This window comes from Aquimarina latercula DSM 2041, assembly GCF_000430645.1.
In the GTDB taxonomy this organism is placed as follows: domain Bacteria; phylum Bacteroidota; class Bacteroidia; order Flavobacteriales; family Flavobacteriaceae; genus Aquimarina; species Aquimarina latercula.
Genome location: NZ_AUMK01000014.1, coordinates 1 through 115,343, shown reverse-complemented (window position 1 = coordinate 115,343; position 115,343 = coordinate 1). Strand labels below are relative to the sequence as shown.

The following is a 115,343-nucleotide window of genomic DNA, read 5'->3' as shown; positions in this document are numbered from 1 at the left end:
ATTATGTCTTCTAAAAACTACTCCTTATTTTTAGTTATTACTTTTCTAACAATTGTTTTTCAATCCTATGGACAAGAAGAAATATTCCATCAAAAGATTAATCAAGATATGTATGGTAATTTTTCTGAAGCCTTTAAAAATTTAGATTATTCTTTATTTGCTTCTATTCATAGTAAAGAAATGATCAGAATATCTGGAAGTGGAGGAGAAATTAAAAAAGTGCAAGATTACCTAAATGGTTATCAAAAAAGATGGAAGAATCCAAAAACAACTATTTCACTTATAAGTTTTAGACTGTTAGAAAGGATAACTTCAGATACTTTAGTTTCTGATCGTGGAATATATAGAGCATCATATACCAATGACAAAAACGAAACGAAATTTTTCTATGGAAAGTTTCATGTATTACTACGACTAGAAAATAATACCTGGAAGATACTAATCGATTATGACTCTGATGAAAAAGGTACTATAAACCAGCAATCTTACGATGCAGCTTTTTCTCTTTCAAACTATAAAAAATATTGGAAAAACAAGAATTAATGGTTTCTTTCTGATACATTTAATAAATTATCTCGTTACTTATTATATGAAAAAAATAAATCGAAAAATAAGAATTCTACTTATACTATCTCTAGTAATGCTTAACATAGGTTGCGATCAAATTTCTAAAACCATGGTAAGACAGACCATCGCTCCTGACCAAAAAATTGAAGTATTTAAAGATAATTTTATTTTAACTAAAGTAGAAAACAGTGGTGCAGCTTATAGTCTGGGGTCTGATTTAGCACCTTTATTAAAGATCCTTTTATTACAAATACTTCCAGTAATTGTAATAATATTTTTATTACGACTAATATTAATCAAAACTAACTACTCTAAAGAAACTATATTAGGTTTTACATTTATTATTGGTGGTGGTATAGGTAATCTATACGATCGCATTATACATGGATCTGTTACAGATTTTATGATTATGGATTTGGGTATTATAAAAACTGAAATATTTAATATGGCAGATGTTTCTATAATGATAGGATCATTTATCATTATTATCGTATCCATTTTTAGTAAACAAAGTTCTTTTTTTAAAGAAGTAAACAATTAATATGAGTTGGATTAAAGAAATCTCATTCGAAAATGCTACTGGTCAGTTAAAACGAATATATGATCGGGTCAAAGGACCTAATAATAATATTGATAATGTACTATCAATACATAGTCTAAGACCTCATACACTAGTTGGACATATGGGATTATACAAAAATGTATTGCACAATGCCAATAATACCTTGCCAAAGTGGTATTTAGAAACACTAGGCGTATATGTAAGTAATTTAAATCAATGCGAGTACTGCGTAGAGCATCATGCTGCAGGTTTAAAACGTTTGTTAAAGGATAACGCTAAATACGATATGGTGATTGATTCTATTAAAAAGAACCAAATGGATCTTGTATTTAGTGATCAGTATTTAGAAGGAATACGATATGCTTACAAATTGACATTATCGCACAGCACTATAACCCAATCTGATATCGAAAATCTTAGGAATCATAAACTAACAGATGGAGAAATATTAGAAATTAATCAAGTAGTAAGTTATTTCAATTATGTAAATAGAACCGTAGTTGGGCTTGGAGTAAATACAACAGGAGATATCATTGGTTTATCTCCTAATGATAATGATGATCCAGAAAACTGGGGACATTCGTAAAAATATATAGCGTTTTGCAAGGTTCGGTTTAACTAGAAAAAATATTTTCCATCTATCAACTAGATTTACCTTAATTATATATCTATTCGGCCTTTTTTTCTAGTTTACTTGAGTTAGGTTCTTTACACCCGCATGGCAATTCGTCGCGATAATCGCAGTATAAGGTGATATACATTTTTTTATCCTTTTTGTGTTTGTTATAAAATTCTTTTAAATTAATAGAATACCTTTTTTCTCCATCAACCTTAAAATATATTTCGTGATGAAAAAGAATATCATTCAAAATTGTCACTTCAAAATCTAAAAAATGTTTCTCTTGATTAGTAATAAAATTATCTTCATAATAAGGCAAAAACAAATTTGTTAATTCAGATATTTGCCTGTTCAAAGAGCCAATCCCAGAAGCATTCCTAGCATCTTCATAAAGTTTTTTATCTAGCCAAGGAAAATCCTTACACGTTACCGTAAAAGGTACAACATCAACATTCCACAAATCAAAAGAAGCATCAAAAACAACAGGAATATATACTATTTTCACAAGTTTTAGAATATTATAATCTAGATATACCTGCTGTACCGGTTTCTCTCCTTCAAAAACAAATTGATCTGGTGTCACAATACCAATGTCGTATTCTGTGTTTTTTGTAGGTTTTCCATTTTCATCTCTATGAAAAACTGGTGGTGAAGCGATGTAATATTTAGAAACATAATAGGGTGCATTTGTTTTTTCATCTATTTGATACCCATAAGGTAAGTTCTTAAATACCTGATCCTTCTTGTTCCAGTCTAAACCGCTTGGAGCACCACTCCAGTATTCAATATCTTCATTTGAAATAATAGTATTACATCCTAATAAGGTTACTCCTTGTTGTTTATATTTTTCTTGTGGTATAATTTCCGAAGCACCAACATTAAAATTTACATATGCTGTGGTTTTAGATGGAAGAGTATTCTGAGCAATGATCCTCGAAGAAAATAGTAATATCATATATAGATTTTGATAATTCATAAAGTCAGTTTTATATTTCACAAATTATGGTAATCAGTAGTTATATTTTTTTTAGTGATATCCAAGGTAATAAACAGGTATATGAGAAGCTATGAGTGTTTATACGTGTTTTTCTAACAGGAAATTACAACATAGAGTTAAATGAAGTTATTTAGGCTATTAACATCTATTTCAGTTTACTATTTCATTATAATTTCATTGTTTAGGTAGTCTTCTTAACCCATATTTATAAACATACGCCATAAATCCAATTATTATCAACATTCCCAGAGCAGATGGAATATACTGACTATGTGGTTGATATTTTTCGAATACTGTTCCGATAAACGCTGATAAAATCCCTGCAAAAGCGCTCGTCATTTTATAAATATGTTCATATACCCAAATTCGATGTTTCTTATATTTTTTCTTAGGAATTAGATACCGTAAGAAATCATAAGTAACGATAAATAATAATGCTCCTACTGTACTATAAATTATGATTGGAGACCAAATCATTCCAATTGACTTAAAATAATATAGAAAATAAGCCAAAACCAAAACACTAACTATGGCAACTATAACATCAATTATTTTAGGAGTATTTGACTTTAATAGCAATATTCTATATCCAGAAAAAGAAACATAGCCGCTTAATATCGTTACAACAAGTAAGAATGTGTTTCTCCCAAAAACGAAGACTCCAATCAAACCAGTAAAAATAACTATAGAAATAAATCCTAAAAAATACTTCCCACTTGTATTGTGCCTCTTACCTCCTTTGATCGTTACTAAAGCGATAATCCCCAGTAACAACGCTATTGAGCCTGCTACGATATGAAGCAGAATGTTTGACCTGTGTAATATATCCATATCTTAAACTTATTTAATTAGACTAATTCGTCTTCAATGTTAAACTGAGTCTAAACAACTAAAATATAAACAGTTGTGAAAGTTAAATATGGTGAATGGTCGAAATTATTGGTGAGTGATATATAAAGTTGGGTGGACGATTTTAATAAAATTAATAATATCTCACCAAAGAGATTTTTTTTCTTTTAATCTTGTTATTCAATTTTAATTAACTTTCGAATTGTTGTCGAATATCCTTTGCTACTTATAATGGAAGCTAACTTACTCTCAAATATGATCATATACCGACCATTTAAATGAGGTTTTATTTTTCTAATATGACTTTCATTAACAATATATTTTCTATGCACTCTAGAAAAATTTTTACTTAATCTGTTTTCAAGAAAAAGTAACGAATAATCACAAAGCCTTTTTTCTCCTGTTGAGATATACACAAAAGAGTAATTATCAGAGGCTTCAAAATAAACCACATCCTCAATTGGAAATAAAAGAATATTATCTCCTTGTTTTACAGGAATACTAGTAATACAGTTTTCAGAATCTAAAAGTTCAGTTTCCTTGCTTTTCAAAGTATCTAAAGGCACTTGATTTTCAACAAAATTGGAACTTTTATTTTTTACTAAATTATTTTTAAAAAAACTAACACCTAAAACCAAAGAGATAATTCCATTATACAAATACATTTTACCTGAAGAAAAGAGTAGAAATTGTTGACTTTGGAAAACTAATGATCTGATAATATGTTCTATCTCTGTAGCTAAAACACCAATTAGAAAAAAAGTGATAAGTATAAATATATATAATTTACTTTTTGATTTAAAATAATGTTTAAGCCACGATTTATTCAATATGATAACTACTAATGTATATCCTACTATAAAACTTGTCGCTAAAGCCTGAATACTCCATTGAATCCAATTTAAATTACCATTCATGATATAATTAGCTGTCCCAATACCCAAACCGACAAATACAATGTGTAGTAAATATCTGTTCGCTTCTTTAAACTGAAATGGTACAATAATCATTATTAGATAATCTAGTTAGTGTTTATAATTAATTTATGTTAAATATTTATATAACTATCGTGTTTGGTTAAGCTTATCTTATATTTTTAAGTTCGTTAGGTTAGAACCAATCAAATAAGTTTAAATAGACAAAGTAAAAAAAATAAAACTTAGAGAAATTCTAAAAACTACATTAAGTTTAATTATCGTTAAGTAACTTTTATAAATGATCAACAGAAATTTTACTGTTGTTAATATTATTTGAATGCAATACTCTACAATCAATTATATAATTTATAAGCTCAAATATTCCTTTAAGATTAATTATCAATTCATCACCTTTTTTTTCAATTAAATATATACAGTTTTCATTTTTAATTAATTCTGTTAATTTATTCTCTCCACTAGGTTTATTCTTTTCTACAACACATATAATACCTAAGGGTTTTCCACAGTGGCTTGGTTTTATTTTATTGAGCTTGGTAAGTTTTTTTTTAAGATCGTCTAATCCTTTATCATAATCCGTTTTTTTTATTTCAATAATACTAAAAACACTATTTTTAGGTACTAGGGCAAAATCGTATATTTTAAATATTGGAGGTAATGGATTTGAAGAATATATAATAATGTCTAATTGAGGTAATTTATCCTTTTGAAAAGATTCAGGAGAAATAATTCCACCTGTACATAATTTTAAGGGTAATATTGATTTTTCAATGAATTCCATAACAACTTTTTCAGTGTACTGTCCAATTAAGGCAGTGTTTTTGGTAAATTTCATTATAGAATCAACTGAACGAAGGGATTGACCTAAATTTTCAGCATATTCTTCAAAATATTCCTTAGTCATCATAATTTTAACAATAGTATTACAAATGTAATATTACGGATATTTAACCTATATATCTAACCTTATCCATTGGTCATTGTATAATTAGTTTCTTATTAATGGGTAATTCTTCTATCAAAAACCCCCTAAATTGAAAAAATAAAGGGGGATATTCTTATTTAAAAATTTAATTACATCAACAAAATGGAAATAAGTCCAAGTTTTTGAAATGTAAGCAACTATTACTTAATTCTTAATTAATCCTTGGCCTTCTATCCAAGGTGCACCAGCAATTTTTAACTCATTCTCAAGCGCTGGTAACGTAGAATCTATAATGGGTTGTAATTTAGCTTTCACTTTCTTTAACTGACTCTGCACTGTTTTCAAGAAAGTCTTATGTTCTTCTGTTGGACCATATGTATTACCTAAAAATCTTCCTAACGAACCTCCATTACTAGCCGTAGGATTAGATCGTTCTCCAATTTGATCCTTTATTTTATCACCGTTAAGTTCTTTATCAATGTCTAGTAAAGCTATTTTAGTTTCATTTAATCTCTTATACAAATCATCAGATGAAGTAGTTGCTTTGTTGAAAGCTCTTAACATAGCAGCAACTGTTTGTTGGCTCCTTGATAATGAGATATTGGTTGCGGTTAAATCCTGTTGGAATGCAAAGGTAGCTTCTCTAAACTTATCCATTTCTTCATATGGTTGTCTAGGTAATGCCCCTTCAAACAAAGGAGTTACATTAAATGATTCCGGACCTTGTAATACGGTAGTGACACCATCAATTCGCTTTAATAATGTCACCGTATAATTTCCTGGTGTAACCATAATTCCTCCTCTACGAAATCCACCACGAGTATTTCGTGGTGCTCTCAAACGTTCTCCATTTTTACGAGGATAGGTTAAATTCCAGTTAACACGATTAAAACCTTTTTTGTTCGTGCCTTTTACAGTATTTACTATCTTTCCATTTTCATCTTTGATAACCAATTGCAATAAAGGACCATCCTGTCTTTCTTCATCTTCAAGAGCTTTCCATCCAGGAAATTTAGCATTTCCTTTTTTTTCTTTTTGTTTTCTTATCTCTTTTTTAGACTTGATTTTAGCTGGCATATAATACGTAAAATTAGCCCCAAAGGGTGGATTTTTAGCAATCCATTCTGCATCACCTTGACTGCCAACTCTACTTGCTTGTCGATACCAATCTACTTTCTTAACAGGGAATAAAGTAGCTTCTGTAGTATTCATACTTTTATTAAAATTACGTAATGGCGTAATGTCATCCAAAATAAATATTCCTCTACCAAATGAACCTGCTACCAAATCGTTTTCGCGTCTTTGGATTGTGATATCTCTAATTGGAATTGTTGGCATCCCTCCTTCTAATTTAGTCCAATTAACACCGCCATTAGAAGTAAAGTAAACTCCGAACTCAGTCGCAGCAAACAATAAATCTCTCTTAACATGATCCTGAACTAATCGCCAAATCAGTAATTTATTTGGCAAGTTCCCATTAATTAATGTCCAAGTTTTTCCTTTATCACTACTTTTTATAATATAAGGTTTATAGTCACCATATTTATGATTATCCAACGCAGCATAAACTACATTAGCATCAAAAAGGTCTGCCCTTACATCATTAACAAAAGGAGTCGTAGGTAATCCTTTAATTGTATTTAGTGTAATTTTTCTCCAAGAAGCACCTCCATCTTCTGTTACCTGAATTAAACCATCATCTGTACCTGCATACAACAATCCTTCTTGTTTTGGAGATTCTGCTAATGAGGTAATTGTATTATAATTAGACATTGCATAAACATCCCAGGCATTATCCCAACTCTGTGGTTTATCATAATACGGAAAAGTAACACGTTCTTGATTCAGCGTTAAATCTTTGGATATAAGTTCCCAACCATCTCCTCTATTTTCTGATTTCCAGACACGTTGAGAAGCAAAATAAAGTCTTTTGGGATTATGTGTACTTACTACGATAGGAGCATCCCAATTAAAACGTTCAAATGGATCACCTTCTCTCGCTTGAGGTTGAATAAAGACAGTCTCTCTTGTTTTACTATCTATTCGCCACAGAGCACCCTGTTGAAATTCTCCATACGTTATATCTGGATTTCCAGGTTCCGTAGCAGTCTGCGCCCCATCTGCCCCTAATGTTTTCCACCAATCTGCACTTGCGATACCATTAGAAATAATAGTTCTAGATGGTCCTCCATGAGATCCATTGTCCTGAGTACCTCCATAAACATTATAGAAAGGTAGAGCATCATCTACCGCTATTTTAAAATATTGCGTAATTGGTAAATTTCTAACATATTTCCAACTTTTGGTATGATCAAAACTTTCATATAAACCACCATCAGTTCCGATTAATAAATAATTAGGGTCAGATTTTTTAAAAACCAAAGCATGACTATCACTATGCTGATTAGATCTAGGCATATTCGTGAATGTTTTCCCGTGATCTGTTGAAATCAAAGCACTATTATTCATCATAAAAAGTGTTCCTTCCTGATGAGGAGATGCAATTAATTCTTGATAATAATGAGGTCCAGTACCTCCAGAAACAGCATCTGATTGTTTACGCCAAGTTGTACCTCCATTAGCAGACATATATACACCTCCTTTTCTTCTATCTAATTCGATAGCTGCATAAATAACTTCGGCATTAAATGGAGACATTGCTAATCCTATTTTACCAAGATTTGATTTAGGAATTCCATTCTTGAGTGGTTGCCAAGTTTCTCCTCCATCGGTACTTTTATGAAGCCCCGATCCAGGACCACCTCCTAAATAACCAGCGACTGTTCTATGTCTTTGCCAAGTTGCTGCATACAAAACATCTGGATTATTTGGATCTATAAGCATATCGGTAGCACCAACCCATTCTTGATCTCCAAGTGTACGTTTCCAAGTTTTTCCACCATCACTTGTTTTAAAAACACCTCGATCACCACCCTTACTCCAAAGTGGACCTTGGGAAGCAACCCATATAATATCAGAATTTTCAGGATGAATAATGATCTTCGAAATATGTTCAGAGTTTTCTAAACCCATATTTTTCCATGTTTTACCGTCATTATGACTTACATAAATACCATCACCAAAACCAACATGACGTCCACCAACGTTTTCTCCGGTACCAACCCAGATCGTATTAGGATTATTAGCATCAATAGTGACACATCCTATAGAGTATACCTTTTGTTTATCAAATAAAGGAGTCCAAGTTGTTCCAGAGTTTGAAGTTTTCCATACACCACCTGATCCTACAGCTACGTACCATATGTTTTCATTTTCTGGATGAATAGCTATATCTGCTATTCTTCCTGAGGTCATTGCTGGACCAATATTTCTAAATGCTAATCCACTAAAAGGATTTCTGGATTTCTCCTTAAGTTTTTCTTGAGAATGTACATTAAAAGTTATGCTAAATGTTACTACAAAAAGCATAATGAATTTGAAAAAAAGATTCATTTGTGTGAGTTATTTTGGTTTTATTAGTTGAATAAAATATGCTGCTGAAAAGAAGCGGATTTGAAATTACAAAATAAGTATTAAGGATCTCTTGGACACCTTAAAATTTAAGAATACTTTCACTTCCTATAGTATATGTCTGTTCCCGCGGGAAGAAGAAACTTAAAATCACTCTTACAAAAAAATGCGTGACATCTAGCCACGCATTTTAAAAATACATCTTTTTAAGAATTATATTATACCACAAATAATGGTTTATCAGCCATCATTGCATTTACATCATTTGCTATATTGTGCAATTCTTCTTCGTTCTCTACATTATTTATAACTCTATCAATCAATTCTACGATTGCCAGCATATCCTCTTCCTTTAATCCACGTGTAGTAACAGCAGCAACACCAATACGGATACCAGAAGTTACAAATGGTGATTTATCATCAAAAGGAACCATATTTTTATTCACAGTAATTTCTGCAACTCCCAATGCTTCTTCTGCTTGCTTTCCTGTTACATTTTTATTTCTAAGATCAATCAACATCATATGGTTGTCAGTACCTGAAGAAATCACTTCATATCCCTTCTTTACAAATGCATCTGCCATAGTAGCCGCATTTTTCTTTACCTGAATAATATAATGTAAAAACTCATCCGTCAATGCTTCTCCAAAAGCAATTGCTTTTGCTGCAATAATATGTTCTAAAGGACCACCTTGATTTCCTGGGAATACGGCACTATCAAGTAGAGAAGACATCATTCTTTTCTTCCCACTCTTAAGAGTAATTCCAAAAGGATTTTCAAAATCTTTCCCCATTAATATTAGTCCACCTCTTGGTCCTCTTAATGTCTTATGCGTTGTAGTAGTTACAACATGACAGTGAGGAATAGGATCTGCTATTACTCCTTTAGCAATCATACCCGCTGGATGTGCTATATCTGCTAATAAAATAGCTCCTACACTATCTGCAATCTCTCTAAATCTTTTATAATCAATCTCTCTAGAGTATGCAGAAGCTCCCGCGATAATTAACTGAGGTTGCTCTGCAGTAGCAACTTCCTGAATTTTATCATAGTTTAATCTTCCTGTTTCCTTCTCTACTCCGTAAAAAACAGGATTGTATAATTTACCAGAGAAATTTACTGGAGACCCATGAGTAAGGTGCCCTCCATGAGAAAGATCAAACCCTAATATTTTATCTCCTGGTTTTAAACAAGCGTGATACACTGCTGTATTTGCCTGTGATCCAGAATGTGGTTGTACATTTGCATATTCGGCTCCGAACAATTCCTTCGCACGATCGATTGCAATTTGTTCTACTACATCTACTACGGAACATCCTCCATAATATCGTTTTCCAGGGTACCCTTCTGCGTATTTGTTTGTTAATACCGAACCGGCAGCCTCCATAACTTGTTCACTTACAAAATTCTCTGAAGCAATCAATTCTAATCCATTAATCTGACGCTCTTTTTCGTCCTGTATTAAATCAAAAATTTGTTCGTCGCGTTGCATGTTTATTCTTTTATAAAATAGATGCCCAAAAATAGGAACATTCCTTAAAATAAGTTAATGGAATATTAATAAATATGAACATTTTCTTCACAATTAGAAATATCACATTTTTTAATTAACTTTCACATAAATAACATATCTAAAACATTCTAAAATTATATATTTGATCATAAGAAGTACCAACAACTTATTAAAAAAACGACAATGCCCATAACTGCAAATAACCCAAATAGAAAAACCTGGATAAAAACTCCAACGAATACGGATTTTCCTATTCAAAACATACCTTTTGGAGTCTTTCTTACCAGAGATGATGTAATAACTATAGGAACCAGAATCGGAGACACTGCTATTGATCTTGGCGCTCTTCATCAACTTGGTTATTTTGATGAAATTCCATTGACCGATGACATATTTTTACAGGATTCTCTAAACGATTTCATCTCTGATGGAAAAAAAACTTGGAGATTAGTTCGTAATAGAATAGCTGAAATTTTTGATGCTGAAAATGATGCATTAAAAACAAATAAAGAACATTGTAAAATTGTACTTTTTACTTTGGATGAAATAGAAATGCAATTACCAGTTACTGTAGGTGATTATACAGACTTCTATAGTAGTATTGAACACGCTACTAATGTAGGCACAATGTTTAGAGACCCTGATAATGCTTTACTTCCTAATTGGTTACATATACCTGTTGGATATCACGGTCGTAGTAGTTCTATTATTCCTTCAGGAATTCCCGTACACCGACCACAAGGTCAAAAATTAATCAACGGAACAGAAAAACCAATTTTTGGGCCATCCAGATTAGTTGATTTCGAATTAGAAATGGCGTTTATTACTACAGATGCTAATCATCTTGGAGAACCCATTCCGATTGAAGAAGCTGAAGATTATATTTTTGGTTTAGTTTTATTTAATGACTGGAGTGCTAGAGATATTCAAAAATGGGAATATGTTCCTTTAGGTCCTTTCTTAGCTAAAAACTTTGCTTCGTCTATATCACCTTGGATCGTAACCTTAGATGCTTTAGAACCATATCGTGTTGCAGGACCAAAACCTCTTAAAGAACAACTTCCTTATTTACAATATAAAGGAGATAAAAGTTTTGACATTAATCTAGAAGTTGCGATACAGCCAGAAAAAGCTAAAGAAACAATTGTTTCTAAAAGTAATTTTAAACATATGTATTGGAATATGTCTCAGCAATTAGCACATCACACGATAAACGGATGTCCTGTTAACTCCGGAGATATGATGGGTAGTGGTACAATATCAGGTCCTACTTCAGATTCTTATGGTTCTATGCTCGAGTTAAGCTGGAGAGGAGAAAAACCTGTACAACTAAAAGAAGGTGGTAGCCGTAAGTTTATCGAAGATAATGACACCGTTATTATGAGAGGACATTGCGAAAAAGATGGTGTCCGAATTGGGTTTGGCGAGGTATCTACAAAACTGCTTCCTGTATTCAAGAAATAGAAAAAACTATCATTAGAAAAAAGACCTCAAAATTTACTTTGAGGTTTTTTTATTACCTTTTGGCATCAAAATTGAATAGGTGTCCCCCAAACGTATTACATTATGAAAAGAATTCTACTTTTATTTTTAGTTACAGTTTTTACATTTTCTTGCGGAGTTAAGAAAGGTGCTTTTGAAAACCTTGACTCTGGTAATTATGATCAGGCAATTAATACTTCTATAAAAAAACTGAGAGGAAATAAAAATAAAAAAGGAAGACAAGACTACGTTATTATACTAGAAGAAGCATTCGTAAGAGCTGTTGATCGTGATATAAATGCTATTACTTTTCTTGAAAAAGAAGGAAATCCAGCTAATCTAGAAAAAATTTATAATTGTTATAATACATTAAAAAATAGACAAGAAAGAATTCGTCCATTATTACCTCTTTATCACGTAGAACAAGGACGTAACGCTAATTTTACTTTTGATAATTATGATCAAAGAATTTTAGATACTAAAGAAAAATTATCTACCTATTTATATGATAGTGCGAAATCATTGTTATCTAATGCTAAAAGAAAATCAGACTATCGTAATGTTTATAATGATTTAATATATCTAAATAAGATAAGCCCAAATTATAAAAACACAAATGATTTAATAGAAGAAGCGCACTATAAAGGAACTGATTTTGTTAAAGTAGCTATGAAAAACAACACCAATGTTATTATACCTAGAAGACTAGAAGATGACTTATTAAATTTTAGTACCTACGGATTAAATGACCTTTGGACAGTGTATCATAATGAACCGCAAAATTCTATTCAATATGATTATTTAATGGAAGTTTCTTTTAGAGAAATAAACATTTCACCTGAGCAAATTAGAGAAAGACAATTAGAAAAAGAAAAACTGATTAAGGATGGGTGGGAATATCTTTTAGACGAAAATGATGAATTTGTGCGTGATGAAGAAGGTAATAAAATTAAAATTGACAAAATGGTAACTGTACGATGTGAATATTATGAGTTCATACAGTTTAAAGAAGCACAAGTAGTTGGCAACGTTCAATATAAAAACCTTAATACCAAACAATTACTAGACGCATTCCCTCTTTCGAGCACCTATGTTTTTGAACATGTGTACGCCAATTATAATGGAGATAAGAGAGCTCTAGATGATGATTTAATTCGTTATTTAGGATTACAGGCAGTTCAATTTCCTACGAATGAACAGATGGTTTATGACTCTGGACAGGACCTAAAGAATAAGTTAAAAGGTATTATCACAAGGTATCGTTTTAATTGATCTAAAATAATTATAGCGAATGATATCAAAGGACATCTTACTAGAAGCTGGAGCCACCTTAAAAGAATATATCCGTGGTGAACAGCTTTTTAAAGAAGGTGATAATGCGCGTTATTATTTTCAAGTATTCTCCGGAGAAATCAAAATGAATAATTATAATGATGATGGTAAAGAATACATACAAGGTATTTTTGATACAGGGAAAAGTTTTGGAGAACCTCCATTATTTGCAGATTTCAGCTACCCAGCGAATGCAGAAGCTATTTCGGATGCAAAAGTATGGCTATTGCCGAAAGATACATTTCTTAAAGTTTTAGAAAACAATCCATCTATTCATCATAAATTTACCAGCACACTTGCTTTACGTCTTTATTATAAGGCTATGATGGTGTCCGAAATTTCAACCCAAGAACCGGAACACAGAATTCTAAGAATTTTAGACCATTTCAAAAAAAATAATCAGGATGGTTCTACAAACTCTTCTCTTTACAAAATAGAGCTCACTAGACAACAATTGGCAGATTTAACTGGCCTAAGAGTTGAAACTGTGATTAGAGCTGTTAAAAAATTAGAACAAAAAGAAGAATTGGTAATCATAGAACGAAAAATATATCGATAATCTTCTTCCCTTTATGATTGAGATCATAAATTGGAGCTCCTTTCCTGAAATAACTTTGCACATAACTTTAAAACAATACGTTATGTATTCCAAATTATTAAAAGATTTCAGAGAAATGTATATGGCCTATATACCATTAATGATCATTTTATCTAGCTGTTTAGGATCTGTAGCTGCGATGTATATCTTAATGCAAGAACGATCCTCGATGCAAGTAATTGAATTAACCATCTGTGTTATTATTTGCATGACATTTAATGCATCTATTCTTGCTCAAATGAAACCAAAACTCGTTTTTAATTTACTAATCGCTAGTCTAACAATCAATACACTTTTAGTACTACTAAACTTTGGGTATTATTCTTAATAAGATAATATTATGAAACAAATAGAAAAAAGAGATATTGAAACCAGAGAAGATATTTTTAACCTAGTATCACAGTTCTATGATAAAATAAGAAAGGAAAATATATTAGGCCCAATCTTTAATCAAGTAATAAGTAATTGGGATGAACACCTTAATATATTAACTGATTTCTGGGAAACTAATCTATTATTTGTAGCCAAATATAAAGGAAATCCTATCCGAGTGCATCAAAAAGTTGATGCAACTTTTCATGGGAATATAACAGAAAAACATTTTGGTATCTGGTTAAATTTATGGTTTGCAACAATTGATGAATTGTATTACGGAGAAAAGGCCCAAACTGCTAAAAGAAGAGCAAGGAAAATGTCGACACACCTGTATATAAAAATGTATGAATCCAGAATATTACAAAAAACTACATGTCCTTTTCTTAACGAAAAGAACAACGGCATTTCTTAAACAAATTGATGTAAAACTTGTGGTGTAATAGCACTATGCGAAGCATGGTGTACTGTTATTCCATTACGAATTATTATGAATTGAGGAGATTCATGAAATACCTGAAACTTAGCCGAAATCTCTGAAGATATATCTCTGTGATTTAATAAATCTAAATAATATAAATCAACCTCATTTTCGGAAAGATCAAAACTACTTTCAAAATTTTTAATAACCATTCTACTAATTCCACATCTAGTAGAATGCTTAAAAATCGCTTGTGTTTTAGTCACAGAGGCTTTAGCAATCGTATCTAACTGCTCTAATGATTTCAACTCTTGCCAAGGTAGTGCTTGCTTTTCTTCTTTAGGTTCTTTGTCCTCTGATCCAAATATTTTACCAAATAATCCCATACATTTCTTTTCTTAATACAGCTACAAACTTAATTAAATGATTTCTATTTAATTGATAATTATGCTTTTTTGTCGAAACAGAATCAGTAACTTTACAATAAGTCAAAAAGTCAGCAAAAACAATAGTTTTAAAGACATTTTGACATCTTTTTTTCATCGGAATACTATTTGATCCTACTGAATCAAAATAAAAAGATTACTCATGAATTTTAATAATTTCACTATAAAATCACAAGAGGCTATCCAGCAAGCTCAGCAGCTTGCTCAAGGTTATGGCCATCAACAAATCGAGAACGAACACATTTTTAAAGGCATATTTAATGTAGATGAAAATGTACTCCCTTTTCTTTTGAAAAAATTGAATGTAAATATCAATATATTACAACAAGTATTAGATAGTACATTAGAAAGCTTTCCTAAAGTAAGTGGCGGAGATATCCAATTATCACGTGAGGCTGGAAAATCTTTAAATGAAGCCAACATTATTGCTAAATCCATGGAAGATGAATATGTATCCATTGAACATTTAGTAATTGCCATTTTTAAATCTAAAAGCAAAATTGGTCAAATTTTAAAGGATCAAGGTGTTACCGAAAAACATTTAAAAGAAGCCATAAATGAAATCAGAAAAGGAGAACGTGTAACTTCGCAAAGTGCTGAGGAAACATATCAGTCTTTAAGTAAATATGCTAAAAACCTTAATGAATTAGCAGAGAATGGCAAATTAGATCCGGTAATTGGAAGAGATGAAGAAATTCGTAGGATTTTGCAAATTTTATCCAGAAGAACAAAAAACAATCCCATGCTGGTTGGAGAGCCTGGTACTGGTAAAACAGCTATTGCTGAAGGGCTAGCACATCGCATTATTGCAGGTGATATTCCAGAAAACCTAAAGGAAAAACAGATTTATTCATTAGATATGGGTGCCTTAATTGCTGGCGCGAAATTTAAAGGAGAGTTTGAAGAACGATTAAAAGCAGTCGTAAAAGAAGTAACTTCTAGTGATGGAAATATCGTATTATTTATTGATGAAATACATACTTTAGTTGGCGCCGGAGGTGGACAAGGAGCAATGGATGCTGCTAATATTTTAAAACCAGCTTTAGCACGTGGAGAATTAAGAGCTATCGGAGCAACCACATTGGATGAATACCAAAAGTACTTCGAAAAAGACAAAGCTTTAGAAAGAAGATTCCAAAAAGTTGTTGTTGATGAACCTGATACAGAAAGTGCTATTTCTATCCTTAGAGGAATTAAAGAAAAATACGAAACACATCATAAAGTAAGAATCAAAGACGAAGCAATAATTGCAGCAGTAGAATTATCTCAAAGATATATCACCAACAGATTTTTGCCCGACAAAGCAATTGATCTTATGGATGAAGCTGCCTCTAAACTAAGAATGGAAATTAATTCCAAACCAGAAGAGTTAGATGTATTAGATCGTAAGATTATGCAATTAGAGATTGAGATAGAAGCTATCAAACGTGAAAATGATGAATCAAAATTAAAATCTCTCAACGCTGATCTTGCAAATTTTAAAGAAGAAAGGAATGAAATTTTTTCTAAATGGCAAAGCGAAAAAGAAGTAGTAGATGCTATTCAGAACACTAAAACGAATATAGAAGAATATAAGTTAGAAGCAGAAAGAGCTGAACGAAACGGAGACTATGGACAAGTCGCTGAACTACGTTACGGAAAAATTAAAGATGCTCAGGAAAATTTAGAAATATTACAAGAACAACTAAGTCAACAGCAGAGTAAATCTTCTTTAATCAAAGAAGAGGTTACCAATGATGATATTGCAGAAGTAGTTGCTAAATGGACTGGAATTCCAGTAACTAGAATGTTACAAAGTGATCGTGAAAAGCTTTTAGTTTTAGAAAAAGAATTACAAAAACGAGTTGTTGGGCAAATAGAAGCTATACAAGCAGTAAGCGATTCTGTAAGAAGAAGCCGTGCAGGACTGCAAGATCAAAAAAGACCTATTGGATCTTTCTTATTTCTAGGAACAACAGGAGTTGGTAAAACCGAATTAGCAAAAGCATTAGCTGATTATCTTTTTAATGATGAAAGCGCAATGACTAGAATTGATATGAGTGAATATCAAGAACGTCATTCCGTAAGCAGATTAGTGGGTGCTCCTCCTGGATATGTTGGATATGATGAAGGTGGGCAACTAACCGAAGCAGTAAGAAGAAAACCTTATTCTGTAATATTATTAGATGAAATCGAGAAAGCACATCCGGATACTTTTAATATATTATTACAAGTTTTAGACGAAGGCCGATTAACCGATAATAAAGGTAGAACAGCTGATTTTAGAAATACTATCATAATTATGACTAGTAATATGGGGAGCCATATCATTCAACAAAAATTTGAAGCTGTAAAAGATGTCGATATCGCTATGGAAAGTGCTAAAGTAGAGGTCTTAGGATTATTAAAGCAATCAGTACGTCCAGAATTCTTAAATAGAATTGATGATATTATCATGTTTACGCCATTAAATGAGACACACATAAAAGAAATTGTAAAATTACAATTAAGAAATGTATCTCAGATGTTAAAGGAACAAAACATAACTCTTGATGCAACTGATGAAGCTATTAATTTTCTATCTGTAAAAGGTTTTCAACCAGAGTTTGGTGCTCGACCAGTAAAACGTACTATACAAAAAGAAGTGTTGAATTCATTATCCAAAGAAATTCTAGCCGGTAAAATATCCACAGAAAGTATTATACTTCTTGATGAGTTTGACAACAACTTAGTATTTAGAAATCAAACAGATCTTGTACTATAATTGATTGAAATGTTAATTAAATCATAAAGAAAAGAGCTTGTTTTCTGTTGAAAACTGGCTCTTTTCTCTTTTTTTTAAGAAAAAGAACAATAGCATAACCTATCACAGGGTCAATTTATTATGGTTTTACCGTAGTTATTAACAGATGTATTCTTACACGGTTGATAAGTATTTCTTACAAAAAACAAACTTTTAAGTAAATTGCTCCCTAATGAAACCAACTTTTGTATTATACTTTTGTGTACTTTCTTTTACCCTATCTTTTGGTCAAGACCAAAAGCAAATTCTCGCTGATATAAAGAGTAAATATTCTCTTATTAGAGAACTTGTGGATAATAATACGCTTAGACAATATCATACAGATTATACCTGCGAAGAATCCTTAGAAAAAGGTGCCATTACTTTCTATTATAATAGTCGTGAATTAAAGCATATTATTCATCAATATACCCAGGGACACGTTTCTTATAAAGATGAATACTATATTTGGGATGATCAGTTATTCTTTGAATTCTCTATTCATAAAGTAAAATATAAAGATTATGAAAAGAATAGAAAAAAGAGAATAGAAAAAGTGGATGTTGTACTTACATTAGAAGAACGATTTTATTTCGATAATTTCGTTCCTATAAAATGCCAATTCAAGGATTTTGAAACTAGAAGTAATCGAATAAAAAATCCTAAAACCAACTACGTAAGAAATCAAACTACGGATTGTGATCAATCGAGTAGAATAATCGAAAAATATTACATCCTACTAGAATATCAAGATCTCGATATTGTGGACGCTTGTGCATTACCAAGAAGTATTTCGAAAATTGTGTCTGATGATATTATTTATAGCAGTTTAGGTAAGAATTAAGACTATATCACTTCACGATAATTCTTTTGATCACAGAAGTATTATTATAATGAAACTTCATTAAGTAAAACCCCGAAGATATATTTAAATTAACCTTCGTTGTTTCATTAAAAGATTGAGTAACTAACATATTACCTAAAGTATCATATATTTCTAAATCTCCTTGTTTCCCTTTGGCAGACACCATAATATAATCATTAGCTGGATTAGGATATAATAAGAACTCTGACACTTCATTTTCATCTATAGATAAGGTATTAGACCAAACTTCTCCTATATTGTTACCCCATATATATTCTACAAGATCTGGTTGATCGATAAATGGATTACGATTGAACTGCCAATTATAAATAACATTATTACGATTCATTTCAAAATCATCTGGAGGATCGTTTCTATGCCAATCTAACAAGGTAGTCAAATCCCCAAGTTCAGATATCGTACTATCCGTATCGTCCGGAAAACCATTAACAACTTGTAGCGCTTTATACCTAGTTACAAGGAAAAAAATACCTCGAGCTACATCACCTTTCCAACTACCTAGATTACCTGTTGGGCCATTGTATTCTCCATAATGCTGATTTCCTCTAGAACTATTCTCATTAGAATCTGTAGCTCTTAAACCATGTGCATCAGAATTAGCGTGACGTAATGAATCTGCATTTGTTGTAACAAAACCAGAAATACCATCCGCTATATCATCAAACTCTCTAAAATCTTGAAACTCACCTCTAGATCTAGGATACGTATGTTCTCGGTTCCAAGTTTCATTTATATCGGTTAATCCTGCAAAATCTAATTTAGGGCGTTGTTGTTCTGTATATAAAAGCCAAACTTGATTACTGTTTTCTGGACTTTGATCTGCGCTACCTAGAATTTCTACAATATCTGCGTACGAATGTGTTCTTACTGTAGTCGGATCAGCTATAATATCCTGAATAGCCTGAACCAAAGCCGCATCTGCTAAACCTTCTAAAGAATTATAATAATCTAATGGTGCCGTACTGGCTACAATACCAAATGTAGGATTTAAAGGTGTTCCCCAAGAAGCAACAGTGAAATCGTTATCTATAACTCGTAGTTCTTTATTATCATTCAGACGAATAAAACCTGATGGAATGGTACCAAAAGTAATTTTCATAACTTCATCTCCTTCATCATCCACATCATCAATCAGTTGAATTGTATTAGTCACTGTATTCGTTCCTGCAGCAATAGTTACGGAAGTATTACCTGAATAATCTGCCATGGTAAAGCTTTCATTAGTAATAGTAACATCAAAGGTAAGGTCACTCGTTACATTTGTTTCTGTCGTAAATACCATATCAACATTATCTCCTTCATTATATTGATCAAAAGAAGTAGTTATTGAAATACCATTAAATTGAGTACCACTTCCATCATTAAGTGCTCCTGGAGTAGGAGTTTTTACTTCGTATGTGCCATCATCCTTACGTTGGATGGATTCTGTAGTTTTATTATTATTCTCATCCTCATTGATTTGTTCCATAACCCCCAATAAAGTCATAAGGCCTGTATCATCAGCATCATCCGTGTCATGAATTAGTGCATCTAACAAATTAGTAGTCGTTGCAATAGTTCCTTCGGGAAAATCTGTATCATTTCCTATATAAATAGCTACTGCATCTGCCCCATTCTGTATAATATTCTCTGATAACAAAACATCAGGTACCGGAGAAACTTCAGGGCCACCAATTAAAAAAATCCCGTTAGCATCTGTGGTATATCCATCAAGATCCAATGTAAAATAACTTGCATCTCCTCCACTTGTTGAACCATTAAATAAAACAACAACAAACCCATTTAAAGAAAAATTTGGAGCATCGGATTTCAATTCTATAAATTCTTGAGTATCTGTACTAGGTGTATCAGCATCTAGCTCGTTAATTACAACCTGAGCAAAAGAAAGTTGTACGAAAAGCAGTATAACAAAGAAAGCATAAAGATTTTTCATAATCGTAAAAATTAGCATAGCAATATAGGCATAATACTTAGTGTACTAAGTTATCTTTATATTAAAAATTTGATTCTCTAGAAACAATAAAACTAAAATGTAATGTTAAAAGAAAGTTTTAAAATATACCAAATGGTATATTTTAAGTATATTTGACATATTAAACTTCTTTACATGCTTACCAAAGCCGAAAAAACTTCAGAATTTATAGTTCAAACGGTTGCCCCTATTTTTAACAAAAATGGATATGCGGCCACTAGTTTGAGTGATATTACTAAAGCAACTGGTTTAACCAAAGGTGCCATTTACGGAAATTTTAAAAATAAAGAAGAATTAGCTATTGCAGCATTTACGATGACCGTCAAAAACATGCTAAGACGTATAACTGATCATCAGACACTTAGTAATTCCCCTATTGAAAAGCTATTTCTTATTACAGATTTCTACAGAAACTATTATAATTATAGTCAAGAATTAGGAGGATGCCCTGTACTTAATATGGGAGTGGACGCAAAACATCAAAATAGTCCTCTCTTTAAATATGTGCAGTACACAATAGATAAAATTCAAAATAATCTTGCACTACTCATTGACCAAGGAAAACAATCAAAAGAAATTAAATTTGATATAAATTCTATAATCTATTCAAAAAGATTATATACCATGATAATTGGAGCGATATTTATGACACATACCATGGAAGATAATAGTTATTTATTACAAACTATGGACCAAATAGACACTATGATTCTTAATGAATTGAAACTATAAACATTTTTTTTAAATCAAAATATACCAATTGGTATAAAATTAAAAACATTATGACAACATTACCAAAAACCTTAGAAAGTAAAGCAAAAATCAGATTTCAACATTGCGATCCATTCAACCATCTTAATAATGCAGAATATATTAACTATATGATTAATGCTAGAGAAGACCAAATAATTAACTATTACGATTTAGATCTTTTTAAAATGGCACAAACCCAAGGTGTAAGTTGGGTTGTAGGCAGTAATCAAATCGCATATTTACGCCCCGCATTGTTGATGGAAGATGTTATCATTAACTCTCAACTTATATCATTCTCAGAAAATGAATTACATGTTGAAATACGCATGTGGAATCATAACAAAACTGAACTAAAAGCCGTTATGTGGAGTTCTTTTGTGCATTTTAATTTATTAAAACAAAAGCGTTGGAATCACACTCCAGAGCTGATGGAATTGTTTAATTCTGTATTAAATCCATTAGAGGCTAATACCTTTAATCAAAGAATTTTAGAACTAAAACCACAAAAAGTGTAACATATAGTTAATTAAGGAGTCTTATATATACATCAATCAACAAAATCTAACCATTATGAAGACTTCCGATGATCTTGGCTCCTCTCACAAGAAGAGAAGTTCATATTTTTTTATTGCATTTTTTGTAATTGCAATATTTTCTATGGCAATAGTAGCGTGGAAATTAGGAGTATTTGAATAACTTTCTAATAATTTAGAAAGTTATTCAAATACTCCTATTATATAATATTAATCAAAAAAAGTAAAGAAATTAAAAATGGCTCTGTTATGATAACAGAGCCATTTTTAATTCTCTTTTATTACATCCCTAAAATAGAAGAAAATTCTCTCCTGTAGGTCTTACATTTAATTTTTAATCCTAATAACTTATTATTTCATCGAAAAGCTAATATTCGCTATACTAAATAATAGTTTCTATCGTTTCGCTAAAATCTGGTTAACCAGCAACAATTAAATATATTCAACTCCTCAAAAACAAATTATGAAACTTAACTTTACACGTCAAAAACAATTATCTACCCTAATTCTCTTTTTAATTTTTAATTCTTTTAGCTATGCTCAAACAGTAGTCGAAAGATATGGTAGGCTGCAAGTTAATGGAAGCCACGTTACTGCAGAAAATGGAGAAAAAATCAGTCTAGCCGGTATGAGTCTATTCTGGAGTAATGCTGGTGATGGTGGCGATTTTTATAATAGTCAAACAATAAACCATTTAGCCGATGATTGGAAAAACCCCATCATTAGAGCAGCTCTTGGTGTTAAAGAAGATTGGGATGGAAGTACTGGTTATATAGATAATACTGCAGCCCAAAAAGCTAAAATTAGAACTGTTATAGATGCTGCTATTGCTAAAGGGGTTTATGTAATCATTGATTGGCATACACATGCTGCGGAAGTGTATAAAGATGAAGCTGTAGCATTTTTTACAGAAATGGCAGAATTATACGGGAATAATGATCACGTTATCTATGAGATTTATAACGAACCTATAAATCAATCTTGGAATGATGTTAAAAATTATGCTAATGATGTAATTGCCGGAATACGCTCTAAAGATCCAGATAACTTAATTATCGTTGGAAGCCCAACTTGGTCACAGGATGTAGATCAGGCTGCTGCCAACCCTATAACTGGGGATCCTAACCTAGCTTATACTTTACATTTTTACGCTAATACTCATAAACAGTTTTTAAGAGATCGAGCATTAGCTGCAATGAACAGTGGGATTGCACTATTTGTAACAGAATGGGGTACTACCGATGCTAGTGGAAATGGTGGATACAATCCACAAGAGTCCCAGGTCTGGTTAGACTTTATGATTGAAAACCACATAAGTTATGTCAATTGGACAGTTTCTCATAAACCAGAAGATTCTTGCGTTGTAAGTCCTAATATGGGAGTACAAGGATTGATAAATGGAAACCTAACAACATCGGGTATTTTTATTCGAAATCATTTACTAGCACGAGCAGCAACCTTAAGTGTTGATGATTTTACTATTAACAATGAAAAACTATCACTGGATCAAAATCCAGTAAACGAAATTCTCTCTATTAATTCCAATACCGTAATAGACGATCTAACCATTTATGATATGAACGGAAGATCTGTTTTTCATAAGGATACAAATGAGAACAATCCTCAAGTTAATATTAATACTCTAAATTCAGGTAATTACATTTTAAAAGTAAGTTCTAATAGCAATACGACTACCACAAAATTTGTTAAACACTAGTTTTATTAAATAACTTATAAAAATTTTACTTGTAAAGCCTCTAAGAACTATCTTAGGGGCTTTACTAATTTTATAATGAATACTTTTATTTTGCGCTTTATTTTCATAGTTCTAATTACAAAAATTCTAGTTTCTTGTGCTAGTATACCCAACAACACAGTTAGTAACTCTCTAAAAATAAAATATCTGGATGAACACGTAATCTATAATGATTCTATTTTTGAAGGAAGTAAAATTGGAGGGCTTTCTGCTATAGAATATCATAAAGAAGAAGACACCTACTACCTTGTCTGTGATGATGCAAAAAATCCAAGATTTTACAAAGCCAAAATTTCTCTTGATAATAATATTATTAATAGGATTGATATAAATCAACTAATCAAAATAAAAGATCAAGAAAATCAATTTCTGGAGAACAATGTAGCTGACTTAGAAGCTATCAGGATATATGATAAAAATAAATTTATATTAAGTAGCGAGGGATCTATAAAAAACAAATATGATCCTACCATTTTTATAACAGATATTGATGGGAATTACAAAAGTAAATTGCAACTTCCCTCCTATTTTTTAACAGGTGATAATTCTAGAAATCAACCAAGACATAATGGAGTTTTTGAAGGACTTGTCAATGATATAAATAACAAAGGGTATTGGGCCGCAATGGAGCTTCCGTTAGAACTTGATGGCGATGAACCAACTTTTGATAAATCTGGAGCTCCCGTAAGAATTACTCATTTTAATGTAAAAACAAAAACAGCTGACTTTCAATTCACTTATCCACTAGATAAACTAGCGAAAGATCCTAAAGGAAAATTTGGTGTAAATGGAGTTACAGGCTTATTACAACTTAATAAATCTCAATTTATAATTATAGAACGAGGGTATGCCGCAGGTTATGGTACACAAGGTAACACGGTAAGAATATATTTAGCAAATATAAAAGACGCTACTAATACCGTGGCGTTTGAATTTTTAAAGAATAAAAAATATCAATTAGCAACTAAACAACTACTTTTTGATTTCGAAACTATTAGAAATCAACTAACAAATCAGATTGTTGATAATATAGAAGGTATTACTTTTGGCCCTATATTAGCAAATGGAAATCAATCGTTATTGTTAATTTCAGACAATAATTTTAATCCAACTTCGGAACAGATCAATCAATTGATATTACTTGAAGTACTGAAAAACAAATAATCATGAAAACTAAATACATCTCTACAGCTATTTTATTAATAGGTATTGTTTTTTCGAGCTGTGCTCAAAAGAAATCTGAAAATGTTAGTACCACTACTTATATTTTGGTGAGACATTCCGAAAAAGATCTTAGTGATCCAACCAATAGAAACCCAAACTTAACTGAAGAAGGAAAAAAAAGATCTGAGAACCTTGTTAGTATACTAGCCGATTTTAAAATTGATAACATATACAGTACGGACTATGCCAGAACCTTGCAAACTGCCAGTCCTATATCAAAAGACCGAAATATTGAAGTGTCCATCTACGACCCTAGAAAACTGTATGATGATAAATTTCAAAAAGAAACACTAGGAAAGACATCCATAATCGTTGGCCATAGCAATTCAACTCCAACCTTTGTTAATAAAATTATGGGAGTTGAGAAATACAGCGCTATTGATGAAAAGAACTATAGTAAGCTTTTTATTATTAAAGTAACAGGGGATGTAATAACAGATACTGTTCTTAATATTAATTAACAACAATCATTGTCATCATAAACATAAATATCATCTAGTTCTATTTTAGATAACAGTTTTAATTGATCCTTATCAAACATGGAATCTAATTCTGATAAAGGTGTCGATAAATTGCCAGCCTTATAATTATTATAATCAACGAATCTAATTCCATTAACTACCCTAGCATTGTATGCTTCTCTAAAACGAATTCCTCCTCCATCTACTGCATATTTATATGCTAAATAATCAATTGTGAAATTTTCTTTATGAATCCAATACATGAATTCATCTTCATAATCAGTACCTCCACCTTCTTGATCAAAAGTAACTTTAATTTTATAGTAAGCCGAGCCTTTTAACTTAGATTCGCCTACAAGTTTCTTATGAACAGCTGGGGCATTTAATCCATATGGTAAGTTTGCAAAATAATGCACCGAATTTACACCATCACTAATTTTAGTTACCATCGAATCCACAACTTTAACTTTACAACTTTCAATAGTCCTAGACAAACCTTTATTGCTAAGAATATCATGAGTCATACCATCATTGCTAAACACTACTCTTTCTAGTTGATACTGTCCATTACTACGTGCGCTCCTGTATTCTTTTCCTCTAAAAGAAAACCTAATCATGACATTATCAAATTTTGCACCTCCTGCATTCTCTATAGCTTTATCCACAATTTGCTGGGCATTATATTGAATCGTAGGTGTTGTAAAAGAAAGTAAAAACAATATCCCGCATAAAAATGAAAATTTCTTCATAATTTTTTTATTAACTTAAAGACTAAAATAGTTGTTACACTATCAATAATTCCAATAATTTTGTTAAACTAAAGACATAATCGTACCATCTATATGTTCATAAATAGTAATGTCGTATTAGGCGAATTCTAAGCACAAAACTTTCATCGAATGCTTCAATTTTAAGTTTATTTTTTTTTTAAATATTCAAAAAGATAATTATTTTGCAATCCCTAAATCTTATAAATACTATGAAATATATATTATTGCTTTTGGTTTGTATCGCTTCGCAGCCCTTATTAGCTCAAGATACTGCCACTTATGAGAAGACAACTAAAGCCTTCCAGGAAAATTTTAACGCGCAGAACATAGACGCAGTTTTCGACTTGTATTCTGCTGAAATGCAGGAAGAAATGACCAAAGAAGGTGTCACTCGTTTTATAAAAGGATGTCACTCACAATTTGGTAATTTAAATACGCTAACGTTTATTGAGTCTGCTGAAGGAATCAATAGTTATACAGCAGCTTTTGACAATATTAGTTTAGTGATGGAATTAAAATTAAATTCTGACGGTAAAATTGCTACCATACAATTTCAAGAACCTTAAAACTTTTTACTACAATATAAATAACAAAGCTTTCTTTAGGGAAAGCTTTTTGTATTTTTGTAGTCTTTGCAAACTTTTTGCACATATAGATTATGAATAAGAATAAAATCAATATACTTAATAGGAAAGCTAAATTCGAATACGAATTTTTAGACAAATATACAGCTGGAATTAAATTAGTAGGGACAGAAATAAAAGCTATTAGAGAAGGAAAAGCAGGTATTGCAGAAAGCTTCTGTGAGTTTCATAATAATGGGGAACTCTTTGTTATCAATATGAATATTGAAGAATATTCTCACGCCACCTACTTTAACCATAATCCTAAAAGTGAACGAAAATTATTACTAAACAGGCAAGAATTAAAAAAGCTAGAGAAAGAAGTTAAAAATTCTGGTCTTACCATTATACCTACTAGATTATTTGTAAATGATAAAGGTTTAGCCAAATTAGACATCGCCCTTGCTAGAGGTAAAAAACTTTATGACAAGCGTGAAACTATTAAAGATCGAGACAATAAACGTGCTCTAGATCGCATTAAAAAGGATTATAAGTAATCTTTTTAGGTAACAACCTTATTCACTCATCATATCACCATATGCTCTCTGTTCCTCTAACTGCAATTTAAGGTTTTCAGGATCTTGATCTAAACGTTTTACTGCTTCAATATAACCTGGATGATCGCTATACTTTAAACTTAAGAGAGCATAAGAAGGTAACGATAAAAACAAATACCCTAGAAGAAGAAAAACGATAACTCTAGGTAATAACCTTTGATAAAAAGGTCTTTTTTCCTTTATAATTTTAATAAACCCTATTATAAAAATAACGTTCAGTAAGTTAACTCCAATAATCAGCATTTCTTTACCAAATGGCCAACGAAACATTTTAAATAACAATCCTATTAATAAAATAGAAATTGAAACTCCAGTTAATATCGCTCCAATTATCCTCCAGATCGAAATACCTTGGTAAGATTCCTTTTTAAAAACTTTTCGAAAAGGTACTTCATTAAAAATAGCAAAACCGAAATAAAAATATAGACAAGAAAATCCTAATAAAGAAATAATTGTGATGGTACTCCCAAAAGGATAATCAAGCAAATAAATTAAAAAACCAATACTAATAGTAATAGGTAAAATATAGAGTTCTAATTTTCTCATTATCCTGTACTAATTCTTATCCTCTAACAAAGGTACAAAGCGAAACTCTCCAAATTCATGTTTTTCAAACTTGGTTTCACTTTTACGTATAAATAAAGTCATTACCTGTGGATCGTTACCAACAGGAATTACTAACCTACCTCCTATTTCTAATTGAGCCAATAATGGTTTAGGGACATAAGGAGCACCAGCTGTTACTATAATACCTTTATAAGGAGCAAACTGTTCCAAACCTTTATATCCATCTCCAAAAGATAAATGTTTAGGGCGATATCCTAGTTTTGGTAAAAACAGTTTCGTTTTTTTAAAAAGCTCTTGTTGTCTTTCTATACTATAAACTTTACAGCCCAATTCACACAAAACAGCAGTCTGATAACCAGACCCTGTACCTATTTCCAATACTTTATCACCTCGCTCGACTTCCAACAATTCTGACTGAAAAGCAACAGTATATGGTTGAGAAATAGTTTGGTCAGCCCCAATAGGAAATGCTTTATCCTGATAAGCGTGATCACCAAAACCTGAATCCATAAATAAATGCCTAGGTATCTTACGTATAGCAGTAAGAACAGATTCATCTTTAATTCCTTTGTCGATTAACACATCGACTAGCTGTTTTCTTTTTCCAGCGTGTTTTAATGTATCTTTAGATTTCATTAGGGTAGATTAACTCCTCAAAGTTACATAAACAAATGGTATCACAATAGATAAATTCTTTGATTATTTACGTATATAATGTTTCTTATTATTTTACCAAAGAAGCAATTTTATTTTCTAACTCAGGAACTGTATTTGGTCCGAAACCTGATTTCCTTAAAACAGTTTTTCCATTTTTGTCAATGACCATATTCGTAGGAAACGAACTTACATCATAACTGGAAATAATTTTCTTACTCTGTGGAATAATCTGATACAAGAAACTGTGTTTTTCTAAGAAAGATTCAATATCAGATTTTCGATCAAATGAAAAAGCTAAGAAAACTACATCTTGATTATTTTTATACTTTTCGACGATTTTATTCAAACCTGGCATTTCGTAGACACAGGGTTTACATCGTATAAACCAAAAATTCATAACTACCACTTTACCTTTAAGATCGGATAAAACATATGATTCATTATCCATATCTACTGCAGAAAAATCAATAAACTTTTTACTCAGATTCTTCTTTTTCTTAGCTTTTAGAATCCTAAGACTCTTAAACTTAGCGCCAGCTGAAGGAGTTTTGTCTGACATTTTTTTAATCATGATCGCAACAACCTCATTATTTTTATCTGTATAAAACTGTGGAAAATAATTATTAGATGCTAAAAATGAATTGGCTTGCTTCATATTTATGAGATTTCCCTGCAAATCATAAAAAGATACATCTTCTATATCTTTCTTAAAATCAATTCCATTTTGAAGATCTTTTTCCCCTACCTCTATTAAATTACTCAATGCATCCTGACCTATTACATGTAAGCAAAAAATCATTGAGAATAAAAAGAAGCATAATACATTTCTATTTTTCATCTCTTTTTTTTAAATAATAACATAATTTTTAATCTTTTCAAAATTTAAATTCATTGATCCTTTTATAGTTTACGATATTTCAAAAAAAGAATACTCTAAATTCATTATCAAAATCTTAACAATTTAAAATTGCGATTTTCAAAATGGATCATCGCTTAATTTATAAATAATACTATTTTTGTGTAAAATCTTGAATTATGCTCAAAGCCGGAGTACTTGGCGCAGGACATCTTGGAAAAATTCATCTACGTCTCCTGAAACAATCTAAAAATTATGAACTGGTTGGTTTTTATGACGCCAGTGAAAAACAAGCAAAAGCTATTGCAGAAGAATTTGGTTATCAATTATTCAATTCTGTAGAAGAGTTGATAGCAGCTGTGGATGTTGTAGATATTGTAACACCAACTTTTGCTCATTTTGAAGTAGCCAAACAAGCCATACAAGCTGGAAAACATGTTTTTATAGAAAAACCAATTACCAATACGGTTGAAGAAGCTGAAAGACTAATTGAGCTTGCTAATATTCATAATGTAAAAGGTCAGGTTGGCCACGTAGAACGTTTTAACCCAGCATACACTTCCGTTTCTAAAAAGATTGATAATCCAATGTTTATCGAAGCACACAGATTGGCTGAGTTTAATCCAAGAGGAACTGATGTTCCGGTTGTTTTGGACTTAATGATTCATGATATCGATGCAATACTAAGTGTTGTGCATTCTGATGTAAAACATATCAGTGCCAGTGGAGTATCTGTAATAAGCGAAACTCCTGATATCGCAAATGCTCGTATCGAATTCGAAAATGGCTGTGTCGCTAACCTTACTGCAAGTCGCATATCTTTAAAAAACATGCGAAAAGCAAGATTTTTTCAGAAAGATGCCTACATCTCTGTTGATTTCTTCGAGAAAAAATGTGAAGTAGTAAAAATGAAAGATGCGCCAGAAAAACCTGGTGATTTTGATATGATCTTGCAAAATGCAGAAGGGATAAAAAAACAAATCTATTTTGATAATCCAGAAGTTCCTTCGAATAATGCAATATTAGATGAACTAGATACTTTTGCCGAAGCTATTAATAACGATACGACTCCTATTGTATCCTTGACTCAAGGTAAAAAAGCACTAGAAGTAGCATTACAGATTATTGGATGTTTTAAAGACGACCAACAATAAAAAGCATAAACAAACAAAAATACACCATAAAGGTGAATCACAACAACTATAATTCATGAAAAACGTAGCAGTAATTGGTGCTGGAACGATGGGTAATGGAATTGCCCATACTTTTGCACAAAAAGGTTTTAAAGTTCAATTAATTGATATTTCTCAGCAGTCATTAGATAAAGGATTGGCAACAATTACGAAAAATCTCGATAGAATGATTGCTAAAGAAAAAATTTCTGAAGCTGATAAAGAAGCTACTCTTGGTAATATTTCGACATATACTAGTATCAAAGAAGGTGTAGAATATGCTGGTCTTGTGGTAGAAGCAGCTACAGAAAATGTTGATTTAAAACTAAAAATTTTTAAGGATCTAAGTGAAGCGTGTCCAGAAGACACAATCTTAGCTACGAATACTTCTTCTATTTCTATTACTCAGATCGCAGCAGTTACAAAAAGACCTGATATGGTCATTGGAATGCATTTTATGAATCCTGTGCCAATCATGAAATTGGTAGAGATTATAAGAGGTTACAACACATCAGATGAAGTAACTAGTACGATTATGGAAATGTCTAAAACGTTGGGCAAAGTTCCTGTAGAGGTTAATGATTATCCTGGTTTTGTTGCGAATAGAATTTTGATGCCTATGATCAATGAATCTATTGAGACTTTATATAATGGCGTTGCTGGAGTATCTGAGATCGATACAGTTATGAAACTAGGAATGGCTCACCCAATGGGGCCTTTACAATTAGCTGATTTTATAGGATTAGACGTCTGCCTTTCTATCCTTAATGTAATGTATGATGGTTTTAAAAACCCAAAATATGCTCCTTGTCCATTGTTAGTTAATATGGTAATGGCAGGAAAACTTGGAGTAAAAAGTGGTGAAGGTTTCTATGATTACTCAGAAAGCAGAAAAGCAGAAAATGTAGCAAAGCAGTTTGTATAAATTGGAAGTAAAAGATATGATTATTTTATGAAAAAATATCTTTCAATTACTTTAATCGTATTGCTATCACTATCGTGTAAAAAAAAACATATAGTAGTTTCTAAAGATACTTCATCTGTAAATAATCTAAAAACTAAGATTCAGGTTCAAAATAAATATGTAGTATACGATTCATTATTCAAACAACAAGAAGAATTTATTTCCAAAGACTTTGATTTTCCTGTAGGTAAACCGAATGCTAGAGGATATTACAACGCTCAGAAGTTCACAGAAAATAATCATTTAGGTGACGATTGGAATGGTGTTGGGGGTGGTAATTCTGATCTTGGAGATGCCATCTTTTCTATAGGAAATGGATATATCTCTTTTGCTGATAATATTGGTGGAGGCTGGGGAAATGTAATACGTATTATTCATCAGTACAAAGGCAACTATTACGAATCTGTATATGCCCATTGTCAAACCCTCAAAGTAAAAAAAGGAGACCTTGTTAAAAAAGGAGGATTAATTGCAACTATTGGAAATGCTGATGGTATGTATTACGCGCATTTGCATCTGGAGATAAGAGATGATATCTTTATGGACATTGGTGGTGGATATTCTGAAGATACGAAAGGATATTTGGACCCTACTAAATTTATAAACAATAATTAATGGCAAAAATAAACCCGTTCAAGGCAGTTCGTCCTACAAGAGATAAGGTAAGTTTGATTGCATCGCGATCTTACCAAAGCTATACTCCAGAGGAAAGGGATTCTAGAATGGATTATAACCCTTACTCTTTTTTACACATTGTTAATCCCGGATATAAATATCATAAAGAAATCTCAGGAGAAGAACGATATAAGCTTGTTCGTAACAGGTATTTAGAATTTAAAGAAGATGAGATCTTTATGCAAGATGAAACTCCATGTTTCTATGTATATAAAATTGTGAATCGCGAGCAAGAATCCTTTTGCGGGATTATAGCCGCTGCTGGTACCGAGGATTATGAAAATGACATCATCAAAAAGCATGAAGATACATTAACAGAAAGAGAAACTACGTTTAAGCAATATCTAAAAACCGTAGGATTTAATGCCGAGCCAGTACTCCTAACCTATCCAGACAACGATACCATTACAGAAATAATCGAAAAAGTAATTCTAGAAAGAGCAGAATACGAATTTACAACCACCTATCGTGACACACATTATTTATGGAAAGTAGAAGATAAAAAAAGTATTGAGCAAATTCAGTCGACTTTTGACACAATGGAAACCATATATATTGCTGATGGACATCATAGGTCTGCTTCTTCATATTTACTTTCAAAAGATTTAGCATCAACTAACGATAAACATAATGGTGCTGAGCCTTATAACTTCTTTATGAGTTATTTAATCCCTGAATCAGATCTAAGAATTTATGAGTTCAATAGATTAATTAAAGATCTTAATGGATTATCCAAAGAAGAGTTTTTAATTCGTTTAGACGAATGGTTTAGGATAGAAAATCGTGGTATTGAAGTATATAAACCATCGAAACCAAATCATTTTAGTATGTATTTAGATGGCGAATTCTATTCATTATACCTTAGAAAAACTATCTATGAATTCACAAATGCACTAGAGGAACTAGATGCGCAGATTTTGTTTAAAACAGTATTAGCTCCTATACTTGGTATTCATGATCTTAGAACAGACACCAGAATAGAATACTCTCACGGAAAAAATGATATTGTATATGTAAAAAGTAAAATAGATCAAGGAGAATTCAAGGTAGGTTTTGGGTTATTTCCAGCCACTGTAAATCAAATGAAGAAAATAGCAGATCAAGGTTTAAAGATGCCTCCAAAAAGTACATATATTGAGCCAAAGCTAAGGAGTGGTATTACTATTTATGAATTCTAACCTGCTGTATAAAGTTATAACTAGATAGAAACTAATCGTTATTTAATTTTGTAATTTTAGGTATCTTTGTACCTTATGAATTCTATTGAGGAGAACCTAAAACACATCCAAAAAACACTTCCAGAAGGAGTTACTCTTGTTGCTGTATCTAAAACCAAACCAATATCTGACTTAATGGAGGCTTATGAAGCCGGCCAAAGAGTTTTTGGAGAAAATAAGATCCAGGAAATGACTCAGAAATGGGAAGAGTTACCAAAAGATATTTCTTGGCATATGATCGGTCATGTACAAACCAACAAAGTGAAATACATGGCACCTTATGTTGATACTATCCATGCTGTAGACAGCCTAAAACTTCTAAAAGAAATTAATAAGCAAGCTCTTAAAAACAATAGGAATATTAATTGTTTTTTACAGGTCAAAATAGCGAAAGAAGAAAGTAAATTTGGACTTAGCGAAGCAGATGTAATAGCACTATTAAAATCAGATGATATTAAACCATTAACCAATGTTAACATAAAAGGATTAATGGGAATGGCAACTTTTACCGATAACAAAGAACAAATCATAAACGAATTCAAAAAAATTCAATCTCTCTTTAATGACCTTACGACCGACAATCCTACTTTTAAAACATTATCGATTGGTATGAGCGGAGATTATAGACTTGCCATCGACTGCGGTAGTACTATGGTTCGCATCGGAAGTTCTATTTTTGGAGCTAGAAATTATAGTCATTAAAAAATAGTACTTTAGATCAAAAATAAATGAATTTATAAAGACTACCCCACAGAAACCTATGATGTATGCGATTTTAGATATTGAAACTACCGGAGGAAAGTATAATGAAGAAGGAATTACGGAAATTGCAATCTACAAATTTGATGGTCATAAAGTTGTTGATCAATTCATTAGTCTAATCAATCCCGAAAGACCTATTCAACCATTTGTTGTAAATCTTACAGGGATTAATAACAAAATGCTTAGAAATGCTCCTAAATTTTATGAAGTAGCTAAACGAATAGTAGAAATAACAACTGACTGTATTATCGTAGCTCATAATGCATCTTTTGATTATCGTATTCTAAAAACAGAATTCAACAGACTTGGTTTTGATTTTGAGCGTCAATCCCTGTGTACTGTAGAATTATCCCAAAAACTTATTCCGGATCAAAAATCTTATAGCCTAGGTAAACTAGTTCGTAGCTTGGGTATTGCCATTTCTGATAGGCATAGAGCTACTGGAGATGCACAAGCTACCGTAAAGCTTTTTAAATTACTATTATCAAAAGATCTAGAAAAAAACATTCTTAAAGAAACAGTAAAGTTAGAAACCAAAAGAAAGGTAGATGATAAACTACTTAAGCTTATAGAAATTGTCCCAGCTTCAACCGGAGTTTACTACATGCATCGAGAGGATGGTACTATTATTTATATAGGAAAAAGTAAAAATATCAAAAAACGAGTTACACAACATTTTACTAACGACAACAGAAAATCCAAAAACATTCAGGATGAAGTAAGTAATGTAACGTATGAAATTACAGGAAGTGAATTACTTGCTCTTTTAAAAGAAAATGAAGAAATAAAACTTAACCGCCCAAAATACAATCGAGCTTTAAAAAGAAATAAATTTGATCAGGCACTATATCAATTTACAGATGAAAAAGGATATAAAAATCTCGTGGTAAAAAAAGTAGATCGGAATAAAAAAAGCATTACCACTTTTACAAACAGACAACAAGCCAAATCATTTATGCATCGTTGGACCGAAGAATTTAAGTTGTGTCTTAAATTAATGGATCTGGACAGCAGTAAAGGGAATTGTTTTAACTATAGTATAGAGAAATGTAATGGTGCTTGTTTATTAGAAGAACCAGCTGATGATTATAATATTAGGGTTCAAGAACTTATATCTCTCAATTCTTTTGAAGAGAAAAGCATGATGATTATTGATCGTGGTCGAGAGATTGATGAGCAAAGCGTAATTTTAATTGAAGAGGGTAAATTTATAGGAATCGGGTATTTTAATCTAAACCATCAGATTAATAATATCGATATATTAAGATCTATAATCACTCCTATGAACCATAATCGAGATGCTCAACACATTATACAGAGCTATGTAAGACAGCACAAAAGATTAAAAGTTGTATTATTAAATAAAAACAAAATAAATTCTGAGGAGTAACATTTCTTTCCTAAAGCCTAATAACATTCAAAAATCACACGACAACAACAATAAAAAACTAGTTATTTTTTTAGTACTTTAGTTAAAATTATCAATCTTGAATCAGAAAACACACACCAGAAATTGGAAAGAAAAGTTACACGAAGTCATCTATGAAGCTGATACTCCACTGGGTAAAATATTTGATGTAGTGCTGTTAATCCTAATACTTTTGAGCATTATTTTTGTGATGATGGAAAGTGTTAAAGGGTTATCCGAAAAAACTTATGAATTCTTATATTATGCAGAATGGATCATTACGATTTTTTTTACATTCGAATATATTGCGAGAATAATTTCTATAAAAAAACCTTCCAAATATATATTTAGCTTTTATGGAATTATTGATTTTTTATCAACTATACCGTTGTATTTATCCTTTTTCATTGTCGGATCGAGTGCCTTACTTACCGTAAGAGCATTAAGATTACTTCGTATATTTAGAATCCTCAAAGTCTCTAGATATGTCGGAGAATCAAATAAATTGGCTAAAGCCATTAAAGATAGTAGAGCGAAAATATTGGTGTTTTTATTTGCTGTTGTTGTTGTCTGTATCATTACAGGAACTTTGATGTACATCATAGAAGGAGAAGAAAGTGGTTTTAAAAGCATACCGATTAGTGTTTACTGGTGTATTGTAACACTAACAACGGTTGGCTATGGAGATATAGCTCCTGTTACACCCGTTGGTCAACTTCTTGCTGCGCTTATTATGATTATGGGATACGGAATTATTGCGGTGCCTACCGGTATTGTTAGTGCAGAATATTCTGCAAGTCAAAAAGCAGCTATTGTTAATATAAACTCTCAAGTTTGTTCAAATTGTAACACTAGCAAACATCAAGATGGAGCTAAATTCTGTCATAACTGCGGACATACTTTATTCAATGACTAATACTCTGATTGTAGTTGTAGGTCCTACTGCCATAGGAAAAACTAGCTTAAGCATTAAACTAGCTCAAAATCTTGATTGCGAAATTGTTTCTGCAGATAGTAGACAGTTTTATAAAGAAATGTGTATTGGTACAGCAGTTCCTAGTTCCGAAGAACTGCAACAAGCAAAGCATCATTTTATACAACATAAAAGTATACACGAAAATTACTCTGTTGGAGATTTTGAGAAAGAAGCTTTAGAAAAATTAACGGAACTCTTCAAAGAAAATAAATATGCCATTTTAGTAGGAGGTTCTGGATTGTATGTAGATGCAGTTACTAAGGGGCTAGATAGTTTTCCTAAAGTATCGGGAGCTATTAGAGAAGCTTTAAAGGAACAATATCATAAAGAAGGAATCGAAAGTTTACAACAAAAACTAAAGCAGCTAGATCCTTTCTATTATGAAAAGGTTGATATCCATAATACACATCGTGTAATGAGAGCGTTAGAAATTTGTATTAGTAGTGGAAAACCTTATTCTTCTTTCATCACCAAAACACCAAAAAAACGATCTTTTAATATTATTAAAATTGGTATTACTGCAGAAAGGCAAATCATATACAACAGAATAAATGAAAGAGTTGATATAATGATTAATGAAGGTCTACTAGAAGAAGTGAAAAGTTTGTATCCCGATAAATCCTTAAATGCACTAAATACAGTGGGCTATAAAGAAATATTTGAATATATGAATGGTAAATCTGATTTAGATTTTGCTATTTCTGAAATCAAAAAAAATACCAGACGTTTTGCTAAGAGGCAACTTACCTGGTTTAAAAAAGATGAGAAAATAGTATGGTTTGATTATCTATATAATCTTGATAACATATTATCATATATCAAAAAAGTCGCTACTGAGCTTGGCTTGTAGCGACTTTTAATATATTATTACCGTTATCTACGACTCATCACTACGTACAACAAGTCTGAATCCTTCTCCATGGATATTCAAAATTTCCACATTTTCATCCTTCTTTAAATATTTTCTAAGTTTAGCGATATACACATCCATACTTCGAGACGTAAAGTAATTATCATCTCTCCATATCTTTGTAAGGGCTAGTTCTCTTGGCATCAAATCATTAAGATGTAATGCTAGCAAACGTAATAATTCATTCTCTTTAGGAGATAGTTTTATAGGATCTTCTTCTCTAAAAGTCAAAAATCTTAATTTTGAGTTTAGATGAAATCCACCAATTTTAAATTCAAATTGCTTACTATCAGCAACCGACTCAGTGCTTTTGCGCTGCATGATTGCCTGTATCTTCATTAACAAGACTTCGCTATCAAATGGCTTATTTAAATAATCATCTGCTCCAACTTTATATCCTTTTAAAACATCTTCTTTCATAGCTTTTGCTGTTAAGAAAATGATAGGAACTTCTTCATTTTTATCTCTTATCTCTTTTGCTAGTGTAAAACCGTCCTTATAAGGCATCATTACATCCAGGATACACATATCATAATCATCCTTTTTGAATTTTTCGAAGCCTTCCATACCATTTTTAGCATGTACGACATCATAATCATTCATAACAAGGTAATCCTTTAGTACTGTTCCAAAATTAGGATCATCTTCTACAAGCAAAATCTTTTTGTTTTCTGTTTCCATATTTTAAGATATTAACGGTAATTTAGTTATAAATGTGGAGCCTTTTCCCCGTTCGCTCTCCACCCATATTTGACCGTGATGGTCATCTATAATTCGTTTTACATAGGTTAATCCAAGTCCGTGACCCTTTACATTATGCAGATCACCAGTATGCTCTCGAAAGAACTTCTCAAAGATTTTTTTCTGAGCCACTTTACTCATACCAACTCCTTGATCACGTATCTTAAGCACTATACTATTCTTCACATTTTCTGTATAGATATCAATTTTAGGTGCTCCTTCGGAATACTTAATTGCATTATCTAAAACATTTACTACTACATTAGTCATATGACTATCATTGGCTAAAATAGAAGATTTCAATGCTCCTAAATGTGTTTTTATATACCCTTCTCTATTCTCGACAATTAAAGACACATGTGTTATTCCATCTTCAATAATATCGTGTAATTCGAGTGGTTCTTTCTTTATATTTAATTCATTTTTTTCCAACTGCGATATTCGTAAGACATTCTCAACCTGTGTTAACATTCTCTTATTCTCTTCGCGAATCATCGTCATATATCGCTTACGTTTATCTTCATCATTTGCAATTTTGGGGTTTTTAATTGCATCTAACGCCAGATTAATAGTCGCTATGGGCGTTTTAAGCTCATGAGTCATATTATTTATAAAATCTGTCTTTATCTGCGATATCTGTCTTTGTTGTAATAATTGAGATAAAGCACTCGAATACGCTACCACAATAACCAACGTAAAAATAATTGACAAAATCGCCATCCCTTTTATAGTCGATAATATATATCTATTCTTACCTGTAAAGTTCACATATAACTGATACAAGCTAGAACCATCTTCATTATTTACAAACAAAGGCACTGCAAAAGTGTTCCCATCACTTTCATTCGCACTAAAATCATCAGAACGTACTCTCGTAGCTAATGCATTACTATAAATTGCATATTCGAAATCTACTTTCATATCTCGTTCTGCTAATTCCTTTTTAAGTAATCTTCTTACTTCTTCTTTTTTCACTCTTCGATGAATAGGGATAAAGTTTGCTAACTGATCTATTACAATTTCATAATCTCTTCTCTGTAGATCTGTAAGCGTACTCAACCTATCTAACTTAGACTTGGATCTATATCTTTTCTGATAATTTTCTTTCTCATTATCTATCAATTCAGCATTCCTATTCAATATATCTTTAAGCCTTACCGTATCTATATTAAAGTCTATAAATGACGAAAACAATTTAGAATCTTCTTCTAAAACGCCATCACCAAAAGCAAACGATCCTTTATCAAAACCTATGTTTAAGAGCTGTTGAATTGTTTTGTTATCCGGTTGTTTGATACTATCTAATATCTCTTGTAAGGGATAATACATTTCTTCAAACTCACGATACTCAATTTTATTAGAAACAGAAATCAATATTTGCTTAGCATTAAAAGAAAATTGTTCTCTATTATTCTCTACTGTATTCTGTATCCAATATCCCTGAACAAAAATAATCCCAATTAAAGACAAACTCATCAATAGGATCAGCAATGCGAATAACCTTTTATTCATAGGTCAAAAGTAAGACTTTAACATTTAGCTACTTTAGGGTTTAACCAAATGTTAACAAAATGAAAGATTAAGAAAATAACACAATTAAAGGATAACTTTATTATGGATTTTTTTAACTTGAAGCCATGTTTCTTCTAATTTCGTATTAATTATAACGAAATCTGCCAATGGAATCTTTTTTGAATCCTCCCATTGATTTTTAAGTCGTGCAAGAACCTGCGATTTTGTAGTATTATCCCGCTTTAAAACTCTCTGTATTCTGGTTTCTTTAGGAGCAGTTATCAGAATTGTGTAATCACATTGCTTGTATCCACCATTTTCAAATAATATAGCTGCTTCTTTTATAACATACTCGGATTTCTGCTCATTTTTCCATTTAATAAAATGATCAGCAACAGCTGGATGCACTATACTGTTCAGTTGTTTTAGGAGTTCCTTATCATTAAAAACTTTATCAGCAATAAATGGTCTATTTAATTTCCCATCGATATAAGATTTCTCTCCCAATAATTTTACTATGTGATTCTTAACCCCCAAATCTTCATTCATCAATTTTTTAGCCTCATCATCAGCTATATAAACCGAAACCCCAAGCTCGGCAAACATTTTTGCCACCGTAGATTTCCCACTTCCTATTCCTCCCGTAAGACCAACTACTTTCATACATTAATTTAAAATAACAAATTGTACTTGTTTATCTTGTAAACGAACATCATGAATAGATGTTGGCATATCTACCAATTCTAGAATTAAAAATGGACTATCGGCAGATACCTTATTATAATCAGCTATAACCCTGAAATCTCTTAAACTAATCTCATTGTATTTATCCAAACCAACTCTATAAACTACTTTTACTTCTTTAGGAAAGATCTTCACCTCTTTATCTTCAGGTATATTCATTAATGTTATAGGTATCTCTTGGCTTCCTTCCGTAAACTTACTTACCAAAATATTAGCTTCTATTTCCTTTGGAACAACACCAATTCTAGAAGGTAAACTGTCTGTTTTAATGGACAATGTAGTATTATAATCAGTATTTAAACCTTCTAACTCTAAATTCTCCGTTACTACATAACTTATAGTATCTATTATTCTTTTTGGACCACTAATAGTTATTGAATCAGGAGAGAGAACAACTCCTTTATCACTTCCATATCCTGGTGCATATAAAAGTTTCTTGGATATTCGTATAGGAATTTTCTTTTCTAGGTTAATATCTAGCTTAACTTTTAAAGTATCTTTTTGCACAGAAAGTATTCTTCCTTTAAAATTTAATTTATTCTTTAAAGACTGATTTGCTTTATCTACATAAAAATAATAATCATTACTACTTTCCGTTTCTACGGCACTTGTAATATCTAATTCTAATCTAGGTTTACTCCATGTATGATTAATTAACCTAAAACCATTTCCATTTAAAGTAAGTTTTAATGTTTGGTCACTATCTTCATGTAGAATTCTATCATTTGGAATATTTGTGTATTCGATATCAACCTCTACTTCTTGTGTGTAATTTTTAGAAAATTGTATAAAAAGCCATAAAATAGAGGTAAATGCCAAAAAAAACAGGAATGTTTTGACATTATTTCTTTTTAAAGAAAATCTATTCAATTTGGTCTTAGGCATAGGTGATTACTTTAAAAAAAACAACTTCTTAAATTTTTGTTCAGGATTTTTTTTGAGCAGATGAATATAATAATAAGATTTCAAGAAACCTTTTCCATAACCATAAAATTGAACCCAAACAGCCATAACTGATTGAATTCCTATAGAAAGACTGCGGTAATTAATAGTGGCATTTATAAAAATAATTACAAAATATAGTATCCAGAATGCAATGAAATACCAGAATCCTAACAAAGCTGTAATCATAGCAAATATGGTATACAAAACAAATAACGTAGGAAACCAATAGGTAATTTTAGAAGTCTCAGGATGCCATAAATTTAAAATTGGACGTACTAATCCAAATTTATTGACCTGTATATAAAATTTGTTCCAAGAGATTCTTCTTTTATGAAATACCTTAGCGTCTGGTATCAATGCCGTATCGTACCCCAATTTCCAAAGTCTAATTGTAAGATCTGGGTCTTCTCCAGGATGGATATTACCAAAACCTTCTGAAGCTTCAAAAGCTTCTTTAGATATCCCCATATTAAAACTTCTGGGCTGAAACTTACCCAACGTATTTTTCCTACCTCTTATACCTCCTGTAGTCAGATAAGAAGTCATACTAAAACTTATTGCTTTCTGTAAATTCGAGAAGTTTTTATGGGCATCATCAGGACCACCAAAACAATGCACAAAATTTGTAGACAAAAAATCTTTTACTTTACGTAAATAATTCTTTGGTAAAATCACATCACTATCCAAAATAAGGAAGTAATTTCCTTTAGCTTTTCTCATCCCAAAATTGCGAGAATCACCAGGCCCCGTATTATTTTTTTGGTAATAACTAATTTGCAATTGACTGTCATAAGACTTAATTACCTCCTCTGATGTCTCCGACGAACCATCTTCTATAATTACTACCTCATAAGCTTGATCGTATTCTAATTCGATCATGCTACTTAACAACTCGTCTATTTCATTAGGCCTATTATATACAGGTATAACAAAAGAAAAAGAAATATTCATTAGGCAAAGGTAAGTAAACAAAACATCCTATGTAATATAGAAATTAGGATTTTGATCTATCAAGGATAATACTAAAATTAAAAAAGCTTAATCCATAATGAATCAAGCTTTTTGTTATATTTAAACGTAAATCAATACTATTCTTCGTCGACAAATTTTTCCATCACCATCTGACTCACTCCCATGTTAGAAAACCCTCCATCGTGATATAGATTTTGTAATGTTACCTTTTTTGTTAAATCAGAAAACAACGTAATTGTATAATCTGCACATTCATCCGCTGATGCGTTACCTAGGGGAGACATTTTATCGGCGTATTCAATAAAACCATCAAATCCTTTTACTCCTTTTCCTGCTGTAGTAGGCGTTGGTGATTGTGAAATTGTATTCACTCTAACCTTTTTATCTCTACCAAAGAAATAACCAAAACTACGAGCTATCGATTCTAGATACGCTTTATTATCAGCCATATCATTATAATCAGGAAAAACTCGCTGAGCAGCCATATACGTAAGAGCTACGATACTACCCCACTCATTCATTGCTTCTTTCTTGTACAATGTTTGCATTGTTTTATGAAACGATAATGCAGATACATCCCATCCTTTTTCACTCCAATCATAATTTAGATCCGTATAGTGACGTCCTTTTCTAACATTAACTGACATCCCGATAGAGTGTAAAACAAAATCCAATTTTCCTCCTAAAATCTCCACTGATTTCTCCACAAGATTTTCTAAATCTTCTAACGATGTTGCATCTGCAGGTATAATTTGAGAATTTGTTTTCTCTGCAAGGTCCTTGATAGCTCCCATACGCATCGCAACTGGAGCATTTGTTAGCACAAAAGTTCCTCCTTCTTCAAAAACACGTTCTGCTGTTTTCCAAGCGATTGAATTTTCATCAAGTGCGCCAAAAATTATCCCTCTTTTACCTTTTAATAAATTGTAAGACATTTAATACTCAATTATAAAATGATTTATGAATGGTAAAGATAACAAAACGCCCTAAACCTAAACCATACTCTATAAACTTTAGTTTAATTATTTAACAATGATTTGGCATGTGTTAAAGCAGAATCAGAAATGTCCTTACCACCTATCATTTCAGCAATTTCACGGATTCTATCTTCTTCATTTAATAATCTAAGTCTAGTGACTGTAGTATCATTTACATCTTCCTTGTAGACTTTATATTGACTCTGTCCATTTGCCGCAATTTGAGGTAAATGAGTAATACTAAACACTTGAAGATTTTTACTCATAGCCATCATCAAATCCGCCATTTTATGTGCAATTTCTCCTGAAACACCAGTATCTATCTCATCAAAAATTATTGTCGGTAATTGCGTATATCTAGAGAGTATTGCTTTAATAGCTATCATAATCCTAGATAATTCTCCTCCAGAAGCAACTTTCTTTAACTCTCCATATACACCTCCTTTATTGGCAGAAAATAGAAACTCTAAAACTTCTTTTCCATTAGAGAAGTATTTTTCTTGTAAGGTTAAAGCTGTTTTAAAAGTGGCATTGGGCATTCCCAACGCACTTAAAATACCTTCTAATTCAGATATTAGTTTTGGTAACGCTTTTATTCTTTTATTATGAATTCTAACTGCGAGCTCGTCTAACTGTTTTTGTGTAGTTGTTATATCTTTTCTAATATTTTCTATAGTCTCAGAAAGCGATTCTGTTTTAGCTACTTTTTCCTGTAAGTTTTCTTTTATTACAATCAATTCTTCAATGGAGGATACAGTGTGTTTCGTTTGAAGGTTATGAATAATTTGTAATCGTTGACTCAGTTCTTCTAATTGCACAGGATCTGCATCTAAACCTTCAAGTTCATTCTGCAAAGAATCATGTATATCTTCTAATTCGATAGAAACACTTTGAATCCTATCCGATAACTCTTTTAAAGTCCCAGAATACTGGGCCACTTTAGAAAGACTTGCTTTTATTGTATTTAGAAGGTCAGAAACCCCAACTTCTTCCGAAGAAACTAATGAAACAGAAGAAGACAGTCGCTCTTGTATCTCTTCGATATTATTTAACGTCTCATAGCGCTCTTCTAACTCAGCCAGCTCTCCTGGTTTAAGCTTTGCTTCTTCTAATTCGTTCAGTAAAAAAGAATTGTAATCGTGTTCTTTTGTTAGCTCCTGCTGACTCTCTATTAATGCTTTTTCTTCTTTTTCTTTAATTTTTAATAAAGATAAGCCACGTTTATAAGATTCTATTTCTCTACCACAATCTGATAAAGCATCCAGTACTTCAAACTGAAAATCATTGGTAGTAACTTCTAAGGTTTGATGCTGACTATGAATATCAATTAATCGGACCCCTAACTTATTTAAAGAATTTAAAGTAACTGGTGTATCATTAATAAAAGCTCTTGATTTACCAGACGGCAGAATCTCTCTTCTTATAATAGTTTCTGATTCATAATCTAAATCTTCTTCTTCGAAAAACGTTTTAAGTTTATACTTTTCTATATCGAAAACACCTTCGATACTGCATTTTACGGAATTATCTTTGACACTTGATAGATCGGCTCTTTTCCCTAACAAAAGCCCTAAGGCACCTAAAAGTAAAGACTTACCTGCTCCGGTTTCTCCAGTAATTGTAATTAAACCGGCATCAAAAGAAACCTGTAGTTGTTCAATTAAAGCGAAGTTTTTTATTGAAAGACTTCTTAACAAAGGATAGTAATATTTTTATTATTTATTAAAGAAAGTAAAGATACTATAGTTTTAAAAAGATTTCAATTTCAAGAAGAAAAACTTATAATTTTATCTCTGCCCAGTTAGTAGCATAGGTTGGTGCTATTCTACTTAGTATCGACATAGTCTCTGCAATATTCATTGAAGGTCCTCCAGAAAGGATTTTTGAAACCTCATCCGCTTTTGCATCAAAAAACACTCTCATTATATATGAATTAGGCCTGGTTCTATGTAGTCCTTCGAGAGTTTTCATTGATTCTAAAATAGACTCTTTACCTTTCTTAAGATCATTACTCATAATATCCAGTCCTTCTCTGTGATAAGAATATAACGCAGTTCTATATCCATCAAAAGTACCAGATAATAAATCATCATTTAATCTAAATCTAGTTTGGGGACCATCTTGACCGTTCCAACCAACTGTATTACCTCCTTGAGCGTTCCCTACTATATTTTTAGCTTCTTGATAATATGCAGTTCCAGAATTTAATTCGAAAGAATCCGCATCAACTCCCAATATGGTATACAAATAAAAAGCAACTACAGAAATAAGGTTTGATTCAAAATTGTTAGGATTATAATTTAAAGGCTGGAACTCTAAGTACTGAAAATTAAACTGTTTATCATTAATATTCAATATAGTAGTCTTATAATTAGAACCATATATAGGTCTAGAAGCTTGAACTTGCACCGTAGCATTAAAACTATCATTGCTATTTCCATTAATGGTAATAAAGAAACTGCAATCTATTCGTTCTTCAGTTCGATAATCTAACTCAGTCCATTTTGTATTATTAATAAACTCTGTAACCGATCTTTCTAATGTCTTATAAACTTGTAAATTTGGATTTCCTGTTTGTTCTGCATTTACCACCACTGTGGCATTAAACTCTTGAGCATTAACTATAATACCAAATAACAGTATAACAAATGGAAAAATTTTACGCATTACGTTGTTCATTAATTTCATTAAAAATATCCTGTGCAACCTCAGTCTTGGTCTTTAATTCAAACGCTTTAATTTCTAATTTATGATTAATCAGTGTTACTTTATTTGTTTGCCCTTTAAAACCTGCACCTTTATCATTAAGAGAATTAAGTACAATTAGATCCAAGTTCTTCTTCTCTAGTTTGCCTTTTGCATTTTGTTCTTCATTCTCTGTTTCTAATGCAAAACCAACTAAAAATTGATCTTTTTTCACAGAACCCATCCATTTAAGGATATCAGTAGTGCGCTCTAATTCAATGGAAAAGCTAGTATCGGATTTTTTTATTTTTTGATCAGAAACATTCTTTGGTCTGTAATCTGCAACCGCCGCAGAAGCTATAGCTATATTGCAATTTTCAAATTCTTTAGTTACCGCTTCATACATAGAAGCTGCACTTACAACAGGTATTACATTTATAAAGTCGTGAGAAACCTTAAGTGAAGAAGGCCCCAATATTAATGACACCTCTGCTCCTAGATTAGCCGCTGTTGTCGCTAACTCTATCCCCATACGTCCACTAGAATGATTTCCTATAAAACGAACTGGATCGATAGCCTCATATGTTGGGCCTGCTGTAATTAAAACTTTTTGCCCTTTTAAAGGTAATTTTCCTAAAATATCCTCTTCTATAAAACGAACTATGGTCGCAGGCTCTGCCATTCTACCTTGTCCTACTAATCCACTTGCTAGCTCTCCTGATTCTGCTGGAATCATGATATTACCGAAAGACTGAAGCTTTTTGAAGGTTTCGTGTGTTGATGGATGATTGTACATATCTAAATCCATTGCCGGAGCAAAATACACAGGGCATTTTGCAGATAGATAAGTTGCCAAAAGTAGATTATTACTACTACCAGTTGACATCTTAGATAAAGTATTAGCTGTGGCTGGTGCTATAAGCATGATATCCGCCCATAACCCCAACTCTACATGGTTATTCCATTCTGCGTTCTCATCTTCTTCATCATAAAAGGATGAATGCACTGGATTCTTAGATAATGTAGAAAGTGTAAGTGGCGTTACGAAATCTTTTGCTGCAGGAGTCATTACAACCTTTACTTGTGCGCCTGATTTAATAAAAAGACGCACCAATGAAGCTGTTTTATATGCAGCAATACCAGCGGTAACACCTATAAGAATTTTTTTACCGCCTAATATTGATGACATACTTATAACGATTCAGAATCTGTCTTTGTATTTCTGAAGTATATTTTACCATCTAACCATTCTTGCGCTGCAAGAGAATGTGGCTTAGGTAATCTTTCATAGAATTTAGAAACTTCTATCTGTTCTTTGTTTTCAAAGATTTCTTCTAAACTGTCATTGTAAGTAGCAAACTCATCTAACTTTTCTAAAAGCTCTTTTTTTATATCAGTATTAATTTGATTGGCTCTTTTAGATATTACAGAAATTGCCTCATAAATATTACCTGTAGGCTGATCTACTAAATTCTTATCAATTGTAGTAGTATTAACAGGCGCATTACTTTTTTTCAAATCCATCTTCTCCTAAATTTTCTATTTATATTGTTCTAATCTTGTCTTGATATCTTCTGATATTTCTTCTGCATCCGCAGTAAACTCTCCTTCTTTATAATACTTTTTATAATTATTATAAAAACCATTAGCAACTTCAAGTCGTTCTTTTACAAGTACATCATAACTCCCAATTGCAAGTAAATATTGAGATTCTAGCTTGTAATATAATGCTTTTTCTCTAAAAGTAGAACCAGGATAATCTATTAAATAGTTATCAAAGGCATTAATAGCTACTTTATAATTCTCTCTATGATGATAGCGTTTTGCTATTTCAAAAGCTTTTTTCTCCTTTTTATTTCTTAATTCTGCAACTAAGCTATTAGCTTCCTCAAGATTTTCACTATCCGGAAAAGCATTTATATATGTTTGTAATTTTTCTAAAGCTTCATCTGTTTCCGTCTGATCCAAACTATATCTTGGAGAAAGGTAATAATAGCTTTTTGCTCCTTTATAAGAAGCCTCTTCTCTTTTATCACTATTAGGATACGACTTAGCAAATCTTTCAAACTGATAACCTGCAAGATAGTAGTCTTCCAAATTATAATACGTATCAGAATAATAATACATCACTCTTTCTGCTTGTGGTTTTCCTCTAAACTGAGGTACAATCTGTTCAAAAAGTCGTAATGCTTTTTTATACTTCCCTTCTTTATATAACTCTTCTGCTAATTTATATTTAGGTCCAACTTCTTCTGCTTTGAGCACTCTTTGATACTCACTACAGGAACCAAAAGCTATCACTAAAATCAGCAAAAACAAAAATTTCTTCATATCTTAAAAAACATCTGGCAAAAATAGATATTTCTGCCGTATTACAAAAACTTTAATTCATCTATTAAAGAACTAAAAAAAGACGGGGTTGTTGCAAAAGAAAAAAGAAAAAAAGAACCTTACTTAATTTGTTCATTACAAGGTTTTTGTTTCTCCTATTTTATCATGATCTAAAACAGTAAAGCCCTCTTCATCATAATGAAAAGCTGGGATAAAAGCTTTGTCAATATTTAAATTGTGTAACATATAAGAATGCACTTGATGTACTTCTTGAGCAAAAGACTCATCATAATACGTAACTAATATTAAAATTTCTCCGTGTAATTGAGGTAATTCTTCTTTTTTAAATTCTGATAAAGGACTCGATTCATTAATTGGATGAACTACTGTCCAAGTTGTTGGTAAATATGTAATTTCATTTCTTTCTAATTTTAAATTGTAAAAGTTATTTACATATTTATCATTTTCGGTTTTTTGAGATAACGCCAATGTAACCTCAACTTTTGGACGAATCATAACATTTGTACTCCTGCTCATTAATCTAAACATAATACTATTGACATTATTATGTTCTCTTAAAACCATAATATCGCTAAACCTAATACTTGATTTAGGCTTAGAAAATCTTCCATACAACAACCCAGTAATAAAAGAAAAACTTAACAACCCTATCAAAGCCTCAATCGAAGAAATAACACCAAAAACTACTCCTTTTGGAGCCATTGCTCCGTACCCTACAGTAGTTACAGTCTGAGCAGAAAAAAAGAAGGCTTTCATAAAATCTCCTATAATACTTCCGGTTGGAACTGTTATCGCAGAGATTCCAACTAATACATATATAATAGCGAATACTGAATTTATAAACACATAGCCTAAAAACACCCAACAAAAGAATTTAAACCAAGATATACTTATCAAGTAATTATAACTCCTAGAAATGGATGTACGTCTATTGAGATGTTTTATATTAAAAGAACCATCTTTATTAATAAATCGTTTCGCTCTTTTATTAGACGAAAGACCAATACCAGGATCTTTTATTTTCTTGGCCATAAAAGCTTATTAATTATTCTTTATATAATCATCTATTCTATCTGCTAAATTTTTAGAGACCGGAATTAAAGGCAGACGCAAATGATCATCACAAACCCCTTTGTTCTTTAAAATATTCTTGATTCCAGCAGGGTTACCTTCTTCAAAAGCATAATCTAACACTGGTAATAATTTATATAAGATTTCAAAAGCTTGTTGTGTATCTCCAGAAAGTCCCAAACGGATCATTTCTGAAAACTCTTCTGGAAACCCTTGACCAATTACACTAATAACTCCATCTCCACCAGCAGTAACTGCTGGTAATGCTAAAGCATCATCCCCAGAAATAACAAGAAAATCCTTTGGACGATCCTTTAAAATCTTTAACACTTGTGTAAAATCACCCGTTGCTTCTTTAATTCCAACAATTTTATCTAATTGCGCTAATTTCAAAGTCGTTTCGGCAGCCATATTGGTTCCTGTTCGGGATGGAACATTATATAATAAAACTGGCAATGGTGATTGATCATTAATAATTTTAAAATGTTGATATATACCTTCTTGAGTAGGTCTATTATACATAGGAACCACAGATAATATCGCATCAAAAGCTGACAATTCCGTGTCTTTTATTTCTTGGATAATTGACGCAGTATTATTTCCTCCTATACCAATTACTAAAGGTAATCTCTTTTTATTTACAGTAACAATATGATCTACTAAAGCCTTTTTTTCGTCCTTAGAAAGCGTAACTGATTCTGCAGTCGTACCCAATACTACCAGATACTCTACTCCACCATTAACACAAAATTCTACTAAAGATTCAACTCCATCAAAATCAATTGAACCATCATTCTTAAAAGGTGTAGCTAATGCAACACCAGTTCCTTTCAGAAAAGCACTCATATTATATAATCTGTAAAATTTTTAAATATTTTTTTAATTCGGAAATAAAGAGATTTATGTTCTGATCTGCAGAACCAATAACTAAATCATTTATGCGGTTATCAATTTCTGCAAAACCAACTTTAAACTTGGCCTTAGAAGCTGCCGCTACATAATCTAATTCTTGTTTACTTTCTGAATAAAAGTTGATCAAAACATCATATTCCTCATTTATAAAATCTTTTAAAGAATTACTTTTAACAGCTCCACCAACACCAAAACTTTTATCATTATAATAGGCTGCATCTTTATCATCAGAAATTTCTTTCTGATCTTCTTTATATCCCATTACTTTTAACCTATCAGATTTAACGCCTAATTCATTAGCTAACTTAACTAATGACAATACATTAACAGATTGAGAGGCATCAATTAAAACTGCTAAACTTTTAATACTAGAAACCTCTTTTGCTCTAGATTTTCTAGACTTGATATGAGATTCAATGCTTTTTTTTAGTGCATTACGTTTAAGACCCTTTAAAATCATTTATAAAAAAGATTAAGTGACAAATGTAGCTATTTTACATCTTAAATTCATGTAGAAGAGCATAAGAAAATTGAAAAAAACTAAATAATTTAACTTTTAGTTATATAATTAACATTAGTGATAAATCTGTTTTATTCCTCGATTCATCTAAAGGTTTAGACATCCTTTAAATAGTTATCCTCTCTATCTAGCAGTCTTGCTTCTATTAAAAATTGCAAGAAAAAATACAACCCTGCAATCTCTGCAATATTTGCTAATATTGTAAACTCCCTAGCATAATAATAAAAATGATTAATTAATAACAAAGCATTCACAAACAAACAGCAACTCGCTGATATAAAAAGTTTAAAATTGCCTTGATACCTATCTGTAATATAAATAAAGAAACAGACCCCTACAAAAAGAAGGACTGCAAAAAGAATTGCGAAGAAAGTAACAATAGAATCCATAAGAACAGGAAGCACTAATTGAGACACCGAAAAAATCAAATATGATATTAAAATAGAACTTATAATAATAGGAAAAGAAGCTAACTTCTTTAATTTAATATCAGCTAGAGAGATATAACTTCTTAATAAAAATATATTTATCAAATAAAAAGAAATGATCAACATCCCAACTACATTAAAATACTTATCAAAATCAGCATAAACTAATGTATCATTAATAGCAATAGCAATCATACTAAGGATATAAAAAACATTTACAACCTTAGTCTTAATAATATAAATAACTATAAGAGAAACTGGAACTAATGGCTTGACATATATCAAATGTATTCTTTCACAAAAAAAAGCAACCAAAATAACCACAACATAAGAAAAATAAAACAATACATATGACGGGCTAATGGGTCTCAATATTTGCAAATGTTATTTTTAGTGAATATTAATATCATTTCAAAATACTAAATATCAACAATTAAATTAAAAAAATTCTACATCATCTGGTTTCAAGTCCTCTTGCTCCACAAAAAACTTAACCAAAAAATAGTGCCCAAATAATTGTAAAACATTTGTAATAACTACAAACACATCGAGGTATACATACATTTTATTTAATATCGTCAAAATATTTACAATAAGAAAGCAAGATGCCGCTATCATTAAAGATGAACTCACTACAGTTTTACTATTTAAGTAGATATAATAACAAAAACCAATAAATAATATAAACAAAATTATAAGGATATTGAGATAAAATTGATCATCTCCAACATTTAGAGAAATCATATCTGCTACTGAGTAAACTACATAAGTAATTAAACTCATGGTAATCCCTAATTGAATGGTAAAAATTCTTTTCAGTTGTATTTTCACTTTCTTTAAACTCTTCCATAATAACATCATATTAAAACAATAATAAAATGACATCAGAACATTAATTACTCTAAAATATTTTTTGAAATCTATAACAGACAATACCTCTGATATTAAAACTATCATTAGCGCTATTAAAACTAGATATCTTATTTTTTTTGCAGCAACTAAATAAAAAAAAGACAATGAAATAACGACAAGAGTTTTGGTATAGACTAACCAAGGCTCATGAAAAATAGAAGTCAGTAATAACATAACTCCTGAAATATACAATAATCTATATGCTAATTTTATTTTATCCAACTATACTTCTTTATGCTTTCTAAAAGCCTTCAAACTCTTCAGATTTCAAATATTCATATTTTGTAATCATATAATTCACTAAAAAAACAAGAGCTAAAGGCTGACATATTAAGCGAATAACTTTTAGCTCGCTAGATTGAAGATAAAACTCATCAATCAATAAAATAAAATCACTAAATGAAAAGTTTAAAATTGCCAAAAAGAACCATAAAGACTTTTCTGATCTTATATTTATATAATGCATTGCCCCTACGATAAGCAAAACATACAACAATAATAAATGTAGAAAACCGATTAAACTTAAATCCCCCATTGGCTCTCTAACTACCGAATATGTAATAAAAAAAATTACTGTATATAATAGACTTCCTAGAACTAGCGTAAAAACATCTCTGCGATTATACTTAAAAGATTTATGATTATAGTAAAGAAAATAAAACAACATAATGTATCCAATTATACGGACAAGCATCCTGTGTTTTATTGTTCCTATTTCAGTTATTAAGTGCATTAACTCCGAAATGAAAAATAAAAATAGCACAAGAATATGCACCGGTTTTATTTTCTTACTTTCTAGTATATATTTAAATGCTATTGATACAAACAATAAAGATGTACTGGCGCTACACAACAAAGAATTCTGAAATAAGAATCCTAAAACCTGTAGCACAACCAAAAAAGAAATTATAAATTTTAGTAGTTTTCCCTCATTCATTCGATTTAGGCGGTATAAAAAAAAGGGAGAAATCCCCATCATACACTATATTAAACAATTTTTCCTTTTGTTAATATACTAAATTTCAATTAAATAATTAAAAACAAACAAACTACTATGTTTTAATCTTTAACGAATCTGAACTAGAAATCTTAAACTTCACCAAAAAGAAAACCGCTAGTAACTGATAGATAGAATTAATTATTTTAAGCTCTAAAGAAGGAACATAAAACTTGTCTAATGCGAAGCAAGCATCACTGATAATGAAATTTAAAATAGCAATGGTAAACCAAAGAGATTTAGGAGATCTAATATTTACATATTGAAATACTGCTCCGATTAATAAAAAATATAGAATGATAATATACACAATTCCAAAAGACCTTATACCCCCCATCGACTGATTAGTGACAGCATAAATTTGATAGACAATAACCGTCCAGACTACTAAAAAAACGCCTAGATAGACCAAGTCTGTTTTATTATAATCTATTTGCTTATGATTTTTAAACAAGAAATAAAAAAGAATAAAATAACTTAAGGTATAACTCAATAGAACATACCTAAACCCATTCTCTATTCCTGTTAGTAAAAATATATCTCCCATAAAACAAAGAAATAACACTAGTACAAACAGGGCATCAACCTTTTTTACATGAAACCAATACAACATAAAAAACAAAGGCACTGTCATTGGTTTTGAATACAACTCTATAGTTTGATTTTGTAGTATCGTACTCAAAACACATAAACTACCAGTAATTAACAGTAATATTTTTATGAGGGTTCTTATTTTCATTATTCAATTAAGTTGAGAAAATCATCTTCACTTATAATCACAATTCCCAGTTTGTTTGCTTTTTCTAGTTTACTTGGCCCCATATTCGCTCCAGCAACGACATATGTTGTCTTTGAAGAAATTGAGCTAGAAACTTTTCCTCCATTATCTTCTATTAATTTTTTGAGTTCATTCCGAGATACTTTTTCAAAAACTCCAGATACTACAAAAGTTTGACCTTTTAAAGTCTCTGTTTGATTAGCCAATTTATCTGCAGAAATTTGCAATTGGACTCCGTGACTTAAAAGCTTCTCTACAAGCGTTTTATTAGATTCTGAATTAAAAAATTCTCGCACACTTTGGGCAATTTTAATACCAATTTCATCTACATTAACTAATTCTTCCTCAGTAGCAGCAATAATTGCATCTATAGTTTTATAATGTTTAGCCAACTTTTTTGCTACCGTTTCTCCAACATATCTAATCCCCAAACCAAACAAGACTCTCTCAAATGGAATTTCTTTAGATTTTAAAATTCCTTCTATTAAATTATCCGCACTTTTCTCAGCCATTCTCTCCAAAGGAATGACTTGTTCTTTTGTTAATTCATATAAATCCGCATAATTAGTAATCAGACCTTCTTTTACCAAAAGAGCAACTGTCTCACCTCCTAAACCTTCTATATCAAGAGCCTTACGAGAAATATAATGCTGTATTCTTCCAACAATCTGTGGAGGACAACCATAAATATTAGGACAATAATGCTGTGCTTCTCCTTCTTTCCTTATCAAATCCGTACCACATTCTGGACAAGATGATATATACTGAGTAGGAATAGAATTATGGTCTCTTTTAGTAAAATCAACACTTACAATCTTTGGTATAATCTCACCTCCCTTTTCTACAAAAACAGTATCATTTTCTCTGATATCTAATTTCTGAATTTGATCTGCATTATGCAATGAAGCTCTTTTTACAGTTGTTCCTGCTAATTGAACAGGTTCTAAGTTAGCCACAGGTGTAATTGCTCCTGTTCTACCTACTTGATATGTAATCTCATTAAGTTTAGTAACCGCCTGTTCTGCTTTAAACTTATACGCCATAGCCCATCTCGGAGCTTTAGACGTAAACCCTAACTCTTCTTGTTGTTGTAGATTATTTACTTTAATTACAACGCCATCAGTCTCATAAGGTAATTCTCTTCTTTTCTGATCCCAAAGATTAACAAACTCTAAAACCTCATCTATAGAATTAACTAAACGAGATTCTTGAGGCACCTTAAACCCCCATTGCCTAGCTTTTTCAAGACTTTCATATTGTGAAGAAATACCTAATCGATCCCCAGCAAGATTATACAATAAACAATCTAAAGGACGTTTAGCGGTCTCACTACTATCTTGTAATTTTAAACTTCCTGAAGCTGTATTTCTTGGGTTCGCATAAGGCTCTTCTCCCGCAGCGACACGTTCTTGATTCATCTTTGCAAAACCCTCATAAGGTAATACGATTTCTCCCCGTATATCAAATTTAACCGGATAATCACCTTTAAGTTTTAAAGGAACCGATTTAATCGTTTTTACATTTGTGGTAACATCATCTCCTTGGATCCCATCACCTCTAGTCACTGCCCGAATTAATTCTCCATTTTCATAAGTCAAACTAATCGAAGCACCATCATACTTTAGCTCACACGTATAACTTACATCTCCATCCACCAACTTCTTAATTCTAGTTTCCCAATCCAACAAATCTTCCTTAGAATAAGAATTATCTAACGAATACATCCGTTGTTCATGAACAACTGTATTAAAATTCTTAGTAACTTCTCCACCAACCCTTAATGTTGGTGAATTTGGATCATAAAACTCAGGATGTTTTTCTTCCATCTCCTGAAGCTCTTTCAGCTTCATATCAAATTCATAATCACTTATCGTTGCTGCATCAAGCACATAATAATTATAATTATGTTGCCTTAACTCTTCTCTTATTTTATTGATTTGCTGCTCTATACTCATTACGCTGCTATCCGTATTTTACTTTATTTTTTATGTCCCTTCAGGTTTTAACCATTTCGGTACCTGAATAGGTTTAAACGCTTTCATTTTTTGCAAAAGACGATCAATATCATCTTCTACTATCAATAAATCATAATTACTCTTTTTTAAGAAACCATTATGAACCATATTTTCTAACATTAACAACAGGTGATCATAAAAACCATTGGTATTCAAAAGACCAATCGGTTTTTGATGTAAACCCAATTGAGACCAAGTAATAATCTCAAATAATTCTTCTAATGTTCCAAAACCTCCAGGTAATGTGATAAAACCATCACTAAGCTTATGCATTTTCATTTTACGTTCATGCATATTATCAGTAGTTATCAATTCTGTTAATCCTAAATGGACTACTTCCTTTAGCTTAAGAAAATCAGGAATAACACCAATTACTTTACCATTATGAGCAAGTGCACCTTCGGCTACTTTACCCATAATACCAATCTTTGCAGCACCATATACCAATACTATATTTTCTTGAGCTAGCTGTTGCCCTAATTGCAAAGCTTGCTCCACAACGTCAACATCATTCCCTTCACTACTTCCACAAAAAACACAAATAGAAGTTAAATCATTCATAGATTTTTAATATTTTTTTTAATTAAACCTGCTTGTATCATTCGATCATTTCCGTATAAATCTTTACGAAGATTAACAGCTTGATATCCCTGTTCTTGGATCATTACTTTAGTTTCTTTTCCAAGATATTGATTAATTTCAAAATACAACAAACCACCCAAAGCCAATGAACTCTTGGCTAATTCGGTAATTTTTTTATAGAAAATTAATGGGTTTTCATCTGAAACAAAAAGTGCTAAATGAGGCTCATTATCCAGCACATTAGGCTGTATTTCTTTTTTTTCAAGTTCTCTAACATATGGAGGATTAGAGACTATAACATCATAATCACCATCTAAACTATCCAATTCAAGAGCATTTGCTTTAATAAAATTTACCTCCACATCATTATCAGCAGCATTTAACCTTGCAATCTCCAATGCTTTTTCTGAAACATCTATGGCATATACTTCTGAATTTGGTATGTTTTTAGCAAGAGAAATCGCAATACAACCACTACCGGTACCTATATCTATAATTTTTAGTTTTCGATTTCTTTTTTCACCTTCTTGATTCTTTATAATCCAATCTACCAACTCTTCAGTTTCTGGCCTAGGAATCAATACATTTTTATTAACTTTAAATAACAATCCATAAAATTCTGTATCCCCAATGATATACTGAATAGGATCCTGATTAAACAATCTTTCTTTTGCAGTAGCAAAACAAGATATTTTATCATCATTAACCTCATTACCTAAAGCCAAAGCGATATCAACACGCCTCATATCTAAATACTTTTCGGAAAGCATATAAAAAAAAGATTCTACTTCTTCTCTATTATAAAGCCCTGCCAAAGAATCTATAAAATCTTTTCTAAGATCTTTAATTTTCAAACCTACAAATCTTTAATCATCCAAGCTTGACAACTATAATGTCCTGTATCCCCCATCGGTGCATCTAAAGCTTTAAATCCTACTCTTCCGTACAACTTTCTAGCTTCTTTCATATAAGGCATAGTCTCCAAATAACATTTAACAAACCCTTGTTCTTTTGCAAAATCGAGACATTTACTCATCATTTGCGAACCTAAACCTTTTCCTCTTGCTTCTGGTAGAAAATACATTTTTTGAAGCTCACATATTTCTGAACTTCCTTTTTCTAATTGGGCAATTCCCGCACCGCCAATAATCTTACCATCATCTTCTACAACAAAATATTTTTTTCGAGGAGCATCATAAGTTTCATACATTACATCTAATGCTTCGTCCTCATAAGCTGTCCCGACCTTAGGAACTCCCATCTCAATCAAAACATCTCTAATTACTTGAGCTAAAGCTTGGTTATCTTCTGGTGCAACTGAACGAATTTTTATCGTACTCATTATAATATTTAAATACTACTTTTGTTAATCTAAAAATTAATGACTTTCATCTTTTTATATAGATGAAATATACGTTAAATCCATACAGTAATCAATGAAGAAGCTTTTATTATTATCAACAATATTTCTCATAATTTCTAGCTGTTCTATATCTAAAAAACCCGAGTTTAAATATATTACAAATATTGATGTTAAAAATGTCAGTATGCGTAATATAACAATACAAGCAGATGCAGTTTTTAATAACCCTAATAACTTAAATGGTAAACTTTCTATTGATGACATCAGAGTTTTTGTTGATAACATAGATGTAGGTTCTATTTCTTCTAAAGAATTTGATGTCCCATCTAAAAAAGAATTTACGATTCCATTAGAAGGAACATTTTCACTTTCTAAGATTTATGAAGAAAACAAAAATAGCCTTCTTAATAGTGTAATTAAAATGGTACAGACAGATTCTCTTCTTATTCGTTATGAAGGAAACATTAAATATCATTTCGGAAATTTTTCTTATCCGTATAAGATCAATAAAGAACAAGAAGTAAGTTTAAAATAGTTAGAGTGAATACACTACACGAAAAATACATAAGACGTTGCATTCAAATTGGAAAAAATGCATTAGGTAATGCCAGACCAAACCCGATGGTTGGTTGCGTTATTGTTCTTGACAATATGATTATAGGAGAAGGCTACACTAGTCCATATGGAGGTAGTCACGCTGAAGTAAATGCAATACAATCGGTAAAAGACACAGCTTTATTAAAAAAAGCCACTCTATATGTAACTCTGGAACCATGTTCTCATTTTGGAAAAACTCCTCCTTGTAGCGATCTTATTATAAGGCATCAAATACCAAACGTAGTTATAGGAACAATAGACACACATAGTAAAGTTTCTGGAAGAGGTATCGAAAAACTTAAAAATGCTGGATGCAATGTGACTCTAGGTGTTTTAGAAGTTGAATGTAGAAAACATCACAAGCGTTTTTTTACATTCCACAATAAAAAACGCCCCTATATTATTCTCAAATGGGCACAAACTATAGATGGATTTATTGCTCCAGAAAAAACAACAAAAAGAGCTCCCGTGTGGATCACAAATTCTTACTCAAGACAATTAGTTCATAAATGGAGAGCAGAAGAACAAGCTATCCTTGTTGGAAACAAAACAGTAATAGAAGATAACCCAAGACTTACTATTAGAGATTGGTCCGGCACCAACCCTGTAAGAATAATAATTGACCTTTATAACAAAATCCCAAAAGGTTCTTCTATTTTAGATAAAACCGTAAAAACAATTGTAATTACAACTAGTGATTACAAACAAGAAAATGAGGACACAGTTTTAACATATGAGATGATTGATTCTAAGAACAATGTTCCTCAACAAATTTGTAACATCCTTCATACTCATGAGATTCAATCCGTAATTATCGAAGGAGGCAGTTACACCATCCAATCATTTATCAATGAAAACTTATGGGATGAAGCAAGGGTATTTACAGGAATGAATAGTTTTCTAAAAGGATTAAAAGCTCCTTCACTTGAATCTAAACGAACCTCAGAGAAAAAAATAATTGACGACACCTTAAGAATATATTATAATGATTAAAACTATTATTTTTGATTTTGGTGATGTCTTTATAAACCTAGATAAGTCAGCTACATCAAGGGAACTTACAAAACTTGGATTACTTCCCTTCACAAAGGATCTAGAACACTTAAATGAATCCTATGAAACTGGAGAAATTACAACTAAAGAATTTATTAACCATTATCAAAAATTACTTCCCGATGCTTCTGAAATAAAAATAATAAATGCTTGGAATGCTATTCTAAAAGATTTTCCAAAACACCGCTTAGAGTTCCTTCAAAAATTATCTAAAAACAAAACATATCAGTTAATTTTATTAAGCAATACAAACGAATTACACATAAATTGGATAAAGGAGAATATCCCATTTTATTATGATTTTAAATCTTGCTTTCAAACATTCTATCTTTCACATGAAATCAATTTAAGAAAACCTAATTTAGATATTTTTCAATTCGTATTAGACAACCATCAATTAACTCCATCAGAAACTCTTTTTATTGATGACACTTTTGCTAATACAACTGCAGCTCAGGAGCTAGGAATTAATATATGGAATAATGACCCCAAAAAGGAAGATATTACAAATCTATTTACCATAAAATCTAATTTGTTTTGATATATCTATTACTAAGTATACTCGCCTCTAGTTGGATTTTAATAACTTTTAAATTATTCTCTAAATACAACGTAGACACATTACAGGCAATTATCATTAATTATATTGTTGCTTCATTATCTGGATTAGTCGCATACCCTAAACCGATCACCATAACAACTATCATAAAATTTGATTGGTTTTATGGAACGATTGCCTTAGGGCTTATCTTTATATTAATCTTCAACTTAATGGCAATTACCACTCAGAAGAGTGGTATATCAGTAGCAGCTGTAGCAACTAAAATGAGTGTTGCTATTCCTGTTGTATTCGGGATACTTATATATAAAGAAAGTACTGGAATATTAAAAATAGTAGGAATCACATTAGCTTTAGTTGCTGTTTATATGACCTCGATAAAAACTAACGATGGGATTTCTATAAAAAAAGAAAATCTAATTTACCCTTTTCTAGTTTTTATAGGAAGTGGTATCATAGATACAAGTCTAAAGTTTATGGAAAAGAATTACGTTTCTGAAATAGATACAGCAATTTTTTCATCATCTATTTTTGGTTTTGCAGCAATAATAGGAGTATTTGTATTAATTTATAAAGCAATTACTTCTAAATTAAAAGTATCTATTAAAAATATTATCGCAGGAATTTGCCTAGGTATCCCAAACTATTTTTCAATATATTTTTTGATTCAAGCATTACGTAATCCTAATATGGATAGTTCTACTATCTTTATAATTAACAATGTTGCCATTTTATTAGTGTCTACATTTGCTGGAATTTTCTTTTTTAAAGAAAAATTAATTCAAAGAAACTGGATAGGGATTATACTAGCAGTTATAAGTATTTTATTAGTTACTTTTTCTATTTAATATCAAAAGAATTGAACACTACAGACACTTACAAGACAATAACTGAGCCAGGAGAAGAGGTTTTATTTAAGGACAAGAACAGTAAATTCTTTGGATACTCATTTCCTATAATTTCGGAAGAAGAAGTAAAATCAATCATAGAATCATTAAAAAAACAACATCATGCTGCTAGACATTGGTGTTATGCTTGGCAACTTGGCACCGAAAACATAAAATACAGAAGTAATGATGATGGAGAACCTTCTAACTCAGCAGGCCAACCAATTTATGGACAAATTCAATCCTTTCAAGTCACAAATATCTTAATAGTAGTTGTTAGATATTTTGGTGGTGTTAAGCTTGGTGTTGGAGGGTTAATTAACGCTTATAGAACAGCAGCACAATTATCTCTTCAATCTTCTAATATTTTAGAAAAAACAATCGATATTAAATTCTGTATCACTTTCGAATATAAAAACATGAACAAAGTTATGCGAATTATAAAGGAGCGTCAACTTAAAATTACCAATCAAAAATTAGAATTAGACTGTAAAATGTTTATTTCTGTAAGAAAAACAATAGCTAATGAAATAAATGATCTTTTCTCTACGTTGTACGGAGTAGAAATTAAACGAGTAGACGATTAAACTCTTTTTCTATTATGTTTAGTAAGTAAGGTGGGCATAAAATTGGTTTTCTGGTTTCGGCATCTACAAATACCAATGTTGAAGAAGCAATTGTTAACAATTCTTCATCTTGATTGTAAATTTTGTAGTCAAAAATGATACGAACTGTAGGAATTTTCTTTAAAAAAGTTTTAACAGTTAATTCGTCGTCAAAGAATGCAGATTTCTTAAATTTAAAATCTAATGTAAAAACAGGAAGCATAATACCGCTTTCTTCCATTGATTTATAGGAAACACCCAGTCTTGATAGCCAATCAATACGGGCTAACTCTAAATATTGTGCGTAGTTACCGTGATGGACTACTCCCATTTGATCGGTTTCGGAATACCTAACTTTAAATGATGTTTCTGAACTGATTGACATTTATTTTATTAAAAAAGTATGATTAATATAAAATTGCAATTATCTAAGTATGCGAAAAAAATAATTAAAATTCAACCCCAAAATCGTTTTTTTTTTACATTTTTTGTTCACATATTTGTCTTGCAAAAAAAGAAGGAACTTTTTCAACAATTTTCCGTTAATAACCTAATAAAAGTAATCTAACCACTCTAATGAATATAACTGCGCAATCAGTTTGGGATAATTGTCTGTCTTTTATAGAGGATAACATTACCCCGCAAGCTTTTAAAACCTGGTTTGAACCTATTAAAGCTGTAAAGCTTACGGATAGCGCTTTGAGTATTCAAGTACCCAGTAAGTTTTTTTATGAGTGGCTAGAAGAACACTACGTAAACCTTCTTAAAGTATCTTTAACCAGAGAACTAGGAGAAACTGCAAAGTTGGTATACATTATTAAAATGGAAAATACGTATGGTAACAAAAAACCATTTACTGAAAAGATTCCTAGTGCTAATAGAAAAGCAGTGAGCTCTCAGGAAGTTGATGTGCCAATCAAAAGCAAAAATCCTGAATTAAAAAACCCATTTGTAATTCCTGGAATTAGAAATGTAAAAATTGAATCTCAGTTAAATCCAAGTTATAATTTTGAAAATTTCTTAGAAGGAGACTCTAACAGACTAGCAAGATCAGCAGGAATGGCTGTTGCTAACAAACCTGGAGGTACTTCTTTTAACCCTTTATTAATTTTTGGAGGAGTAGGATTAGGTAAAACCCACCTAGCTCATGCCATTGGAGTTAACATTAAAGATAATTATCCCGAAAAAACAGTCTTATATATTTCTGCTGAAAAATTCACTCAGCAGTACATCGAGTCTGTAAAAAAGAATAATAGAAATGATTTTATTCATTTTTATCAAATCATCGATGTATTAATAGTAGATGACATTCAACTATTATCGGGAAAAGCTGGAACACAAGATGTATTCTTTCATATATTTAATCACCTACATCAAAACGGTAAACAAGTAATTCTTACTAGTGACAAAGCTCCTGTAGACATGCAGGATATTGAACAACGATTACTTTCACGTTTTAAATGGGGATTATCTGCAGAGCTGCATCAACCAGATTTTGAAACAAGAATCTCAATTATAAAAAACAAACTTTATCGTGACGGTGTAGAGATGCCTGAAGATATTGTGGAGTTTTTAGCAAACAACATAAAAACCAATATCCGCGAATTAGAAGGCGCTATTATATCATTAATTGCTCACTCCTCTTTCAACAAAAAGGATATCACAATAGATCTTGCAAAAGCTATTGTAGACAATTATGTTAAAAACACAAAACGAGAAGTATCCATAGACTACATACAAAAAGTAGTTAGTGACTATTTTCAAATGGATGTAGAAACATTACAATCCAAAACACGTAAACGTCATATAGTACAAGCAAGACAGTTAGCCATGTTCTTTGCTAAGAAGCTAACAAAGGCTTCATTAGCAAGTATTGGAACACAAATAGGAAAAAGAGATCACGCTACTGTACTTCATGCTTGCAAAACTGTTGACAACTTATCCTCTACAGATAAGCAATTTAGAAAATACGTAGAAGATCTAGGTAAGAAGCTTACCCTCTAAAATCCTGATTTACATGAAAGTTAAGATCTTAATGGTATGTCTAGGAAACATATGCAGGTCTCCCTTAGCAGAAGGCATTCTAGCATCTAAACTAGATTCTGAAAAATTTCAAGTAGATTCAAGCGGCACAAGCAATTACCATATTAGAGAACAACCAGACAGAAGATCTATTGAAACTGCCAGAAAACATGGGATAGATATTACAAATCAAAGAGCTGCTCAGTTTAAAGTCAGTGACTTTGATCATTACGATTTCATCTATCCAATGGATAATTCTAACTACCAAAACATAATAAAACTTTCTCGTAATGAAGAAGATCGTAAAAAAGTAAAGTTAATTTTAAACGAATTACAACCGTATCAAAATCTAGATGTTCCAGATCCGTATTATGGAGGAGATCAGGGTTTTGAAAATGTTTATCAAATGCTAGATAAAGCATGTGACCATATTGTTACAAAGCTATAAAAAGAGACCTAGCCTAGAAAACAAAGTTTTTGTATATTTAGAAACAGTTAACCTAATTTAAATATACTATTCTTTGAAAACAAAATTAACTTTTCACCAATACCCACATTATTTCCAAAGCATATCCAAATTCATCATCTGGATCACAAACCCTAAGAATAGCACACAAAATTCAATTAATCAAAAATTAGCTACTAAATAAACATTATGGAATCAAAACCCCTAGATCCTAAAGGAAAATTATATTTAATCCCAACTAGATTAGGAGACGACGTACCATTAGAAGTACTACCTATCTCTATAAAAAAAGTACTAGAACAAGTAAATCATTACATCGTTGAAAACGAAAAACCCGCAAGACGCTTTATAAAAAAAGTAAGCCCTAGCAAATCACAACGATCCTTAATTATTCATTCAGTAAACAAATACACTGATGCTTCTGAAATACCAAATTACTTAGCTCCCTGCCTCAATGGAGAATCTATTGGATTATTATCAGATGCTGGATGTCCCGGTATTGCTGACCCAGGAGCAGAAGTAGTAAGGTTAGCACACGAAAAAGGAATTCAAGTAACACCTCTAGTTGGACCATCATCTATATTTCTGGCTATGATGAGTAGTGGTATGAATGGACAAAATTTCAGCTTTAACGGTTATCTGCCAATTGATAAAAACGAAAGAAAATCTACTATTAAGTTTCTTGAAAAAAATTCTCTTGAAAAAAATCAAGCTCAAATTTTTATAGAAACTCCTTACAGAAATGATAAAATGTTAGCCGACTTATTAGCCATTCTTAATCAAAATACTAGATTATGTATCGCAAGTGATATCACGTTAACTACAGAGTATATAAAAACTAAAACTGTAGAAGGATGGAAGAATGAGCAAATTGAATTACACAAAAAACCTACAATATTTATTATCCAAAGAGATTTCTAGTAAAAATTAAGCTTTTGCCTTTCTATTAGGAACAACGAACGATGTATCAAACCCAGAAAAACGCTTCATGTAATATCGGATTGTTGTACCAAAAGCATCAGCAAAACCATCTACTCCACCGCTGCGAAGATATTTTTTCACTGCACCTGGTCCTGCAAGGTGTGCTGCAGCAAGTACACCAGACTCCGTAATCATAATACCATTCATTCTTTTACCAGCAAACCATTTAAGATCTCTGCGTAAAATCCATTTATTCCTAGAAAGGTTTGCATAAAATGCTCTTTCCTGTAATTCTGGAGTAGAAAGAAAAATATTTTTATTTTTTATACCGATCAACTGAAGAGTTCCTATACCAAATTGATACTTTCCCATGTATCCAAATTGATTTACAACACCGTAGTCTCCTCTAGACTCTTTAAAAGCTACAGCTTCTTTAAAACCTACATACGACTTACCTAACTCTGGATAAACGAAATTACTTATTAGATCATCGTTAATTTCATTGTAATCAAGATCATCCTCTATTTCATTAAAATTAGGAGCGATATAATAAAGATCTAATCCAGCGGTACTATACGAGCTTAGATCTGTGCTATTTTTTGGTTTAAAACTTACTAAAACGATTCCCCCGATTGTAAGAATTAAAAAAAGTCCAATTATCCTTTTTATCATATAAAAAATTTCTAAGTAGACATCAAAAAGATGTTCCCCTCTACTTAAATTTTTGCGGTGCAAATATACAGCTTTTTTTCAAACCAAGCACTATAACATGTTAAACTTATTATAATACTGAAAAACAGGTGTTTACACATAAAAAAGAGTTAAAAAAAGTGCTAAAAAGTCAAAAAAACTCTTAAATATTGCACTTAAACGTCAAAGTAAGAGTTTTGATCGATTAAAATCACACAACAAGTTTGTTAGGTAATTAACAAGATTCGAAAAGAAAATGTTGATAAGTTAACACTAGAAAACGTTTTTATCTACAATCCGGAATGATTTTTTCCTACAAAAAGAACCTTAGAAATTCTATCTATTTACTCCTTGTTTATTAATCCAATTGATGTATTGTTTTTTATTTCTATTGTGTTGAGCCATTGTTTTAGCAAACTTATGATATCCAAAGTTTTCTACATTAGCCACAAAGAAGTAGTACTCATGATTTTCATAATTAAGCACTGCATCAATAGAAGAAATATCTGGCATAGTAATAGGTCCTGGAGGTAAGGTGCTGTACTTATAAGTATTATAAGGACTGTCTAACTCTAAATCTTTATAAAGTACTCTTTTAATAACCATATCCCAGTCATCTCTATGTTTTTTCAATGCGTATATAACTGTTGGATCTGCATCGAGTTTCCATCCATTTTTATATCTATTCATATAAACTCCTGCCACCCTTGGTCGTTCATCTACCTTAGCTGTCTCTTTTTGGACAACAGAAGCAATAGTAGTTATTTCATTAAATGTTAAACCAATACTTTTCGCCTTACTTGTCCTATTATCATTCCAAAACCGTTTATACTCTTTCAACATTCGGCTTCTAAACTGCTCAGCAGATGTATTCCAAAAAAACTCATATTTATTCGGAACATACATTGCTAGTGCATTATCAATTGTAAAACCTTGTTCAGCTATAAAATCCGCATCTTTAAAAGCTTTTAATAAAGACAAACTATCAGCCTCTATCTGTTGAGCAACTCTAGCCGCTAGGTTTTCCAATCTTTCTTGATTATTAAAACTTAGTTGAATTGGTGTGTTTTTACTTCGCAATAAACCTACAAGTTCATTATTGTTTAATCCTTTTTTAAGGATATACCTTCCTGCTTTCACTTTATTAGTATACCCTTTTTTAGCAGCTATTTTATCAAAACTGGAAGGGTCTTTTAATAAAGGATGTATAATTTTTCTTAATTCTGGATATATTGTTCCCGAAGGTATAAATACTGTTGTAGTTTCAGAATCAAAATTTGTATTAGGAGAAAAAACTGCCTGATACACATAATACGCAAACAACCCACCACCTATTAAACCAATTAAGGCTATTATTAATAATATTCTTTTAATGTACATATATATGTTGATATAATAATTCATCCTTGTACATACCAGATACAAGGTTCCATTCTTTCTTTACTCCTATATTTATAAACCCTTCTTTCTCAAACAACCTTATACTTGCAACATTATCTTCTGCAATGTTAGCGTATAATTGATGTAACCGTAAGTGTGTTTTACCGTAATTCTTAATAATGCGTAGAGCTTCTTTACCATATCCTTTTCCGCGGTGCTCTTTTTCTGCTATTAGAATACCTACTCCTGCCCTATTGTGAGTTGGGTTAAAATCGAACAAATCAATAAGTCCTAATGTAGCTCCATCATATGAACAAATAACGAGTCGTAATTGTTTGGCATCATAAATATCCTGATGTGCATTCTCTAAATATTGTTTAATCAAAAATCTAGAGTAAGGAGTTTGAGTTGTACTCATCTCCCATATTTGCTCATCGTTTTCAATTAAATAAACAAAATCTAAATCTTCAGGTTCTAATGCCCTCAGATAAATATGCTCACCTTTTAATGTCAACATGTGATCTCTCCTTTAAAAACTTGTTCTGCTGGACCAATAAGAAATATATCTTCATAACCATTAATAGTTTCCTTAAAAGTTACCCTTAATTCACCTCCAGGAGTTTTTACACTAACTTCTTCTTTATCCGTCATTTTTGTTCTATGCATAGATAATGCAACTGCAGTTACACCTGTCCCACATGATAAAGTCTCATCTTCTACCCCTCTTTCATAAGTACGTACAGAAAATAAATCATCAGATTCTTTTTGCACAAAATTGACATTACTTCCTTCCTCAAAATACGGAGATCCATTTCTAATTTCACGACCAATATTGGGAACATCATAAGAAACCAAATCATTTACCATAGTTACATGGTGTGGAGAACCGGTATCTAAAAACAAATGTGAATCATATTGTTCGATTTTGGAAACATCCTGCATTTGCAAATAAACTACCCCATTCTTTATTTCTGCCTTATGCTTTCCGTCAATTGCGGTAAAAGTAGCCCTGTCGTCAACTACATCTAAAAAAGCTGCAAAAGCTACCAAACACCTTCCTCCATTACCACACATGGTACTCTCATTACCGTCTGCATTAAAATACACCATAGTAAAATCATCTTCTTCATTTTGAGGAAGTTCTAGCAACATTAAACCGTCTGCTCCTATTCCAAATTTTCTGTCACAAAGTCTTGCGAATAATTTGGTATTATTTTTGGACAAAATTGATTCTCTATTATCAATGATTACAAAATCATTACCGGTACCTTGATATTTATAAAAAGTAAGGTTCATTATTTTATTCAATTATAAAGAGCAAAGGTACAAAGAAAGTAAACATATAATCGTTGTTAATGGTCCGTTAAATATCTAAAAAAAATATACTATAGTTGTAATTTTAATAGTTATTAAGAGTCTATATTATAGTACTAGTCAAATTAAACGAAAAAAGAAAAGAAGATGAAAAGATTTTTTAGCTTATTGGTTGTAGCTATTTTAGCAGGAGTAATGACATTGGGAGCATATAAAATGTTTCTCGAACCTGAAGCGGTTGTTATTACTAAAAATGAGACCACACAAAAAACAAATTTAATCCCAACCGCGTATACTGCAACTAACATAAATACTGCGGGCACCAATGTTGATTTTACTGTTGCTGCAGAAAAAACAGTAAATGCCGTTGTTCACGTTAAACAATATGGAATTTCCAAGACACCAAGGAATCTGATGGAATACTTTAGAAATGGAGGAACTACCGAAAGAAAGATTCAAGGTGCTGGATCTGGTGTTATTATTACAGAAGATGGATACATAGTTACAAACAATCATGTAATAGATGGTGCCACTGATTTAGAAGTTACATTAAACAATAATAAATCATATAAGGCAGAGGTAATAGGCACTGCTCCACAATCAGATATTGCATTAATTAAAATCGACTCCGATGAAAAATTATCCTATATCCCTTTCGGAAATTCAAATACAGCAAAAATTGGAGAATGGGTGTTGGCAGTTGGTAACCCTTTTAACCTTACATCTACGGTTACTGCTGGTATAATTAGTGCCAAATCAAGAGATTTAAATGAATATGATGGCAATTTCCAATCATTTATACAAACAGATGCAGCCATCAATCCAGGAAATAGCGGTGGGGCTTTAGTAAATATACGAGGAGAACTAATAGGTATAAACACAGCAATTACATCACAAACCGGAAGTTATGTAGGATATGCTTTTGCTGTACCCTCTAATAATGCTCGAAAAATTGTGGAAGATATATTAGAATTTGGAGATGTACAAAGAGGAATATTAGGTATAAACGGAGATAATCTTACTAAACAGGTAATGGAAAAATATAACATTAATGAAACTCAAGGTGTTATCATTACAAATGTAGGTGAAGATAGTGGCGCTAAGAAGGCTGGATTAAAAGAAGGTGATGTTATTAAGGAAATAGATGGATTAAGAATTAAGAAGTTTGCCGACCTAACAGGTTATGTAAATAGCAAAAGTCCTAATGACATTATTAATGTGAAAATAATTAGAGAAAATGAAGAACTTAATGTACCTGTAACTTTGTCCAAATATGTTATCCAAAGATATAGCATTGAAGATGTCGGTGTAGAAGTAGCGAATCCAAATCCAGACTATTTAAAGAAATTTGATTTGGACCATGGAGTAATCATCAGCAAAGCACTAAGTCCAAAAATGCAACGATATAATCTAGAAGGCTTAATTATAAGTGAGATAGACAGCAAAAAGGTAAAAGATGTTTTACAAGTAAAACAAATTATAGAAAGCAAATATCCAGAAGAAGACATTACTATCAGCTTAATTGATCGTAATGGAGAAAAGAGAGAGTTTGTTTTCCAAAATTAGAAGGAACGTGAAGTAAAATCAACAATCCCATTACTAACAAAAAGTAATGGGATTTTTTTATTTAAAAAACTTTACGAAAACGTTTGAAATTCATACTTTTGCGCGAAATTTCAAGATTCTAAAAACACAACACATTATGAGTTCTAACGAAGTTTATGAGAAAGAACTTGCCTTTCAGGCAGACAGACGCCGTGCTACGGTAGCATTTATTAAAACTGTGAGTGACCTTTGGTACGATAATTCTATTGAGTTAGTACTATTTCGTAATCAATTAATTGATAAAAATGTAAGCGAAATCCTTAATCTGCATGAATACGCTGGTGAGTTTGTTCAAAAACCAATTTCGATTTTTGATTCTGTAGAAATTGCACAAGCAATTAAGTTAATGGATTTGCCTCCTGCAAAATTAGATATCGGTAAACTTACTTATGAGTATCACCTTGCGGGTAATGAATATGATTCTGCGACTAGCTTCGTAATGAACAAACTAAAAGATGCTAAGAAATTTAAAAACATATCTCCAAAAGATGTAGTTCTTTATGGATTTGGAAGAATCGGGCGTTTAGTTGCTAGAGAACTTATGACTATTACTGGAAAAGGAAGTCAATTAAGATTAAGAGCTATCGTAACTAGAGGATCGATTACAGAAGATGTTTTAGAAAAAAGAGCTTCTTTATTAAGAAATGATTCAGTACACGGAGAATTTGCTGGATTAGTAGAAACAGATATTGCAAACAGTTCTTTAATAATAAATGGTACTACAGTAAAAATTATTAGTGCTAACAATCCAGAAGATATAGACTACACTTCTTATGGAATAGACAATGCCCTATTAATTGACAATACTGGAGCATTTAGAGATAAAGAAGCTTTAAGCAGACACTTAATAGCAAAAGGAATAGATAAAGTATTACTTACCGCACCAGGAAAAGGAATTCCTAATATTGTTCATGGAGTAAATCACCAAGAGCACAATCCAGATAAGGTAAATATTTTCTCAGCTGCTTCTTGTACTACAAATGCAATTACGCCAATTTTACAGGCGGTAGATGAAAGTTTTGGAGTAATCAATGGACATTTAGAAACAATACACGCATATACCAATGATCAAAATTTGGTAGATAATATGCATAAAAAATATAGAAGAGGACGTGCAGCTGCATTAAACATGGTAATTACTGAAACTGGAGCTGGCAAAGCAGTTTCTAAAGCATTACCAAGTTTTGAAGGTAAACTAACTTCTAATGCTATTCGAGTTCCAGTACCTAACGGATCATTGGCAATTCTTAATCTTAATTTAGAGAAAAACACCTCTAAAGAAAGTATGAATGCTATTATTAAAAAATACGCTTTAGAAGGAAACTTGGTTGAACAAATCAAGTATTCATTGGATAATGAATTAGTATCTAGTGATATCGTTGGATCATCTGCTCCATCAATATATGATAGCAATGCAACAATTGTAGATGCTAAAGGTAATAATGCTGTGCTTTATGTTTGGTATGATAACGAATATGGATATAGTCATCAGGTAATCAGACTATCTAAATATATAGCAAAAGTAAGACGTTTTACATATTACTAGTAGTTCCAACTATTATAATAATTCTTAAAAAGTCGTTATCCTCAAGATAATGACTTTTTTGTTTTATAAATCTAACAAACACACGGTTTGAAAAACAAAACTTTTCGTAAATTTCAAAACGCTAAGAAATATGAGTAACTATACTCCTTTTTAAATCTTTTAAATTACCTACAATATCGTATATTTATTACCGTTACAATTAATTAAAGACTAACGTAAAAAAGAATAGAATCTTGAAAAGTATATTGATAACTTCGTTAAGCAAGTAAAATAAAGTTTATGTAATATACTCAAGGTTTTAATCAACCATTAAAAACAACTAAAACTCACACATGAAATTACCAAAGTACCTATTAGTTTTCATAGCTCTATTCCCCATCTTTGAAACCATTCAGGCACAAGAAGATAATCTTACTGCAGAACAAGCATTACAAAATGAAAACATTAAAACTCAATTTGATGTAGTCATTAAAAAATCTGGAAGATATCAAGAATATAAGGTTGTTAAGCGTGTTTGGCTAGACAAACTAAAAGGAAATACAATAGATTCACTTAAAACATTAGAAGATAAATTAAACAGTTCTAATCAAAAAATAACAGAACAGCTAACCTCCATTTCTAATCTTGAAGCTTCTCTAGCCAAAACCAATGAAAACCTTACTACGGTTACAGAAGAAAAAGATAGTATGACATTTTTAGGAATACCGTTCACAAAAGGTAGTTATAAAACTATGATGTGGACTATTGTTGGTGCACTTGTAGCGCTTCTTGCTTTCTTTGTTTTTAAGTTTAAAAATAGTAATTCTGTTACTGTACAAGCTAAAAAAGCTTTAGCTGAAACAGAAGCTGAGTTTGAAGATCATAGACGCAGAGCTTTAGAAAGAGAACAAAAAGTGATGCGTAAACTTCAGGATGAAATCAACAAACAACGTAAAACCGGAGCTAAGTAATCCAAATATCTGGATTTTACCATATTTGTTTTGCATCTTTGCATTCTTAATAAGAAAAGATGCGCATAGACATAATAACCGTTGTACCCGATATTCTTAAAAGCCCTTTTGAAGCTTCAATTATGAAGCGATCAATAGAAAAAGGTTTAGTAGAAGTACAGCTCCATAATCTTAGAGACTATACCACTGATAATTACAAACAGGTTGATGATTACCAATTTGGTGGTGGTGCCGGCATGGTAATGATGGTAGAGCCAATAGATAAATGTATTTCTAAACTAAAAGCCGAAAGAACTTACGATGAAATCATTTATATGACTCCGGATGGAGACACGTTAAACCAAGGAATTGCAAATCAACTATCTCTAAAAGGGAATATAATAATTCTTTGTGGCCACTATAAAGGTGTTGACCAACGAGTTAGAGATCATTTTATCACTAAAGAAATATCAGTTGGAGATTACGTACTATCTGGCGGAGAATTAGGTGCTTTAATACTATGTGATGCAATCATTAGATTAATCCCCGGAGTATTAGGTAATGAAACCTCTGCGTTAACAGATTCTTTTCAAGATGACTTATTAGCTCCTCCAATATATACAAGACCTGCAGATTACAAAGGATGGAAAGTCCCTGAAGTACTGACATCCGGAAATTTTCCAAAAATTGAAGCTTGGAGAGAAGAACAAGCATACCAGAGAACAAAAGAACGAAGACCAGACTTATTAGACGATTAGTTTCTGATTTTTAATGCTGATAAATCTATAAAGCATTTCAACTAAAGACAAAAGATATATCACTGAGATTTAGACAAATAATCAAATGTCATCTTTACAAACAATATTACCAAAAATACTTGCAAATCATTAAATAATAGTTATTTTTGCAGCCTGATTGAAACAACCTCTGGCGAGAATCGTGAATGTTGCTTTAATAAAACATAAGTAAACTACTTCAAAAATGGAAGATTTAGTAAAATTCGTACAAGACGAGTTTGTAACAAGAAAAGAGTTACCTGAATTTGCAGCAGGTGATACTATTACAGTATATTACGAAATTAAAGAAGGAAACAAAACACGTACTCAGTTTTTTAGAGGTGTTGTAATCCAAAGAAGAGGTTCTGGTTCTAGTGAAACTTTTACTATCAGAAAAATGTCTGGTACAGTAGGTGTTGAACGTATTTTTCCGATTAATTTACCAGCTCTTCAGAAAATCGAAATTAATAAAAGAGGTAAAGTTCGTAGAGCACGTATCTTTTACTTTAGAGAACTTACAGGTAAGAAAGCTCGTATTAAAGAAAAAAGAAGCTAATTCTTTCATCTTATATAATATTAAAGGTTGTCATATGGCAACCTTTTTTTATGAACAAAAGTTAATAAACTAGGTTCATAACCAGTTGACAACTAAAAAGATACAAGATGTCAATCACTTGAATCTTTTTTCTTAACTTTAGTATATAGAAATAATATAGTATAAAGAGATGACACAAGGATTCTTAATATATTTTTCTAAACTCGTTCTTTGAACATTTTACATAAACCATCTTAAGATTAGGATAAATATAAAACGAAAGTTATTTTTTTGAGTACATCGTTGAAATCACTTTAAGGGTTCTCTTTAAAATCATTTCAGAATGAAATTCATAAGAAAAAATTAAGTTTTGACACCTTTTTAATTTTAAGTGGCATTAGACTATTCGGATGAGAAACTAAAAAATTACATAAGTAATTTAGATACAACAGCGTTCGCAATAGTCACCTGAGTAGCATTTTCTAGTATGATTGTATTTTCTTTCGTAAATTAAAGCTACTCAAAAACAGAGGTAACAGTTTTGGTATAAATTAACGCAAGTTATTATTTAATAGCGGGTAAAACAGCTAACTAAATTATTATTTCTGAACGAAAGCCATATCAAGATATTCGTATTATGATATGGCTTTTTATATTTAAAATTATTCTCAAATTAAACTACTTTTTTTACGACAACCATTTTTTACCCCCATTCTTTTTCAAAGATTTCTAATTCAATCTCTTTAACTCAAAACTAACAATGTACCGGTTGCATTTGCTACCCTATATTTGTATCTTCGCGCTCGGAAAATCTTACAGCGAATAATATTTTTATACACGTAGTGTTCCTCGAATATTTTTAGAAAGGTTAATATTATTTGTCCAAGAAAAATTAAACGACTAATTGTTTCCTTAATAGATAGTATAATACATAAGGTATTTTACCAAAAGTTCTGATAAATATCTTATTCAAAATCAAAAAATATGGGAATTGAATCCTCAAAAATTGTTTACACAAAAACTGATGAAGCACCTGCGTTAGCTACCTATTCTTTTTTACCTATCGTAAAAAAGTTCACCAAAGCCGCAAATATCGAAGTTGAGACTAAAGATATATCTCTTGCAGCAAGAATTCTAGCTATTTTTCCTGAGAACCTTTCGGATAAACAAAAACAAGCAAATGCATTAGCTGAACTTGGCGAATTAGCTTTAAAATCAGAAGCTAATATCATCAAGTTACCCAATATTAGTGCTTCAGTTCCTCAATTAAAGGCAGCTATAGCAGAGTTACAATTACAAGGTTTTGATATCCCTAGTTATCCTGAAGAACCAGAAAGTAATACTGAAAAGGAGACAAAAGCTAAATATGATAAAATTAAAGGAAGTGCTGTAAACCCAGTATTAAGAGAAGGAAATTCTGATCGTAGAGCCCCTAAACCAGTAAAACAATATGCTAGAAAAAACCCGCATTCGATGGGTGAATGGAATAGTGATTCTAAAACACACGTAGCCACTATGGCCAGTGGTGATTTTAGGTCTAATGAAAAATCAGTTACAATTTCTAATGCTGGAGATGTTAAAATTGAATTCGTTGATGATAATGGTAATACGACAGTATTAAAAGAACAGACAACATTACTTGCAGGAGAAATTATTGATGCTACAGTAATGAGTAAAAAAGCACTGATTTCTTTTCTAGAAGAACAGATTGCTGATGCCAAGCAAAAAAATGTCTTATTTTCATTACATATGAAAGCGACTATGATGAAGGTGTCAGATCCCATTATTTTTGGTCATGCGGTTGAAGTATTCTTTAAAGATGTATTCGAAAAGCATAGTGAAATTCTAGAAGAAATAGGTGTTGAAGTCAATAATGGTTTTGGCGACCTTGTTAATAAACTAAAGAAAATATCAGATGCTAGCAAGAGAGCAGAAATAGAGGCAGATATCAAAGCTTGTTATGAAAATGGTCCTCAACTAGCGATGGTTAACTCTGATCAAGGTATTACCAATCTCCATGTACCAAGTGATGTTATTATCGATGCCTCCATGCCTGCAATGATCCGTAACTCTGGACAAATGTGGGACGCAAAAGGTAATACTCAAGATACTAAAGCTGTTATACCTGATAGTAGTTACGCGGGAATATATCAAGAAACTATAGATTTCTGTAAAAAACATGGAGCTTTCGATCCTACAACTATGGGAACTGTCCCTAACGTTGGTTTAATGGCTAAAAAAGCCGAAGAATACGGATCTCATGATAAAACATTCGAAATAAAAGGAACGGGTACCGTTCGTGTTGTAGATGGTGCAGGTACTGTTTTAATAGAACACCCTGTAGAACAAGGAGATATCTGGAGAATGTGTCAGACCAAAGATGCTCCTGTAAAAGACTGGGTAAAATTAGCAGTAAGTAGAGCAAGAGCAACAAACACTCCTGCAATATTTTGGTTGGATAAAACAAGAGCTCACGATGCTAGTCTGATCGAAAAGGTAAATACTTACTTACCAGAACACAATACAGAAGGATTAGACATTAGAATTATGTCTCCAGTAGAAGCTACAAAGTTCTCTTTAGAAAGAATAAAAGATGGTAAAGATACTATTTCTGTTACCGGAAATGTATTACGTGACTATAATACGGACCTCTTCCCTATTTTAGAACTTGGAACTAGTGCAAAAATGCTTTCTATCGTTCCGTTGATGAATGGTGGAGGTTTATTTGAGACTGGTGCGGGTGGATCTGCTCCTAAACACGTCCAACAATTCAATAAAGAAGGACACTTACGTTGGGATTCTCTAGGTGAGTTTTTAGCATTAGCGGTTTCTTTAGAACACTTAGGAGAAGTTAATAACAATCCAAAATCGCTCATAATTGCTGAGGCATTAGATAAAGCAACAGAAGAGTTTTTAGAGAATAAAAAATCTCCATCAAGAAAAGTAAACGAACTTGACAATCGTGGTAGTCACTTTTATCTTGCTTTATATTGGGCGCAAGCACTTGCTGAACAAACAAAAGATAATGATCTAAAAGATGAATTTGCTTCTATCGCCAAGGAATTAGGAGAGAATGAATCAATAATTATTCAAGAATTAAATGATGCTCAAGGAAGCGCTGTTGATATGGGTGGTTATTATTGGCCAGATGTTACTAAGGTTTCTAATGCAATGAGACCTAGTAATACATTAAACAAAATCATAGGATAATATATAAATCAATCTTATAATCTAAAAAGCCTGTAAAACAAATGTTTTACAGGCTTTTTTAATTTTTTAAAATAAAAAAATAAAAAAGATGCAACCCTTTACTTTTTGTCTTGTCAATAGTAATAACTAGAAAAGAAAAGTAACTTTAAAGAAACTTACAATCAACTCTAATTAATTGAAAACTAATATTCTTTATACACATAAAGATTTGATAGAAAAAAGCAAATCTGGTGATCGAAATTCGCAGTATAAGCTATATGAGTTATATGTAGATGCCATGTACAATGTAAGTATGAGAATAGTAAGTATAAGAGAAGATGCAGAAGATATTATACAAGATAGTTTTGTTGATGCTTTTAAAAACTTGACATCTTTTAGATACGAAAGCACCTTTGGTTCTTGGTTAAAAAGAATAGTAATTAATAAAAGTATTAATCATTTAAAATTAAAAAAGATACCAATTACTCCAATAGATAAGCATGAATATCATATTACAGAAGAAGTTAAAGAATCTATTAACACTAGGGATATAGAAAAAATAAAAAAGGGTATTACAAAATTGCCAGATGGGTACAAACAGATTATTAATCTGTACTTAATAGAGGGATATGACCATATTGAGATTTCAGAGATATTAGAGATTTCTAGCTCTACTTCTAAATCACAATATCATAGAGCGAAGAAAAAATTAATTCAAATCATAAATACACAAGCATAAAATGGATGATTTTGAAAAACATATAAGAGAAAACAAACTTCAGTTTGATGAACATAAAGCAGATAAAGCTAAACTTTGGGAACGTATCGAATTAGAGCTGGATACTACTTCTAAAACTAAAAAGATAAAAACCTTAAAACATTGGAATTCTCCTTTTCTGAAAATAGCGGCAAGTATTCTTATCGTTCTTGGAGTGTTTTCTTTAATGAATCTATATACAAGTTCTACAAACAGCATAACAAAGCAAAATCAAGCAGTTAATCAAGAACTACAGGATATTGATACCTATTATAAAGGACTTGTTTCATTTCAGGTTGAGTTAGTAAAAAAGAATTCGAAACTAACAGAAAGCGATAAAGAAGATTTTCTTTCTTTCATGGATGAATTAGATAAAGAATATCTATTGCTAAAAGAAGAAATGAAAGAGAATCTAAATAACGAGTATATCCTTGAAGCCATAGTTCAGAACTACAAAAAAAGAATTGAATTAATAGAGAATCTTCTAGAACTAATTAAAGATTCGAAAAAATCCGATGAAAATGAAGGATATATTTTATAAGAAACTAACCATATTAGTCTTAATACTTTTTGCCGGGCATTATATAAATGGTCAGGAAAAGTTATCTAAATCAATAGAAAAAACCTACGATTTTTCAAATGCTGGAGAATTACAATTAGAAAACAAATATGGGAATATCATAATCAACGGATGGAACCAAAATAAAATCAAAATTACTATTGAAATTACGGTTACTAAAAAAGATAAAGAAGATGCAGAGGAGCTTTTAGAAAGAATACAACCTTTTATAAACACATCTGATGATTTCCTAACCATATTTTCAAATATTGAGGAAAAAAGCGACAGTTTTTTTTCTAAAATATTTAATCGTGTTAATCCCTTTGATTTTGACAAAGGAAATATACAAATTGATTATCAAATTAATCTTCCAATAAATGCAGAGATACAATTAACCAATAAATTCGGAGATATTATTATCAGTGATTGGAATGGAAAATTAAAGACTGATTTACAACATGGAGATATGTGGATTAATAATGATGTTGTGAATGCTAATATTAAAATGAAATTTGGCAAACTACATACAAAATCCATTACCTACGGTAAGATTGATCTAAAAAATAGTGAATTTGATCACGAAACTTCTAAAAACCTTAGAGTAATAAGCAGCGGATCAACAATCGCTATAAAAAAAGTTAATGATCTAGAAATATACTCTAGTAAAGACAAAGTTTCAGTAGATGCTATTGAAACGATTAAAGGTGAATTGGAATTTACTAATATTATAATTGAAAAGTTGTTTGATAATATTAATCTTACGATGGATGTAGCAGACTTTAGAGTAGAACAAATCGTAAAATCGAATGCAGATATAACTATAGATCAAAAATCTTCAGAAGTTAACATCAATATTTCAGAACTTAATTTTGATTTTAATGCTTCTTTAGAGCAAGGTTTATTACGAATTCCTAAAACATTCAAGAATATAAAAAACAAAGTAATTGACAGTAAAAAAAGACTACGAGAAATCCAAGCAACATATGGCATAGAAACAAACAAAGGAACTTTTCAAATAACTGGTAGAAAAGGAGTAATCATATTAAAAGAATAACCAAAATCATTTATCAATCTAATAAAAAACAAATCAATACTCATGAAAAAAACAATCAAAATACTTATTACCTTTTTATTAATTAATATAGCTAATACGTATTCACAAGAAAAAAACGATGGCAATTATTTAGAATTTAATGACCGTAAAAATATTGTACATGGAGTCTATCTTGGTTTTAGTGCTAGTTATGGAGAAATTGATGGAGAAGACACTGGGTTAATAGGACTTAAATTAGCTTATGTAGCTAACAGAAAATTCGAAATAGGTTTTGGTATGAAAGGTTTTTACTCTCAACAAAATCTACCAGGAATATCCATTTCTAACGATGAAGACCTAATTGGAGGATATGCAGGAATGCACTTAGAACCTATATTCTTCAGTAAATCAAGAGTAAATTTATCATTCCCTTTACTAATTGGAGTTGGAGGTGTTGGTTATATAGACGGTCAATTAGATGAAGATGATGAATTTAACGAGAATGAGTATGACTGGGATGCTGTTTTTGTAGCTGAACCTGGAATAAATCTACTATTTAATGTTTCTAGGTTTGTACAACTAGAGGCAGGTGTAAAATATAGATTCTCTAGTAAATTTAATATCCATCCTAATGGTATAGATCGAATCAATGGATTTTCTGCGGGAATAGGTGTAAAAGTTGGCGTATTTAATCTAGGTAAGAATAGATACAGAAAAAATGCTCCTAAAGAATAGAATAACCTAGTCTCAATGCATCTTAGGATCAAAACTCATCCAAATGAGTATCCCAAAATTTAAATATAATCTATGAAACCATTGTTTATGAAACATATAAGAAGATTTTTAGTAGCTTTAATTATACTAATAACAAATCAAACAAGGAGTCAAGAAACTGACAACAAAGATTATATAGAATTTAACGATCGAAAAAACATCGTACACGGTGTATATCTAGGAGTTGACGTGGGATATGGTCAAATTAAAAAAAATGAGACTACCTCAGCCGGAATTAAATTAGCTTATGTAGCTAACAAAAAAATGGAACTAGGAATAACGGCAAAAGCTTTATTCTCTGATTTAAGTTCTGTAGATCGTTCTTTTGGAGGAGATTTTGATTTATTAGTTATCTATGGAGGACTACATTCAGAAAATATCCTACTTAGTACTTCAAAATTCAATTTTTCGTTTCCTTTTTTAATAGGTATGGGATATGTAGAAGGTTCAGGGCCTTTATTCAAAAGTACAGATATAACATTGATTGTAGAACCAGGTGTAAATATATTATATAACCTCTCTAGATTTATACAATTCGAAGCAGGAATTAAGTATCGATTTTCAACACCAATCGACCCAATACCAAACATTTTAGATAATATTAATGGATTTTCTATAAATATTGGCTCTAAAATTGGAGTATTCAATCTAAATAAAAACAGATATAAAAAACAACCTCCTATAAATTAACTAAACAAAAAAACATTCAAAAAGAGACATTAAATCAATAGATAATCCCTATTGATTAGGCTCCGTATTGACTTTAAAGTATTAATATAAATTTTATTCCAATGAAAAAAAGCGCATTATTAGTAGTAATCCTAATTTCCTGTTGTCAATTATTTTCTCAAGACTCTAAAATTAGTTTTGAACTCAACTATCCAATTCCATTTGGCGACAACTTTCTTGGCGACAATTACGTTGGAATTATTGATGTTGGTGCGGATTATAGGTTTGTTAAATTAACACCTGTAAAGATAGGAGCTTCACTAAATGGTAACATATTAATAAATGATAAGTTCGAAACCTCTGAAACTACGGCATACATATTACAACCTAGAATATTTGGAGAGTTAACTATAGAATCAATTAAAAAACTTCGCCCTTCAGTTGGAATAGGATACACCGTAATGATATTAGATTCATCAATCACAACAAATACTGGAGAATTAAATGATACTGAAACTTTAAATGGATTTAATCTCAATGTCGGAATTGCGTATAATATCACTAAAAAGTTTTTTGCTCAAATTCAATATGATTTCATTAGGCTTTCTGAAGAAGATAATGTACCAGATATTGCATTTAATAGAAATGCAAATCTTTTAAAAATAGGATTAGGTTATAGACTCTAAAAACCAAAAACCATATTACTGGATAACAGCTATTTAAACCAAAACAATTACTATATCAAGAATATACAAATACCAAAAATAGATTCTATACATCCGGTTTTTTTAGGCACAAAAAAGATTACAAACATAATTAGGCACAAAAATTGATACAATGATTTTATATAAGAAAGAAATGTTACCAAAGCCCCAAATGAAAAATAAAGTTATTCTAAGAACCAAAAAAATAGATACTAACTATGTATTTTCAGAAAACAACCAAGTATATCTTAAACGCAAATCAAGTATTAAATCCGCAAATAGTAATACTTTATGCACCGAAGAATGGTTTCCCATTAGTTTTTGCTGGAAATCTTAACTAGAAGCGACATATTACAATATATTTATATTCTCTAAATACGTAACATATTTTAGATTAGAGCGTCTACTCTATAAATGCTACTGAAAAAACTTTCTTTTGAAAAAATATCTCACTCTTAATATATGGCTAGTACTACTATGTTTACTAGCCAATAGTACCTTGATAGCTCAAGAAAAATTTACGATTAACGGTACTATTTCGGAACAATCTAGTAATGAAACACTAATTGGTGTTAATGTACTTTTTCCAGAAATGGGAAAAGGCGTGGTAACCAATGAATATGGATTTTACTCTATCACTTTGCCAGAAGGAACCTATAAACTACAAGTCAGCTACCTAGGCTTTAAAGATATTGTACAAGAAATTATACTAAATGAAGATAAAAAACTGAACTTTCAGCTAGCGGAAGCTTCCGAAATGTTGGATGAAATAGTAATAACAGAAAATATTGAAAAAGTAAATATTAAGAATCCTCAGATGAGTCTTAATAAACTAACCGCAGGAACGATCAAACAAATCCCAGTTGTACTCGGTGAAGCAGATGTAATTAAATCGATTGTACTCCTTCCAGGAGTAACTAGTGGTGGTGAGGGTGCTTCTGGTTTTAATGTTCGTGGTGGTGCTGCGGATCAAAACTTAATTTTATTAGATGAGGCCACTATTTTTAATTCATCACACTTATTTGGATTTTTCTCCGTATTTAATCCAGATGCAATTAAAGATATTAAACTCTATAAAGGAGGAATTCCCGCAAAATATGGAGGACGAGTTTCTTCTGTTTTAGATATTTATCAAAAAGAAGGAAACAGTAAAGAATATCATATTAATGGTGGACTTGGACTTGTTTCCAGTAGGTTATTAGCAGAAGGTCCTATTGTAAAAAACAAAGGAGCTTTCTTAGTTGGAGGAAGAGCATCATATGCACATCTTTTCTTACCACTAGTAGATGACGGTAATGATAATGTTGCATACTTCTATGACCTCAACACTAAACTGAACTACAAAATAAATGAAAATAATAATCTATTTCTCTCAGGATACTTTGGTAGGGACGTCTTTGCTATAAGTGAAAGTTTTAGAAACACATATGGGAATACCGTTTTAAACCTAAGATGGAATCACTTATTCTCGGATAAATTATTTTCTAATTTATCACTTATCTATTCAGATTATTTTTATGGATTAGAACTTGACTTTGTTGGTTTTGAATGGGATTCTGGGATCAGAAATTTTAATTTAAAGTATGATTTAAAACATTATTTAAGCGATAATTTTCAACTTAATTATGGAATTAATAATATATACTATCGATTCAATCCTGGTGAAATAAAGCCTAATAGAGATGACTCCGGAATTATCAGAGATAAATTAATTGATAAATACGCTAATGAATTAGGCGTATATATTGATGCAGAACACAAGATCTCTAATAAGTTATCATTACAATACGGTATCCGTCTTAGTAACTTTACAAGGTTGGGTCAAGATGAATTAAATATTTATGAGAATGATAATCCTCTGTTATTTAATGAAGAATTACAAATTTACGAAGCCGCTAATCCGATAGGCACAGAAAGAATTAGTAGAAGTGATCAAATTAAAAACTTCACTAATCTAGAACCTCGTTTAGCCTTAGCGTATATATTTAACGATAATACTTCGATAAAAGCTAGTTATAACAGAATGGCTCAGTATCTACATTTATTATCGAATACTAGTTCCCCTACTCCGCTTGATGTATGGACTCCTAGTGGGAAATATGTAAAACCGCAATTGCTCAATCAATATGCTTTAGGTTTTTTTAAAAGTATTAAAAATGATGCATACTCTATAGAAACAGAAGTCTTCTATAAAGACATCAAAAACAGGATTGATTATATTGACGGCGCAGAACTAATCGCCAATGATGCCATTGAACAAGAAATACTTAATGGTGAGGCTAGAGCATATGGTTTAGAACTTTTATTAAGAAAAAATGAAGGCAAGTTCAAAGGATGGTTGGCCTACACATTGTCTAAATCAGAACAGCGGACAGTTGGAAGAACTCCTGTCGAAACAGGTATTAATAATGGCCAATGGTATAACACACCTTTTGATAAAACACACGATATTTCTTTTAATGGGAGTTATGAGTTAAACAAAAAATGGACGTTTAATGCTAATTTTTTATTCCAAACAGGGCAACCTACTAATTACCCATCTGGACAGTTTGAGTTTCAAGGGTTGGTAGTACCAATTTATGATGGATTAAGAAATGATCAACGACTTCCATCTTATCACCGAATGGATATTTCTGCTACCTTAACACCACGAAAAAATAAAACTCGTAAATGGCAAGGTGAATGGGTATTTAGTATTTATAACCTATACAATCGCAGAAATGCTGCATCTATAGCCTTTAGTCAAAATACAGAAACTCGGGTAAACGAGGCTGTAAGAACCTCCATATTTGGAATCGTACCAGCTATCACCTATAATTTTAAATTTTAACACAATGAAAAAGTTATTATATCTTATAATCGGACTTTCTATAATCACAAGTTGTGAAGATGTTATTGATGTTGATGTTCCAAATGGAGAACCAAAATTAGTTATAGACGCATCTTTTGAAATTTATTTAGATGAAACTCCTGTTGATGCCTTAGGTGGAGTGCGACTTACATTATCAGCTCCTTTCTTTAATGACGGTGTTCCTACCGTAAGTAACGCAACGGTATTTATTACCAATCTATCAGACAATTCTGTTGTTAATTTTATAGAATCATTAAATGAACCAGGATTCTTTATTCCAGAAGACCCAAATTTAATACCAGAATTTGATATAGATTACGAACTTACGGTGATCTATGAGGGAGAAACCTATAAAGCCACTACACAATTAATACCGACAGTTGCGATTGATAATGTGGAGCAAGGAGATGGAACTTTATTCGACGGTGATGAAACTGAAGTTATTGTTTTCTTTACTGATGAAGGGAATAGAGAAGATTTCTATCTATTTGATTTTGATTTTAATTTATATCTTCCGAGCGAAGATCGTTTCTATCAAGGTGAATCTTTTAATTTTTCCTATTTCTATGAGGATATGGTTGGCGGAGAACAAGTAACTATAAAAATTCTTGGAATAGACGAACGATACTACAACTATTCTAATATACTAATCGAACAAAGTGAACAAGATGGAGGAAATCCGTTCCAAACACCTCCTGCGCAAATACGAGGAAATATTATAAACACCACGAATCCGGATAATTTTGCTTTAGGATATTTTAATCTATCTGAGGCAAATCGTTTTCAATTTACAATTGAAGAGTGATCAGGAAAATCAGTATTTTTGAAGCATGAGTTTTACTAAAACAACCGAACAGGCTTCAAACTACAACCATCTGGAAAAGATGAGTATTTCTGATTTGTTATCAAATATCAATAAAGAAGATAAAACGGTACCAGATGCTGTAAAAAATGCGATCCCGCAAATTGAAAGTTTAGTTTCTAAAATTGTTGAAAAACTAAAAAACGGAGGAAGACTCTTCTATATGGGAGCTGGAACTAGTGGTCGATTAGGTGTTGTGGATGCAAGTGAGTGCCCTCCTACTTTCGGAGTCTCATATGATTTAGTTATTGGGTTAATTGCGGGTGGAGATCCGGCTATCAGAAAGGCTGTAGAATTTGCAGAAGATGATACAGAGCAAGGATGGAAGGATTTAGAAGCAAATAAAATCTCAGAAAAAGATGTTGTTATTGGTATTGCAGCATCAGGAACTACACCTTATGTAATAGGAGCTTTAGAACAATGTAATGCCGCAAATATTATTACTGGTTGTATTACTTGTAATGAAGGAAGTCCTTTAGACAAGACAGCCCAATATCCAATTGTAGTAACCGTTGGTCCAGAATTTGTAACTGGAAGTTCTAGGATGAAAGCAGGAACTGCACAAAAATTAGTATTAAACATGATATCTACAGCTACTATGATACAACTAGGAAAAGTAAAAGGTAATAAAATGGTAGATATGCAACTTAGTAATAATAAACTAGTAGATCGAGGTACACGAATGATTATGGATGAGCTAAAAATAGAAAGAACATTAGCTACAGAATTATTAAAGAAACATGGAACTGTTAGAAACGCAATTGATAATTATGGAGCCTAAAAGAACAGATAAAGAATTATTAGGTAAAGGTATACAACGTATGGCAATTGCGTTGATTTTTATGTTTATTAGTCCAGTGATTATTCACTCTGCTTTTAAAAACCAAGATCATTCCTATTATTATCCCATATTAATTTTGGGATTAGTTGGGGCTGCATTCGCTATATTCATGGCATTTAGAGGATTAAAAACTATTATGGATTCTATTTTTGGTAAAAAATAGAATCCATAATAGTTAAACTTTAATTATCAAAAAAAGGTTAGTAACCTCCTACAATTTTATTATTCTCGATCCTCTCTTTCAGGTCACTAATATATTTTAATGCATTTTTATTTTCGTAATCTGTATAGGCTCTTGTAGCCCATTCAATAGCCTTAGTATAATCTCCTTTTATTTCATTGTAGAAAGCCATGTTAAAGCAAGCCTGTCCGGCAATTTCTGGATCTGAATTACTAGTTTCTTTTTCCCACAATTCAGCTGCTCCATCCCATTGCCCTGTTTCTACTTTTCGTTTTGCAATTTCAAAATTCGGCGTCGCTTTCACATAATAATCTCTATATACATTATCCTTATAGGGTAATAATCTCAACGCATAATCACTACCAATTTTCTGACTAATTTGTAGGACTGATTGTTTTCTATTCGTAGCAGCCTCAATTGCTTTTATTGGATTAATTCCTTTTCCTACAGATTTCGTTTTCTCATTAACTGATAGTTGATCACTGATTTTTTTTCGAATAGGATCATATATACGCCATCCCGTTTTTATCTTAGTTTCTATATTTACTTGGTGTTCTACACCAGGAAGTTCTAGTCCTAATGGTCCTTCAATCTTCTTTTTTTCTACGGTGTATGAAGCTTTAGCATCAGTATCATATATGGCTAAAGTAAAAATCGCATCTACATTATTCGTTTTACAAAGTTTATCAATTTGGTCCCAACTTATGGGTGATGGAAAAATACCTCCTCCAGGATTTTCTTTTAATGACATCGGTAAGATCGTTACTTCTGTAAACCTAGGATTTTGAAGTAATGCTGTTTTTAAAGAAATAATGGCTTGCTTAGCTCCATCCTCATCGAGTTTTGCTCCTTCAATCGATAATATTTTATCTAATTGATCTAATCCTACATTATCATCAGAAGGTATGCTTCTATTAAAGATTCCTATTTTCTTAACAGATGGATCCAACGTAACAATTGGAGGTTTTATGACCTCTGTCTTTAATGACTTTTTACTTCCACAGCCAACACTAATAAGTAAAACTAAAGTTGAGATAATAATTTTAGATGTGAGTATATTTTTCATTTTTAAGTAAATTATGAGTTAGACATATATCATCAATAAGAAATACAAAAAATGGAAAGAGTGGTTTTCCCCAAAACCACCCTTTCCCTAGAGATATTAAAATAAACTATTAATTTGTAGAAAATGCCCAGGTATTCCCATTGTTGGTCGCTCCTACGGCTAAATCTCCATCTTCTACTGAAATACCAGTTGTAGATTGACCCGCAGAGGCAGACACAAAATTATTTCCAGAACCGGCTAAAAAAACAAGTCCACTAATTGAAGGTACCCCATCACTAAAACTAATTGTATATGTATTACCAGATACTGCAACAGTAGCAGTACCACTTGTATTAATAATTGGACCTGAACCATCACCAGGAGTATAAACTAAGTTACCTGTATAAGATGTTAGTACTTGTGCAGGAAGTGTAACAAATTCCTCCGCAGGTGTTCCATCATCATCACTACCACAAGATGAAATGAATAAAACAGATAATACTAATACTACTCTACTTAAGTTTTTCAAAAAATTGTTTTGAGTTTTCATTGCTTTTAATTTTAAATAATTATTAAACCTGAGGTAAACTTAATTTTATTCTTATCTAATAAAATTAAGCTGTGGACATTTGAAGAGATTTTGTTGACCAACAGTAAATCTTAAAGGAACATTGTTATCTCACTATATACTTTATCCTAAGTGTTCAGTATATTATTTAAAAACACATCATTATTTATTATCTATGAGATAATTACAAAGCATTTCTTTAAAACCACAAAATTTACTACAAACGTCCTGCTTTAGTAACCATTCATCCTCATTCCAAAATTATTTCCCTCTAATAATCTTAAATTAAACTAGTAAACTGGATAATTCCGATATCAATATAATTATGGCAACTGACACACAAGTACAAATATTTATAGATGGTGATCCCATTCCCGCATTTAAAAAACTCTCTCTTTCTCAAGAAATAGATGCACATCATAGTTTTGAATTAGTCTGTAGAAAAGATGTGCTAGAAGAAGTTACAGATCATATCTCTGGAGAGAGCATTAATTTTTTGGGCGCTATATTTCTATTAAAAATACAATCCGTTAATGGCTTTTCTGAAAATGATATATTAGAATTTAAAGGTATCGTTACATCCATTAATACCGTAAAAGGATTCTATCAGAAAACCGGTGATCTCATCCATATACTAGGCAAAAGTTGTAGTATAATTACGGATGATGGTCCTCATTATGCATCTCATCAAGATATAGGAATTTCAGAGATTTTAGAAAAAACGTTTACTGGATATGATAAAGGAATTCTACAGTATAACATTTCTCCAAAAAAAGTTACTCCAATACATTATAGTGTTCAAAAAGAAGAAAGTGCTTTCCAGTATGCGAGTAGACTAGCTGCACAGTATGGAGAATGGTTTTATTATGATGGATCTAAATTAGTTTTTGGAAAACCTGAAAACAAAGAACCTATAAAACTTCGATATGGTTATGATCTATTAGAGTTGTCCATGAAATTAGAAACTATACCTAACAACTTTAAATATTTCACCAATGATTACCTAACAGATAATTTTCACGAAGTAAAAACCGCAGAATTGAATTCTAGTTCTAAAGGTTTTATTTCTACAATTAATCAAAAAAGCAATAAACTATTTCAAAAAGAAACCCAGATTTTTGTGAGTGCTCATGATGATCCACAGATGAAATCACGTATAGATGATCAAATATTACATCAAAAACAGGCTAATGAAGTAAATCAAATAAAAGTATCCGGAAAAAGTAGTAATCCAAGTATTTCTCTTGGCAGCAAAATATTAATAGATGGAGAAACCTCTTCATATGGAGGCTATAGAATCACCAAAATAACACATAATTGTGGAGAAAATGGCAGATATGAGAATAGTTTTGAAGCTATCACTGCAGAAACGGATGTATATCCAAAAACTTCTATTAAAGCATATCCAAAAAGTAAATCACAGACAGCTGTTGTAGTGGACAACGTGGATCCAGAAGGAATGGGTCGTGTAAAAATACAATATGCTTGGCAAAAAGAAACAGGAGAAACTTCTCCTTGGATTAGACAAGCTAGTCTAGCTGGTGGACCAGGGCAAGGAATGTATTTTGTACCTGAAAAAGGAGATGAAGTAATCGTAGATCACGAAGGCGACAATGCAGAACTACCTATTGTAAAAGGTAGTGTGACCAATGCTTCTTCTGTTCCAGAAAGTTTTAAAAGTGGTAATAATCATTTAAAAGCCATCAAAACGCGAAGTGGTAATCAAGTAACACTTAATGATGCAGATGGTAGTGTTACCATCGCAGACCCTAGTGGTAATACAATAATAATGGGTGGAAATGGAGAAATTACCATTAATGCACCTAATAAAATTACCTTCTCCTCTACTGACATTGCCATAGAAGCTAGTAATAATTTAACGATGAATGCAGGTAGCAATGTTGCCGCTAGCGCCGGTAGTAATTTTAGTGCTAGTGCTACTTCCAGTATTCTTCTTAACGCAGGAAATAGTCTAAGAGCTAAAGCTAAGTCTACAGCCTCTCTAAGTGGTAAATCTGCAAGGGTAACCGGTAAACATGTTTCTATTACTGCCTCGGTCATGGCAAATATACAAGCAACCATTGGTTTAACACTAACTGCTCTAGGAATTGGTGTTATTGGTGGAAAAACTAAAGTAATTGGAAAATCAAAATGTTCCGTAGATGGCGGAGAAGTTTCTATAAATTAAAATATATGGCTAGACAATATGTTTATAATGGTCAAAAGATTAAATGTTCTTTCGGAAAAGGACCCGCTAATTTAATAGCTAACCCAAAAAACATAAAAATATCAGGCGCTATTGCTGCCACTGATAAAGATGTTATCTTCGAACGTTTTGGTACTTGTACCTGTCCGAAAAACACATTACGTCAATGTGTCCCTCTATTGAACAAATGGAAAACCAATACTGTTACAGAAAATGTAAAGAATGGCAGTTCAGGGTTTTTACTTAGTTCTAGTCAAACTACTTGTAAAACCTATCCGGAAGGTATTGTCCAAATCGATCTAGAAGATATCTCTGAATCAGAAAAACATGATAATTTCGCAAATAAAAATCCTGAAGATTCAGAACAAACAGATGTCCAAAAACCTTCAGAAACGGATAAGAAGAAAAAAAGTCTTGATGAATACTCAACAGAAGACTTTGTAAGACCAGCTCAAAAAGCTATAGATAATGGAGAAGAAGTAATCACTGATGAGAGTAAAAAAGAACAAGAAGCTTTTTGGGATAACGCTGGAAAGGAAATAAATCGTCAAAGAACGAGTGCTCAAGCTTTAGATAATAAAAGTAAAAATCCAGATCCATCATCAAGAGCACAATGGGCTAGAGATCTTGAAGCTGGAATGCCTCAAAAATCGGTGTATCTGGAAGCAGGAGAAAGCGTAGAAGGTTATTTTAAAAGATTAGGAGGGTATGGCTGGGGAGCTGCAAAAGAAGGATTTTATGAACCAGTTGTTGGTGGAGCTAAACTTGTTGTTGGAGTAGCTACATCTGTTGATGATATGGCAGCTTTTGCTTTTTATAGAGACCCCAGATATCTTGCATATTTGAATTGGAAAGATACTGATGCATTTTATGATCGATTAGCACAAAATGAATTACAAAATCAACTCATCAAAGAACAGATAAAAAATCTACCTAGTGACATAAAACAAAAATATGTTGATGATTATACAAAACTCAATGACGTAATGGTCACAGGAGATGACTTTGCTGCTGGAGAGGCTGCTGGTCAGATGGTTGTAAAAACTATTGTTCCTATCTCTGGAGTTTTAAAAAAAGGAGCTAAATTATTCGACCCTGAATTTTTAAAAAATCTTAATCTAAAAACTGCGTGGTCTGGTGTTAAAGGTGAAATTTTCAACCAAGTAACCGGAAACATTTATGGTACATTACCCTATGCAAAAGAACTAAAACACGTTTGGAATACAGCAAAAACTTCTAAGGAAAGATACCAACAAATGAGAGAGGTTATGAAAGCCTTTAATGAAGGTAAAGATCCAACTCAAATACATAAAACAAACGCTTCTCCTGAAACCCCTAAACAAAAGCCAGAAGAGACTACAGACGGTAAGGCAAATAATCCTGAAAATTCTCAAAACGGTTCACAGAATACAAATAAAAACAGTGTATGTAAAGGCGATCCGGTAGATGTAATTACCGGTGTAAACATCTACGATTATGTTGATTTTGAAATCCCTGGAAATATTCCCATCAGCTGGAAAAGAATTTGGTACTCAGACTCTGCTTATAAAGGTCCTCTAGGTCATGGTGTACATCATAATTATGATATACATCTTACCACAAGACCAGAAGATATACTACTCACCCTTGGTGATGGAAGACTTGCTTTTTTCTCTTTACTTAACAATGAAAAAAAATCAGAATTCAATAGAACAGAAAAACTTCAACTAACCTATATTAACTCCTCTACTTATCACCTTTATGATTATAACGATCAACTTACTTATGTATTAACTGATCACTCGAGAACTTATAAGATTTCCAAAATCATAAAGGATGGGCAAACCAATATCCAATTTAATTATCAAGATGATTATCTCGATGAAATCGTAGACACTGCTAATAGGAAAATCAAGATTCATTATGATACAGCACAAAGAATAATAGAAATCACCCAACATCATCGATCTGAAAAACGAACTCTGGTAACTTATGGATATAATGAAGCTGGAGATCTAGCGAAAATTACAGATGCTTCTGGTAAATCGGTAATCGCAGTTTACAAGAATCATTTAATGGTTTCTAAAACGCATCGTGAAGGAGCTACCTGTTTCTGGGAATACGAATCTTACAAGACGGGAGCCAGATGCACACGCACCTGGCTAGAAGATGGAACTTTGGACTATAGCTTTGAGTATCAAGATGGATATAACTATGTTTGGGATTCTTATGGAAATAAAACCACCTATTATTATGAAAATGGTATCCCTGTAAAAATTATTGATCCTTTGGGTGGTATTACAATTAACGAGTATAGCGAATTTGGTGAACTGATAAAAACAACTGACCAAGAAGGGTTCCAAACACAGTATAAATACGATGATAAAGGAAATCAAACATCCATCCGATATCCCGATGGGGGCGATATAGAATTTGCTTATGATGATGAAGGTCGTTTATTATTACAAACATCATCAGAGGGGGCTATGTTTTCTAGATATTTCAAAAAAAATAGGTTAGATACTATTATGTATCCTGACCAAACCATGCGAAATTTTGAATATAATAAGTATGGTTTAGTTTCAAAAATCACAGATGCCAATGAAAACACAACATATCTTTTTTATGATGAAGATCGTAACCTAAATCGAATAGTTTCTCCAAACGGAGAAGAATCTTTTTGGGAATACGATGCTTGGGGACGATGTATTAAAACCATCAACCCTGCAAAACATCAACAACTATTTTCTTATGATCCGTTAGGTAATTTATCTACAATAAGGTTACCCGATAAAAACAAGATACAACTAGAATATGACAGTTATGGAAGAGTTAGAAAAGCAATTGATAATGGAAGAATTCTTACATATGAATATACATCTCAAGGAAATTTGAAATCCAGAGAACAAGACGGTCGAAAAGTTTTGTTTAGATATGATAAAGAAGAACAACTTATTGGAGTAATTAATGAGCATAAAGAATCTTATAGTTTTACCAGAGACGCAATGGGTAATATTATTAAAGAAGAAGGTTTTGATTATATTACTAGAAATTTTACACGAGATAAGGCTGGAAAGATTATTAAAGAGGAAAAATCCAATGATAAATTCAGTATCTATGAATATGATAAAGGAGGTCGTATTTCTAGAATTGAATATCATGATGATTCCTGGGCTACATTTGATTATAATAAAGATGGATTATTAACACAAGCGGTCAATCCAAACTCAATAGTAAAAATCAATAGAGATGAAGCCGGAAGAGTTATTTCCGAAGAACAGGATGGGCATACGATATCCTTTAGCTATAATGACAAAGGACAGCAATCTAAAACACAAAGTAGTTTAGGTGCTTCCATACGCCTTAAATATACAGAACTCGGAGAAGTTTCATCCGTAAAAGCTAAAAATCACGATAATAACATATGGAAAGCTAATTTTAAATACAATAGTCTGGGTATGGAAACTGAACGTTCTTTACCAGGCGGAATAAAAACTAATTGGAGTTATGATCAGGCAGGACGACACAAACAACAGATTGTTCAAAAACGAGAGGTCGAAACTAGACGAAGAACTTACACTTGGGATGTCAATCATAAACTAAAGAAAATTGTAGATAACCTAGCTCAAGGAATTGTCAATTTTGATTACGATGATTTCAATAACTTGGCTTGGGCTCAATATGAAGACAAATCCTATGATTATAAATTACCAGATGAAGTTGGTAATCTATACCGAACAAAAACTCAAAAAGATCGTACATATGGTGCCAATGGTCAACTATTAACCTCTGGAAATAAAACCTACGAATATGATGATGAAGGAAACTTAATTAAGAAATCCTCTCCCAAAGGAACTTGGAAATATGATTGGAACGGTAATGGAATGCTTAAAAGTATCTATCGTCCAGATCGAAGTGTTGTTGAAATGGAATATGATGCACTGGGAAGAAGAACAACAAAAATTAGTAAACAGCATCCATCAAAGAAAACAGAAAACAATCCTGACTTAATTACTCGTTTTATATGGAATGGGAATGTCCTCTTACATGAATGGCACTATAATCTTAAGAACAAACCTAAATTAAGTATAGATGCATCTGGTTTATTATCAAAAGATAAAAAAGAACCTATAAAAAATCTTATTACTTGGGTTTTTGATCAAGGTGGATTTAAACCTGCGGCGAAAATAACAGAAAATGACACCTATTCTATTATAACAGATCATCTGGGAACACCGGTAGAGATGTATAATAGTAAAGGAAAAAAAACCTGGCATGCAGAATATGACATCTATGGAAAAATTCGTAATCTTGTAGTAGGTACATTGAATGATTGCCCATTCCGTTTTCAAGGGCAGTATGAAGATTCTGAAATTGATTTATATTATAATCGTTTTCGATATTATAATCCTGAAGAAGGAACTTATATTTCTCAAGATCCAATACGATTGGCGGGTAATAATCCTACGATGTATGCATATACAAAAGATGTAAACTTATTTATAGATCCATTAGGATTACATCAAGATCCTCTAGGAACGAAAGGCTTTTCTGTATATGCACTTTATGATAAAGGATCAAACACTCCTTATTATATTGGTATTACAAAACAAGATATTCCAGCTAGAATGGATGGTCACATGGATACGGGAAGATATACAACAAATACATTCCATAAAGTATTGCATGATGATATAACCATTGAGAAAGCCTACGGTTATGAACAGCATTATATTGAAAAATATAATACTAAAACAGGAATTTATGGAGAAGAAATATCGGAAACTAATAGAGGTAATAAGAAAAATTCATTTGATAAAACAAGAACCGATGAAAGAAGAAAAGCATATAAAGCTGAATATGATAAAATCAAAGCCAAACCCTGTTAAATAAGATTGTAGAATAATGAAGTACTTCGAAGAAAATTCAGGAAATTTATTTATGATTCCTTTATTCTTACCTAATGATATAAAGAATAACAGAAAAAACTACTCTCGAAATTTATTTGATCCTACTAAAAAATATGGTTTTGGTAGATTAATAGAAATTAATAAGTCTTCAGGAGATTTAATCGAAGTATTTAACTACGTAGGCGAAATACCTATAAATAAAAAAGTAATTACGGAATCAGGACTTATGTTCAAACCATTAAGATCAACAATGGGTTTTTTCAAGAAAAGATGGAGGTTTGTTTTTGAAGATATTGATTACGACAAAGAAGAACATTCTAATTATTCGGAAATTACTTTTTTACTTGGAGATATTGATACTCCAATATTATGGAAAGGTGGATTAAAGAAAAATATTGATTTTTATGATAACAAATTATATAGTGAGTGGATTGTATATCCACCAACTGAAATAGAAGATATGATACGAGAAGTAAAGGGTATAAATCGTAACTAAATAGTTTTTCATGAAAACCTATCTAAAAGATATCGTAAAAAAACAGCACCTTAATGGCATCTCTGCTAATAAAGGTGAAGTAATTGGATATTTCAATGATTTATCACCTGATGAAAACTCATTTATTAGTATCATCAATGATAATAATGATGTTTTAAGATTCTCTTGGGTAGCTGAACAAAAATGGTTAGTGGAATTTCCTATTATTACAAATCAAATTCATCAACAGCGATATGCAAATGAAACGCAATGTCTGGAATTAATACATCAGGTTGATGCAAGTGAGAATTTTGATAATTTCGAAGGTTTCATTGAAGTCCCTGTAGAGGATTTTTCATTAGATGAAATGCTAGAGTTCAAAGCAGAAGATGAAGCTTTATTAAAAGAAGAAGAGTTTCCTGCAAAAAAAACGATTACTCCTACTACAAATAAAATCAAAATCAACAATACTAAAAAAGTTTCTAAACCTTCTAAAATTCTGGGCGATATTGAAATTCCCAAACAAGAACTCAGAACCAAATCTATTACTAGGGTTTCTACTAAAAAAAAGAAAAAAATATCACCTTTAAAACAGTTTAAGGAATCTACAGAACAATTAAAAAAAGAAAAACAACAACCTAGTACAACTAAAGTTCCTATAACACCAGTAACTAAAAAAGTTCCTAAACCTAAACCAATCAAAGATAAAACTAATCATACCAGTCTTCTAAATCTTGGAAAAACTACAAAACCTAAAAAAGATAATAAACCTTCTTTAGTAATGGGAGAACAAATTGGTAAGGATCAAAAATACTCTAACCCTCCTACTCCACCCAAAGTAAAAACTAAATCCAATACAGTTGATAAAAATAAACCAACGAGTAATGACAATAGCCTATTTAGTATCTAAATAGTTTTATATCCTATTTCAAATTATATTTTAAAAGCTAATAATAATTCTCTTTTTTATTCTAAAATTACTTAAAGTTTTCGGATACACTTATCAAACTTATAACTACAGTTCCGTTCTTTTAGAAAACTCCACATTATATGGTAGTTCGTCCACAAGTTCGAACTAAAAACCCACTATTAAGATAATATCACTTTTCTAACTAATATATTAAATACACTTATTACATCGTGTAATAAACTAACTTAATATTTTACATCATGATAAATAACTTATCAAACTTAGGAACATCTTTAACTAAAGAACAACAAAAAACAATTAACGGAGGATTATTACCATGCCATAATAATAATGATTGTATAGATCTTACTGCTAGTTATAATTACCAATGTGTTTCTGTTCCTAGTTCGCCATTTGGTAAATTATGTATTTTAAGATAATGAAAAAAACATATTAAACTTAGAAGGAGTAAAAATACTCAACAAAGAAACTCAGAAGACAGTACGTGGTGGATACGATGGACGCTATTGTGGAGTGGTCACTAATATGCCATTCTTTTGTCCACATAGAAATTGTAACTAAAAACGTTGTTTTTTGATCAAATAGAAATGTAAAACCCTCATTAATTTTAAAATTAACGAGGGTTTTTTATAATTGACTGATGATATCAAATTAAAATATTATATTATTCTAAAACCATTAGCTCATATGCAGGTAAATAGGTTTTTACATTACTAAACTCTGTATTAAATAATCTTACACGATATGTTCTTCCTTCTGGTAAATCTATATTTGGTACCGAAGGTGATATAAGTTCATACGATAAATTATTAGTTCCATTAATGAATTGCTGTGTCGCAGTCTGGTTAACAAGAACCTGATCTGGAGTATCTTCTCTATTTAATACATCTTCAATATTCACTTCATGGATTTCAAAACCTATTTCTCCAAAATCTAAATCAAACGGGCCGTCACCATCAACAAAAACGGGATCAATAACCGCATCCAAAACAACATCTATAAAAAATAGAGAACTAACACCTACTTCTGTGGTATTAAAACCGTATTCAGAACTTACTCTCAGATCTCCACATTCTCCCTCGCTAATAATGATAGCTCCTAGATCTTGTAATTTACAAACCTCCTCAGGAATTTCGTTAAGCATTAAATTTCCAGACACATCCAATATATCCAAAATCGTTAATGCGCCTAGTTCCATAGGGATATCAATAATCTTATTATTACGAAAATTAATTGTTTTTAGATTTACCAACTCACCTATTCTAGCACTAATTGAATTAATATCGTTATTCTCCAAATTTAAATCCGTTAGTTGAGATAACATCCCTATTTCATCAGGAATAATACCGTCTTCATTAGTTAAAAAACCTATATTGTTATTGGATAAATCTAGTTTTTTAAGTGTCGTAGCTTCAGAAATACTACTAGCAAATTTTTGTATTCCTTCACTTCCCGTTATTGTCAATGAATCTAATTTTGTAAAAACTCCAAATCCTTCCGGTATGGTAGTAAGGTTATTATTATTAACAATAGAAATACTTTTCAAATTTATTAATCTAAAAAAACCTTCAGGTATTTCGAAAAAATTATTATTTGTAAAGTTTAGTTCCTCTAAAAGTGTAAGTTGCCCTATATCGCTAGGAATAACATCTAAAGGAATATCTTCTAAAATTAACTTTTCTAATTGGTTCAAAGATCCTATTCCTTCAATTTCGTTAATTCCTATATGATCTAAGCTAAGCTCCTTTAAATTAGATAAAGAAAATAAACCTGGTAAAAAATCATCTGCTTGTATTGTTAAATTAGTGCTTCCGGATAGTGATAAATTTTCTAGTCTTTTTAGATCAAACAACTCATTTGGAATATTACTTAACTCATTATTTTTAAGTTTTAAAACTGTTAGATTTTCTAATAAATTAATTGTTGGAGTAAGTACCTTAATCCCTTTGTTTTCTATATCAAGTCCGATAAGTTTATTATTCTCAATAACAAGTCCTTCCCAGTTATTAATATTATCTAAACTATTACTCCAATTAAGGGTGTTACCTGGATTATCCTCTACTATTTTTAATAACACATTATTTACATCCTCGAAATCATCTTCTATGATAGTTGTAATTAGGTCTGCTTCAATTTCTTTAGTACACGAAATAATTAAACACGTACATATTGTAAAAACTCTCAAATATAAATTTCTCATAAATCAATATTTAGTTTAAAGACTCCTTCTTAAGTACAAATATGTTTGAAAAATTGATCATTTATTTTGGTTAGTGGTCTAATGACACGATTTTGTGGATGAACGATTCTTTTTTTTAAACATAGAAATATCGATATCTAACAGCAAAACATCTAAAACACAAAACCCTAAAAACTATACATTAATCCATAAAATCTAAACCAAAATCCTCAAAACAATACGTGACATTATAATAAGTTTTTAATTCGTTTTCTGAATGCTTCCTTAAATTTTGAAAAACAAAATAACACGAATGAATAATCAGAGAAAAATTAAGAAACAATTTCTGTATACACTATTATTACCTCTTGTATTATGGTCATATTCAAGTTCATTATCAGCTCAGAGTCATAAAGTAGCTTTTTCTATAAATGGAGGTATTGTCCAAGATGGTTTTAGCGGAATGATTTCGGGAGATTACAAAGTTAATGAGTTTGATTATATCCAATTCAATTTACAAGGTAGTTTTACAACTTTGGAACAGAACAATATAGATATTCCTGTAAATACATATTCATTTAATGCAGGATTCTTTTTTGATATCCTAAGAAATAATTCAAGAACCTTTGCATTTTCTCTAGGTGCTGGAGGTACAGTTGGATATGAAATCATAAATGATGGTGATAGTTCTATAGAAAATAATCAAATACTAACTATAGAAACAAAAAATATTATTTATGGAGCATATGCGGGTATAGATGCCGATATTTTTCTTTCTCCTGTAATTACTTTAAACGTAAAGTTAAATGAAATCTATCATATCAATAGCGAAATTGGTGAGCTTACTCCTTATGCTGGTTTAGGAGTAAAGTTAATCTTAAAATAAGAAGTGAAACTGAAAGCTTTTCTTACTATTAGTAAAAAACTCTTGTTTGTGTATTGAAAAAGATTCGCCAAACTAAAATCATCTGTTTGACGAATCTTTTTATAGTTTTATATAATTCTTATTCTTTTATAGAGCTCTTCTTTATATGTTCTACCAATTGGAATATGATGATTTTGAATTTCTATAGTTTGATCTTGCTCATAAAACGAATCAATCTTATTCCAATTTATAATATAGGATCTATGAGTTTGAACAAAAAAACTACGGTTTAATGCTTTTAATAAACTAGTTATGGAATGACGCACTGACAATTTTTTATGATCCGTAGTGATAATAGAACAATAGTTTTTAGAATCTGTATGAGCAAAAATAATAGTATCAATTGCTACTTTAACTAACTTATTTCCGCATTTAATAAATAAATGAGTCGACGGTTCCTTTTTATTTTCTTTTACCTGTCTTGTTTCTTGTGGTTCAGGAAACGTTAATGAATTTTTATAAAAAGAATTTACTTTTTTGGTTAATCCTAAACCTGCGTGTTTGGATTTAATATAAAATCCAATGACAATGCCGTCATCGGTATGTTTAATTATCTGTTTTTGTATGGTAAGTGATGCATTAAGATTACTTAGCGATGTGTTTTTCAAATCCTTAAGATCAATATCTAAATCTTTTAAATAAGCATCATCCGACTCTACGTTATAGGGTTTCATAGTACTTGCTTTTTTTGATGTTCACTTTATCAAATCTAATCAGGATATAAGCTAGAATACAAATACTTATTATTGGCATTTATAAATTAAGAGTTGAAATTTATAAATTTCAACTATCTATAAAACACTATAATTATTTCTTTAGATCACTATTAAATCTTTACATTCGTATGATATAATTTATTGTCGAAAAAACATTGTTGAAAAGGGCTCTACTAATGAAGATCAAAAATCTATCTATAATTTATGTAATCATATTGTTATTGACAGGTGAATTTGTGGTTGCGCAGGATAATTATATCGAGCTCATAAATCTTATAAGAAAAGAAAAAGTAGACTCTTTAAAAATAAAAATTGCACAAACACATCTTAATAGTGCTATTCATAGGTCTGACACATTAAATATGGCTAATGCATACCTATTCTTATCTCTTTATCAACCTAGTAAGAAGGTGGCCTATATAGATAGCGTCATTAGTATTACCAAGGATAAAAACTATTTCAGATTCCCATCTGTAAGTTATTTACAAAAAGGTGTAGTTAAGTATGAACTAGGACAATATATAGAAGCTCTAGAACTATATATAAAAGCATCCGAAGCTGCTAAAAAAAGCGGCAATGATAAAATATATTTGTTAGCTAAATTTAATATCGGATTACTAAAAAATATGTCTGGTGACCGTAAAGAAGCACTAACTATTTTTAATGAATATATAAACTTTATAGAACAAAAGCCCGAACATCACGATCAATTCAATTATAATCGGGTGATATTTGCACTGGCAGATTCTTATATTCATACTAAAGAATTAGCGCTAGCAAAAACAACTATAGATAAAGGAATAAAAGAAACCTTAAAAACAAATGATTCTACAGTTTACTCATATATTTTAGTAACCTCGGGAATACATCAATACTTACTAAACAATTATAATAAAGCAATCGACAGCCTTAAAAAAGGGAAAAAATTGATTGCCAAGTTTGATGATTCAGAAACAAGAATTGCAAACTGTGATTACTACATTGGCAGAAGTTATAAGGATTTAGGAGATGAAGAAAAAAGTATTTTTCATTTTAAAAAAGCGGATACGATACTAAGAAAAACAAAAGATGTAATCCCTGATATTATTAATATTTATGATTATTTAAAGGCTTTTGCAAAGTCCAAAAATAATTTTGAATTACAACTAGAATATCTTAATACACAATTAGAGCTGGATAGTGTTAGACATGCAAATCAAGTAAACCTGACAAGAAATATCACTAAAAAATATGATGCTGCAGAACTAAAATCTGAAAAAGAAAAACTAATAAAACAATTTGAAAGAGATACTTTTTTAAAGAATAATACAATTAATTTTTTAATTACATTATCCATAATTTTAGTATTAATTGCTATATATGGTTTTAGAAAAAGTTATCTAAACAAGATACGCTTTCAGAAATTATTAAAAGAACAAAAGCAACCTAAAGCAGATCAATCAGAGATTATTAAAAATGTTAATAAAGAATTAACTAAAAAACCTGACATAGATATTCCAACTGATGTAATAGAAACAATTTTAAAAAAGCTTCATGATTTTGAAGATAAAAAACAATTTGTTAAAAAGCATTATACACTTAATTCTTTAGCGAAAGAACTACAAACCAATAGTGCATATTTATCCAAAATTATCAATGTCTATAAAAATGTAAATTTTGCAAATTACCTGAATAATTTAAGAATTGATTTTGCTGTTGATCAACTTAGTTCTAATAAGTCATTACGATCTTACACTATACAAGCTATTGCAGAAGAAGTAGGTTTTAAAAATGCGCAATCATTTTCTTCTGCTTTTCATAAAAAAACAGGCATATATCCGTCCTATTTCATAAAGCACATAAAATCCTAATGATCAATACGTAAAACACTTTTTATTATCTTGAAATTTATAAATTTCAAGAATATTTACGTGTATTATTATGACTAAAATTGTAGATTGTGAAAACACAAATCAAAACAACATGAAAAGGGGAAAACTTAAAAAATTGAGTTTAGCCAAAGTCAAAATTGCTCAATTAAATAATACACATGTAATTTGGGGTGGCTCTTTACCTCCGACTTCAACTGAAATTCCAACTATCACGGAACTTACTGGAACTCATACCAAAATGTGTGATGAAATTGGCACGCATACTTCTACTAAAACAGCTGCTGGGAGTAGTATTTCTATCTGTGTCGAGTAAATTTTTTATATCTATATTATGAAAAACAGAAATAAATTAAGTTTAGATAAAGTTAAAATCGCTAAACTAAATAACCTAAGATACATTGTTGGAGGATCATTTCACGATTTACAAGATGGTACGGTACCTATCGATCCAAATGATTTAACGACAATTGGAGATACAAAAACAACTTCTACAAAAACAGGTGCTGGTAGTATCAGTACTACCGCAATTGGCACTAATATTTGAAATAAAATTTGGAGGTTTTTTTATTAATAAATATCCATTAATAGGATGGATTATATACTTTAACTTTTTGGGGAAATGAAAAATAGTCAAAGAAAAAAAATAAGTCTGGATAAAATAAAGATCGCTAGATTAGACCATCTTGATAAATTTAATGGAGGATCACAAGACACAACAGATCAAGTTACTACTGGAGACGCTTGTTTTACAAAACCAATAGTTTGTAAAACTCAGGGAGATTGTAATGTTTCTACTAAAACTATTGCTTTAAGTGGTGATATCCATTGTTTAACAATTTAACTAACAAGAAAAAAAGAAATATTCTTTATAATAGTAGAGAGGTTAGATCACCTTTAAACGTTTATAAATATACTCCTTAAACGTTCTCCCTATGGGAATATGATGACCTTGTATCTCTATGGTTTGATCATACTCATGTAATGAGTCTATCTTATTCCAATTTATGATATAAGATCTATGTGTTTGTACAAATTCTAAGCTTTGTAGTTTCTTACTTAATTTTAAAATAGAGTATCGTACAGATAATTTCTTATGATCTGTAGTAACAATAGAACAATAATTTTTAGAATCAGTATGCGCAAAAAGTATCGAGTTTAAATTTACTTTTATTAGTTTATTTCCGCTCTTTACAAATATATTCTCCGGTTCACTAGTTCCGTTCTTTTCTGAATTAATCTCTTGTTTCTGAGCCAAAATCAATGCAGCTTGTAAATCATCTTTATTTATAGGTTTTGTTAGATAAGCTGCCGGATTTATAGTTGCAGCTTTACTCATTACATCCTTATCATTATCAGAAGTAGCAAAAAACACTGGGATTTCATACAAGGTTTTAATTTTATACCCCAGCGCAATACCTGACTCTTTACCATTTAAATGAATATCTAAGATTACTGCATCTGGCCTTAATTCTCCAATTTGTTCTTGAGCTTCGAATGGATCATCTGAACTACCAACACAGAAATACCCTAACTCTTCTAGAGAGATTTTAATATCTTCTAAATGAAATATATCATCTTCTACTATATAAATATTCATGATCTGTATGCTTTATTTACGCTGATAAAGGTTTAGAAATTGCCCCTTCTTCTTTGGTCAACGATATGGTTATGGGAATGCTTAAGTCAAAACGTGTGCCAATTCTTTTTTCCGAAGAAACATTGATAGTTCCATTATGCATTTTTATAAAGCGATAAACTAGGTTAAGTCCCAGCCCTGTTCCTTTTTCACCTTGTGTTCCTATGGTTGATTTTTTTTCTTCTAAATTAAAAAGATTTTCGAGTTTACTCTTAGACATTCCTACTCCTGTATCAATTACAGAACATAAAAAAATATCATTTTTATTTTTAAATTCTATTCGTATATTTCCTTCTTCTGTATACTTTAATGCATTACCTATTAAGTTTCTAAAAATGACATGAAAAGCTCCTTTATCAAAATTAATAGAAAAATCATCTTCATATTTTAATTCTATTTTGGTTTTCTTATATGTAGCCTGTTGTTTATATGATGATATGATCTCTGTTAACTCTTTATTCACAGAAATTGTCTGAGGATTCATTTTATAACCATTCATCTGTTCCAGTGACCAATTCAATAAATTATCGAGCATATTGGATAAACTCTCTGAGTTTTGTTCTAATGCTTGAGATAGTTCTATTGTTTTTTCATTATTCCCTTTTTCTACATGATATTTCAATATTTTACCTGATCGTTGGAAAGGAATTATCATTCCTCTAAGATCGTGTGCTATAATAGAAAAAAGACGATTCTTTACTTGATTTGTAGAAACTAATTCTTTCTGTTGTTTTCTCAATTTTCTAAAAGCCCAAGCTCCAATTCCTAACAACAAAAACAAAAATGCAGCTGCTATTAAATACAAATTTTGTTGGGCTTGCGCTTGTTTCGTTATTTGTTCTTGCTCTTCTTTTTGTTTGTTAAGAGTCGCTATAGCAAGTTCTTTCTTTTTGGTGTCATACTTCTTCTCTAAATCTGCTACTTTAGTTTTTAATTCTTTATTAGAAATCGAATCTTTAATAAAATGATATTGTTTAAAATGAACTAAAGCTTTATCAGGATTTCCCGTATTTTCAAAATAATCACTTTTGTAGTAATGTAGTGCTTTTTCAAAAATTAGTATTTTAGATTCTTTACTTTTCTTTTCTAATAAATCAATAAATTTTTTAGCCTCACTATACTTGCCGTTTTTAAGGTTTATTTTTGCCATTCCATCTATTGCAGAAATTAACATCATATTATCTATCACCTTAATAGATTTGGCATCTAAAACATATTCATAAGCTTTTTTAAAATAGATTTCTGCTTGATCATAGTTTTCTACATTTTCAAAATAAATTGTTGCTTTTGTGTGAAGTCCATCTGCGATAAAACCTTTATTATTTAACTTTCTTGCTATTCCAATTGTAGAATCTACAGAAATAAGAGCTTCATTAGTTATATCTAATTTTCTTTGTACATCAGCCATTCTTGAATAGGTAAGCATTCTTATAAAGTTATTTTCGGTTTTATAAGATTCTTCTATAGCTTTTTCAAAATATTTTATAGCTATATCATGTTGTTCTAATCTTTTATAAGCCGAAGCTAGCATAGAATAACAAGCATCCAACTGAGATGATTTGCTTTCCTTTTCTAAAACTTCAACAGCCTTTAGAAAACTATCAACAGCATGCTCATACTGAGATAATCTCATAGAATATGTCCCTTTATTACCATAGCAGGAAGCTAAAAACTCTTTAAGATTATTACGCTCGGCAATAATTACAGTACTATCCGTATGACTTAAAGCTCTTTTATAATCTGCATCTATATCTGCGAGATATGCATGAGTTTGATGATAAAATATCCAATTTTCATTTTCTGGATAATCGACTAATATTTTTCTTGTCTTTTTCAGGAGCAATTCTGCTTCCTTTTTATTTCCTTGAAGAGCAAAACTATAAGCTTTCTTACCATATGCAGATGATAATAATTCTGAATCATCGACCTTCTTAGCCAGCTTAATACCTTTATCTAAATAATAAATAGATGAATCTACATCTCTTTGATTCAAAAACATATAACCCCTAGATATTTGTATTTCTGCTTTGCATTTTTCATCAACTTTCTTAATCATTTCTCTACAAAACTTAAATGCTACCTCATAGCTTTGGATAGTATCCATTGTTTTATGCCACCGTTTGCAATGCTCATTCTCTGTTTGAGAGTATAAAGAGAACGATACTAAAAAACTAAATAGTAATAACAATAATTTTTGCGGTATCATATCAAGTAGGTATTTGGTTTTAAGAGTTTTATGCAGAGATTGCCGTATGATCTGTTTTTTCGTAAAGTTTATATTTTATCAAAGGGAAATTTAGGTCAAATCGCGTACCAATTCTTTTTTCTGAAGAAACACTAATCGTTCCTTTATGCATTTTTATAAAGCGATAAACAAGATTAAGCCCTAGCCCTGTTCCTTTTTCACCTTGTGTTCCTATAGTTGATTTTTTTTCTTCTAAATTAAAAAGATTTTCTAGTTTACTTTTTGGCATTCCAATTCCAGTATCAATTACCGAACATAAAAACTCTTCATTTTCGTTTTTAAATTCTATTCGAATATTTCCTTCTTCTGTATACTTTAAAGCATTACCTATTAAATTTCTAAAAATTACATGAAAAGCTCCTTTATCAAAATTAACGGAAAAATCTTTTTCGTATTTTAGTTCTATATTAGTTTTCTTGTAAACAGCCTGTTGATGATATGATGATATGATCTCTGTTAATTCTTTCTTTATAGATATTATCTGAGCATTCATTTTATAGCCATTCATCTGTTCTAAAGACCAATTCAATAAATTATCAAGCATATTGGATAAACTTTCTGAGTTTTGCTCTAATGATTGAGATAATTCTATTGTCTTTTCGTGATTGCCTTTTTCTATATGATATTTTAATATTTTTCCTGATCGTTGGAAAGGAATAATCATTCCTCTAAGATCATGTGCTATAATAGAAAAAAGACGATTCTTAACTTGGTTTGTGGAAACCAATTCTTTTTGTTGTTTTCTCAATTTTCTAAATGCCCAAGCTCCTATTCCTAATAGCAATAACAAAAAAACAGCTGCCAATAAATATAGATATTGCTTAGTCTTAGCTTGTTTTGTTATTTGTTCTTGCTCTTCTTTTTGTTTGTTAAGAGTGACTATTTCTAATTCTTTCTTTTTAGTGTCATACTTTTTTTCTAGATCAGCTACTTTAACCATTACTTGTTCGCTGGATATAGAATCTTTTATTGAATAATATTTTTTTAGTTGATTTAAAGCTAGAAATGATTGACCTGTTTTTTGATAATATCTACTAGAAACTTGATAGAATTTTTGTGTATAATGTATACTATTAATCTTATTAGTTATATTCTCAAAAGATTTCAAGTAACTTTTTACTTTTTCATATTCTTTTTCGTGAAGATAAATTTCTATTAAACCTCTAATGCTAGCATATAGTGTTGAATCATCTTTAGATTTTTTTGCTATTTGGTAAGCTTCTTTAAAATATATCTCGGCTTTATCGTTTTGTTTAAGATATTCGAAGTATATCCATCCTTTTTCCTTTAATAGTTCAGACATCTGAACATAATCTTTTTGATCACGAGCTAATTTTAAAGCATAATCAGCAACTCTAATAGCATCATCATTTTTATTTAATTTCTGATAACATTTAACCAGTTCTGAATGACATAATAATAAAACATAGTTATCTCCTCTTTCCTTTGCAATTGGAATACTCTTATTTATATATTTTATTGCAGTATCATAATGTTCCCATCTTAAATAAGTACGTCCTAAAAAATAATATATATCCTCTAAATCTAAGATATTATTTTGACCTTCTTTAAGCTGAATTGCTTTTAGTAAATTTTTAGCTGATTCTTCATAATTAGATAAATTAAAGTGATACAAACCTATGTTTTGATATCGAGTTGGTATTCCAATTTCATTATTAGTTTTATTTAAGAAACTGATAACTGAATCTGCATATATGATTGCTTTATTATATTCGTTACTTTTTCTTGCTATTAATTCTTTCGTATTATAATAAAGAATCCACCCATCATTTTTAAAATCTTTATCCAATATCTTTTTAGCTTCATCTAACCATACATAAGCTTCTTCATTTTTATGATTTTGAGATAATAAAATACTAGCCTTTTCTATATACAAACTTGAAAGTGATTTCTCTTTTTTGAGGCTTTCTCCAAGCATTATAGCTTGATTACAAAATCTTAATGCTTCATCAAACTTTTCGATATACTTATATGTGTGAATCAATGCTAAGTAAATTTCTATCTTACATTCATCATTTACTTTAGAAATAGCTTGATTACTAAGTCTAAACAATGATTCTGAGCTTGAAATTGTATCCATTTGTTTTCGCCACAACTCACAATCATCATCTAAATTCTGACCATAAATAACAACACTTGTAAAGAAAGCAATAAATATGTATTCTAATCTAACCATAGTAACTACTCTTATTTACCTCTTACATATTATTATATATCAAAGATAACCTTAGAAATTTATCCTAAATATATTATGCAAACTTTTTGATAAATACATTTAAGAATAAAAACTTCTAAAAAAATAATCTTATCTATAACTTTTAAAATTAGTACATTACTGTGTGACAACTATATATTTCACATAAAACATCTAATATTATATTGTAAAGCAATAGAAAATAAGTCTTTCTAATTACCAATATATACATTATATAAATAAAAATATCACTTATAAAAAACAGAATAAATTATAAATAGAATAAATTAAGCAAGTTACGTTCTTCTATATTAGATTCCTTCTCGCTTATTTACAGGAGTAGTAGGATTATAGCCAAATCCTGAGATTTTAATTTCTACATTAAGTTGATTAAGAATATACCCTATTGTAGCATAGTGATGAATTGCATGGCTATTTGCGTGCGCAAGAATGCTTTCTAAAGTATAATTGACTGTAACTTTTCCTTGTCCCATATTATCAGTAACGTGAATCAGGTAATCCGTATTTACATCAACATAAGAAAGTAACGTTTCTTGTAGTGTATATATATGATCTTTTGTTGCTTCTATATTTGTAGATAAAATTTCATCTCGCTTACGAGCAGTAAGATCAATGTCATTAGTATCTAATCCATTAATAATACAATCAAAAAAATCCAATGTATGTCTCATATGAGAACCTATACTAGAATAGTATGGCCCTACAGAAGCATTACAGTAAGTTTCTAAAGTTATTGCGTCTAATAAAGCAATAGCATTATTTAGATTATGGTTTATCGAAGATATGATAAGTTCTTTCATAGGGAATTATGGACGTAATATACATAATAAACTTACATAATAACTTTTGTAAAACGTTAAAATTATAATTTACATAGGTACTATACAATACGTAACGACTAACTTCGTTATGAGTGAATCAAATGATGAAAACTCTCATTAAACAGTAGGATATCTATCACTTTGTTTATGGGTAACCCATAAAAATTAAGATAAAGTGCGCATTTCATCGATTAATGACGTTTATTTTTGGATGTTACTTAGAAAATATTGTATACTTGTACTGTTCATTAAAAAGCCCCATAAAAATGAAAAGAATAGCATCCATCTTATTTTTACTTTGTTTTATTCCCCAGGCCAATGCCCAAAATCTTTATGAAGATGCTTTAACTGCTGCTAGTTATGCATATTCACATTCTAAGAAAGCGCACGGAGCTAATAATGTATTTCACACTCAAGAATATGCTGATAAAGCAATAGAAGCTCTTGAAAAAGTAGAAACTCTTGCTGATAAATGTGGTTGTGAAGAAGCTAATGAAACAGCTTATGAAGCTAAAACTAATATGGTAAGTTCACTAGATCAAGATACTTATGAGCGAAGCAGATATTATGCAAAACAAGCAAAAGATCTTGGTCCTAAGTTATTAGAACAATTAACAGACTGCCAAGCAAATAATGGTAGTAGTGACTCTTATGTTGTAGAGACTGTTAGTGAAGAAGAAGAAGCTATAGCAGTTGCTTCTGAAGAAGTAGCACAGAAACAAAAAGAATTAGAAGAACAAAGACGTCAGTTAGCAATAGAACAACAAAAATTACAACAGCAAATTGCAGAACAGCAAAAAGCTAAAGCAGAATTTGAAGCTCAACGTGCGGCAGAACTAAAAGAACAAACAGCAGTAAAAGCTAAAGCAGAGCAAGCGTTACAAAAATTAGAAAGTGCATTACAAGAATTAAGTATAGCTTTTGATGATGAATCAATCTTCGAATCTCAAAAGGATTATTTAAGAAGTGAAAATGATTTACAAAACGAAACTTTAAATGATACAAAAAGTTTTTATGTAAATAGAGCTAAAGAACTTACTAAAAGTGCTATGCAACAATTCGCTGGATATACAGAAAATTAATACAATTGAATTTTATTTTGTAGCCCCAAAATAAAATTTTTTAGAAGCGACATCTTAAATTAAGATGTCGTTTTTTTTTGATCTAATGTGAATAAAATTTAAAGCCATACATTAAACATTATGGAAATATTCCATAAATTTGGAAAAACTCCATAAAACTGAATATTGAGAACTATATTACATCTTGATCTTGATACATTTTATGTATCTGTAGAACGTCTTATTGATAGTTCATTACAAAAAAAACCTTTACTAGTAGGTGGTATTAGTGATCGTGGTGTTGTAGCAGCCTGTAGCTATGAAACCCGAGCATTTGGTATACACTCAGGAATGTCTATGAAGATAGCGAAAGAACTATGCCCAGAAGCTACAATCATAAAAGGTAATGCGGGTACATATAGTAGATATTCTGATCTAGTTACAGAAATTATTAAAGATAAAGTTCCTGTTTTTGAAAAATCAAGTATCGATGAATTTTATGCAGATTTATCAGGAATGGATAGGTTTTTTGGTGCTTATAAGTATGCCTCAGAACTTAGACAAACAATCATATCAGAAACCGGTTTACCAATATCTTTAGGTTTTGCTCAAAATAAAATAGTATCTAAAGTAGCTACTAATGAAGCGAAACCTAATAATCAATTAAAAATTGATTTTGGTACGGAAAAACCTTTTCTAGCTCCGTTATCTATAAAAAAAATCCCTATGGTTGGTGACAAAACTTTTCAAACACTTCGTAATCTAGGAGTACGGCAAGTAAAAACAATACAAGATATGCCTGTAGATGTTATGAAAAGAGTTTTAGGAGTAAATGGATTAACTATATGGAAAAGAGCAAATGGAATAGATAATACTCCCGTTATTGGTTTTTCTGAACGTAAATCTATTTCAACAGAAAGAACATTTGATAGAGATACCATAGATGTTTACAAACTACGTAACATTCTTATAGCAATGACAGAAAACCTTTCTTATCAATTGCGTAGAGGAAATAAACTATCTGCATGCATTGCAGTTAAAATCAGATATTCTGATTTTAATACATATTCCAAACAACTTAAGATTCCATACACCAGTGCTGATCATATTCTAATTCCTAAAATTTTAGAACTATTCGAAAAATTGTATCAAAAAAGATTATTAGTACGATTAATAGGTATCAGATTTAGTCATCTAGTAACTGGAAATTACCAAATAAACCTATTTGAAGACAATGAAAAACAACTTAATCTATACAAAGCATTAGATCATATTAGAAGTCAATACGGAGATCGTAGCGTAATTAGAGCTGTAGCCATGGGATCTAAAACTATTGGCAGAATGCAAAATCCATTTAATGGTCAACCTCCAATTGTATTAGCACATAGAAAACAATAAGCATGTACCTTAATTGCCATTCGTATTATAGTTTACGGTTCGGAACTTTTTCCGAAATAACATTATTAGAACTTGCTAAAGAAAATAAAGTAAATGCTATAGCTTTAACAGATATTAATAATACATCAGCTTGTTTAAACTTTATTAGAAAAGCGAAAGAATATAAAATCAAACCTATTGTAGGTGTTGATTTTAGAAATAATCATCAACAACTATATGTAGGTATTGCTAAAAATAACGAAGGATATAACGAATTAAATGATTTTTTATCCTACCATTCTCACAATAAAATTGAATTTCCTAAAAACGCTCCACTATTCAATAATGTTTTTATCATATACCCTTTTAAACAAATTATAGAAACAAAAAAAAATAATTTTTCATCAAATGAATTTATAGGTGTTTCTATAAAAGATTTAGCTAAACTTAAGTTTTCAAAGTATCTAAAACTAGAAAGCAAACTTGTTACATTACAACCTGTAACTTTTAGAAGTAAAAAAGATTTTAATGCGCATCGTTTACTAAGAGCTATCGATAATAATATTCTATTGAGCCGTTTACCAGAGAATCAACAAGCATGTTTTTCAGAAAAAATGATCCCCAATAATGAAATTAAAAAACAATTTATTGAATTTAATTTTATCATAAAAAATACCGAAATCATACTAAATCAATGTAATGTAAATTTCAACTTTTCTAAAAACAAACCATCATTAAATCAAAAAACCTATACTGGAAGTATAGAAGAAGATAATCTCTTATTAAAAAAATTATGTGATAAAGGGCTTCCATATCGATATAAAAAACCAACAAAAAAAGTACTAGATAGATTAAAAAAAGAACTTCATTTAATTACTAAAATGAATTTTGTTTCTTATTTTTTAATTAATTGGAGAATTATTTCATATGCTCAGGAAAAAGGATATTACTATGTTGGTCGTGGTAGTGGTGCCAATAGCATAGTAGCTTATCTTCTAAAAATTACAGATGTAGATCCTATCGAATTAGACTTATACTTCGAAAGATTTATAAATTCACATCGTACTAGTCCTCCAGACTTTGATATTGATTTTTCTTGGAGAGATAGACAGGATATTACACGATTCATATTTTCAGAATTCAAAAATGTCGCATTACTCGGAGCATATGTAACTTTCCATTATAAAGGAGCTGTAAGAGAATTAGGTAAAGTATTTGGTTTACCTAAATTCGAAATCGATAAACTTAGTGAAGGTAATTACGATTACAATTCTTTAGATCATATCCATAAACTAGTAATTGTTTATAGTCAACTTATACAAGGAATGCCTAATTATATAAGTATTCATGCAAGCGGTATATTGATTAGTGATAAATCACTTCATAATTATGCAGCTACCGATGTACCGCCCAAGGGTTTTCCTACGGTACAGTTTGATATGATCATTGCAGAAGATCTTGGACTATATAAGTTTGATATTTTGGGGCAACGTGGACTTGCTAAGATTAAAGAAGCAATACAGATTATTAAATACAATCAACCAGAAAAGGCAAACTTTGATATTCACGATATAGATAGCTTTAAAAAAGATCCTAATATCAATGGTCTAATAAGAGATGCTAAATGTCTCGCCTGTTTTTATGTAGAATCTCCTGCAATGCGTATGCTCTTAAGTAAGCTCAAAACCGATAATTATTTAGGATTAGTTGCTGCAAGTTCTATTATACGACCTGGAGTTGCTAAAAGTGGGATGATGCGTGAATATATCTTACGAGAACATGATATCGAAAGACGAAAAAACTCGCATCCTATTATGTTAGATCTCATGAAAGAAACCTATGGAATTATGGTATACCAAGAAGATGTAATAAAGGTTGCTCATCTTTTTGCGAAACTAACCCTTGATGAAGCTGATGTGCTACGCAGAGGAATGAGTGGTAAATTTAGATCTCGTAAAGAATTTAAAGAAGTACAAAAAAAATTCATTCAAAACTGTAAAAATGAAGGGTATGAAGATAAATTAACTTTTGAAATATGGAATCAAGTAGCCAGTTTTGCTGGATACGCTTTTCCAAAAGGACATTCTGCTTCTTATGCAGTAGAAAGCTATCAAAGTTTATTTCTGAAAGCCTATTTCCCTCTAGAATACCTTGTAGCTACTTTAAATAATGGAGGCGGATTTTATCGGCCAGAAGTATATCTACATGAAGCAAAATTATTAGGGGCAAAAATCCTAACTCCGTGTATTAACACTAGCAAATACGAGCACATTCTGATAAAAAATCATATTTATCTAGGATTAAACATGTTACGCAATTTAGATTATAAGACTGTAGAACTTATACTATCAGAACGCAAACGTCACGGAACTTATTTATCACTTAACAATTTTGTCGATAGAGTACCTATAAGCATTGAACAAATAAGTATACTGATAAAAATAGGTGCATTTGCATATACACAAAAGAACAAACACGAATTATTATGGGAGGCACATTTTAAATTGTACACTACGCTACCTGATCATAATCAACCTGTTTTATTTAAAGAAAAACACACTGAATATCAATTACCAAAGTTTCAAACATCAAAGCTAGAAAACGTTTTTGAACAAATTGAATCATTCGGATTTCCAATTTGCGGATATTATGAAATAATGGCATCTAAACCTGTGAATCAAAATCGAGCTAATCAATTCAAAAACTATATTAATAAAAAGATTGATATCTATGGATATTTAATTGCTATGAAAAATACCCGAACTTCAAAAGGTAAACGTATGGCATTTGGTACTTTTTTAGATCAATTTGGAGATGTTTTTGATACGGTATTATTTCCTCCTGTACAGGAAAAATATAAACTTAGACATAAAGGAGTCTATCGTATGTATGGTAAAGTGGTAAAAGAATTTGGTTTTTTAAGTATTGAAATCATAAAAATTGTAAAACAAGATTACATTCAAGATCCTAGATACACATAGGCTAAACTTTCTACAACACTATATTACAATCTCATTTTTTAAAATGATGTATTTGCATCTGGAAGTTTTTTTAAATATTCTTAGTTTTGTAAGTAATCTATCTTCATAAGTTCTGTAAAATAAGTTTCCAACAGTAAAGCTTGGATTATTATCTAAAACCTATATAAAAACATAATTGAAATATTCTTCATCTTACTTATCATCCTATTCTTGTACAAAACATATATACTTTTCTCCCTCATAATGAAGCGAATGAGCAAAAATTAATGAAAATTATAGAACCTCTTGCCTTCAAGTATTCGGAGCTTCTAAGAGGTTATCTATTTTATTATTCTACATCCTTCTATTAAAAATAAGGAATCCAATAACTGACGACATGTATCTTCACTAAAATCGTTCAGTTATATATCATTCTATTATCATGTGTAACCATAGTTTATGTAAAATCTTCTAATTTCTATGCTGTGTATCTCATTTTCGGGTATAAAAAAAACCCTTCAATTTAGTATTGAAGGGTTTTCAAGGAAGGCGGCGACCTACTCTCCCACGATTGTAGTACCATTGGCGCTAACGGGCTTAACTTCTCTGTTCGGAATGGTAAGAGGTGAGCCCCGATGCTATAACCACCTTAAGCTGTTGGTTGATTCTTAATGATAAGAGATCAACTAATATTGTTGACATATTGATTTAAATAATAAAATACGATCTAAAAAAGTAACTAAAAAGAAGCTATCAAAGCAATTCTCCGTCCTGCTAATTGCTTAGCAGGACGTGCGCATAAGCCTATGGGTTATTAGTACTACTCGGCTATGACATTACT

At 31.1% G+C, this 115,343-nt stretch carries 111 protein-coding genes and 1 rRNA gene; 63 read left to right on the top strand and 49 right to left on the bottom strand.

Annotated features, from left to right (window positions below; genetic code table 11):
• The first annotated feature begins 3 nt into the window (after positions 1-3).
• From H526_RS0114270 to H526_RS0114260, 3 genes are read left to right on the top strand one after another with little or no spacing between them, the layout of a single operon-like run.
• Positions 4-543, top strand: a complete 540-nt coding sequence (locus tag H526_RS0114270) for a DUF4440 domain-containing protein (protein ID WP_027393632.1) — start codon at positions 4-6, stop codon at positions 541-543.
• 46 nt (positions 544-589) lie between these two features.
• A complete protein-coding gene (lspA, locus tag H526_RS0114265) occupies positions 590-1,108 on the top strand; it encodes a signal peptidase II (RefSeq protein ID WP_035085666.1) in 519 nt (172 codons plus the stop codon).
• Between the two features lies 1 nt (position 1,109).
• A complete protein-coding gene (locus tag H526_RS0114260; protein ID WP_027393630.1) occupies positions 1,110-1,715 on the top strand; it encodes a carboxymuconolactone decarboxylase family protein in 606 nt (201 codons plus the stop codon).
• An 82-nt stretch (positions 1,716-1,797) separates the two neighbouring features.
• On the opposite strand, the gene H526_RS0114255 is transcribed toward H526_RS0114260, so the two are convergent.
• From H526_RS0114255 to glyA, 6 genes are all read right to left on the bottom strand, one after another.
• Positions 1,798-2,724, bottom strand: coding sequence for a hypothetical protein (locus tag H526_RS0114255; protein ID WP_027393629.1), 927 nt, complete (start codon positions 2,722-2,724; stop codon positions 1,798-1,800).
• A gap of 195 nt (positions 2,725-2,919) precedes the next feature.
• On the bottom strand, positions 2,920-3,576 hold the full coding sequence (locus H526_RS29210) for a hypothetical protein (protein WP_051336165.1): 657 nt from the start codon (positions 3,574-3,576) through the stop codon (positions 2,920-2,922).
• 194 nt (positions 3,577-3,770) lie between these two features.
• Entirely contained in the window at positions 3,771-4,604 is an 834-nt protein-coding gene (locus H526_RS30930) for a LytR/AlgR family response regulator transcription factor (RefSeq protein WP_051336164.1), read from the bottom strand.
• A gap of 199 nt (positions 4,605-4,803) precedes the next feature.
• A complete protein-coding gene (locus H526_RS0114240; RefSeq protein ID WP_155839700.1) occupies positions 4,804-5,436 on the bottom strand; it encodes a DUF6602 domain-containing protein in 633 nt (210 codons plus the stop codon).
• A gap of 222 nt (positions 5,437-5,658) precedes the next feature.
• The gene (locus tag H526_RS0114235; RefSeq protein WP_027393627.1) at positions 5,659-8,907 is read right to left on the bottom strand and encodes a WD40/YVTN/BNR-like repeat-containing protein; all 3,249 of its coding nucleotides are present in this window, start codon (positions 8,905-8,907) and stop codon (positions 5,659-5,661) included.
• A 236-nt stretch (positions 8,908-9,143) separates the two neighbouring features.
• Positions 9,144-10,418, bottom strand: coding sequence for a serine hydroxymethyltransferase (gene glyA / locus H526_RS0114230; protein ID WP_027393626.1), 1,275 nt, complete (start codon positions 10,416-10,418; stop codon positions 9,144-9,146).
• Between the two features lie 204 nt (positions 10,419-10,622).
• Between glyA and fahA the strand changes: the two genes are divergently transcribed.
• The 5 genes from fahA (at position 10,623) to H526_RS29200 (ending at position 14,638) form a co-directional block, all read left to right on the top strand.
• The gene (gene fahA / locus H526_RS0114225) at positions 10,623-11,903 is read left to right on the top strand and encodes a fumarylacetoacetase (protein ID WP_027393625.1); all 1,281 of its coding nucleotides are present in this window, start codon (positions 10,623-10,625) and stop codon (positions 11,901-11,903) included.
• A gap of 102 nt (positions 11,904-12,005) precedes the next feature.
• Entirely contained in the window at positions 12,006-13,193 is a 1,188-nt protein-coding gene (locus tag H526_RS0114220) for a hypothetical protein (RefSeq protein ID WP_027393624.1), read from the top strand.
• A 19-nt stretch (positions 13,194-13,212) separates the two neighbouring features.
• A complete protein-coding gene (locus H526_RS0114215; RefSeq protein ID WP_027393623.1) occupies positions 13,213-13,812 on the top strand; it encodes a Crp/Fnr family transcriptional regulator in 600 nt (199 codons plus the stop codon).
• Between the two features lie 82 nt (positions 13,813-13,894).
• Positions 13,895-14,179, top strand: a complete 285-nt coding sequence (locus H526_RS0114210) for a hypothetical protein (protein ID WP_035085628.1) — start codon at positions 13,895-13,897, stop codon at positions 14,177-14,179.
• 12 nt (positions 14,180-14,191) lie between these two features.
• Positions 14,192-14,638: a group III truncated hemoglobin gene (locus tag H526_RS29200; protein ID WP_051336163.1), complete on the top strand. Its 447-nt coding sequence runs from the start codon at positions 14,192-14,194 to the stop codon at positions 14,636-14,638.
• On the opposite strand, the gene ytxJ is transcribed toward H526_RS29200, so the two are convergent.
• Both ytxJ and H526_RS31815 read right to left on the bottom strand, forming a co-directional pair.
• Entirely contained in the window at positions 14,635-15,030 is a 396-nt protein-coding gene (gene ytxJ, locus H526_RS0114200) for a bacillithiol system redox-active protein YtxJ (RefSeq protein WP_027393621.1), read from the bottom strand. The genes H526_RS29200 and ytxJ overlap by 4 nt on opposite strands.
• Entirely contained in the window at positions 15,014-15,187 is a 174-nt protein-coding gene (locus tag H526_RS31815) for a hypothetical protein (RefSeq protein WP_155839699.1), read from the bottom strand. The genes ytxJ and H526_RS31815 overlap by 17 nt, the downstream gene beginning before the upstream one ends.
• 45 nt (positions 15,188-15,232) lie before the next feature.
• On the opposite strand from H526_RS31815, the gene clpB reads away from it, so the two are divergent.
• The gene (clpB, locus tag H526_RS0114190) at positions 15,233-17,833 is read left to right on the top strand and encodes an ATP-dependent chaperone ClpB (RefSeq protein ID WP_027393620.1); all 2,601 of its coding nucleotides are present in this window, start codon (positions 15,233-15,235) and stop codon (positions 17,831-17,833) included.
• 211 nt (positions 17,834-18,044) lie between these two features.
• The gene (locus H526_RS0114185) at positions 18,045-18,695 is read left to right on the top strand and encodes a hypothetical protein (protein WP_027393619.1); all 651 of its coding nucleotides are present in this window, start codon (positions 18,045-18,047) and stop codon (positions 18,693-18,695) included.
• Positions 18,696-18,702: 7 nt separating this feature from the next.
• Here H526_RS0114185 and H526_RS0114180 read toward each other — a convergent pair whose 3' ends face one another.
• Positions 18,703-20,670, bottom strand: coding sequence for an endonuclease (locus H526_RS0114180; protein WP_027393618.1), 1,968 nt, complete (start codon positions 20,668-20,670; stop codon positions 18,703-18,705).
• 174 nt (positions 20,671-20,844) lie between these two features.
• Here H526_RS0114180 and H526_RS0114175 point away from each other — a divergent pair, with 174 nt between their 5' ends.
• The 6 genes from H526_RS0114175 (at position 20,845) to H526_RS0114155 (ending at position 25,436) form a co-directional block, all read left to right on the top strand.
• On the top strand, positions 20,845-21,441 hold the full coding sequence (locus H526_RS0114175; RefSeq protein ID WP_027393617.1) for a TetR/AcrR family transcriptional regulator: 597 nt from the start codon (positions 20,845-20,847) through the stop codon (positions 21,439-21,441).
• A gap of 50 nt (positions 21,442-21,491) precedes the next feature.
• Complete coding sequence (locus H526_RS0114170; protein WP_027393616.1) at positions 21,492-21,977, top strand: acyl-CoA thioesterase; 486 nt, start codon at positions 21,492-21,494, stop codon at positions 21,975-21,977.
• 55 nt (positions 21,978-22,032) lie between these two features.
• Positions 22,033-22,158 (top strand): hypothetical protein, encoded by a 126-nt coding sequence (locus H526_RS32500; protein ID WP_255411842.1) that lies wholly within the window; start codon positions 22,033-22,035, stop codon positions 22,156-22,158.
• Between the two features lie 300 nt (positions 22,159-22,458).
• Positions 22,459-23,712 (top strand): cellulase family glycosylhydrolase, encoded by a 1,254-nt coding sequence (locus tag H526_RS29195; RefSeq protein ID WP_051336162.1) that lies wholly within the window; start codon positions 22,459-22,461, stop codon positions 23,710-23,712.
• A gap of 75 nt (positions 23,713-23,787) precedes the next feature.
• Complete coding sequence (locus H526_RS0114160) at positions 23,788-24,915, top strand: esterase-like activity of phytase family protein (protein WP_081415628.1); 1,128 nt, start codon at positions 23,788-23,790, stop codon at positions 24,913-24,915.
• Positions 24,916-24,917: 2 nt separating this feature from the next.
• Positions 24,918-25,436, top strand: coding sequence for a SixA phosphatase family protein (locus H526_RS0114155; protein WP_027393614.1), 519 nt, complete (start codon positions 24,918-24,920; stop codon positions 25,434-25,436).
• On the opposite strand, the gene H526_RS0114150 is transcribed toward H526_RS0114155, so the two are convergent.
• Complete coding sequence (locus H526_RS0114150) at positions 25,433-26,185, bottom strand: DUF6503 family protein (protein WP_027393613.1); 753 nt, start codon at positions 26,183-26,185, stop codon at positions 25,433-25,435. The genes H526_RS0114155 and H526_RS0114150 overlap by 4 nt on opposite strands.
• 230 nt (positions 26,186-26,415) lie before the next feature.
• Here H526_RS0114150 and H526_RS0114145 point away from each other — a divergent pair, with 230 nt between their 5' ends.
• Both H526_RS0114145 and smpB read left to right on the top strand, forming a co-directional pair.
• Positions 26,416-26,772, top strand: a complete 357-nt coding sequence (locus tag H526_RS0114145) for a DUF3887 domain-containing protein (RefSeq protein WP_027393612.1) — start codon at positions 26,416-26,418, stop codon at positions 26,770-26,772.
• Between the two features lie 92 nt (positions 26,773-26,864).
• The gene (gene smpB / locus H526_RS0114140; protein WP_027393611.1) at positions 26,865-27,326 is read left to right on the top strand and encodes an SsrA-binding protein SmpB; all 462 of its coding nucleotides are present in this window, start codon (positions 26,865-26,867) and stop codon (positions 27,324-27,326) included.
• Between the two features lie 18 nt (positions 27,327-27,344).
• Here the strand turns inward: smpB and H526_RS0114135 are convergent, their stop codons facing one another.
• The 3 genes from H526_RS0114135 to H526_RS30925 all read right to left on the bottom strand — a co-directional run bounded on the left by H526_RS0114135 (position 27,345) and on the right by H526_RS30925 (position 29,448).
• The gene (locus H526_RS0114135) at positions 27,345-27,932 is read right to left on the bottom strand and encodes a GldL-related protein (RefSeq protein WP_027393610.1); all 588 of its coding nucleotides are present in this window, start codon (positions 27,930-27,932) and stop codon (positions 27,345-27,347) included.
• Between the two features lie 9 nt (positions 27,933-27,941).
• Positions 27,942-28,589 (bottom strand): protein-L-isoaspartate(D-aspartate) O-methyltransferase, encoded by a 648-nt coding sequence (locus tag H526_RS0114130; protein WP_027393609.1) that lies wholly within the window; start codon positions 28,587-28,589, stop codon positions 27,942-27,944.
• A gap of 88 nt (positions 28,590-28,677) precedes the next feature.
• A complete protein-coding gene (locus H526_RS30925) occupies positions 28,678-29,448 on the bottom strand; it encodes a TlpA family protein disulfide reductase (protein WP_081415627.1) in 771 nt (256 codons plus the stop codon).
• 197 nt (positions 29,449-29,645) lie between these two features.
• On the opposite strand from H526_RS30925, the gene H526_RS0114120 reads away from it, so the two are divergent.
• From H526_RS0114120 to miaA, 8 genes are all read left to right on the top strand, one after another.
• A complete protein-coding gene (locus H526_RS0114120; RefSeq protein ID WP_027393608.1) occupies positions 29,646-30,620 on the top strand; it encodes a Gfo/Idh/MocA family oxidoreductase in 975 nt (324 codons plus the stop codon).
• 55 nt (positions 30,621-30,675) lie between these two features.
• The gene (locus H526_RS0114115) at positions 30,676-31,563 is read left to right on the top strand and encodes a 3-hydroxybutyryl-CoA dehydrogenase (RefSeq protein ID WP_027393607.1); all 888 of its coding nucleotides are present in this window, start codon (positions 30,676-30,678) and stop codon (positions 31,561-31,563) included.
• 27 nt (positions 31,564-31,590) lie between these two features.
• The gene (locus H526_RS0114110) at positions 31,591-32,217 is read left to right on the top strand and encodes a M23 family metallopeptidase (protein WP_035085624.1); all 627 of its coding nucleotides are present in this window, start codon (positions 31,591-31,593) and stop codon (positions 32,215-32,217) included.
• Positions 32,217-33,455 carry a DUF1015 domain-containing protein gene (locus H526_RS0114105; RefSeq protein WP_027393605.1) on the top strand — a complete coding sequence of 413 codons (1,239 nt, stop codon included), beginning with the start codon at positions 32,217-32,219 and terminating at the stop codon, positions 33,453-33,455. Before H526_RS0114110 ends, H526_RS0114105 begins: the two co-directional genes overlap by 1 nt.
• 75 nt (positions 33,456-33,530) lie before the next feature.
• Complete coding sequence (locus H526_RS0114100) at positions 33,531-34,196, top strand: YggS family pyridoxal phosphate-dependent enzyme (RefSeq protein WP_027393604.1); 666 nt, start codon at positions 33,531-33,533, stop codon at positions 34,194-34,196.
• 61 nt (positions 34,197-34,257) lie between these two features.
• The gene (locus H526_RS0114095; RefSeq protein WP_027393603.1) at positions 34,258-35,646 is read left to right on the top strand and encodes an exonuclease domain-containing protein; all 1,389 of its coding nucleotides are present in this window, start codon (positions 34,258-34,260) and stop codon (positions 35,644-35,646) included.
• Between the two features lie 97 nt (positions 35,647-35,743).
• Positions 35,744-36,580, top strand: a complete 837-nt coding sequence (locus tag H526_RS0114090) for an ion transporter (RefSeq protein ID WP_027393602.1) — start codon at positions 35,744-35,746, stop codon at positions 36,578-36,580.
• Positions 36,573-37,490: a tRNA (adenosine(37)-N6)-dimethylallyltransferase MiaA gene (gene miaA, locus H526_RS0114085; RefSeq protein ID WP_027393601.1), complete on the top strand. Its 918-nt coding sequence runs from the start codon at positions 36,573-36,575 to the stop codon at positions 37,488-37,490. Before H526_RS0114090 ends, miaA begins: the two co-directional genes overlap by 8 nt.
• 27 nt (positions 37,491-37,517) lie before the next feature.
• Here miaA and H526_RS0114080 read toward each other — a convergent pair whose 3' ends face one another.
• The 22 genes from H526_RS0114080 to H526_RS0113975 all read right to left on the bottom strand — a co-directional run bounded on the left by H526_RS0114080 (position 37,518) and on the right by H526_RS0113975 (position 58,035).
• Positions 37,518-38,231 (bottom strand): response regulator transcription factor, encoded by a 714-nt coding sequence (locus tag H526_RS0114080; protein ID WP_027393600.1) that lies wholly within the window; start codon positions 38,229-38,231, stop codon positions 37,518-37,520.
• A gap of 3 nt (positions 38,232-38,234) precedes the next feature.
• Positions 38,235-39,803, bottom strand: coding sequence for a sensor histidine kinase (locus H526_RS0114075; protein ID WP_027393599.1), 1,569 nt, complete (start codon positions 39,801-39,803; stop codon positions 38,235-38,237).
• 84 nt (positions 39,804-39,887) lie between these two features.
• The gene (gene coaE / locus H526_RS0114070) at positions 39,888-40,466 is read right to left on the bottom strand and encodes a dephospho-CoA kinase (protein WP_027393598.1); all 579 of its coding nucleotides are present in this window, start codon (positions 40,464-40,466) and stop codon (positions 39,888-39,890) included.
• A 3-nt stretch (positions 40,467-40,469) separates the two neighbouring features.
• Positions 40,470-41,432 (bottom strand): CdaR family protein, encoded by a 963-nt coding sequence (locus tag H526_RS0114065; protein ID WP_027393597.1) that lies wholly within the window; start codon positions 41,430-41,432, stop codon positions 40,470-40,472.
• A 6-nt stretch (positions 41,433-41,438) separates the two neighbouring features.
• The gene (locus H526_RS0114060) at positions 41,439-42,443 is read right to left on the bottom strand and encodes a glycosyltransferase family 2 protein (RefSeq protein WP_027393596.1); all 1,005 of its coding nucleotides are present in this window, start codon (positions 42,441-42,443) and stop codon (positions 41,439-41,441) included.
• A gap of 137 nt (positions 42,444-42,580) precedes the next feature.
• Positions 42,581-43,399, bottom strand: coding sequence for an enoyl-ACP reductase FabI (locus H526_RS0114055; RefSeq protein ID WP_027393595.1), 819 nt, complete (start codon positions 43,397-43,399; stop codon positions 42,581-42,583).
• 83 nt (positions 43,400-43,482) lie between these two features.
• Positions 43,483-45,138, bottom strand: coding sequence for a DNA repair protein RecN (gene recN / locus H526_RS0114050; RefSeq protein ID WP_027393594.1), 1,656 nt, complete (start codon positions 45,136-45,138; stop codon positions 43,483-43,485).
• An 82-nt stretch (positions 45,139-45,220) separates the two neighbouring features.
• A complete protein-coding gene (gene porD, locus H526_RS0114045) occupies positions 45,221-46,108 on the bottom strand; it encodes a type IX secretion system protein PorD (protein ID WP_027393593.1) in 888 nt (295 codons plus the stop codon).
• The gene (coaBC, locus tag H526_RS0114040) at positions 46,101-47,315 is read right to left on the bottom strand and encodes a bifunctional phosphopantothenoylcysteine decarboxylase/phosphopantothenate--cysteine ligase CoaBC (RefSeq protein WP_035085621.1); all 1,215 of its coding nucleotides are present in this window, start codon (positions 47,313-47,315) and stop codon (positions 46,101-46,103) included. Before coaBC ends, porD begins: the two co-directional genes overlap by 8 nt.
• A gap of 2 nt (positions 47,316-47,317) precedes the next feature.
• Positions 47,318-47,650: a DNA-directed RNA polymerase subunit omega gene (locus H526_RS0114035; protein WP_027393591.1), complete on the bottom strand. Its 333-nt coding sequence runs from the start codon at positions 47,648-47,650 to the stop codon at positions 47,318-47,320.
• A gap of 15 nt (positions 47,651-47,665) precedes the next feature.
• Complete coding sequence (locus tag H526_RS0114030) at positions 47,666-48,457, bottom strand: outer membrane protein assembly factor BamD (RefSeq protein ID WP_027393590.1); 792 nt, start codon at positions 48,455-48,457, stop codon at positions 47,666-47,668.
• 135 nt (positions 48,458-48,592) lie between these two features.
• On the bottom strand, positions 48,593-49,510 hold the full coding sequence (locus tag H526_RS0114025; RefSeq protein WP_027393589.1) for an ion channel: 918 nt from the start codon (positions 49,508-49,510) through the stop codon (positions 48,593-48,595).
• Between the two features lie 9 nt (positions 49,511-49,519).
• Positions 49,520-50,395, bottom strand: coding sequence for a 4-hydroxy-tetrahydrodipicolinate synthase (gene dapA / locus H526_RS0114020; protein ID WP_027393588.1), 876 nt, complete (start codon positions 50,393-50,395; stop codon positions 49,520-49,522).
• Position 50,396: 1 nt separating this feature from the next.
• Positions 50,397-50,921: a DUF6913 domain-containing protein gene (locus H526_RS0114015; protein WP_233557616.1), complete on the bottom strand. Its 525-nt coding sequence runs from the start codon at positions 50,919-50,921 to the stop codon at positions 50,397-50,399.
• 155 nt (positions 50,922-51,076) lie between these two features.
• Complete coding sequence (locus H526_RS0114010; protein WP_211237839.1) at positions 51,077-51,694, bottom strand: hypothetical protein; 618 nt, start codon at positions 51,692-51,694, stop codon at positions 51,077-51,079.
• Positions 51,695-51,847: 153 nt separating this feature from the next.
• Entirely contained in the window at positions 51,848-52,543 is a 696-nt protein-coding gene (locus H526_RS0114005; RefSeq protein WP_027393585.1) for a hypothetical protein, read from the bottom strand.
• 19 nt (positions 52,544-52,562) lie between these two features.
• Positions 52,563-52,856 (bottom strand): hypothetical protein, encoded by a 294-nt coding sequence (locus H526_RS31810; RefSeq protein ID WP_155839698.1) that lies wholly within the window; start codon positions 52,854-52,856, stop codon positions 52,563-52,565.
• A 517-nt stretch (positions 52,857-53,373) separates the two neighbouring features.
• Positions 53,374-54,057 carry a lysoplasmalogenase family protein gene (locus H526_RS0113995; RefSeq protein ID WP_027393583.1) on the bottom strand — a complete coding sequence of 228 codons (684 nt, stop codon included), beginning with the start codon at positions 54,055-54,057 and terminating at the stop codon, positions 53,374-53,376.
• Positions 54,057-56,051, bottom strand: a complete 1,995-nt coding sequence (ligA, locus tag H526_RS0113990; protein WP_027393582.1) for an NAD-dependent DNA ligase LigA — start codon at positions 56,049-56,051, stop codon at positions 54,057-54,059. The genes H526_RS0113995 and ligA overlap by 1 nt, the downstream gene beginning before the upstream one ends.
• A gap of 30 nt (positions 56,052-56,081) precedes the next feature.
• Positions 56,082-56,672, bottom strand: coding sequence for an LOG family protein (locus tag H526_RS0113985; RefSeq protein ID WP_027393581.1), 591 nt, complete (start codon positions 56,670-56,672; stop codon positions 56,082-56,084).
• Positions 56,669-57,547 (bottom strand): peptide chain release factor N(5)-glutamine methyltransferase, encoded by an 879-nt coding sequence (gene prmC / locus H526_RS0113980; RefSeq protein ID WP_027393580.1) that lies wholly within the window; start codon positions 57,545-57,547, stop codon positions 56,669-56,671. Before prmC ends, H526_RS0113985 begins: the two co-directional genes overlap by 4 nt.
• Positions 57,548-57,549: 2 nt before the next feature.
• On the bottom strand, positions 57,550-58,035 hold the full coding sequence (locus H526_RS0113975; protein ID WP_027393579.1) for a GNAT family N-acetyltransferase: 486 nt from the start codon (positions 58,033-58,035) through the stop codon (positions 57,550-57,552).
• Between the two features lie 205 nt (positions 58,036-58,240).
• Here H526_RS0113975 and H526_RS0113970 point away from each other — a divergent pair, with 205 nt between their 5' ends.
• Genes H526_RS0113970 through H526_RS0113950 form a run of 5 tightly spaced genes read left to right on the top strand, consistent with a single transcriptional unit; the run spans position 58,241 to position 61,739 of the window.
• On the top strand, positions 58,241-58,591 hold the full coding sequence (locus H526_RS0113970) for a hypothetical protein (RefSeq protein WP_051336160.1): 351 nt from the start codon (positions 58,241-58,243) through the stop codon (positions 58,589-58,591).
• 5 nt (positions 58,592-58,596) lie between these two features.
• A complete protein-coding gene (ribD, locus tag H526_RS0113965) occupies positions 58,597-59,646 on the top strand; it encodes a bifunctional diaminohydroxyphosphoribosylaminopyrimidine deaminase/5-amino-6-(5-phosphoribosylamino)uracil reductase RibD (protein WP_035085614.1) in 1,050 nt (349 codons plus the stop codon).
• On the top strand, positions 59,639-60,247 hold the full coding sequence (locus H526_RS0113960; RefSeq protein ID WP_027393576.1) for an HAD family hydrolase: 609 nt from the start codon (positions 59,639-59,641) through the stop codon (positions 60,245-60,247). Before ribD ends, H526_RS0113960 begins: the two co-directional genes overlap by 8 nt.
• On the top strand, positions 60,244-61,113 hold the full coding sequence (locus H526_RS0113955; RefSeq protein ID WP_027393575.1) for a GRP family sugar transporter: 870 nt from the start codon (positions 60,244-60,246) through the stop codon (positions 61,111-61,113). The genes H526_RS0113960 and H526_RS0113955 overlap by 4 nt, the downstream gene beginning before the upstream one ends.
• A gap of 11 nt (positions 61,114-61,124) precedes the next feature.
• Positions 61,125-61,739, top strand: a complete 615-nt coding sequence (locus H526_RS0113950; RefSeq protein WP_027393574.1) for an IMPACT family protein — start codon at positions 61,125-61,127, stop codon at positions 61,737-61,739.
• On the opposite strand, the gene H526_RS0113945 is transcribed toward H526_RS0113950, so the two are convergent.
• Entirely contained in the window at positions 61,720-62,142 is a 423-nt protein-coding gene (locus H526_RS0113945; RefSeq protein WP_027393573.1) for an acyl-CoA thioesterase, read from the bottom strand. The two genes, H526_RS0113950 and H526_RS0113945, sit on opposite strands and share 20 nt — an antisense overlap.
• A gap of 191 nt (positions 62,143-62,333) precedes the next feature.
• Here H526_RS0113945 and dnaA point away from each other — a divergent pair, with 191 nt between their 5' ends.
• From dnaA to H526_RS0113930, 3 genes are all read left to right on the top strand, one after another.
• Positions 62,334-63,761: a chromosomal replication initiator protein DnaA gene (gene dnaA, locus H526_RS0113940; protein ID WP_027393572.1), complete on the top strand. Its 1,428-nt coding sequence runs from the start codon at positions 62,334-62,336 to the stop codon at positions 63,759-63,761.
• Positions 63,762-63,774: 13 nt separating this feature from the next.
• On the top strand, positions 63,775-64,227 hold the full coding sequence (locus tag H526_RS0113935; protein WP_027393571.1) for a low molecular weight protein-tyrosine-phosphatase: 453 nt from the start codon (positions 63,775-63,777) through the stop codon (positions 64,225-64,227).
• Between the two features lie 207 nt (positions 64,228-64,434).
• The gene (locus H526_RS0113930) at positions 64,435-65,166 is read left to right on the top strand and encodes an SAM-dependent methyltransferase (protein WP_027393570.1); all 732 of its coding nucleotides are present in this window, start codon (positions 64,435-64,437) and stop codon (positions 65,164-65,166) included.
• Positions 65,167-65,172: 6 nt separating this feature from the next.
• Here the strand turns inward: H526_RS0113930 and H526_RS0113925 are convergent, their stop codons facing one another.
• From H526_RS0113925 to dapF, 4 genes are all read right to left on the bottom strand, one after another.
• Complete coding sequence (locus tag H526_RS0113925; protein WP_027393569.1) at positions 65,173-65,838, bottom strand: hypothetical protein; 666 nt, start codon at positions 65,836-65,838, stop codon at positions 65,173-65,175.
• 354 nt (positions 65,839-66,192) lie between these two features.
• Entirely contained in the window at positions 66,193-67,236 is a 1,044-nt protein-coding gene (gene mltG / locus H526_RS0113920; protein WP_027393568.1) for an endolytic transglycosylase MltG, read from the bottom strand.
• A complete protein-coding gene (locus H526_RS0113915; protein ID WP_027393567.1) occupies positions 67,226-67,753 on the bottom strand; it encodes a GNAT family N-acetyltransferase in 528 nt (175 codons plus the stop codon). Before H526_RS0113915 ends, mltG begins: the two co-directional genes overlap by 11 nt.
• Positions 67,747-68,532 (bottom strand): diaminopimelate epimerase, encoded by a 786-nt coding sequence (dapF, locus tag H526_RS0113910; RefSeq protein WP_027393566.1) that lies wholly within the window; start codon positions 68,530-68,532, stop codon positions 67,747-67,749. The genes H526_RS0113915 and dapF overlap by 7 nt, the downstream gene beginning before the upstream one ends.
• Before the next feature lie 165 nt (positions 68,533-68,697).
• On the opposite strand from dapF, the gene H526_RS0113905 reads away from it, so the two are divergent.
• The 16 genes from H526_RS0113905 to H526_RS0113830 all read left to right on the top strand — a co-directional run bounded on the left by H526_RS0113905 (position 68,698) and on the right by H526_RS0113830 (position 86,343).
• A complete protein-coding gene (locus H526_RS0113905) occupies positions 68,698-70,116 on the top strand; it encodes a trypsin-like peptidase domain-containing protein (RefSeq protein ID WP_027393565.1) in 1,419 nt (472 codons plus the stop codon).
• A gap of 136 nt (positions 70,117-70,252) precedes the next feature.
• A complete protein-coding gene (locus H526_RS0113900) occupies positions 70,253-71,701 on the top strand; it encodes a glyceraldehyde-3-phosphate dehydrogenase (protein ID WP_027393564.1) in 1,449 nt (482 codons plus the stop codon).
• A gap of 332 nt (positions 71,702-72,033) precedes the next feature.
• Positions 72,034-72,651 carry a hypothetical protein gene (locus tag H526_RS0113895; protein ID WP_027393563.1) on the top strand — a complete coding sequence of 206 codons (618 nt, stop codon included), beginning with the start codon at positions 72,034-72,036 and terminating at the stop codon, positions 72,649-72,651.
• Between the two features lie 59 nt (positions 72,652-72,710).
• Positions 72,711-73,388: a tRNA (guanosine(37)-N1)-methyltransferase TrmD gene (gene trmD / locus H526_RS0113890; protein ID WP_027393562.1), complete on the top strand. Its 678-nt coding sequence runs from the start codon at positions 72,711-72,713 to the stop codon at positions 73,386-73,388.
• Positions 73,389-73,611: 223 nt separating this feature from the next.
• On the top strand, positions 73,612-73,962 hold the full coding sequence (gene rplS / locus H526_RS0113885) for a 50S ribosomal protein L19 (protein ID WP_027393561.1): 351 nt from the start codon (positions 73,612-73,614) through the stop codon (positions 73,960-73,962).
• Positions 73,963-74,925: 963 nt separating this feature from the next.
• Positions 74,926-77,151, top strand: a complete 2,226-nt coding sequence (locus H526_RS0113880; RefSeq protein ID WP_027393560.1) for an NADP-dependent isocitrate dehydrogenase — start codon at positions 74,926-74,928, stop codon at positions 77,149-77,151.
• Between the two features lie 175 nt (positions 77,152-77,326).
• A complete protein-coding gene (locus H526_RS0113875) occupies positions 77,327-77,869 on the top strand; it encodes an RNA polymerase sigma factor (RefSeq protein WP_027393559.1) in 543 nt (180 codons plus the stop codon).
• Position 77,870: 1 nt separating this feature from the next.
• Entirely contained in the window at positions 77,871-78,428 is a 558-nt protein-coding gene (locus H526_RS0113870; RefSeq protein ID WP_027393558.1) for a hypothetical protein, read from the top strand.
• Positions 78,409-79,500: a protein kinase family protein gene (locus H526_RS0113865; RefSeq protein WP_155839697.1), complete on the top strand. Its 1,092-nt coding sequence runs from the start codon at positions 78,409-78,411 to the stop codon at positions 79,498-79,500. The genes H526_RS0113870 and H526_RS0113865 overlap by 20 nt, the downstream gene beginning before the upstream one ends.
• 42 nt (positions 79,501-79,542) lie before the next feature.
• Positions 79,543-80,214, top strand: coding sequence for a hypothetical protein (locus tag H526_RS0113860; RefSeq protein ID WP_027393556.1), 672 nt, complete (start codon positions 79,543-79,545; stop codon positions 80,212-80,214).
• An 87-nt stretch (positions 80,215-80,301) separates the two neighbouring features.
• Positions 80,302-80,943: a hypothetical protein gene (locus H526_RS0113855; protein ID WP_027393555.1), complete on the top strand. Its 642-nt coding sequence runs from the start codon at positions 80,302-80,304 to the stop codon at positions 80,941-80,943.
• Between the two features lie 101 nt (positions 80,944-81,044).
• Complete coding sequence (locus tag H526_RS0113850) at positions 81,045-81,608, top strand: outer membrane protein (protein WP_027393554.1); 564 nt, start codon at positions 81,045-81,047, stop codon at positions 81,606-81,608.
• Positions 81,609-82,062: 454 nt separating this feature from the next.
• Positions 82,063-84,456 carry a TonB-dependent receptor gene (locus H526_RS0113845; protein WP_051336159.1) on the top strand — a complete coding sequence of 798 codons (2,394 nt, stop codon included), beginning with the start codon at positions 82,063-82,065 and terminating at the stop codon, positions 84,454-84,456.
• A 4-nt stretch (positions 84,457-84,460) separates the two neighbouring features.
• The gene (locus H526_RS0113840) at positions 84,461-85,282 is read left to right on the top strand and encodes a DUF4249 family protein (protein ID WP_027393552.1); all 822 of its coding nucleotides are present in this window, start codon (positions 84,461-84,463) and stop codon (positions 85,280-85,282) included.
• 25 nt (positions 85,283-85,307) lie between these two features.
• Positions 85,308-86,120 (top strand): N-acetylmuramic acid 6-phosphate etherase, encoded by an 813-nt coding sequence (murQ, locus tag H526_RS0113835; protein ID WP_027393551.1) that lies wholly within the window; start codon positions 85,308-85,310, stop codon positions 86,118-86,120.
• Positions 86,110-86,343, top strand: coding sequence for a DUF6095 family protein (locus H526_RS0113830; RefSeq protein WP_027393550.1), 234 nt, complete (start codon positions 86,110-86,112; stop codon positions 86,341-86,343). Before murQ ends, H526_RS0113830 begins: the two co-directional genes overlap by 11 nt.
• A gap of 37 nt (positions 86,344-86,380) precedes the next feature.
• Here the strand turns inward: H526_RS0113830 and H526_RS0113825 are convergent, their stop codons facing one another.
• Complete coding sequence (locus H526_RS0113825) at positions 86,381-87,427, bottom strand: DUF6340 family protein (RefSeq protein ID WP_027393549.1); 1,047 nt, start codon at positions 87,425-87,427, stop codon at positions 86,381-86,383.
• A 109-nt stretch (positions 87,428-87,536) separates the two neighbouring features.
• Positions 87,537-87,956, bottom strand: a complete 420-nt coding sequence (locus H526_RS0113820) for a hypothetical protein (protein WP_027393548.1) — start codon at positions 87,954-87,956, stop codon at positions 87,537-87,539.
• Positions 87,957-88,299: 343 nt separating this feature from the next.
• Between H526_RS0113820 and H526_RS0113815 the strand changes: the two genes are divergently transcribed.
• From H526_RS0113815 to H526_RS29180, 5 genes are all read left to right on the top strand, one after another.
• On the top strand, positions 88,300-90,162 hold the full coding sequence (locus tag H526_RS0113815) for a type VI secretion system Vgr family protein (protein ID WP_027393547.1): 1,863 nt from the start codon (positions 88,300-88,302) through the stop codon (positions 90,160-90,162).
• Positions 90,163-90,167: 5 nt separating this feature from the next.
• A complete protein-coding gene (locus H526_RS0113810; RefSeq protein WP_027393546.1) occupies positions 90,168-95,048 on the top strand; it encodes a DUF6531 domain-containing protein in 4,881 nt (1,626 codons plus the stop codon).
• Between the two features lie 16 nt (positions 95,049-95,064).
• A complete protein-coding gene (locus H526_RS0113805) occupies positions 95,065-95,565 on the top strand; it encodes an Imm26 family immunity protein (RefSeq protein ID WP_027393545.1) in 501 nt (166 codons plus the stop codon).
• 10 nt (positions 95,566-95,575) lie between these two features.
• On the top strand, positions 95,576-96,454 hold the full coding sequence (locus H526_RS0113800; protein ID WP_027393544.1) for a hypothetical protein: 879 nt from the start codon (positions 95,576-95,578) through the stop codon (positions 96,452-96,454).
• Positions 96,455-96,714: 260 nt separating this feature from the next.
• Complete coding sequence (locus H526_RS29180) at positions 96,715-96,894, top strand: hypothetical protein (RefSeq protein WP_035085607.1); 180 nt, start codon at positions 96,715-96,717, stop codon at positions 96,892-96,894.
• Between the two features lie 245 nt (positions 96,895-97,139).
• Here H526_RS29180 and H526_RS0113795 read toward each other — a convergent pair whose 3' ends face one another.
• Positions 97,140-98,675 (bottom strand): leucine-rich repeat domain-containing protein, encoded by a 1,536-nt coding sequence (locus H526_RS0113795; protein WP_027393543.1) that lies wholly within the window; start codon positions 98,673-98,675, stop codon positions 97,140-97,142.
• Positions 98,676-98,967: 292 nt separating this feature from the next.
• Here H526_RS0113795 and H526_RS30920 point away from each other — a divergent pair, with 292 nt between their 5' ends.
• The gene (locus tag H526_RS30920) at positions 98,968-99,540 is read left to right on the top strand and encodes a conjugal transfer protein TraO (RefSeq protein ID WP_027393542.1); all 573 of its coding nucleotides are present in this window, start codon (positions 98,968-98,970) and stop codon (positions 99,538-99,540) included.
• A gap of 107 nt (positions 99,541-99,647) precedes the next feature.
• Here the strand turns inward: H526_RS30920 and H526_RS30915 are convergent, their stop codons facing one another.
• Positions 99,648-100,253, bottom strand: coding sequence for a LytR/AlgR family response regulator transcription factor (locus tag H526_RS30915; RefSeq protein ID WP_051336157.1), 606 nt, complete (start codon positions 100,251-100,253; stop codon positions 99,648-99,650).
• A gap of 218 nt (positions 100,254-100,471) precedes the next feature.
• On the opposite strand from H526_RS30915, the gene H526_RS0113780 reads away from it, so the two are divergent.
• The 4 genes from H526_RS0113780 to H526_RS0113765 all read left to right on the top strand — a co-directional run bounded on the left by H526_RS0113780 (position 100,472) and on the right by H526_RS0113765 (position 103,007).
• Positions 100,472-102,145, top strand: coding sequence for a tetratricopeptide repeat protein (locus tag H526_RS0113780; RefSeq protein ID WP_027393541.1), 1,674 nt, complete (start codon positions 100,472-100,474; stop codon positions 102,143-102,145).
• Between the two features lie 112 nt (positions 102,146-102,257).
• Positions 102,258-102,479 carry a hypothetical protein gene (locus H526_RS0113775; RefSeq protein WP_155839696.1) on the top strand — a complete coding sequence of 74 codons (222 nt, stop codon included), beginning with the start codon at positions 102,258-102,260 and terminating at the stop codon, positions 102,477-102,479.
• A gap of 18 nt (positions 102,480-102,497) precedes the next feature.
• Positions 102,498-102,710, top strand: coding sequence for a hypothetical protein (locus H526_RS0113770; RefSeq protein ID WP_027393539.1), 213 nt, complete (start codon positions 102,498-102,500; stop codon positions 102,708-102,710).
• A gap of 75 nt (positions 102,711-102,785) precedes the next feature.
• On the top strand, positions 102,786-103,007 hold the full coding sequence (locus H526_RS0113765; RefSeq protein WP_027393538.1) for a hypothetical protein: 222 nt from the start codon (positions 102,786-102,788) through the stop codon (positions 103,005-103,007).
• Between the two features lie 42 nt (positions 103,008-103,049).
• Here H526_RS0113765 and H526_RS0113760 read toward each other — a convergent pair whose 3' ends face one another.
• The 4 genes from H526_RS0113760 to H526_RS0113745 form a co-directional block, all read right to left on the bottom strand.
• Complete coding sequence (locus H526_RS0113760) at positions 103,050-103,763, bottom strand: LytR/AlgR family response regulator transcription factor (protein WP_027393537.1); 714 nt, start codon at positions 103,761-103,763, stop codon at positions 103,050-103,052.
• A 16-nt stretch (positions 103,764-103,779) separates the two neighbouring features.
• Entirely contained in the window at positions 103,780-105,906 is a 2,127-nt protein-coding gene (locus H526_RS0113755) for a tetratricopeptide repeat-containing sensor histidine kinase (RefSeq protein ID WP_027393536.1), read from the bottom strand.
• A 130-nt stretch (positions 105,907-106,036) separates the two neighbouring features.
• The gene (locus tag H526_RS0113750) at positions 106,037-108,244 is read right to left on the bottom strand and encodes an ATP-binding protein (protein ID WP_027393535.1); all 2,208 of its coding nucleotides are present in this window, start codon (positions 108,242-108,244) and stop codon (positions 106,037-106,039) included.
• Between the two features lie 329 nt (positions 108,245-108,573).
• On the bottom strand, positions 108,574-109,083 hold the full coding sequence (locus tag H526_RS0113745) for a DinB family protein (RefSeq protein ID WP_027393534.1): 510 nt from the start codon (positions 109,081-109,083) through the stop codon (positions 108,574-108,576).
• A 287-nt stretch (positions 109,084-109,370) separates the two neighbouring features.
• On the opposite strand from H526_RS0113745, the gene H526_RS0113740 reads away from it, so the two are divergent.
• The 3 genes from H526_RS0113740 (at position 109,371) to H526_RS0113730 (ending at position 114,523) form a co-directional block, all read left to right on the top strand.
• On the top strand, positions 109,371-110,186 hold the full coding sequence (locus H526_RS0113740; RefSeq protein WP_027393533.1) for a hypothetical protein: 816 nt from the start codon (positions 109,371-109,373) through the stop codon (positions 110,184-110,186).
• A 162-nt stretch (positions 110,187-110,348) separates the two neighbouring features.
• Positions 110,349-111,563, top strand: a complete 1,215-nt coding sequence (locus H526_RS0113735) for a DNA polymerase Y family protein (RefSeq protein ID WP_027393532.1) — start codon at positions 110,349-110,351, stop codon at positions 111,561-111,563.
• Positions 111,564-111,565: 2 nt separating this feature from the next.
• Positions 111,566-114,523, top strand: a complete 2,958-nt coding sequence (locus H526_RS0113730; RefSeq protein ID WP_027393531.1) for a DNA polymerase III subunit alpha — start codon at positions 111,566-111,568, stop codon at positions 114,521-114,523.
• A gap of 523 nt (positions 114,524-115,046) precedes the next feature.
• Here H526_RS0113730 and rrf read toward each other — a convergent pair.
• A 5S ribosomal RNA gene (gene rrf / locus H526_RS0113725) occupies positions 115,047-115,154 on the bottom strand.
• Between the last annotated feature and the right edge of the window lie 189 nt (positions 115,155-115,343).

Coding starts and splice junctions, on each gene's coding strand:
- H526_RS0113840 (WP_027393552.1), top strand. CDS start 84,461: ATGAAAAAGTTATTATATCTTATAATCGGACTTTCTATAATCACAAGT.
- H526_RS0113800 (WP_027393544.1), top strand. CDS start 95,576: ATGAAAACCTATCTAAAAGATATCGTAAAAAAACAGCACCTTAATGGC.
- H526_RS0113805 (WP_027393545.1), top strand. CDS start 95,065: ATGAAGTACTTCGAAGAAAATTCAGGAAATTTATTTATGATTCCTTTA.
- H526_RS0114105 (WP_027393605.1), top strand. CDS start 32,217: ATGGCAAAAATAAACCCGTTCAAGGCAGTTCGTCCTACAAGAGATAAG.
- H526_RS0114260 (WP_027393630.1), top strand. CDS start 1,110: ATGAGTTGGATTAAAGAAATCTCATTCGAAAATGCTACTGGTCAGTTA.
- H526_RS0114120 (WP_027393608.1), top strand. CDS start 29,646: ATGCTCAAAGCCGGAGTACTTGGCGCAGGACATCTTGGAAAAATTCAT.
- H526_RS0114035 (WP_027393591.1), bottom strand. CDS start 47,650: ATGGATTTGAAAAAAAGTAATGCGCCTGTTAATACTACTACAATTGAT.
- H526_RS0114255 (WP_027393629.1), bottom strand. CDS start 2,724: ATGAATTATCAAAATCTATATATGATATTACTATTTTCTTCGAGGATC.
- H526_RS0114015 (WP_233557616.1), bottom strand. CDS start 50,921: ATGATTTTAAAGGGTCTTAAACGTAATGCACTAAAAAAAAGCATTGAA.
- H526_RS30925 (WP_081415627.1), bottom strand. CDS start 29,448: ATGAAAAATAGAAATGTATTATGCTTCTTTTTATTCTCAATGATTTTT.
- H526_RS0114145 (WP_027393612.1), top strand. CDS start 26,416: ATGAAATATATATTATTGCTTTTGGTTTGTATCGCTTCGCAGCCCTTA.
- H526_RS32500 (WP_255411842.1), top strand. CDS start 22,033: ATGAAGACTTCCGATGATCTTGGCTCCTCTCACAAGAAGAGAAGTTCA.
- glyA (WP_027393626.1), bottom strand. CDS start 10,418: ATGCAACGCGACGAACAAATTTTTGATTTAATACAGGACGAAAAAGAG.
- H526_RS0113895 (WP_027393563.1), top strand. CDS start 72,034: ATGAAATTACCAAAGTACCTATTAGTTTTCATAGCTCTATTCCCCATC.
- H526_RS0113740 (WP_027393533.1), top strand. CDS start 109,371: ATGAAAAGAATAGCATCCATCTTATTTTTACTTTGTTTTATTCCCCAG.
- miaA (WP_027393601.1), top strand. CDS start 36,573: ATGACTAATACTCTGATTGTAGTTGTAGGTCCTACTGCCATAGGAAAA.
- H526_RS0113960 (WP_027393576.1), top strand. CDS start 59,639: ATGATTAAAACTATTATTTTTGATTTTGGTGATGTCTTTATAAACCTA.
- H526_RS0114060 (WP_027393596.1), bottom strand. CDS start 42,443: ATGAATATTTCTTTTTCTTTTGTTATACCTGTATATAATAGGCCTAAT.
- H526_RS0113825 (WP_027393549.1), bottom strand. CDS start 87,427: ATGAAAAATATACTCACATCTAAAATTATTATCTCAACTTTAGTTTTA.
- dnaA (WP_027393572.1), top strand. CDS start 62,334: ATGAATATAACTGCGCAATCAGTTTGGGATAATTGTCTGTCTTTTATA.
- H526_RS0114160 (WP_081415628.1), top strand. CDS start 23,788: ATGAATACTTTTATTTTGCGCTTTATTTTCATAGTTCTAATTACAAAA.
- H526_RS0114220 (WP_027393624.1), top strand. CDS start 12,006: ATGAAAAGAATTCTACTTTTATTTTTAGTTACAGTTTTTACATTTTCT.
- H526_RS0114095 (WP_027393603.1), top strand. CDS start 34,258: ATGTATGCGATTTTAGATATTGAAACTACCGGAGGAAAGTATAATGAA.
- H526_RS0114075 (WP_027393599.1), bottom strand. CDS start 39,803: ATGAATAAAAGGTTATTCGCATTGCTGATCCTATTGATGAGTTTGTCT.
- H526_RS0114065 (WP_027393597.1), bottom strand. CDS start 41,432: ATGCCTAAGACCAAATTGAATAGATTTTCTTTAAAAAGAAATAATGTC.
- H526_RS0113760 (WP_027393537.1), bottom strand. CDS start 103,763: ATGAATATTTATATAGTAGAAGATGATATATTTCATTTAGAAGATATT.
- H526_RS0114030 (WP_027393590.1), bottom strand. CDS start 48,457: ATGAAGAAATTTTTGTTTTTGCTGATTTTAGTGATAGCTTTTGGTTCC.
- H526_RS30915 (WP_051336157.1), bottom strand. CDS start 100,253: ATGAAACCCTATAACGTAGAGTCGGATGATGCTTATTTAAAAGATTTA.
- lspA (WP_035085666.1), top strand. CDS start 590: ATGAAAAAAATAAATCGAAAAATAAGAATTCTACTTATACTATCTCTA.
- H526_RS0113880 (WP_027393560.1), top strand. CDS start 74,926: ATGGGAATTGAATCCTCAAAAATTGTTTACACAAAAACTGATGAAGCA.
- H526_RS0113755 (WP_027393536.1), bottom strand. CDS start 105,906: ATGGATACTATCCAAAGCTATGAGGTAGCATTTAAGTTTTGTAGAGAA.
- H526_RS0114210 (WP_035085628.1), top strand. CDS start 13,895: ATGTATTCCAAATTATTAAAAGATTTCAGAGAAATGTATATGGCCTAT.
- H526_RS0113900 (WP_027393564.1), top strand. CDS start 70,253: ATGAGTTCTAACGAAGTTTATGAGAAAGAACTTGCCTTTCAGGCAGAC.
- murQ (WP_027393551.1), top strand. CDS start 85,308: ATGAGTTTTACTAAAACAACCGAACAGGCTTCAAACTACAACCATCTG.
- H526_RS0113930 (WP_027393570.1), top strand. CDS start 64,435: ATGGAATCAAAACCCCTAGATCCTAAAGGAAAATTATATTTAATCCCA.
- H526_RS0114115 (WP_027393607.1), top strand. CDS start 30,676: ATGAAAAACGTAGCAGTAATTGGTGCTGGAACGATGGGTAATGGAATT.
- H526_RS0113745 (WP_027393534.1), bottom strand. CDS start 109,083: ATGAAAGAACTTATCATATCTTCGATAAACCATAATCTAAATAATGCT.
- H526_RS0113765 (WP_027393538.1), top strand. CDS start 102,786: ATGAAAAATAGTCAAAGAAAAAAAATAAGTCTGGATAAAATAAAGATC.
- H526_RS0114215 (WP_027393623.1), top strand. CDS start 13,213: ATGATATCAAAGGACATCTTACTAGAAGCTGGAGCCACCTTAAAAGAA.
- H526_RS0113860 (WP_027393556.1), top strand. CDS start 79,543: ATGAAAAAAACAATCAAAATACTTATTACCTTTTTATTAATTAATATA.
- H526_RS0113915 (WP_027393567.1), bottom strand. CDS start 67,753: ATGTTGACATTAAAAGGTGAGCATATTTATCTGAGGGCATTAGAACCT.
- H526_RS0113810 (WP_027393546.1), top strand. CDS start 90,168: ATGGCTAGACAATATGTTTATAATGGTCAAAAGATTAAATGTTCTTTC.
- fahA (WP_027393625.1), top strand. CDS start 10,623: ATGCCCATAACTGCAAATAACCCAAATAGAAAAACCTGGATAAAAACT.
- H526_RS0113865 (WP_155839697.1), top strand. CDS start 78,409: ATGAAGGATATATTTTATAAGAAACTAACCATATTAGTCTTAATACTT.
- ytxJ (WP_027393621.1), bottom strand. CDS start 15,030: ATGGGATTATTTGGTAAAATATTTGGATCAGAGGACAAAGAACCTAAA.
- coaE (WP_027393598.1), bottom strand. CDS start 40,466: ATGAAAGTAGTTGGTCTTACGGGAGGAATAGGAAGTGGGAAATCTACG.
- clpB (WP_027393620.1), top strand. CDS start 15,233: ATGAATTTTAATAATTTCACTATAAAATCACAAGAGGCTATCCAGCAA.
- porD (WP_027393593.1), bottom strand. CDS start 46,108: ATGCGTAAAATTTTTCCATTTGTTATACTGTTATTTGGTATTATAGTT.
- H526_RS0113985 (WP_027393581.1), bottom strand. CDS start 56,672: ATGAATGATTTAACTTCTATTTGTGTTTTTTGTGGAAGTAGTGAAGGG.
- H526_RS0114100 (WP_027393604.1), top strand. CDS start 33,531: ATGAATTCTATTGAGGAGAACCTAAAACACATCCAAAAAACACTTCCA.
- dapA (WP_027393588.1), bottom strand. CDS start 50,395: ATGAGTGCTTTTCTGAAAGGAACTGGTGTTGCATTAGCTACACCTTTT.
- H526_RS0114135 (WP_027393610.1), bottom strand. CDS start 27,932: ATGAGAAAATTAGAACTCTATATTTTACCTATTACTATTAGTATTGGT.
- H526_RS0114130 (WP_027393609.1), bottom strand. CDS start 28,589: ATGAAATCTAAAGATACATTAAAACACGCTGGAAAAAGAAAACAGCTA.
- H526_RS0113975 (WP_027393579.1), bottom strand. CDS start 58,035: ATGAGTACGATAAAAATTCGTTCAGTTGCACCAGAAGATAACCAAGCT.
- H526_RS30930 (WP_051336164.1), bottom strand. CDS start 4,604: ATGATTATTGTACCATTTCAGTTTAAAGAAGCGAACAGATATTTACTA.
- H526_RS0113870 (WP_027393558.1), top strand. CDS start 77,871: ATGGATGATTTTGAAAAACATATAAGAGAAAACAAACTTCAGTTTGAT.
- H526_RS0114170 (WP_027393616.1), top strand. CDS start 21,492: ATGACAACATTACCAAAAACCTTAGAAAGTAAAGCAAAAATCAGATTT.
- H526_RS0114235 (WP_027393627.1), bottom strand. CDS start 8,907: ATGAATCTTTTTTTCAAATTCATTATGCTTTTTGTAGTAACATTTAGC.
- H526_RS0114180 (WP_027393618.1), bottom strand. CDS start 20,670: ATGAAAAATCTTTATGCTTTCTTTGTTATACTGCTTTTCGTACAACTT.
- H526_RS0113935 (WP_027393571.1), top strand. CDS start 63,775: ATGAAAGTTAAGATCTTAATGGTATGTCTAGGAAACATATGCAGGTCT.
- H526_RS0113820 (WP_027393548.1), bottom strand. CDS start 87,956: ATGAAAACTCAAAACAATTTTTTGAAAAACTTAAGTAGAGTAGTATTA.
- H526_RS0113855 (WP_027393555.1), top strand. CDS start 80,302: ATGAAACATATAAGAAGATTTTTAGTAGCTTTAATTATACTAATAACA.
- H526_RS29200 (WP_051336163.1), top strand. CDS start 14,192: ATGAAACAAATAGAAAAAAGAGATATTGAAACCAGAGAAGATATTTTT.
- H526_RS0114025 (WP_027393589.1), bottom strand. CDS start 49,510: ATGGCCAAGAAAATAAAAGATCCTGGTATTGGTCTTTCGTCTAATAAA.
- H526_RS0113770 (WP_027393539.1), top strand. CDS start 102,498: ATGAAAAACAGAAATAAATTAAGTTTAGATAAAGTTAAAATCGCTAAA.
- H526_RS0113750 (WP_027393535.1), bottom strand. CDS start 108,244: ATGGTTAGATTAGAATACATATTTATTGCTTTCTTTACAAGTGTTGTT.
- H526_RS0113925 (WP_027393569.1), bottom strand. CDS start 65,838: ATGATAAAAAGGATAATTGGACTTTTTTTAATTCTTACAATCGGGGGA.
- H526_RS29180 (WP_035085607.1), top strand. CDS start 96,715: ATGATAAATAACTTATCAAACTTAGGAACATCTTTAACTAAAGAACAA.
- H526_RS29195 (WP_051336162.1), top strand. CDS start 22,459: ATGAAACTTAACTTTACACGTCAAAAACAATTATCTACCCTAATTCTC.
- smpB (WP_027393611.1), top strand. CDS start 26,865: ATGAATAAGAATAAAATCAATATACTTAATAGGAAAGCTAAATTCGAA.
- H526_RS0113945 (WP_027393573.1), bottom strand. CDS start 62,142: ATGTCAATCAGTTCAGAAACATCATTTAAAGTTAGGTATTCCGAAACC.
- H526_RS0114155 (WP_027393614.1), top strand. CDS start 24,918: ATGAAAACTAAATACATCTCTACAGCTATTTTATTAATAGGTATTGTT.
- H526_RS0114175 (WP_027393617.1), top strand. CDS start 20,845: ATGCTTACCAAAGCCGAAAAAACTTCAGAATTTATAGTTCAAACGGTT.
- H526_RS0114150 (WP_027393613.1), bottom strand. CDS start 26,185: ATGAAGAAATTTTCATTTTTATGCGGGATATTGTTTTTACTTTCTTTT.
- H526_RS0113815 (WP_027393547.1), top strand. CDS start 88,300: ATGGCAACTGACACACAAGTACAAATATTTATAGATGGTGATCCCATT.
- H526_RS0113775 (WP_155839696.1), top strand. CDS start 102,258: ATGAAAAGGGGAAAACTTAAAAAATTGAGTTTAGCCAAAGTCAAAATT.
- H526_RS30920 (WP_027393542.1), top strand. CDS start 98,968: ATGAATAATCAGAGAAAAATTAAGAAACAATTTCTGTATACACTATTA.
- H526_RS0113795 (WP_027393543.1), bottom strand. CDS start 98,675: ATGAGAAATTTATATTTGAGAGTTTTTACAATATGTACGTGTTTAATT.
- H526_RS29210 (WP_051336165.1), bottom strand. CDS start 3,576: ATGGATATATTACACAGGTCAAACATTCTGCTTCATATCGTAGCAGGC.
- H526_RS0113830 (WP_027393550.1), top strand. CDS start 86,110: ATGGAGCCTAAAAGAACAGATAAAGAATTATTAGGTAAAGGTATACAA.
- H526_RS0114185 (WP_027393619.1), top strand. CDS start 18,045: ATGAAACCAACTTTTGTATTATACTTTTGTGTACTTTCTTTTACCCTA.
- H526_RS0113730 (WP_027393531.1), top strand. CDS start 111,566: ATGTACCTTAATTGCCATTCGTATTATAGTTTACGGTTCGGAACTTTT.
- H526_RS0113970 (WP_051336160.1), top strand. CDS start 58,241: ATGCGTAATATAACAATACAAGCAGATGCAGTTTTTAATAACCCTAAT.
- dapF (WP_027393566.1), bottom strand. CDS start 68,532: ATGAACCTTACTTTTTATAAATATCAAGGTACCGGTAATGATTTTGTA.
- H526_RS31810 (WP_155839698.1), bottom strand. CDS start 52,856: ATGGGGGATTTAAGTTTAATCGGTTTTCTACATTTATTATTGTTGTAT.
- H526_RS0113905 (WP_027393565.1), top strand. CDS start 68,698: ATGAAAAGATTTTTTAGCTTATTGGTTGTAGCTATTTTAGCAGGAGTA.
- H526_RS0114240 (WP_155839700.1), bottom strand. CDS start 5,436: ATGATGACTAAGGAATATTTTGAAGAATATGCTGAAAATTTAGGTCAA.
- rplS (WP_027393561.1), top strand. CDS start 73,612: ATGGAAGATTTAGTAAAATTCGTACAAGACGAGTTTGTAACAAGAAAA.
- ligA (WP_027393582.1), bottom strand. CDS start 56,051: ATGAGTATAGAGCAGCAAATCAATAAAATAAGAGAAGAGTTAAGGCAA.
- H526_RS0114080 (WP_027393600.1), bottom strand. CDS start 38,231: ATGGAAACAGAAAACAAAAAGATTTTGCTTGTAGAAGATGATCCTAAT.
- H526_RS31815 (WP_155839699.1), bottom strand. CDS start 15,187: ATGAAAAAAAGATGTCAAAATGTCTTTAAAACTATTGTTTTTGCTGAC.
- H526_RS0114270 (WP_027393632.1), top strand. CDS start 4: ATGTCTTCTAAAAACTACTCCTTATTTTTAGTTATTACTTTTCTAACA.
- mltG (WP_027393568.1), bottom strand. CDS start 67,236: ATGTACATTAAAAGAATATTATTAATAATAGCCTTAATTGGTTTAATA.
- coaBC (WP_035085621.1), bottom strand. CDS start 47,315: ATGTCATCAATATTAGGCGGTAAAAAAATTCTTATAGGTGTTACCGCT.
- H526_RS0114110 (WP_035085624.1), top strand. CDS start 31,591: ATGAAAAAATATCTTTCAATTACTTTAATCGTATTGCTATCACTATCG.
- H526_RS0113780 (WP_027393541.1), top strand. CDS start 100,472: ATGAAGATCAAAAATCTATCTATAATTTATGTAATCATATTGTTATTG.
- H526_RS0113850 (WP_027393554.1), top strand. CDS start 81,045: ATGAAAAAAAGCGCATTATTAGTAGTAATCCTAATTTCCTGTTGTCAA.
- H526_RS0113995 (WP_027393583.1), bottom strand. CDS start 54,057: ATGAAAATAAGAACCCTCATAAAAATATTACTGTTAATTACTGGTAGT.
- H526_RS0114055 (WP_027393595.1), bottom strand. CDS start 43,399: ATGTCTTACAATTTATTAAAAGGTAAAAGAGGGATAATTTTTGGCGCA.
- trmD (WP_027393562.1), top strand. CDS start 72,711: ATGCGCATAGACATAATAACCGTTGTACCCGATATTCTTAAAAGCCCT.